This is a genomic window from Gordonibacter sp. RACS_AR49 (assembly GCF_030418435.1).
Taxonomy (GTDB): Bacteria; Actinomycetota; Coriobacteriia; order Coriobacteriales; family Eggerthellaceae; genus Gordonibacter; species Gordonibacter urolithinfaciens.
Genome location: NZ_JAIUDM010000001.1, coordinates 978,130 through 1,079,570, shown reverse-complemented (window position 1 = coordinate 1,079,570; position 101,441 = coordinate 978,130). Strand labels below are relative to the sequence as shown.

The 101,441-nt window shown below is 64.2% G+C and carries 86 protein-coding genes, 3 tRNA genes and 1 pseudogene (1 of these 90 running past the window's edge); 31 read left to right on the top strand and 59 right to left on the bottom strand.

Annotation, left to right across the window (positions count from 1 at the left end; all coding sequences use genetic code 11):
- The 9 genes from LB310_RS04580 to LB310_RS04545 form a co-directional block, all read right to left on the bottom strand.
- Positions 1–243 (bottom strand): hypothetical protein (locus tag LB310_RS04580; RefSeq protein WP_301154634.1); only part of this gene is annotated, 243 nt, incomplete at its 3' end.
- Positions 230–3,025: a VirB4-like conjugal transfer ATPase, CD1110 family gene (locus LB310_RS04575; protein WP_301154633.1), complete on the bottom strand. Its 2,796-nt coding sequence runs from the start codon at positions 3,023–3,025 to the stop codon at positions 230–232. The genes LB310_RS04575 and LB310_RS04580, both read right to left, overlap by 14 nt.
- Complete coding sequence (locus LB310_RS15315; protein ID WP_157007581.1) at positions 2,919–3,365, bottom strand: PrgI family protein; 447 nt, start codon at positions 3,363–3,365, stop codon at positions 2,919–2,921. The genes LB310_RS04575 and LB310_RS15315 overlap by 107 nt, the downstream gene beginning before the upstream one ends.
- A gap of 1 nt (position 3,366) precedes the next feature.
- A complete protein-coding gene (locus tag LB310_RS04570) occupies positions 3,367–3,588 on the bottom strand; it encodes a hypothetical protein (protein ID WP_087193211.1) in 222 nt (73 codons plus the stop codon).
- A 121-nt stretch (positions 3,589–3,709) separates the two neighbouring features.
- Positions 3,710–5,563: a VirD4-like conjugal transfer protein, CD1115 family gene (locus LB310_RS04565; protein ID WP_301154632.1), complete on the bottom strand. Its 1,854-nt coding sequence runs from the start codon at positions 5,561–5,563 to the stop codon at positions 3,710–3,712.
- Complete coding sequence (locus tag LB310_RS04560; protein WP_301154631.1) at positions 5,560–6,090, bottom strand: hypothetical protein; 531 nt, start codon at positions 6,088–6,090, stop codon at positions 5,560–5,562. Before LB310_RS04560 ends, LB310_RS04565 begins: the two co-directional genes overlap by 4 nt.
- 22 nt (positions 6,091–6,112) lie before the next feature.
- The gene (locus LB310_RS04555; protein ID WP_301154630.1) at positions 6,113–7,159 is read right to left on the bottom strand and encodes a hypothetical protein; all 1,047 of its coding nucleotides are present in this window, start codon (positions 7,157–7,159) and stop codon (positions 6,113–6,115) included.
- Positions 7,146–7,367: a hypothetical protein gene (locus tag LB310_RS04550; protein WP_087193215.1), complete on the bottom strand. Its 222-nt coding sequence runs from the start codon at positions 7,365–7,367 to the stop codon at positions 7,146–7,148. Before LB310_RS04550 ends, LB310_RS04555 begins: the two co-directional genes overlap by 14 nt.
- A 247-nt stretch (positions 7,368–7,614) precedes the next feature.
- Positions 7,615–7,965: a helix-turn-helix domain-containing protein gene (locus tag LB310_RS04545; RefSeq protein WP_157007589.1), complete on the bottom strand. Its 351-nt coding sequence runs from the start codon at positions 7,963–7,965 to the stop codon at positions 7,615–7,617.
- 182 nt (positions 7,966–8,147) lie between these two features.
- Here LB310_RS04545 and LB310_RS04540 point away from each other — a divergent pair, with 182 nt between their 5' ends.
- From LB310_RS04540 to LB310_RS04505, 8 genes are all read left to right on the top strand, one after another.
- Positions 8,148–9,170, top strand: a complete 1,023-nt coding sequence (locus LB310_RS04540) for a hypothetical protein (protein WP_157007591.1) — start codon at positions 8,148–8,150, stop codon at positions 9,168–9,170.
- A 38-nt stretch (positions 9,171–9,208) separates the two neighbouring features.
- A complete protein-coding gene (locus LB310_RS04535; protein WP_157007593.1) occupies positions 9,209–10,468 on the top strand; it encodes a site-specific integrase in 1,260 nt (419 codons plus the stop codon).
- A 568-nt stretch (positions 10,469–11,036) separates the two neighbouring features.
- Positions 11,037–11,279 carry a hypothetical protein gene (locus LB310_RS04530; protein ID WP_157007595.1) on the top strand — a complete coding sequence of 81 codons (243 nt, stop codon included), beginning with the start codon at positions 11,037–11,039 and terminating at the stop codon, positions 11,277–11,279.
- Between the two features lie 157 nt (positions 11,280–11,436).
- Entirely contained in the window at positions 11,437–12,015 is a 579-nt protein-coding gene (locus tag LB310_RS04525; protein ID WP_157009661.1) for a helix-turn-helix domain-containing protein, read from the top strand.
- 128 nt (positions 12,016–12,143) lie between these two features.
- Entirely contained in the window at positions 12,144–12,467 is a 324-nt protein-coding gene (locus LB310_RS04520) for a hypothetical protein (RefSeq protein ID WP_157005273.1), read from the top strand.
- A gap of 323 nt (positions 12,468–12,790) precedes the next feature.
- Entirely contained in the window at positions 12,791–13,012 is a 222-nt protein-coding gene (locus tag LB310_RS04515; RefSeq protein WP_157005275.1) for a hypothetical protein, read from the top strand.
- Positions 13,013–13,126: 114 nt separating this feature from the next.
- Positions 13,127–14,083 (top strand): ORF6N domain-containing protein, encoded by a 957-nt coding sequence (locus LB310_RS04510; protein ID WP_157005278.1) that lies wholly within the window; start codon positions 13,127–13,129, stop codon positions 14,081–14,083.
- A 314-nt stretch (positions 14,084–14,397) separates the two neighbouring features.
- The gene (locus LB310_RS04505; RefSeq protein ID WP_157005281.1) at positions 14,398–14,616 is read left to right on the top strand and encodes a hypothetical protein; all 219 of its coding nucleotides are present in this window, start codon (positions 14,398–14,400) and stop codon (positions 14,614–14,616) included.
- Between the two features lie 139 nt (positions 14,617–14,755).
- Here the strand turns inward: LB310_RS04505 and LB310_RS04500 are convergent, their stop codons facing one another.
- The gene (locus tag LB310_RS04500) at positions 14,756–14,953 is read right to left on the bottom strand and encodes a hypothetical protein (RefSeq protein WP_301154629.1); all 198 of its coding nucleotides are present in this window, start codon (positions 14,951–14,953) and stop codon (positions 14,756–14,758) included.
- Between LB310_RS04500 and LB310_RS15310 the strand changes: the two are divergent.
- The 4 genes and pseudogenes from LB310_RS15310 to LB310_RS04485 all read left to right on the top strand — a co-directional run.
- Positions 14,904–15,047 (top strand): annotated as a pseudogene (locus LB310_RS15310) (hypothetical protein); the annotation flags it as partial. The gene LB310_RS04500 and the pseudogene LB310_RS15310 sit on opposite strands and share 50 nt — an antisense overlap.
- Positions 15,048–15,405: 358 nt before the next feature.
- Positions 15,406–15,585: a hypothetical protein gene (locus tag LB310_RS04495; RefSeq protein ID WP_157005344.1), complete on the top strand. Its 180-nt coding sequence runs from the start codon at positions 15,406–15,408 to the stop codon at positions 15,583–15,585.
- 1,194 nt (positions 15,586–16,779) lie between these two features.
- Entirely contained in the window at positions 16,780–18,090 is a 1,311-nt protein-coding gene (locus LB310_RS04490; RefSeq protein ID WP_301154628.1) for a diguanylate cyclase, read from the top strand.
- Positions 18,091–18,120: 30 nt separating this feature from the next.
- Positions 18,121–20,367 carry a bifunctional diguanylate cyclase/phosphodiesterase gene (locus LB310_RS04485; RefSeq protein WP_278805707.1) on the top strand — a complete coding sequence of 749 codons (2,247 nt, stop codon included), beginning with the start codon at positions 18,121–18,123 and terminating at the stop codon, positions 20,365–20,367.
- A gap of 22 nt (positions 20,368–20,389) precedes the next feature.
- On the opposite strand, the gene LB310_RS04480 is transcribed toward LB310_RS04485, so the two are convergent.
- Complete coding sequence (locus LB310_RS04480) at positions 20,390–22,465, bottom strand: DUF2207 domain-containing protein (protein WP_227115366.1); 2,076 nt, start codon at positions 22,463–22,465, stop codon at positions 20,390–20,392.
- Between the two features lie 64 nt (positions 22,466–22,529).
- Between LB310_RS04480 and LB310_RS04475 the strand changes: the two genes are divergently transcribed.
- Positions 22,530–22,620, top strand: a tRNA-Ser gene (locus LB310_RS04475).
- Between the two features lie 61 nt (positions 22,621–22,681).
- On the opposite strand, the gene LB310_RS04470 is transcribed toward LB310_RS04475, so the two are convergent.
- From LB310_RS04470 to LB310_RS04450, 5 genes are all read right to left on the bottom strand, one after another.
- Positions 22,682–23,059: a guanylate cyclase gene (locus LB310_RS04470; protein ID WP_087191495.1), complete on the bottom strand. Its 378-nt coding sequence runs from the start codon at positions 23,057–23,059 to the stop codon at positions 22,682–22,684.
- A gap of 48 nt (positions 23,060–23,107) precedes the next feature.
- Complete coding sequence (locus LB310_RS04465; RefSeq protein ID WP_301154627.1) at positions 23,108–25,174, bottom strand: ATP-binding protein; 2,067 nt, start codon at positions 25,172–25,174, stop codon at positions 23,108–23,110.
- 166 nt (positions 25,175–25,340) lie between these two features.
- Positions 25,341–25,895, bottom strand: a complete 555-nt coding sequence (locus tag LB310_RS04460; RefSeq protein ID WP_301154626.1) for a LemA family protein — start codon at positions 25,893–25,895, stop codon at positions 25,341–25,343.
- A gap of 301 nt (positions 25,896–26,196) precedes the next feature.
- The gene (ispE, locus tag LB310_RS04455; protein ID WP_278805711.1) at positions 26,197–27,372 is read right to left on the bottom strand and encodes a 4-(cytidine 5'-diphospho)-2-C-methyl-D-erythritol kinase; all 1,176 of its coding nucleotides are present in this window, start codon (positions 27,370–27,372) and stop codon (positions 26,197–26,199) included.
- Complete coding sequence (locus LB310_RS04450; protein WP_278805717.1) at positions 27,369–27,920, bottom strand: nucleoside deaminase; 552 nt, start codon at positions 27,918–27,920, stop codon at positions 27,369–27,371. The genes ispE and LB310_RS04450 overlap by 4 nt, the downstream gene beginning before the upstream one ends.
- Positions 27,921–28,154: 234 nt before the next feature.
- Here LB310_RS04450 and LB310_RS04445 point away from each other — a divergent pair.
- Positions 28,155–28,242: transfer RNA gene (locus LB310_RS04445), tRNA-Ser, on the top strand.
- A gap of 168 nt (positions 28,243–28,410) precedes the next feature.
- Here the strand turns inward: LB310_RS04445 and LB310_RS04440 are convergent.
- The 4 genes from LB310_RS04440 to LB310_RS04425 all read right to left on the bottom strand — a co-directional run bounded on the left by LB310_RS04440 (position 28,411) and on the right by LB310_RS04425 (position 34,519).
- A complete protein-coding gene (locus LB310_RS04440; protein ID WP_301154625.1) occupies positions 28,411–29,790 on the bottom strand; it encodes an MATE family efflux transporter in 1,380 nt (459 codons plus the stop codon).
- Between the two features lie 208 nt (positions 29,791–29,998).
- Complete coding sequence (locus LB310_RS04435) at positions 29,999–30,619, bottom strand: 4Fe-4S dicluster domain-containing protein (protein ID WP_301154624.1); 621 nt, start codon at positions 30,617–30,619, stop codon at positions 29,999–30,001.
- A gap of 10 nt (positions 30,620–30,629) precedes the next feature.
- Positions 30,630–33,383 (bottom strand): molybdopterin-dependent oxidoreductase, encoded by a 2,754-nt coding sequence (locus LB310_RS04430; protein ID WP_301154623.1) that lies wholly within the window; start codon positions 33,381–33,383, stop codon positions 30,630–30,632.
- Positions 33,380–34,519, bottom strand: coding sequence for a hypothetical protein (locus LB310_RS04425; protein WP_301154622.1), 1,140 nt, complete (start codon positions 34,517–34,519; stop codon positions 33,380–33,382). Before LB310_RS04425 ends, LB310_RS04430 begins: the two co-directional genes overlap by 4 nt.
- 184 nt (positions 34,520–34,703) lie before the next feature.
- Between LB310_RS04425 and LB310_RS04420 the strand changes: the two genes are divergently transcribed.
- Entirely contained in the window at positions 34,704–35,504 is an 801-nt protein-coding gene (locus LB310_RS04420; RefSeq protein WP_301154621.1) for a molecular chaperone TorD family protein, read from the top strand.
- 322 nt (positions 35,505–35,826) lie between these two features.
- Here LB310_RS04420 and LB310_RS04415 read toward each other — a convergent pair whose 3' ends face one another.
- Both LB310_RS04415 and LB310_RS04410 read right to left on the bottom strand, forming a co-directional pair.
- Positions 35,827–36,276, bottom strand: a complete 450-nt coding sequence (locus tag LB310_RS04415) for a MarR family winged helix-turn-helix transcriptional regulator (RefSeq protein ID WP_301154620.1) — start codon at positions 36,274–36,276, stop codon at positions 35,827–35,829.
- A gap of 176 nt (positions 36,277–36,452) precedes the next feature.
- Positions 36,453–37,802 (bottom strand): citrate/2-methylcitrate synthase, encoded by a 1,350-nt coding sequence (locus LB310_RS04410; RefSeq protein ID WP_096227491.1) that lies wholly within the window; start codon positions 37,800–37,802, stop codon positions 36,453–36,455.
- Between the two features lie 375 nt (positions 37,803–38,177).
- Here LB310_RS04410 and LB310_RS04405 point away from each other — a divergent pair, with 375 nt between their 5' ends.
- From LB310_RS04405 to LB310_RS04390, 4 genes are all read left to right on the top strand, one after another.
- Entirely contained in the window at positions 38,178–39,773 is a 1,596-nt protein-coding gene (locus LB310_RS04405) for a glycine betaine ABC transporter substrate-binding protein (RefSeq protein WP_301154619.1), read from the top strand.
- A gap of 1 nt (position 39,774) precedes the next feature.
- Positions 39,775–40,668 carry an ABC transporter ATP-binding protein gene (locus tag LB310_RS04400; protein WP_301154618.1) on the top strand — a complete coding sequence of 298 codons (894 nt, stop codon included), beginning with the start codon at positions 39,775–39,777 and terminating at the stop codon, positions 40,666–40,668.
- A 221-nt stretch (positions 40,669–40,889) separates the two neighbouring features.
- Complete coding sequence (locus tag LB310_RS04395; protein ID WP_157005097.1) at positions 40,890–41,057, top strand: hypothetical protein; 168 nt, start codon at positions 40,890–40,892, stop codon at positions 41,055–41,057.
- A gap of 205 nt (positions 41,058–41,262) precedes the next feature.
- Positions 41,263–41,339, top strand: a tRNA-Arg gene (locus LB310_RS04390).
- A 365-nt stretch (positions 41,340–41,704) separates the two neighbouring features.
- Here LB310_RS04390 and LB310_RS04385 read toward each other — a convergent pair.
- From LB310_RS04385 to LB310_RS04360, 6 genes are read right to left on the bottom strand one after another with little or no spacing between them, the layout of a single operon-like run.
- Positions 41,705–42,133: a metal-dependent transcriptional regulator gene (locus tag LB310_RS04385; protein WP_301154617.1), complete on the bottom strand. Its 429-nt coding sequence runs from the start codon at positions 42,131–42,133 to the stop codon at positions 41,705–41,707.
- On the bottom strand, positions 42,130–43,638 hold the full coding sequence (locus LB310_RS04380) for an ABC transporter ATP-binding protein (protein WP_301154616.1): 1,509 nt from the start codon (positions 43,636–43,638) through the stop codon (positions 42,130–42,132). Before LB310_RS04380 ends, LB310_RS04385 begins: the two co-directional genes overlap by 4 nt.
- Positions 43,638–44,327, bottom strand: coding sequence for an energy-coupling factor transporter transmembrane component T (locus LB310_RS04375; RefSeq protein ID WP_301154641.1), 690 nt, complete (start codon positions 44,325–44,327; stop codon positions 43,638–43,640). The genes LB310_RS04380 and LB310_RS04375 overlap by 1 nt, the downstream gene beginning before the upstream one ends.
- A gap of 1 nt (position 44,328) precedes the next feature.
- Positions 44,329–44,958 carry an MptD family putative ECF transporter S component gene (locus LB310_RS04370; protein ID WP_301154615.1) on the bottom strand — a complete coding sequence of 210 codons (630 nt, stop codon included), beginning with the start codon at positions 44,956–44,958 and terminating at the stop codon, positions 44,329–44,331.
- A gap of 23 nt (positions 44,959–44,981) precedes the next feature.
- Positions 44,982–46,691: an ABC transporter ATP-binding protein gene (locus LB310_RS04365; protein WP_301154614.1), complete on the bottom strand. Its 1,710-nt coding sequence runs from the start codon at positions 46,689–46,691 to the stop codon at positions 44,982–44,984.
- Positions 46,692–46,703: 12 nt separating this feature from the next.
- Complete coding sequence (locus LB310_RS04360) at positions 46,704–48,482, bottom strand: ABC transporter ATP-binding protein (RefSeq protein WP_301154613.1); 1,779 nt, start codon at positions 48,480–48,482, stop codon at positions 46,704–46,706.
- A 104-nt stretch (positions 48,483–48,586) separates the two neighbouring features.
- Here LB310_RS04360 and LB310_RS04355 point away from each other — a divergent pair, with 104 nt between their 5' ends.
- On the top strand, positions 48,587–49,642 hold the full coding sequence (locus LB310_RS04355; RefSeq protein ID WP_301154612.1) for an AraC family transcriptional regulator: 1,056 nt from the start codon (positions 48,587–48,589) through the stop codon (positions 49,640–49,642).
- Between the two features lie 44 nt (positions 49,643–49,686).
- On the opposite strand, the gene LB310_RS04350 is transcribed toward LB310_RS04355, so the two are convergent.
- The 15 genes from LB310_RS04350 to LB310_RS04280 form a co-directional block, all read right to left on the bottom strand.
- On the bottom strand, positions 49,687–50,061 hold the full coding sequence (locus LB310_RS04350) for a dethiobiotin synthetase (RefSeq protein ID WP_301154611.1): 375 nt from the start codon (positions 50,059–50,061) through the stop codon (positions 49,687–49,689).
- Entirely contained in the window at positions 50,045–50,449 is a 405-nt protein-coding gene (locus tag LB310_RS04345; RefSeq protein WP_301154610.1) for a metal-dependent transcriptional regulator, read from the bottom strand. Before LB310_RS04345 ends, LB310_RS04350 begins: the two co-directional genes overlap by 17 nt.
- 221 nt (positions 50,450–50,670) lie before the next feature.
- Positions 50,671–52,119: an ABC transporter ATP-binding protein gene (locus LB310_RS04340; RefSeq protein ID WP_301154609.1), complete on the bottom strand. Its 1,449-nt coding sequence runs from the start codon at positions 52,117–52,119 to the stop codon at positions 50,671–50,673.
- Entirely contained in the window at positions 52,110–52,805 is a 696-nt protein-coding gene (locus LB310_RS04335) for an energy-coupling factor transporter transmembrane protein EcfT (RefSeq protein ID WP_301154608.1), read from the bottom strand. The genes LB310_RS04340 and LB310_RS04335 overlap by 10 nt, the downstream gene beginning before the upstream one ends.
- Positions 52,805–53,386: an MptD family putative ECF transporter S component gene (locus LB310_RS04330; protein WP_301154607.1), complete on the bottom strand. Its 582-nt coding sequence runs from the start codon at positions 53,384–53,386 to the stop codon at positions 52,805–52,807. The genes LB310_RS04335 and LB310_RS04330 overlap by 1 nt, the downstream gene beginning before the upstream one ends.
- 24 nt (positions 53,387–53,410) lie before the next feature.
- The gene (locus LB310_RS04325) at positions 53,411–55,171 is read right to left on the bottom strand and encodes an ABC transporter ATP-binding protein (protein ID WP_301154606.1); all 1,761 of its coding nucleotides are present in this window, start codon (positions 55,169–55,171) and stop codon (positions 53,411–53,413) included.
- The gene (locus tag LB310_RS04320; RefSeq protein WP_301154605.1) at positions 55,158–56,861 is read right to left on the bottom strand and encodes an ABC transporter ATP-binding protein; all 1,704 of its coding nucleotides are present in this window, start codon (positions 56,859–56,861) and stop codon (positions 55,158–55,160) included. The genes LB310_RS04325 and LB310_RS04320 overlap by 14 nt, the downstream gene beginning before the upstream one ends.
- 163 nt (positions 56,862–57,024) lie before the next feature.
- Positions 57,025–57,663: a TetR/AcrR family transcriptional regulator gene (locus tag LB310_RS04315; RefSeq protein ID WP_301154604.1), complete on the bottom strand. Its 639-nt coding sequence runs from the start codon at positions 57,661–57,663 to the stop codon at positions 57,025–57,027.
- A 148-nt stretch (positions 57,664–57,811) separates the two neighbouring features.
- Positions 57,812–58,021, bottom strand: a complete 210-nt coding sequence (locus LB310_RS04310) for a helix-turn-helix domain-containing protein (protein WP_301154603.1) — start codon at positions 58,019–58,021, stop codon at positions 57,812–57,814.
- A gap of 218 nt (positions 58,022–58,239) precedes the next feature.
- Positions 58,240–58,560, bottom strand: a complete 321-nt coding sequence (locus tag LB310_RS04305; protein ID WP_301154602.1) for an iron dependent repressor, metal binding and dimerization domain protein — start codon at positions 58,558–58,560, stop codon at positions 58,240–58,242.
- Positions 58,561–58,611: 51 nt separating this feature from the next.
- Positions 58,612–60,375 carry an ABC transporter ATP-binding protein gene (locus tag LB310_RS04300; protein WP_301154601.1) on the bottom strand — a complete coding sequence of 588 codons (1,764 nt, stop codon included), beginning with the start codon at positions 60,373–60,375 and terminating at the stop codon, positions 58,612–58,614.
- Positions 60,376–62,085 (bottom strand): ABC transporter ATP-binding protein, encoded by a 1,710-nt coding sequence (locus LB310_RS04295; protein ID WP_346688032.1) that lies wholly within the window; start codon positions 62,083–62,085, stop codon positions 60,376–60,378. It abuts the gene before it with no gap.
- Between the two features lie 71 nt (positions 62,086–62,156).
- On the bottom strand, positions 62,157–63,611 hold the full coding sequence (locus tag LB310_RS04290) for an ABC transporter ATP-binding protein (protein WP_301154599.1): 1,455 nt from the start codon (positions 63,609–63,611) through the stop codon (positions 62,157–62,159).
- Positions 63,608–64,291: an energy-coupling factor transporter transmembrane protein EcfT gene (locus tag LB310_RS04285; RefSeq protein WP_301154598.1), complete on the bottom strand. Its 684-nt coding sequence runs from the start codon at positions 64,289–64,291 to the stop codon at positions 63,608–63,610. Before LB310_RS04285 ends, LB310_RS04290 begins: the two co-directional genes overlap by 4 nt.
- Before the next feature lie 20 nt (positions 64,292–64,311).
- Positions 64,312–64,935 (bottom strand): MptD family putative ECF transporter S component, encoded by a 624-nt coding sequence (locus LB310_RS04280; protein ID WP_301154597.1) that lies wholly within the window; start codon positions 64,933–64,935, stop codon positions 64,312–64,314.
- Between the two features lie 152 nt (positions 64,936–65,087).
- Here LB310_RS04280 and LB310_RS04275 point away from each other — a divergent pair, with 152 nt between their 5' ends.
- Positions 65,088–66,050: a helix-turn-helix transcriptional regulator gene (locus LB310_RS04275; RefSeq protein WP_301154596.1), complete on the top strand. Its 963-nt coding sequence runs from the start codon at positions 65,088–65,090 to the stop codon at positions 66,048–66,050.
- A 60-nt stretch (positions 66,051–66,110) separates the two neighbouring features.
- Here the strand turns inward: LB310_RS04275 and LB310_RS04270 are convergent, their stop codons facing one another.
- The 11 genes from LB310_RS04270 to LB310_RS04220 all read right to left on the bottom strand — a co-directional run bounded on the left by LB310_RS04270 (position 66,111) and on the right by LB310_RS04220 (position 79,524).
- Positions 66,111–66,341: a helix-turn-helix domain-containing protein gene (locus LB310_RS04270; RefSeq protein WP_301154595.1), complete on the bottom strand. Its 231-nt coding sequence runs from the start codon at positions 66,339–66,341 to the stop codon at positions 66,111–66,113.
- Between the two features lie 219 nt (positions 66,342–66,560).
- On the bottom strand, positions 66,561–66,938 hold the full coding sequence (locus LB310_RS04265) for a metal-dependent transcriptional regulator (protein ID WP_301154594.1): 378 nt from the start codon (positions 66,936–66,938) through the stop codon (positions 66,561–66,563).
- Between the two features lie 61 nt (positions 66,939–66,999).
- Positions 67,000–68,763: an ABC transporter ATP-binding protein gene (locus LB310_RS04260; protein WP_301154593.1), complete on the bottom strand. Its 1,764-nt coding sequence runs from the start codon at positions 68,761–68,763 to the stop codon at positions 67,000–67,002.
- Positions 68,760–70,469, bottom strand: a complete 1,710-nt coding sequence (locus tag LB310_RS04255) for an ABC transporter ATP-binding protein (RefSeq protein ID WP_301154592.1) — start codon at positions 70,467–70,469, stop codon at positions 68,760–68,762. Before LB310_RS04255 ends, LB310_RS04260 begins: the two co-directional genes overlap by 4 nt.
- A 229-nt stretch (positions 70,470–70,698) precedes the next feature.
- Positions 70,699–71,706, bottom strand: coding sequence for an AraC family transcriptional regulator (locus LB310_RS04250; protein WP_301154591.1), 1,008 nt, complete (start codon positions 71,704–71,706; stop codon positions 70,699–70,701).
- A complete protein-coding gene (locus LB310_RS04245; protein WP_301154590.1) occupies positions 71,703–73,175 on the bottom strand; it encodes an ABC transporter ATP-binding protein in 1,473 nt (490 codons plus the stop codon). The genes LB310_RS04250 and LB310_RS04245 overlap by 4 nt, the downstream gene beginning before the upstream one ends.
- The gene (locus LB310_RS04240; protein ID WP_301154589.1) at positions 73,175–73,909 is read right to left on the bottom strand and encodes an energy-coupling factor transporter transmembrane component T; all 735 of its coding nucleotides are present in this window, start codon (positions 73,907–73,909) and stop codon (positions 73,175–73,177) included. Before LB310_RS04240 ends, LB310_RS04245 begins: the two co-directional genes overlap by 1 nt.
- Positions 73,910–73,920: 11 nt before the next feature.
- Positions 73,921–74,538 carry an MptD family putative ECF transporter S component gene (locus tag LB310_RS04235; protein WP_301154588.1) on the bottom strand — a complete coding sequence of 206 codons (618 nt, stop codon included), beginning with the start codon at positions 74,536–74,538 and terminating at the stop codon, positions 73,921–73,923.
- A 1,027-nt stretch (positions 74,539–75,565) separates the two neighbouring features.
- Positions 75,566–75,997, bottom strand: a complete 432-nt coding sequence (locus LB310_RS04230) for a metal-dependent transcriptional regulator (protein WP_301154587.1) — start codon at positions 75,995–75,997, stop codon at positions 75,566–75,568.
- Positions 75,985–77,718, bottom strand: coding sequence for an ABC transporter ATP-binding protein (locus LB310_RS04225; RefSeq protein ID WP_301154586.1), 1,734 nt, complete (start codon positions 77,716–77,718; stop codon positions 75,985–75,987). The genes LB310_RS04230 and LB310_RS04225 overlap by 13 nt, the downstream gene beginning before the upstream one ends.
- Positions 77,719–79,524 (bottom strand): ABC transporter ATP-binding protein, encoded by a 1,806-nt coding sequence (locus tag LB310_RS04220; protein ID WP_301154585.1) that lies wholly within the window; start codon positions 79,522–79,524, stop codon positions 77,719–77,721.
- Between the two features lie 174 nt (positions 79,525–79,698).
- On the opposite strand from LB310_RS04220, the gene LB310_RS04215 reads away from it, so the two are divergent.
- The 5 genes from LB310_RS04215 to LB310_RS04195 all read left to right on the top strand — a co-directional run bounded on the left by LB310_RS04215 (position 79,699) and on the right by LB310_RS04195 (position 84,864).
- Positions 79,699–80,679 (top strand): AraC family transcriptional regulator, encoded by a 981-nt coding sequence (locus LB310_RS04215; protein WP_301154584.1) that lies wholly within the window; start codon positions 79,699–79,701, stop codon positions 80,677–80,679.
- A 155-nt stretch (positions 80,680–80,834) separates the two neighbouring features.
- Positions 80,835–81,455, top strand: coding sequence for an MptD family putative ECF transporter S component (locus LB310_RS04210; protein ID WP_087192219.1), 621 nt, complete (start codon positions 80,835–80,837; stop codon positions 81,453–81,455).
- A gap of 24 nt (positions 81,456–81,479) precedes the next feature.
- Positions 81,480–82,217 (top strand): energy-coupling factor transporter transmembrane component T, encoded by a 738-nt coding sequence (locus LB310_RS04205; protein ID WP_301154583.1) that lies wholly within the window; start codon positions 81,480–81,482, stop codon positions 82,215–82,217.
- Positions 82,214–83,830, top strand: coding sequence for an ABC transporter ATP-binding protein (locus LB310_RS04200; protein ID WP_301154582.1), 1,617 nt, complete (start codon positions 82,214–82,216; stop codon positions 83,828–83,830). Before LB310_RS04205 ends, LB310_RS04200 begins: the two co-directional genes overlap by 4 nt.
- Positions 83,827–84,864 carry an AraC family transcriptional regulator gene (locus tag LB310_RS04195; RefSeq protein WP_301154581.1) on the top strand — a complete coding sequence of 346 codons (1,038 nt, stop codon included), beginning with the start codon at positions 83,827–83,829 and terminating at the stop codon, positions 84,862–84,864. Before LB310_RS04200 ends, LB310_RS04195 begins: the two co-directional genes overlap by 4 nt.
- A 1,113-nt stretch (positions 84,865–85,977) precedes the next feature.
- Here LB310_RS04195 and LB310_RS04190 read toward each other — a convergent pair.
- The 3 genes from LB310_RS04190 to LB310_RS04180 all read right to left on the bottom strand — a co-directional run bounded on the left by LB310_RS04190 (position 85,978) and on the right by LB310_RS04180 (position 96,447).
- On the bottom strand, positions 85,978–93,864 hold the full coding sequence (locus LB310_RS04190) for an FctA domain-containing protein (RefSeq protein ID WP_278806870.1): 7,887 nt from the start codon (positions 93,862–93,864) through the stop codon (positions 85,978–85,980).
- A 515-nt stretch (positions 93,865–94,379) separates the two neighbouring features.
- A complete protein-coding gene (locus tag LB310_RS04185) occupies positions 94,380–95,177 on the bottom strand; it encodes a MerR family transcriptional regulator (RefSeq protein ID WP_278806868.1) in 798 nt (265 codons plus the stop codon).
- 43 nt (positions 95,178–95,220) lie between these two features.
- The gene (locus LB310_RS04180; protein ID WP_367316799.1) at positions 95,221–96,447 is read right to left on the bottom strand and encodes an MFS transporter; all 1,227 of its coding nucleotides are present in this window, start codon (positions 96,445–96,447) and stop codon (positions 95,221–95,223) included.
- A 315-nt stretch (positions 96,448–96,762) separates the two neighbouring features.
- Here LB310_RS04180 and LB310_RS04175 point away from each other — a divergent pair, with 315 nt between their 5' ends.
- The 5 genes from LB310_RS04175 (at position 96,763) to LB310_RS04155 (ending at position 100,388) form a co-directional block, all read left to right on the top strand.
- Positions 96,763–97,059, top strand: coding sequence for a type II toxin-antitoxin system RelB/DinJ family antitoxin (locus LB310_RS04175; protein WP_278806865.1), 297 nt, complete (start codon positions 96,763–96,765; stop codon positions 97,057–97,059).
- Positions 97,046–97,336 carry a type II toxin-antitoxin system YafQ family toxin gene (locus LB310_RS04170; RefSeq protein ID WP_278806864.1) on the top strand — a complete coding sequence of 97 codons (291 nt, stop codon included), beginning with the start codon at positions 97,046–97,048 and terminating at the stop codon, positions 97,334–97,336. The genes LB310_RS04175 and LB310_RS04170 overlap by 14 nt, the downstream gene beginning before the upstream one ends.
- A gap of 334 nt (positions 97,337–97,670) precedes the next feature.
- Positions 97,671–98,081, top strand: a complete 411-nt coding sequence (locus tag LB310_RS04165; protein WP_301154579.1) for a helix-turn-helix transcriptional regulator — start codon at positions 97,671–97,673, stop codon at positions 98,079–98,081.
- A 398-nt stretch (positions 98,082–98,479) separates the two neighbouring features.
- Positions 98,480–99,862, top strand: a complete 1,383-nt coding sequence (locus LB310_RS04160) for a phosphoadenosine phosphosulfate reductase (RefSeq protein WP_278806863.1) — start codon at positions 98,480–98,482, stop codon at positions 99,860–99,862.
- Entirely contained in the window at positions 99,852–100,388 is a 537-nt protein-coding gene (locus LB310_RS04155; RefSeq protein ID WP_278806862.1) for a ParB/RepB/Spo0J family partition protein, read from the top strand. Before LB310_RS04160 ends, LB310_RS04155 begins: the two co-directional genes overlap by 11 nt.
- Before the next feature lie 138 nt (positions 100,389–100,526).
- Here LB310_RS04155 and LB310_RS04150 read toward each other — a convergent pair whose 3' ends face one another.
- Together LB310_RS04150 and LB310_RS04145 are read right to left on the bottom strand one after the other, a co-directional pair.
- Positions 100,527–100,895 carry a hypothetical protein gene (locus tag LB310_RS04150; RefSeq protein WP_278806861.1) on the bottom strand — a complete coding sequence of 123 codons (369 nt, stop codon included), beginning with the start codon at positions 100,893–100,895 and terminating at the stop codon, positions 100,527–100,529.
- 33 nt (positions 100,896–100,928) lie between these two features.
- Positions 100,929–101,441 carry the 3' portion of a phage integrase SAM-like domain-containing protein gene (locus tag LB310_RS04145; protein WP_301154578.1) on the bottom strand. Its footprint extends 24 nt past the window's final position, so 513 of the gene's 537 nt are visible here — the last part of the coding sequence; the start codon falls outside the window, past its right edge — the gene reads right to left on this strand; the stop codon is at positions 100,929–100,931.

The following is a 101,441-nucleotide window of genomic DNA, read 5'->3' as shown; positions in this document are numbered from 1 at the left end:
CTCTGCCGGGCCCTGCCCGGCCTCCCGGCCCTCGGGCGCGGCCACCTCTTCCGCCGCTCTCCTCGCGGCCGCTTTGCGCGAGCGCTCGGCCGCGGCGCCCCCTCCCTGCGGCCCGGCCGCCCCGCGCCCCCCGCCTCGGCGCGCGCGAGCCGCGAAGTCGAACGGGCCGTCGCTGCGGTCCCTCCGCGCGTCGTCCACCATGCGCAGGAGAGGCCCCCTGCGGCCGTCTCTACGCGCGCCCATCCCGGTGCTCCTCCCTCGCTGCCCTCGCCTCGGCCTCGCGCTCGTTCGGGTTGGTCGTCATGAGCCGGTAGAGCGCGGTGCCCTTGGGGTAGACGTTTCTGAACGGGATGACGGCCGGCCCCGCCACGAGCAGGCCGCACCCCGGCTCGGCGTCCTTGATGTAGCCCAGCTCCGTGTCCGAGAGCGAGAGGATCTTCTTGAGGTGCATCCGGTTGTTGTAGGATTGATCGAGCAGGATCTGGAACTCGCAGGACGAGAGCATCTGCCGGAACGTGTCGTTTCCCAGGATGCGGTCGGGGTGCTGGGTTATCCCCGTGGGTATGAGGCCGTAGCTGCGGCCCTCGGCGAAGTACTTCTGCAGGTACCCCATCGCGTAGGGGTTGCCCTCGAAGTTCTGTATCTCGTCTATGTAGACCCACGTCCGCACGCCCCGTCCCTCGTTCTCGGTCACGTGGAGCCATGCGCGGTCCATGACGGCCATGGAGCCGGCCATGGCGAGCTGCGGCCCCATGCGCTTGGTGGACCAGCTCGCCCACGGCGCGTCGGCGTCGATGTCGGTGGTGTGGGCGAAGCACGAGAGCGTCCCGTTCACGTACATCTCCAGGGCGCGCGCCATCGTGTCGGCCTCGGGGTCGGGCTGCGCGCGCAGGAGGTTCCAGAAGTCGGCGACCGTGGGCATGTCCTCGGGCGGGGTGCCCGGGCTCCACCGCGAGTACGCCTGCCTCACGCACCGGTCGAGGATGGACCGCTCGACCGGCGTGACGCCGCCGTCGGGGGCGAGGATGTCGGAGAAGAACGCCACGAGGAACTCCGACTTGAAGAGCACGGGGTTGCTCCCCGCTCCCGAGTAGTTCTCGTTGAGGTCGAAGATGTTGATGTGGTGGGGGCTGTCCACGGCGAGCTTGAAGGATCGGCCTCCCCACGCCTCCATGCACGGGCCGTACTCCCCCTTGGGGTCGACGATGATGCCGTGGTCGTCGGGGTTGCCGAACCGCGCGTTGAATATCTCGCCCTTGTTGTTCATCCCCTTCCCGGCCCCCGGCTTGCCGAAGATGAACCCGGCCGGGGTCTTCAGGGTCTTGCGGTTGAAGATGATGGGGTTGCCCGAGAGCTGGTTCTGCCCGTAGTACACACCCCCCTCCTGCATGAGCTCGCGCGAGGAGAACGGCAGCAGCATGGCGGCCTCGGCCGTGGTGAAGGTGCGGTCGAGCCGGACGTGGTCGAACCCGAGGGGGAGCGCCGAGTTGAACGCCCGCTTCTGGCGCAGGTCGTAGGAGGAGAGCCTGACGCCCGCCTTGCGCGCCGCCGACGTGACCTGGTAGACGCGCGAGGAGAGCTCGTCGAGGTCGCCGCCCCACACGAGGACGACCACGGAGACGCCGAAGAGGTGCTGGCTGCGGTTGCGCAGGTCGTCCAGCAGGTCGCTCGCCTCGGACTCCCGGTGCTGCACCTCGAGCGACACCCCGAGCTCGGGGTCGAGCCCCTGCCGGAACGCCTGCTGCTGGGAGCGCGCCTTCTCCCCGCGCATCCACGCCAGCTTCTTGAGGACCATGGCCACCGCGTCGCCCTGGTCGTAGGCGTGGTAGTGGACGGACACGTTGAGGGGCACGGGGAGGTCGGTGATCGACGCGAGCGCGCGGTCGGTCAGGTCGGAGGGCCAGCTTTGGGCGACGAGCGCCTGCGCGAACACGTCCTTCGCCGCAGGAGCGTTGTTGATCCTGAAGAAGCGGCCCTGGGGGTCGAGGGACGCGGAGAAGTCGAACGACGACGGCGCCACGGCGTCCTTGGTCGTCTCGCCCGAGACGAGGGACCTGCCGTAGTCGAACGGGAGGTCCCCGTCGGGCGCGATCTGGGAGCGGACGAGCCTGAGCCGGTCCATCCCGTCGAGTTTGCGCACGTCGCATCCCATGCGCCTCAGCATGTCGGCCACGTCGTCACGGACCCTCGCGAGCAAGGGAAGCGCCTCGTCCCGGCCGGCGGCGCGCACGCTCACGGTCAGGTAGCGCTCGCGCGTGATGCCCTGCGTCGACTCGGCCGCCTTGTCCGCGAGCATCCGGTTGTACTCCCGCACGTAGACGTCGCTCGCGCCCCCCGTCTCGGGCAGCATCGTGCGCCTCATGCACGCGTCCTCGTCCCGCGCGAGGGAGACGGCGTTGAGCTGGAGCCCCACCTGGGGGCCGAAGTAGTTGAGAACGCCGCACCACGCGTTGAACGCGCTCCGCTGGTCCTCGGGGGACGCCGTCCGGTAGTTGATGTCCGAGAAGGAGAGCGTCTCGGAGAACGTCCCCGGCGCGTTCTCGCACACGCCGTCCTCGTACATGAGCGAGTAGCCGATGAGGTCCTGCGCCCTCTGGGCGCGGGAGAGCTCGTCGGACCACGCCTCGGCGCGGCGGCTCTCTGCCCGGCTCTGGCGGCGCATGAGCGCTTCGACGTCCCGGTAGACGCCGGCGCGCTGCGCGGCCGTCCGGCGCGCGTCCGCGCTCTGTGCCCGACGGGCGGCCTCGCACCCCCTCTCGGCGCGGCGGGCCTCCCTGCGCGCCCTCTTGGCGGCGGCCCTCGACTCGCCGACGGCCCGACGGGAGCTGTCGAAGAGCCTCCTCTCGGCCTCCCTCGCCTCCCTGCGCGCACGCAGCCTGCCGAGGAGGGGGAGGGAGCCGTCGGCCGCCGCGGCGCGCCTATCCCCTATGTACGCCCTGAGCTCTTCTCGCCCTTCGTAGCTCTCCCCGCGACGCGGGCCGTCCGAGAAGCTCCTCCCCTCGAGCGGGCCTCCTTGCTGCTCCATGTCTCCTCCTCATCCTGCGCGCTCCGCGGTCGGCGGGGCGCGCCACTTCGTTCGGTACGCGGTTCCTTCCGAGCCGGTGGCGGGCCCATGCGGCGAGGTAGTCCTCGGCCGGCAGCCCGAGGGGGCTCCAGAACCCGAGGAGCCACACGGGCACGCACGCCCCCATGACCGGCCATGCGGCGTCCTCGAGCCGCATTCCCCAGACGTGGACGAGCGCCGCGCCGAGGCCGATCGCCACCGTCGCGGCGGCGGCGACGCAGGCGGCCTTGCGCCTCGACAGCCCGAGCAGGGGCTTCTCCCGGTAGTCGCGCACGTCCGCGTGGACGGATATCTCGATCATCTCAGTAGGGCCAGGTCTGGGCGAGGGCCACGAAGCCGCCGGCCACCGCCACGATGATCGCCCCGCCGACGAGCTGGCCGAGGCCCGAGTTCATCGACATGCCCTGGCCGTCCTTGATGGCGTCGGACACCTTGAGGGCCCCGAAGAGCAGGTGGTAGCCTCCGTACAGCCCGACGGCCGCCCCCACGACGGTCGATATGCCGGAGAGAGATGTGAGGTCCATGGTCGGTCCTTTCGTGTAGAATGGCCTTCGGCCGTCGCCTTCGGGCCTCGGTCTGTCCTTTTCGGGCGGGGGCGCCGCGCGGGGGTAGGAGCCCGTCGCGGGGCGCCGCCCCCGCCCCTCGTCATCCGCCGCGCGCCGCCTCCTCCCTCCGCCGCCGGAGATACTCCCCGTCGTCGAAGGGCTCGGCGTGGAGCGCGCCGGGGTGGCCGGGATCGATGGCCGCGTAGCGCGGGTGCTTCCCCAGGTCGTACTTCCTCGACCGGAAGTCGGCCGCCTTGAGCCTCACGATGCACATGTCGGGCGGGATCCTGCCCACCTCCGCGGCGTCGATGAGGGCGCGCTGTATCAGCTGCTCGGACACGCCCGACGAGTTCGTGGCCGAGTAGGTCCTCGACCGGGAGTCGTGCTCGATGGTGGTGCTGCCTATCCCCTCGGAGATCATCTTGGTGGTCTTCTGCGACTTGCCGCCCAGAAACACCATGCTGTCGCATCCGTCCACGATGGCGTCCTGCGCCTTTTCCTCGTAGTTCATCGCGAGCTGCCCGTAGGATTGCAGGATGATGACGAGGGATATGCCGCGCGATCTGAGCGTGTTCACGAGGAGCTCGACGTCCGGGATGCGCCCGATGTTGGCGAACTCGTCGAGGTAGCACTGGATGGGGACGGGGAGCCTCCCTCCCTTGTCGCGGTAGTCCGTGTCGGCCTTGTTCTTGTTCAGCTGGAAGAACTGGGACAGCAGCATCGAGGTGACGAACGAGAACGTCGAGTCGGAGTCGGGCATCTGGAGGAAGAGCGCGCACCTGCGCTCCCCGAACTCGTCCAGGTCCAGCTCGTCGTCCGACATGAGGTCGCGCAGCTCGTCGTTGTCGAAGTCGGACAGGCGGCTCGCCACGGAGATGAGGATGGACTTCATGGTCTTTCCGGCCCCCAGCTTGAACTTGCGGTACATGCGGCACGGGTACGCGTTGGGGTGCGGCTCGAGCGCCGGGTCGCGCACGAAGTCCCCCGCCTCGTCGCTCCACGCCTCCCCCGTCTCGTACTTGCGGAACATGTGGTCGAGCGGCGACATGTAGTCCTCGTCGTCCTCCTTGCACCTTGCGAGGTCGACCAGGTCTATCATGGAGGGGAACGTGCGCTCCTCGGGGTTCACCGCGTACATGAGGTAGCCGATCACGGCGCGGAACAGGTTGCGCTCGGCCTTCGCCCAGAAGTCCTCTTTGGAGCGCTCTCCCGACCCCTCGGTGTTCTTCATGAGGACGTTCACGATGCGGCTTATGTCCGACTGGCACCTGCCGTCCCCCTCGTCCTCGGGGTCCGAGACGTAGGCGAACGGGTTGTACCGCATCGAGCGGGCCAGGTCTATGAGGTTGACCACCTTGAGGTCGTAGCCCGCATCCAAGAGCATTCGGCCCACCTCCGGCAGGAGCGTCGCCTTGGGGTCGGTCACGAAGAAGCTCGCGTTGAGCTGGGCGAGGTTGGGTTTGACCACGTAGCGCGTCTTGCCGGTCCCCGGCCCTCCGATGACGAGCACGTTCTTGTTGCAGTCCGTCCTGATGTCGAACCTCTTGGGGCGGAGGGCTATGCGCTCGGTCGCGGACAGGATTATGTTGTTGTCGGGATCCTCCGCGTCGGCGTAGGCGGCCGCCTCCTCCGGGGTCCCCCAGCGTGCCGACCCGTGCTCGATCCCCGGCATGAGGTTGCGCTCCCTCCTGCCGAGGACGGCCGCCGCGCCGAGGGCGAGGCCGAGCGCGCCCGCGGCCGCCGAGGAGGCGAGGGCCGCCGGGTCGGTGCTCCATGCGGACGGGTCTGCCAGTGCGTCGGGCAGGGCGGCGAGCGCCTGGGACAGTGCGAGCGGGTACGGCTGGGAGGACTGCGCGGCGGCCCACGCCAGCTTGTTGGCGGCGAGCGCCGACGCCGACGCGGCCGCCCCTCCGGCGACGGCCGCCCTGGCCGTCTTTCCCCGAGTGCCCATCATCGCTCGATCCCCTGCGACATCTCGCGGCTCTTCGACGCGGTGCGGCCCGCCTCGCGGGACTCCTCCGCGGCGACCGCCTCGGCCACCTGCTTCTCCAGCGGGTCCCGCGCCGCTTGGCGCTCGTCCCGCAGCGCCTCCTCCGAGATGATTCCGGCGAGCGCCGACTTGACCGCCTCCTCGTCGGGCGCGCGGAACAGCACGTCCACGTCGCCGTCCCAGCGCTCGTACAGCTCCATCTCCACTCCGGCCGCCGCGAGGCGCGATTCGATCCCCTCGCGGTCCCGGGGGTCCATCGTGACGCGCCTCCACCCTTGCGCGCCCTCCCCGCCGCCTCGGGCGGCGCGCGCCTCCCCGGGATCGATAGCGCGCACCTCCCCCTCGGGGCTCTCGAGGCCCCGGCGCAGCCCGTCGGCCATCTCGGCGGCGCCCCTCCGCGCGTCGCGCCTCGAGACGCGCTGCCACATCTCGAACGTCTCGCGGGATGCCCGGGCCGCCGCTTGGACCGAATCGTCTCCCAGGTCGTCCATCGTCCCTCCTCCTTCCTCCTTCCTATGCGCCGGGGCTCGAGGCCTCGATCTCCGCCATGCGGGCCGACGCTTTCTCTATCTCGCTCTCCATGCGGGCCGCCTCCTCGGCGTTGCCGTTCAGCTTCTCCCATCCCATCTCCGGGTAGAGGCGCCCGACCAGTTCCTTCAGCTCCCGGTACTCGGGGTTTCCGTCCATGAGCCTCTGCTCGAACCGCTCTCGCTCGGCCCTCCGATCCTCCTCCGGCGACGGCCGCCTCTTCCCGCACCGCTTGGCTGGCAGGTCGAAGGAGAGCCCGTCCGGCCTCGAAAGCCAGTTGTCGAGCCGCATGGCGTACCGGGCGGTCTCCGGGTTGTCCCGGCGGTACCTCGCCGTGTAGCGCCGGTAGCCCTCCTCGATCGACTCGGGGGAGTATCCGCGCGCGAGGGCCCTCGCGTAGGCCGCGGCCACCTCCTCGAACGAGGCGCGGCGGTTGATCGACGCCCCCATGAGGCGCTCCACGGCCTCCGCGACCTCTTCGCCCACCGCGTCCCGCGCCTCCGCCGGGGATGGTTTGGATGGATGCTCCCTTTCCCCATAACTTCCCTTCATCCTTTCAGGGCGACACTCCGTCGCCCGAACGGCGGCCTCCCCGGACATTCCGTCGCCCGAAGCGCGACGTTCCGTCCGGCGGTCGGGCGACGTTTCGTCGGGCGGGGCCTCGCGCGACATTCCGTCGCCCGAAAGGGCGCGCGCCGCCGCCTCCGCGTCGAACGACCTGACCGCCTCGTCGATGCGGGCTTGAGACACCTTGAAGCGGCGGGAGTCCCGGTTGTTGCCGAGGCGGTACCTGCCCACCTCGACGACGAGCCCGGACTCCGAGAGCGATTTGATGGCGCGCTGCACCTGGCGCACGGACACCTCGAAGGCGCGCGCGGCGGCCTCCTGCGTCTCGTAGTAGACGCCCGCCCCGCGCCTGCTGAACGCGTAGATGCGCGCGTAGAGGCACAGCTCGACGCTGCCGAGCTTGAGGCCGAGGCCCGACTTCGACCACATCCAGGCGTGCAGCGTCAGGTAGTCACGATCCCTCACGGCCGTCGCCGTCCGTCGGAGGGTTCACGAGGCAGAAGTTCCGCTTTATCCAGTCCCACAGGTCGCGCTCGGACACGCGCAGGATCTTGGGGTGTAGGGGGTCGTAGGCGAAGGGGATGGGGTCGATGTGCCGGTTGCAGTACTCGCTGAACACCGTCGTCCCGACCCCGAGCACGTCTTTTGCCTGCTGTTTCGTGAGCATCTTCATGAGCGCCCTCCTACGTACGGAGCATGCCCGCGGGCATCCTCGGCTTTCCCCTGCATCGCGCAGAGGTCCTCTATAAGCCATTGCTTCGGAATGCGAATGAGCTTTCCGACTCGCAAGTGCCTCACCTGGGAGCGGCAAAGGGACCGCATCGAGTTGTCGGATATGCAGAGGGCCCTCGCCGCCAGGGAGGGGTCGAGCATGTCCGGCATGTCCGAGAAGATCGCGCGCAGGTCGCGCATGCTCGCCCTCATCGCCGGCCCGTCCCGCTCCGGCGCCCCACGTAGTCGATGCGCCCGACACCGCCCCTCTCGATGAAGGCGGCGACCGACGCCTTGGGTATCCTCCACGCCGTGCCGACCTTCGCCGAGTGCTCGAACTCCCCCGACCTGCACATGAACCGGATGGTGCGCTCGCATATCTGGAGGACGGAGGAAACCTGCTTGGGCGTGAGCATGGGAGGGTATCCCTCCAAGTAGGCCATGCAGGGGCTTTCGGGGGCCTCCTGGCCCGCGGCCCTCCTGCCCGCCATCACGCCCGCCCCCTTCTTCGGGACGGCGGGAGGGAGGGGCTCGATGAGGCGAGGAGCCTTGAGCGGCAACCGCCTTCCTTACGCTCGTCCTGCGGCACGGTGACCTCCGTTCGTCGATGACCTTCCTGCCTTCCCTTCATAGTGTGACCCAAAATAATTACGCTATAAATTGTGTTTTTAAGCGTTTTAGTCTTGATTTGTCATGTTAAAACGCTATTAATTAGAGTTAATAGCGTATCGAAGGAGAGAAGATGTTCACTAAAGATGACTTCACGGGCGAGATAGGGGGGTTCGAGCTTTCGGTCACCGCAGGGGGCTCCGACCTCCTCTTCAGGCCGAGCGCGGTCGCGCCTCCCTCTCCCTCCCTCGCCCCTGCGCCTCTGTTCTACGAGTTCGGCAACCTGTCGAGCGACGAGCGGGTGGTGGCTTTCGCCGCCGTCCACGGCCCCTTGTTCGGCACGAGGGGGTGGGTTCCCGAGGACGGGGCCATTCGGGAGAGCGTCGAGGACTGGAAGGAGGCGGCCGGCGTCCTGAACCACGTCCTGAGGCTCAAGGCGTTTTGCGACGGAAAGGCGGGCGTGGGGGACGTGTCCGACTTCATGCACGTGATCGTCGCGACGGGGGCGAGGGGCTTCTCCCTGACGGCTTCCTGCTCCCTGTTCTCCGGCAGGAGGGAGGGGGCGTACCGCGATCTCGTGCGGTCTGCGCGCGTGGGCGAGAGCTACCAGGGGACGGGCGGGGAGCGCGTCGTCTCCGGGCTTTTCGTCGACTCCCTGGGCGCCCATGTGGCGACCACGTACGAGACTTTCGACTACTATCCGGCCCTCGCTCGAGGCGAGCAGGACCGTCCGTTCATAGACGCCTTGGCCTCGGAGGGATTTCCCGGCGACATAGCCGAAGAGTGCGCCCGCGCGGTCGTGAGGCTGTGCACGATGGCCCACACCTCCGACGTCCGGTTCGGGTTCGTCGAAGATTCGTACGGGCCCGTGGTCGAGTGCCTTCTCGCGGGGATATGGCATGAATTCGGCCAAGCGTACTCCCACGAGGCGATCGGGGTGTGCAAGGAGTGCGGCCGGGTCATAGACTGCACGAACGAGCGGGGAAAGCAGAGGGACTACTGCTCGAAGACGTGCAGGGATAGGGCTCGGAACAGGAGGAACGCTCCGAAGATGAAGCTGAGGCGCCGCATGGCCGCAGGAATGACCGTGGAGGAGGCGGCCCGGGACAGCGGGGTTCCGATCGATGAGGCGAAGCGTCTTGTGGGGATGGAGTGAGGCCCTGCCCGACGTGCGGATGAGCGAGGAGGCGGAAGATGGCGTACGTGGTCATAGGCGAGGGAACCGGCGAGTTCCGCGGGAAGAGCTCCTTCCGCGGCGAGTTCGTCGTGCTCGACACCAAGACCGGCGAGACTATCAAGATCCGCGAGACGATGAAGGTGTCCTCCAGGACGAAGGCCGAGAAGAAGCGCTGCCTTCGAGAGCTTCGCGAGAAAATCGAGAACTCGACCCGCTACGACGCCCGCAGCATGACGGTGCGGCAGCTTTGCGACGAATGGATGGGCTACCGGGCCCAGGACGGGGAGGTCGCGGTCGGGACGCTGCGCAAGGACAAGTCGCTCGTCGACAACATCTGCCTCCATCTCGGGGCCATGCATGTGACGGAGGTGAGGCCCTACGACATCAAGGACATGCTCTCCAAACTCGCCGCAGGGGAGACGGTCAGCGGCAGGCCCGCCTCCGGGACGCGTCGAGCCGATATATTCGTAAAGGCGAACCAGGTGTTCGAGGACGCGGTGATCAACGACATCATCGCCAAGAACCCTTGCAGAGGGGTCAAAAGGCCCAAGAACGATACGCAGGAGAGGTCCTTCCTCTCCTTCGAGCAGGTGCGCCTCATGCTGGTGCTGGCCGAGGCGCTGCCCGTCGGCACCCCGTCCATCGGGTTCTACCTCGCCCTGCTCGCAGGGCTCAGACGGGGCGAGATATGCGCGCTGCGGTGGAAGAACGTGGATTTCGACAAGGGCATCATTCACGTCGAGAACAGCTACAGCTCCGACACCCTCTCGCTTGAGAAGCCCAAGGGAGGCAGGGAGAGGAGGCTGTTCGCCCCTTCCTTCCTCATGGCGATGCTGAAAGAGTGGAAGGAGCGCCAAGCGCGGATCCTCCGGCTGACGCTCGGCATCGAGCAGGGGCCGGACACCCCGGTGGTCTCGTCCCAGAAGGGTGGCTTCATGCATCCCGACAACTTGAGGCGGTCTTGGGGACGGTTCGCCGCGCGCCACGGGATGGGGGCCTACACGCTGCATGAGCTGCGCCACACCTACGCCACCATCCTGTTCGCCCTCAACGCCGACCTGAAGGCGGTGCAGAACAACATGGGGCACCTGCGGATGGCGACGACGATGGAGATATACGTCCACTACGTCGAGGCCAAGGGCGAGGAGGCGGCCGGGGCCCTCGACGCCCTCGCCAAGGGTCTGGGGAGCGGGTCGTCCTTCGGGGAGGCGGCGCCGACCGTCCTTCCGGGCGGATCGCCCGGGGACGGGATCGCCTTGCTGAAGAAGGCCGTGTGAGGGGAGGGAGGTGTCCATGCGCGCGATCGTCAGGCTGCTGAAATGGCTGTTCCGCCTCGTGTTCCGATCGATCTGACGGACAGCGGGGCTGATCGGGCTTGCGATTCGGGCGGGCGTCCGGATCGCCTTTGGGAGGAGCGATGCGGCCTTGGCGTTGCCCGGGCCGCCCTCTCTCTGCCGGGGAAGGGGGCCGTTTTGGAGGAGGGGTGCCGAAGGGCGTCTGGATGCCCGAAGATGCGAGGCGTGCGGACGCCCTCTAAAACAAGGCGGGAGGATCGCCCTTTGAGTTTTTCGAAAAAAGATGGGAGTTGCGCCGTGGGAGGTAAGGCCCTACAATGACCGCGCTGCGAGAAGCCTTGCGGCTTTTAGCGACTGCGGGCGCACGTGCCTTCAGCCGCGCTTTCTTTTCAGGAGCGCCCGCGCCGGGAAAACCCGCCGCGTGACCGGGTTCTAGACTGAACGGCGTCCGACAGGTCGGCCCTATGAAGGAGGGCGTCCGTCCGGCTCGGCCGCCGAAGGCCGTGCGGAAGCGGCACCGTCCGCGGTCTGTCTAAGAGAGGTGGAAGGCATGAGGTTCGAGATATCACGCGCAAGCAATCGGAATTCGGCTCCGGACGAACCGCCGTGCAGCGGCGCCCTGCGCGCCGGGACGCGCGTGTATGGCGAGGAGTGGGGCTGCCCGAGGACGGTCCAGGATTGGGAGGTCGAGCTGGACTCGATCGAGGGGCTTATGGCCCTGGTCGCGGAGGTCGGGTCGATCATCATTGAGAAACCGGCATCCATAACCGTCTACGACGACTACGTGGAGTAGGCGGCGCTCCCCGCGTCGGCGGGGGTCGTGCGGGAGGGGGGGGCGGCGCGTCCCGGTGGATCTGGCAGGCCTGGGGGCCGTGGGTTACGCCGTGCCGTGGGTTACAATGGGGCCGGGCGGGGCGGCACGGCCCCTCGGACGGAGGAAGGGATGCGCGATGAACCTGGGACCCGAGAGCGAGACGGCCGAGCACAAAAGATCGACCTCCGAGCTCAAGGAGGGGGCGGCTTCCGTGGCGGCCATCCTCAACAAGCACGAGCGGGGCGAGCTCTTCTTCGGCGTGCGCAACGACGGGGAAGTGTGCGGCATGCAGGCGTCCGACTCCACGCTGCGCGAGGCCAGCCAAGCCATAGGGCACTCCATCGAGCCGCGGGTGTACCCCGTCGTGGAGGCGCTGGGCGACGGCGAGGGCCGCTCCTGCATCCGCGTATCCTTCTCGGGCGACGATGCGCCTCACGCCTGCAAGGGCGTCTACCCGCACGCGCGCCTCGGACGAGGACGTCCTCATGAGCGCCGCCTTTCCACCAAGGGAAAGAAGCCCGCGCTTTTCCATGCTAGGTCTTATGGTGGGACTGGACATGCGGTTGTCGTGGAGGGGTATTTCCAGGCGAGCCGGAAATCAGATGGGCAAAGCTTGAGCGTCATCCAGGTCGCTGACGGCTGGTACAGCGGCGTGCGCTACCTGAACTTCTATCACTCAGGTTTGACCAATCGAACGGCAACCCTGCTCTATTAGCCGTTCGCATGGTGTTGAGCCTTCGCATCCACTCAAGGGCGGCCGCTTTTGCGGTCGCCCTCGTCGCGTCTGCTGTTTTGTTCGGGTGCCAACCTGGGGGAGGTGCCGGTGAGCGAGGAGGAAGGGAGATGCTTGAGGTGGAGGACATTCCTCTTGGAGAAGACGCTTCTTCGTATGACGGGGGAGTGTCGACTGTTGTCCTTCGCGGAACCGGAACCGTCGTAAGCGCGGATGCTGAAGAGATGACGGCCGAGATTGCCATGGACGAAGATTCCGGGATTTTGGCTGATCGAGAGGTCGTCTTCGACTTCTCATCCCATACGGAGTATCTTCCGGTTATGCTTGACTCCGTGCAACCAGGCGACAGGGTTGAGGTCACGTACTTTTACGCAGAGAACTCCAGGGGATCTCTGTGCGGCGAGTCGATCGTTCCCACTTCCGACCGGCCGTGATGGGGTTATGCGATCGGCTCGAGGGCGGGAGTGCCCCGAATCGATCTTCTTATCAAAAAACAGAAAGCGAACTAGATGGTCCGGTGGTTTCCTCGTTCGCAGATCGCCTTCGGGCTTCGGGCGTCCGGGTTGCGTTTGCGGTCCATCGTCGAGCGGGGCAGAAGGGCCGTCCTTTGAGGTCGCCCTAGGAGGGATTGCGCCGCGGGCGGGAAGGCCTCATAATGACCGCATTGTGAAAAGCCTCACGGCTTTTAGCGGCTGCGGGTGCACGTGCCTTCAGCCGCATTTTTTTTTTCAGAAACAACCCTGAAAGAAAGCCCCCCGTGCACCCGAAGCCCAAGCTGACTGCGGCCCCGCAGATCGACTCCATGAAAAGGAGCGGCATCCGGTTCGACCTCTTCCCCGAAAGCCGCGCGGAGAGGTTCTTGACGCGGAGGAACTACTTCTTCAAGGTGAAGGCGTTCGCCAAGGGCTTCGACCGGTGGAGGGGGCCCGACGGAGCTCCAGGCGCGTACATGAACCTCGACTTCGCCTGTTCGCCGTGATGGCGAGGGAGATGTGGGTCTGCCAAGTGAGCAGCAGAAGGATCCGACTGGTAAGCAGATCGATGATAAAATGCTTGGAACGCAAGAGCATCCAAACCTTTGAAGCGAGGGGCCATGAGCGATTCTGACGCTGAGAGCAAAACAGCCGGATCGAGCGCGCAGATAGCGCCAACCGATGCCGCCAACATAGAACCCCTGATCCACACGGTCCGCGGACAGCAGGTCATGCTCGACAGGGATCTCGCATGGTTGTACGAGGTCGAAACCAAGAACCTCAACCGTGCGGCATCGCGCAACGCCGACAGGTTCCCGGCGGACTTCCGCTTCCAGCTGACCAAGGAGGAGGACGAGGCTTTGAGGTGCCAAATTGGAACCTCAAACGCCGGAGAGGGCCGGGGCGGTCGGCGCTACCTCCCCTACGCCTACACCGAGCAGGGCATAGCCATGCTCTCCGGCGTGCTTCGCAGCGAGGTGGCGGTGCAGACCAGCATCAGCATCATGAGGGCGTTCGTGGCGATGCGGCACCTCCTCGCTGAGAACGCCGCGCTGCTCGAACGGCTGCACGGCATCGAGGCGAGCCAAGCGGCGCTCAAAAGATCGACCGACGAGCGTTTCGACCGGGTGTTCCGGCTGCTTGAGGGGGAGGTCGAGAAGCCGCAGAGGATCTTCTTCGCCGGGCAGATGTTCGACGCGTTTAGCCTGCTGGCCGACCTCGTGGGCCGCGCCGAGCGCGAGATCGCCCTCGTGGACGGGTACGTCGATGTCCGCACTCTGAACATCCTTGCGAAGAAGCAGGACGGCGTTGCGGTGACCGTCTACACCTCGGGCAGCCGACTCACGCAGGACGACGTCGACGTGTTCAACGCGCAGTATCCGAAGCTCACCGTCTGCCGCACGGGATCGTTCCACGACCGCTTCCTCATCCTCGACGGCGTGACCGCATACCATATCGGAGCATCCCTTAAGGACGCTGGGAGAAAATGCTTCGGCATCGACCTTATCCAAGACGAAGGATTGACGAAGCTGCTCGTTGAGAAGCTGGAACTTCTCAACGAGCGCTCAGCTGTCTGATCGCCGTCCGACTTTCCTGTCGCGAAGCCCTCGACTCCTGGGTGCCTGCTATGTGAGTCTGGCTTCGCAGCAGGTCAGAGTAGATTTCGGGTTGCAAGTCTCCGATAATGCTTGCCGAGAAGTGTCCGACTCCACGCTGCGCGAGGCCAGCCAAGCCATAGGGCACTCCATCGAGCCGCGGGTGTACCCCGTCGTGGAGGCGCTGGGCGACGGCGAGGGCCGCTCCTGCATCCGCGTATCCTTCTCGGGCGACGATGCGCCTCACGCCTGCAAGGGCGTCTACCCGCACGCGCGTCTCGGACGAGGACGTCCTCATGAGCGCCGCCGAGGTGCAGCGCATGGCGGTCGAGGCGTTCTGCCGCCGGCGGCCTTGGGACGGGCAGGCCTCCGACCGGCCCGTGTCGGATGTGGACGAGGGGGAGCTGCGCAGCTTCGTCGAGAGGGGCAACGCCTGCGGTCGCATCGGGTTTCCCTTCGCGGGGGTCGAGAGACGCTCGAGGGGCTCGGCCTCATGCGCGGAGGCAGGCTCTTGAACGCCGCGGAGGCGCTCTTCTGCCCGTCCCGGGGCGTCGGGCTCAAGATGGGCATCCTCGCCACCCACGCCCGCACCGAGATACTCGACCTCCACCAAGAGCGGGGCGCGGTGTTCCAGCTGGCGAGGAGGGCCCAGCTCTACATTCTCACCAACACGAGGCGCCGCTTCGTCATCGACGGGCCGGGCCCGCGGGAGGAGGTGCCCGAGCTGCCGCCCGACGCGGTGAGGGAGGCGGTCATCAACGCGTTCGCGCACCGCGACTGGACGTCGTCGGCGAGCGTCCAGGTGGAGATATACAACGACAGCGTCGAGGTGTTCAGCCCCGGGTGGTTCATCGAGGGGCAGGACCCCTACGACCACCTGTCGGGGGTGAGCCGGTCCTCGCTCACCCGCAACCCGCTCATAGCCCAGACCCTCTACAAGTCGGGCGACATCGAGTCGTTCGCCTCGGGCATCCCCAGGATCCGGGACCTCTGCGCCGCCGCCGGAATCGGCATCGAGTACGTCAGGATGGCGGACGGGACGAACTTCGTGTTCCATCGAAGGGACGCCTTCGCCGCCGGACCCTCGCCGACCCCTTCTGGAGCCTTGCCGGAAACGGGCGGCTCTTGCCAGATTCTCGCCGAGTCCTCGTCGGTCCTTTCCGGATTCTCGCCGGATTCCAACGGCTCTTGCCGGAATGCGGCAGGCTCCGCAGCCCCTCCGGAGCCTCCCGCCGATCCGGCGAAGGGGCCTTGCGGCGAGCAGAAGCCGCCGCTGAGCCGGAGGGGAGGTGCGGGACAGGCTCGTGCTCGCCTACCTGGTGGAGCACGGAGCCTCCAAGGCGGCCGCCATGTCCTCCGACCTCGGGATCCTCAAGAGGACCCTGAGGAGCGACCTGGCGCGGCTCAGAGAAGGCGGGGCCGTGGCTTCGGAAAGGCTCACCAGGGGTCGCCTCTACCGCCTCGCCGACGGCTCGGAGGGCTGAGAGTCCGTCGCGGCCCGTCCTCCGGGCGCTCCGCGCCCGCCCCTTCCGGCACCCTCCACGATATCTCCTTCTGCATAAACGCGACGTCCCCGGCGCTTCCGGCGCGGCGCTCGCCGGGGCGAAAACGGCCTCCGACCTGCTGGGGTCCAGGGTCGGCTTCTCTCGGGCGATTGGGGTGCGGCGGGGGTGCGGGGGCTGAATTGGGGTGGGATCGGGGTGTTCTTGGACTTCCCCGCGATCATGCCCCGTCATGCGCAATCCCAGGTCAGAAGGCGCATGATCATTCCCGATCACGTATAATCAGACGCCCTTCGAACCCCATGGAGGTTCAAGTCCTTTCACCCGCACCATTTGAACTTGGAAGAGCCCCGGAATCCGGGGCTCTTTTCGTTGTCGGCAAGTGTGGCTTCGTTGATGCACAGCAATGTGCCGAGCCCTGCGTCGTTTGCGCCAGTGTGGTACAATCCGAAGCGAACGGTGCCCCGCATACCCGGGCGGCACTTGTTTAGGCGAAAGCCGGGATTGGCTTACCAGGCATCCCGGCTTCTTTCTTGTGCAAGGCCGTTCGTCACTCCCTTCTGGCCAAACTCACGATTCCGATTACCACCCTAAGAAGCGCGCATACCGCAATGATCGTTTGGGGATCCATAGGCTTCTCCGATCTTTCGAAGCCGCCCGGGCGACGAAGCACCGAACTTGCTCATTATAGCATGCTACACAGCAGCTACCCGCTCTTGGGCAGAGCACATGATCGCCGACATGCGCAGGCGTCTGAATGCAGAAGGGCCCCGGTCAACGACCAGGGCCCTTCTGATTGCGCGTTGGAGCTTGTTACGCCAGCTCGGTGATCGTCTTTTTTCGCTTGCCGACGGCGCGAAAGGTAGATCAGGTTCCCACGGGAATGTTCCTGCAGGTCGCAAAAGCAAAAAACGTCCGATTCCTGTCCAACGGGCACGCTGAAATAATTCCGCTCCAAAGTCAAGGGTGAAATAGCATATGGTTGAAGCACTATATTGTATACAATTGTGCAAAAATTCTCGAAATTGGGTGATAGATAATGGCAGAACTCGTTGAAACAGCAGGGGGGGGGGCGATAGACTGCCTGGCGCTCCCCGTCGCACAGATGACGCCGAACCAGAGGAAAGCCCAGTTCAAAACAATCTTCTAATCGAGCTCGGCGATCTTGGCGAGCTCGTGTACATTTCCGACCCGGATACGTACGAGATATACTACGCGAACGATGGGGTCCAAAAGCTCATCGGCGGCTCGTACGAAGGCAGGAAGTGCTACGAGGCCATCATAGGCAACAACGTTCCCTGCGACTTCTGCACCAACCACCTGCTGCGGCATGACGCCTACTACGCATGGACGCGCTACAACGAGAAGCTCGGCAGCTACTACGCCCTTAAAGACAAGCTCGTCGATTGGCACGGGCGGCCCGCCCGCCTCGAAATCGCCTTCGACATGTCCGAGCACCATCGGCAGCTCCTCGGCTTGGAGACCGAGCTCAACTTAGAGCGCCTGCTCGTCCGGTGCGTCAAGGAGATGCGCAACATCGACGGCTTCTCGGGCGACATGTCGTCGGTGCTCCGCATGATCGGCGAAGCCATGGACGCCGACCGGGCGTACATCTTCCAAGTCGCGAAAACGCCGGACGGCCGCGAGGCGTTCAGCACCATGCACGAATGGTGCGCCCCCGGAGTGCAGTCTCAAATCGACGCGCTGCAGGATGTCAACGTCGAGATGGTCCCGTCGTGGACCCCTGTGCTCTTGCGCCGCGAAGCGGTGGTCGTCGAGGACGTTGACAACCTCAAGGACACGGCACCAAGCGAATACGATCTGCTCAAGCCCCAGGGCATCGACTCGGTCATCAACGCCCCGCTGCTCGTGGAGAGCGAGCTGGTCGGCACCATCGGCATCGACAACCCTAAAGCCGTCGAGCTCGAACGCACCCGGGAGTTTTTCGACAACCTGTCGTACTTCCTCTCCGCGGAGCTGGACGCATACCGCGCGAAGGGGCTCCTCGAGTCCATGGCCTGCACCGACGCGCTCACGGGCCTTTCCAACCGCAACCGATACACCACCGACATAGAAGCCCTCGACGCGCAGGGCCCGCGTCGCGGGTTCGGCGTGGCGTATTTCGACTTGAACGGGCTCAAGGAGATCAACGACTCCGAGGGCCATGCCCGAGGAGACCGTACCCTCTCGACAGTGGCGCGGGCAATCGGCAGCGCGTTCGGAAAGGCACGTACATACCGGCTGGGAGGCGACGAGTTCCTAGCCCTCGCCCTGAACGCAGGCGAGGAGGAATTCCGCTCGCAAGCCGAGCTCGCCCGCTCCCTCCTCCAAGACAACGCATGCTCCACGGCCATGGGCTTGTTCTACGCGAACGAGCCCTGCCTGGTCGAACGGGCCGTGAGCCTGGCCGACAGCGAGATGTACAACTCCAAGCGCGACTACTACAGGGAGAACCCCGCCGCTGACCGCAGAGGTGCCGCGCGCTAGCGGCGGTTCCTGAAATCGAAAAGGTTGAATATGAAACGAGACAAATCCGCGAGGTACCCGCTTCTCCTACTGGCGGTGCTGGTGGTCCTGACCCTTATCACCGTGCCCGTTTGCGTCATGACCGTGCAACGCGGCAAGGACATAGCCTCCGAGGAAACCGACCGTTACCTTGCCGAGCTCGCGAAACAGGCGACCTACAAGGTGAACCAGCGCGTCGAGTTCAACCTCGAGCTCTTGAACCTGCTCGGCCGGGAGCTCACGGGGTCCTCCGCCGACCGGGACGCCTCCATCTCGTCGTTCGTCGCCAACGGGCCCTTCGCGTGGATCGGCACAGTAAGTGTCAACGGGATACTCGCCGTGGAGGGGCAGGAGGCCCGGGACGTGTCCGACCTCGAGGTGGTGCAGCGCGCCCTCGCCGGAGAGTCGAGCGTGAGCGACACCGTCCTGTCCGTGTTCAGCACCGAGAAGGGCGCGCTCTACGCCGCGCCTATCGGCAACGGGCCGGAGGCGGTCGTCGGCTGGATTCCCCCCGAGCGGATGCAGCTTCTGCTGGGAACCGACAGCGCGGACGGGATGGGATTCGCTCACGTCGTGGCGGCCAACGGCGATTTCGTGCTCAAGTCGAAGAACGCGAACTCATTCCTGCAGGGCGACAACGTGCTCAACGCCTTGGAAACGCAGGTGACTTTCGAGGACGGAAGCGTCTCCGACCTGCGGGACGGCATGGCCGAGGGGAAGAGCGGGCACGTGCGGTTCTCCTTGAACGGAGACGTGCGCGAGATGAGCTACGTGCCCCTCGACAAGGGCGGATGGTACCTGCTCTCGGTCGTGCCCCCAAGTGCCTATTCGAGCACCCTGAGCGAGTTCACCACCTTCTCGGTTGCGGGCATGGCCTTCTTCGGCGTGCTCGTGGCCTTCGCCGCGTTCGGGGCGCTCGTCATCTGGCTGTCGGGTAGGAACAAGCGCGAGATCGAGAAAATCGCCTATGTCGATCCGGTGACGGGCGGCCATACGGCGGTCCGCTTCGACCAGCTGCTGACGGAGAAGATGGAGGAACGTGCGCCGTTCACCTTCGTCTCTCTCGACATCAAGGACTTCAAGCTCGTCAACGACTTTTTCGGAAAGGAGAAGGGCGACAGGGTGCTCGAGCACGTCTACAACTCCCTTGCGAAGGAGCTTGCGGAGGGCGAATTCGCCGCGCGTGTGTCGTCCGACGTGTTCAACGTCGTCCTCGACGGCACCGACGAAGATCGAACGGAGGCATGGCTCGATCGGATGGCGTCGAAGGTCAACGAGTTCAAGACGGGCGACACGCCGTACGTGCTGACGCTGAGCTGCGGTGCATACGTGGTCGACGGGTCGTCTGCGGACATCGTCACCATACGCGACCGGGCCAACACCGCACGCAAGAACGCGTCGAGATCGGTCGCGACCTTGCGGAGCCTCTCGTACTACAGCGATTCGGACTTCGAGCGCATGCTGCACGAGAAGGAGCTGGAGAACCGCATGGACGACGCACTCGCCAACGGCGAGTTCGTGGCCTACCTGCAGCCGAAAGTGAACCTGGCCACAGGACACACGGTGGGCGCCGAGGCGCTCGTGCGGTGGAGGAGCAAGGACCTCGGCATCGTCCCGCCCGACGACTTCATCCCCTTCTTCGAACGCAACGGCTTCGTCGTCAAGGTCGACCTGTGCGTGTTCGAGCAGGCGTGCCGCTTGGTGCGCTCGTGGATCGATGACGGGATGGAGCCGCTGCCCATCTCGGTGAACCTCTCGCCCGTGCACCTGCAGGTACCCCGGTTCCTTGATGCGTTCGAGGAGATCAGGGCGAGCTACGACGTTCCGCCCGAACTTCTGGAGCTCGAGCTGACCGAACGGGTCGCCTTCGAGAACATCGAACTGTTGGGACGCGTGGTCAACGAGATACACGAGCGAGGCTTCCTGTGCTCGATGGATGATTTCGGCAGCGGCTACTCGTCGCTGAACGTGCTCAAGGACATACCGGTGGACGTCCTCAAGATCGACCGCGCGTTCTTCAGCAAGGACGACGAGCGGGCGCGCAGCGTGGTGGAGTCGGTCATAGGACTGGCCAAGAAGCTTGATATGGGTACCGTCGCCGAGGGCATCGAGACCATCCCGCAGGCGCAGGCGCTGCGCGCGATGCAATGCGACGCCGCTCAAGGGTACGTGTACTCACCTCCCGTTTCGATCGAGGAGTTCGAGCGGAGGATTTTGGGGAAGCGAGGATTCGGCGCGATCACCCCCGAGAAGGGCTAGGGGCGGAGGAGGCGGCAGTTCGCTACCGGGCGCCGCCTCCTCCGCCGAAGCCGCCGCCTCCGCCGCCGCTGAAACCGCCGCCGAAGCCGCCGCCGCTGGAGAAGTTGCCGCTCGCGCCCGAGATGGCGGCCTGCGCCGTGCTCACGGTGTTCGAAACGGCCGTGTGCAGCAGGTCGCCTGCTGCCGGCATGACGGCGCCGCCGGCGCCGTGCGTGGGCGCGTACCAGAACCACCATGGCACGTAGCCGTAACCGTACGCCGTGCCCGCCGCGGGCTCGAACAGCTCGGGCACGTGCGTCTGCAGCTCGCTCATGACCTGCTTCGCAATGCCGAACACGTAGGCGTACACCATGAACTCGCCCCACACCTTCACGTCGGTGGGAGGGCGCTCGTCGAGCGACGAGAAGTCGCGCAGCCAGTTGCGCAGCGCCTTGCACTTCGCCACCAGGTTGTTCCCCTCCACGCTGCGCCGCGGCAGGTAGTTGCCTATCACGCCCAGCGCAATGGCCGTGGGCAGCATGAAGATGAGCGGGATGAAGTTGTCCGTGAGCAGCCCGACGCCCAAGCCGGCCACCCCCACCAGAATGGCGAGCGTAACGAGGTACCCCTGGTAGCGCTTGCCTTTGACCTCGAAGAAGTCCCAGCGGTTCGTCTCGGCCGACACGATGCCCTGCCAGGTCTTCATGGCATCCAGGAACTTCTCGGGGTGGTCCTTCCCATACTGCTGGATGGTGCCGAACCACAGCGAGTCGCCACCGGCGGCAATGGTGCCGAACAGGAGGTCGAGCGCCTGCCGGTCTATGGGGTTCTCCACCGCGTCGGCCACGGCGGGCACGCGCGTCAGATAGTAGTCCTCCACCGTCTCGGTACGGCCGAAGGACTTCTGGTCCTGATACGTGCCGCGGTCGATGCGGATGGCGCCGCTGTGCGACAGGTGCATGAGGGTGGCCGTGAAGTCGTCCTGGCTCTCGCGGTCCCAGCGCCACAGGCGGCCGATCACGGCCGGGTGCACGCGCGGATCGGGAACGTCGCGCCAGTACTCGTCGGTGAAGCTCGGGGCATGCTCCTTGCCGTAGCGGAAGTAGGACCACAGCGCCCAAGCAATGAGCAGCACGCACAGCACACCGCAGCCGATGACGAAGGCCAGCGACTGCATGCGGTTGTGGTTGGCCTGGTCGGCCCAGTCCTCCTCCTCGGCCAGCACCTTGTCGAGACGCGCCTCGTCCGCATGGAGCTTCGCCGCATCGGGAGAGAGGTTCGTGAGCCACGCCACGGGGAACAGCACGCGCGCCTCGGCGTACTGGCCGGCGTTCACCTTCGGCACGGTGTACGTGACGCTGCCGTCCGAATTGATGGCCAACGACCCGTCGAGCGGGCCATGGCCCCATGCACGCACGTTCTCGCCGGGCTCCACCGCCACGCCCTGCGGCACCGGCAGCGCCAGCGTCATGGTGATGTCGGCCGACGACTCCTCCCACTGGTCGCCGACGTACTTCCAGTTCACCTCGGCCACGTCCTTGTAGGCCTGCACGCCGTTCACCACGGTGTAGTCCAGCTCGATAACCGCCTTCTCATCCGAGACATCGAAGAAGGCGTACACCGTGTTCTTCGGCGCGTCGACCGAGTACGCATCCGTTCCGGGGCCTCCCGCATCGCGCCAGTCCAGCACGAACGGCACGCCGGGCAGCGTCTCCCACTCGCCCACCACGTTGCCGTCCCCGTCCACGCGCGCCATGCGCACGGAGTTCACCTTCAGCTCCGCGTTCGAAGGCAATCCCTCGAACGTCCACCACACCGCCGTGAAGTCTCCGTTGAAGTCGAACGTGCGCTGCTCCACCGCATGCAGCGACCCATCCGTCTCGGCCTGCGCCGTTATGTCCACCTTCGTCATGTCGTAGGACTTCGCGAACGCCTCGCCCGGCGCGGCAGCCAGCAGCGCTGCGGCAGCCAAGACGAGCGCGGATGCCAGCAGTATGAGGCGCGCCGCAACGGGACGGCGCACGGCCCGAGCATCTGCAGCGGCATGGCTCGCACGGCGTGCAGGGGCGGCTATCGCAGCACGCGCCCCGGTATTATGAGGATCACTCGTGATTTGCACGGTCAATCTCCTTGCAAGTTCGAGATGGTCACGGTATCATAGCGAATCGCACCTATTATAGCGCGGAGAAGTGACCGAGAGGCCGAAGGTGCTCGCCTGCTAAGTGAGTATACCCCACAAGGGTATCCAGGGTTCGAATCCCTGCTTCTCCGCCATCGAGACATCCTTCGCACCCCTCTTGGGGTGCTTTCTTTTTTGCACCTTCGCCCGTCCTCCCTACCGCTTCCACGGCGGCGTGAACGGGCGCCGAGGATGATCGTCCGGGTGCGTCGTCCGCACGGGTTTCTGCTTCCAGCCGGGGTGATTGCGCACGAACACGGCGCGGCAGATGCGCGTTATGCCCAGGCCGATGAGCGCGGCCACGAGGAAGCTCGCGCCCAAGTCAAGTATGAGGGCATTGCCGTCAAGCAGCGCATACAGGCTTATGAGCAGGAACACGACCGAGAGAGCCCCCGTCAACCATGTGAACAGCCTGATGAGTATCTCCTTGCCGCGGTTCGGCGAGTAGCGCCATGCGGCAACAAGGTACACGATGCCCGCGACAACGGCCAACACGATGAGCAGCGGCACGATACGCGAAAGCCTTGCTACCATCGGTCCACTCCCTTCAATGCCGCTCCCGCCTACGTTCCTTCGCCACCATCATACCAAAGAGAAGGCGGGCTCCGCCGACTCGTTTGCCGCATGCTGCCCATCCGATTCGCTGCGGGCTGGCAGGCGCAGGTCCATCACGTCGCATACGTCGGCGAAGCCGAAAGGCTTCACCAGGTAGTCGTCCATGCCGGCATCGAACGCGCGGCGACGGTCCTCCACATACGCATTCGCCGTCATGGCCACGATAACGAGCTGCGGCCGCCCCTCGCGACGGCAGGCATCCCGCAGGGTGCGCGAAGCCTCCAAGCCGTCCATGTTCGGCATCTCCACATCCATGAACACGAGGTCGAACCAGCCGTCGGGGGCGCCCAACACCGTCTCGACCGCCTCTGCGCCATCATGCGCCCAGACTACCTCGGCATGCGTGCGTCCCACGATGTCGCAAGCTATCTCGGCGTTGATCTCATCGTCTTCTGCTACCAGCACGCGCACGCCCGAGAAATCCACGCGCCTCGGCAGCGTGGGCACCACGTCGTCGGCGGGCAGGGGCTTGGCAGCATCGGCTCTCTCCAGGCAGAGCGGGAGGTCGACCGTGAACGTCGTGCCATGATGACGCTCGCTTTTCACGGCGATGGCGCCGCCCATCTGATCGACGATGCTCTTCGTGATGGACATGCCCAGCCCGGTTCCCTCGATGCCGCGCGTCTCATCGGAGCGCTCTCGCTCGAAGGGCTCGAAGATACGCCCCACGAACTCGGGCGCCATGCCTATACCGTTGTCCTCGATCTCGAACCGGTACAGCGCGCAACCGCACGCTCCTTCTCCGCCGCAGGGCGTTTCGGGAAAGTCGGTGCCGCGGCTCTCGCCCAGCATCAGGGACTCGTCGGTACAGGGAGCCCGATCGGGCGACACGCAACCTGGGCGCTCCAGCCGCACGCGCAGGCGAACCTCGCCGCCCGGCTCGGTGTATTTCACGGCATTGCCGATAAGGTTCAGCAGCACCTGACGCAAGCGCAGGGAATCGCCGCGCACGTAGACGCCGGAAACGTCGTCCGCTTCCATGTGGAACACGAGCTGCTTCGTGCGCGCCTGCTGCTGGGCGATAACGTCGACCAGGGACACGAGCTCTTCCAAACTGAACGATTCGTCATTCAGCATGAACCGCCCGCTTTCGATCTTGCTCATCTCCAGAACATCGTTGATCAGGCTTATCAGGTGGTGCGATGAGAGCGTGATCTTCGACAAGCACTCCTCCACCCGGTCTTTCTCGCCCACATGGCGCTCGGCAATCTCCGTCAGCCCCACGATGGCCGAACACGGCGTGCGTATGTCGTGCGACACGCTGGCAAGGAACTGCGACTTCGCCTGGCTGGCGTGGCGGGCCGTTTCGAGCGCTGCCTCGAGGTTCTTCTGGAGCCGGTCGCGCTCGGCATTGCGGCGCCTTAACGTAACCAAGAAGACAGCGAGCACGGCCAACACGCCCGCCATGAGCACGGTAGCGTACAGCGCGGTTTCCGCACAGGCCTTGACGGCCAGCTCGAACAGGGCGTCGAACGATTGGTGCGAGCTCCCGATGATCTCGGAATTGCGTGCGAGCATTGCCCCGATCAGCTGGTCTACCTGCTCGCTTACCGTGCGCTGCACCTCGGCGTCGGTAGTGGCGGGATCGCGGCACGTGTCGATGAGCCGTCGCTGCTCGGCCTTCAGCGTTTCATAGTCAGCCGAAAGCGCGCCCGCCTTCTCGGGGGACGACCGGCATTGGCTGGCAATGGTGGCCAGCGGATCCGCTATCGCCCGATCGATGCTCGCATACTCGTCCTCGACGGCATCCACGGCCTCGGGCGTCCTCACGTACACGAGCCGGTCCGACAGCGTGCGCAGCTGAACCAGGTTGGTTTCCACCTCGCCTGCCGCCACCGTCACCGGATAGGGATGCGCGTTTATCTCGTCGATTCGACTGGAGATGGCGCCCATGTTCACCATCGTCACCGTGTAGAACACAAGAAGAAGAACGACCAGGGCGCACGTCATTGCGAACGAGAGCATGCGGGTGTCGAGCACCCGCGCGAGTTGGTCGCGGTCGAGCATCCGATGGTAGCGGAAACCATGCGTCATACAATCACTTCCGACCTGTTGTCTCCGACAAGCGCCCGAATGGAGAAGGCCACCGGGCATATCCGTTCGCGCAACCGCGCCGCTCGGCGTGGCTGCGCGAACGGATCTTGGCTAGGCTAGAATGGAGCGCCCGCCTCGTTGGTTCGGGCGCGCGCGGTGATCGCTCTTAGAATTGAACCTTGGGGGCGACGTCCGCCCCGGCAGCGGCATCGAAGCTGTCGCGCTGCTTGAAGCCCATCATCCCCGCGAACAGCACCGCCGGGAAGGTCTGGATAGCCGTGTTGAACTTCATGACCGTGTCGTTGTAGCTCTGGCGCATGTAGCTGATCTTGTCCTCGGTGTTGGACAACTCGGCCTGGAGCTGCTGGAAGTTCGCATTGGCCTTGAGGTCGGGGTAAGCCTCGGCCACGGCGAACAGGTTCTTCAGGGCGCCAGCAAGGATGCCGTCGGCCTGCATCTTGCCCTCCGGCGTGGGCGCGTTCATCACGGCGGTACGTGCCTGCGTGACCTCCTCGAGCGTCCCGCGCTCGTGCGAGGCGTAGCCCTTGACCGTCTCCACGAGGTTCGGGATCAGGTCCAAGCGGCGCTGCAGCTGCACGTCGATCTGCGCCCAGGCGTTGTCCACCATGTTGCGCAGCTTCACCAGGTTGTTGTACAGGCCGATGATGGCAACGACCAGGACGACAACGATGACGAGGATGACAATCAGTGGGATGCTCATAAGCTCTCCTTTGCTATTACGTAACTGGGATTTTAACATCTTGGGTCACGTATGGGGAACATAGATTGAATCTGTAACCCAGGGCATCCTTCTTTAGTACGAGCCGTAGGCGGACAGCGGAGCGCTGCATCCCCCTTTCGGGCCATAGCGGGCGGCGGGAGCAGCAGCCAGTCGGGGCGGGCCGCGGTAGGACGGCTCACGGTCATAGGCGGGACGGCGCCGGTGGGGCAGATTGCGGGCTGGTTGCAATCGGGACGGCGCCGTCGGGCCGGAGCGGGAGGCGCGGCTCCGGCGGGTGCGCTCAGCGGGAAGGGACGGCGGCGGCGCGTACCCGGCCGAACGTCGTGGCATGGGCCCACCAGCCGCGCAGACGGGCCTGGGCGGCAGCGCGACCGGCGGCCTCGAACGTGTCGCAGAGCGCGAACACGGCCGACCCGCTGCCCGACATGAGGGCCTGCTGCACGTCCGGGCACGCCTCGGCCCACGCGCGCACGTCGGCCAGCGCGGGCAGCAGCGACTCGGAGGCGGCCGCCAGGTTGTTGCGCAGGGGCACGTCCTGGGCGCGTGCGGCGGCAAGCGCCGCGTCGCGGTCGGATGTGGCCACAGGCACCGGGCACTCGTCGAACGCCCGGTACGCGGCAGCCGTCGACACGCCGCCCGCAGGCCTCACCAGCACCACGGGAGAGCCCATGGGCGCAAGCTCGCGCACGAACGCATCGCCCGCGCCGTCCAGAACGGCGCATCCGCCGTGCAGGAAGAACGGCACGTCGGCGCCCAGGGTGCGCGCGACCTCCTCTATGCGCGGGTCGTCGGCGGCCAGCCCCCACAGCTGTGCCGCACCCACGAGAGCCGCGGCGGCATCGGACGAGCCGCCGCCCAGCCCCGCCTCGGAGGGGATGCGCTTCTCCAGCAGCACGGACACCTGCTCGCGCCCGCTGCGGCCGATTGCCTCGGCGAGCCGGCGGATCGCCCTGCTCACGATGTTGTCCTCGGGCGGCACATCGAGCGGGGGCAGTCCCTCGGCCACGCGGCAGTCGAGGGCGATGGAGAGGCCGGCGGGGCCTTCGGGCTGCGCGGGCGCCAGCCGCATGCGCAGCACGTCGTGCATGGTGAGCGCGTGCATGACGCTCAGGGCCTCGTGGTAGCCGTCGGGGCGCCGCTGCCCTATGCCCAGGAACAGGTTCACCTTGGCAGGCGCGATGACCTTGACGGCTCCCGGGCCGCCGAACGCCGCCTCGTCGACCTTCTGCGCGGCACGCGCCGCCGCCAGCATGTCCACCGCATGCGGGTCGCTCGCGGGCATGCCGGCTGCAGGCTGCGGGTTCGCAGCTGCCGACCGCGCCGAAGCCGGGCAGGCGGGAGCTTGCGAGCCTGCGGCGTCTGCCTGCCGTCCCGGGTTGGAGCAGGCAGACGCTGCCCCCTCGGGAGCGTCGGACACGTGGGTGCCGGGGAGGTTCTCTTCGTTCTGGTTCGTCATCGGGGCTCCGTTCGTTTCCTTCTCTTGCGCGCGAAGAACGCACGCAGCATCTCCGCGCACTCGTCGCCCAGCACACCGGGCGCCGCGGCGAAGTTGTGGTTGAGCCGCTCGTCCTCGTTGATGCGGTACAGCGTTCCCAACGCGCCGGCCTTCGGATCGGGCGCACCGTACACGCAGCGGTCGATGCGCGCCTGGTGCATGAGGCCCGCGCACATGATGCACGGCTCCAGCGTCACGTACACCGTGCAGCCGGCAAGCCGCCACGCGCCGAGGACGGCCGACGCCTGCCGCATGGCCAGGAACTCGGCGTGCCCCGCCGGGTCCCACGTCGTCTCGCGCAAGTTGCAAGCTCGCGCGATCACCCGCGGCTCGGCCAGGGGGCGGCGAGTCGCAGGGTCGATGGGCTCGTACACCACCACGGCCCCGATGGGCACCTCGCCCAGCCCTTCGGCGCGACGCGCCTCGTCGATCGCCAGGCGCATATAGTCCTCGTCGGAAAGGCGCGGCCGCCAATGAGCGGAAACACGGGCAGCCTCCTGCGCCGTCAGGCCGCTCGGCGCCGCCGCCTCCTCCGGCCTGCACGTTCGGGACGCGGAGGCCGCAGGTTCGCAACGGGGAGCGTCGGCTCTGTTGTCTTCGTCGTTCATGCGGATTATTATATGGTATCCTTTGCTTGCTTTTCGGAACCTCTTTTCGAAAAGCGCATGCGGCGAACAAATGTTTCACGTGAAACATTGCCGTGCGGAGCGCCCCTCGCGGTCAGCGCCCGCATCCCCCATCGCGGAGGAATGGCCGAGTGGTTGAAGGCGGCAGTCTTGAAAACTGTTGACGTTCACGCGTCCGTGGGTTCGAATCCTACTTCCTCCGCCAGAGCGCAACGCGCCCGGAAGCCAGCGGCTCCGGGCGCTTTTTTCTGCGGCGGCCGACCGGTTACTGCGTCGTCCGAGCAGGTATTGCGCGGCCGGCCGGGCGGGTGCTGCGGCAGCCCGCCGGTTACTGCGACGGCCAACCGGGCGCGGGCCGGCGCGCACGTCGCCGTCACGCCCTGCGCAGCGCAGGGTCGCGCAGCAAAAACACCGCGACCAGGGCGGTCGAGGCCACGTCGGAGGCCAGCATGCCCCAGAACACCGACTCGAGCGGGGTGGCGCCCGTCAGCTGCGGCAGCACCAGGGGCGCTGCAACGATGAAGGGCAGCAGGAACACCACCTGCTGGCAGAACGTGAGCAGGATGGCCTTGTTCGCACCGCCGATGGCCTGGAAGTAGTTGGTGCCCGTGATGCGCACCATGAGGATGGGCATGGCCAGCAGCGACACCCGCAGCGCCCACGCCGCGAACGCTGCGGTTTCCCCGTGGAAGCCGAACAGCCCCATGAGCAGCGCCGGGTCTGTTTCCACCAGCAGCCATACCGCCGCCAGGCAAGCCGCGCCTGATGCAAGGGCCACCCTCACGATGGCGCGCACGCGCACGCGGTTCCCCGCGCCGTAGTTGAAGCCGACCAGCGGGCGCGCCGCCACCGCAATGCCGATGGCGGGCACCAGCGCGAACTGCAGCACGCGGTTGATGGCCCCGGACACGGCGAGCGCGTCGTCCCCGCCGATAGCCGTCGCGGCTCCATAGCCCACGATCAGCGCGTTCATCACCAGGTTGAGCGCGGCATCCGATCCGCGCACGATGAACGACGGCATGCCCAGCAGCGCGATGCGCCCCATGAGCGGGGCGTCGGGCCGCAGGTCGCGCACGCGCAGGCGGAACGGCATGTCGCGCTTGAACAGGAGCGCCAGCGTAACGACCAGGGACACCCCCTGCCCCAGCACCGTCGCCCACGCCGCGCCCGCTATGCCCCAGCCCCAGGCCACGACGAACGCGTAGTCCAAGCCGATGTTCGCCAGCGCACCCGCCACCTGCACCAGCAGCGTGCGGTTCGGGAAGCCCGCGGCGCGCAGGAACGTGTCGATGCCCAGCGAGAAGCCCAGCGCGAACGTGCCGAGCACGGTGACGACCAGGTACGTCTTCGCCTGCCCGAGCACCGCCCCCGACGCTCCCGCCAGCCCCAGCAGCGGATCGGCCCACCACAGCACGGTCGCCCCCAGCACGACGGCCAGGATGAGGAGCATTACCAAGGCGTTCCCCAGCACAGAAGCCGCCCCCTGCCGCTCGCCGGCGCCCAGGCGCAGGGCGACCACGGCAGTGCCCCCGTCGCCGATGAGCATGACCAGGGCGTTCAGCAGCGTGACGAACGGCATGGCTATTGCGGTCGCGGCCACGCCCGCCGAGCCCAGCGCCTGGCCCACGAACATACCGTCCACGAGGATGTAGAAGCGCGATACCAGAAGCCCCGCAACCACGGGGACGGCGAACCGCGCCAGCAGCCGCCCGACGGGATCGGAGCCCATGCGCACGGCGGCGCGGGGCGCCATGCGCCCCGAAGCGCTTTCTCTCCTGCCGGGCCGTCCCATCGCTCCCCCGTCTGCCGCTCTCCCCGTTCAATAGTGACATGTCAATGCCATGTCCTATGATACCGGCTTTCCCCGCATATGCAAGGCCGGGCGCCGCACGGTGTGCAGCGCCCGGCCATCGCGGAGGGGGCGGGAAGACGGATCGGGGAGGTTCGAGCCCTCGGGCTCGCTATGCTCCCGAACGCGCGACGTAGTACACGTTCGGCTTCGTACCGTACTCCTCGCCGAGCACCCGCACCTGCTCGGCGGCCAGCAACCTGGCCACCTCGCTTTCGGGGTCGTCCAGGTCGCCGAACACGCGCGCATCGCCGGGGCAGGCACGCACGCACGAGGGCCCGATGCCGTCGGTGTAGCCCTTGCTGCGGCAGAAGTCGCACTTGTACACCTTGCCGACCTCGAAGCCTCCGTACATGACCCGCTCCTGCTCGGTCAGGCCGCTTCCGGGAAAGTACCCCTCTATGCGCTCGCTCAGGAACGAGCGCACCTCGTAAGGGCAGGCGGCGATGCAGTACTTGCATCCGATGCACTTCCCGTGGTCGACGCGCACCACGCCGGCCTCGTCGCGGTACGACGCGCCCGTCAGGCACACCGACACGCAGGCGGCCTCCTCGCAATGCCCGCACAGCATGGGCGTGTAGCGCGCAGTGGCGTTCGGGTACGCGCCCTCCTCGCGCAGCGACACATGCGAGTAGAACATGCCGGGAGGCGTGCCGTTGGACTGCTTGCACGCGACCGTGCACGCGTTGCATCCCACGCAGCGCCGCAGGTCGATGACCATTCCGTATCTCATAAAGTCCCCCTTACGCCTTGTAGACCCTGACGGCAACCGAGTTGTTCAAGTTGCCCATCATGAAGCCGATGTCCCGCTCGTCGTCGTTGAGCAGCGTGTTGTAGTGCGGCCCCTCGTGCGCGAAGTCGACGAGCCCCGCGCCCTTCGCGCCCCACTTGCCCGAGATGGCGAGCGTGGAGGGATGGATCATCTCGGAAAGGTGCAGCACACCCGTGGTCTTGCCGCCGTACATGGACTCGACCACCACCTGGTCGCCTTCGGCCAATCCCAGCTCGTCGGCGCGCGACGGCGCCACGAGCACCTTCTTCAGATGAGGGTCGAAGCGCTGCTCGATGTCGTGCAGCCAGTGGTTGTACGACAAGCCCGTGGAGTCGTTCACCTGGAAGTGCGTCTTGAACTGGAGCACCTTGAGCGGGAACTCCTCGGTGGGGTGCATGCCCTCGAACTCGAAGAACACCGGTGCGCCCGAGTACTGGCGCAGCACCTCGTCCAGGTCGGCGTGCGGGAACTCGATGCCGTTCTCCTCGACGAGCGCGCGCAGCATCTGGGCGCTGCGGGCGTTGTAGCGGAAGTACAGCGGCACGCGGTACGCGTTCTCGGGATGCCAGTGCCAGATATAGCCCGACTTCACGTCGGGCTGCGTGTACCCGACCACCGCGCACTCCTTCACCGCTTCCCAGCCCTGCTCGCCGAACTGCGTCTTCAGCTTGCGCTCGCACACGTCGGCGTACGTGTAGGGCTCCTTGGGGCTGAGCGCGTACTCGTCGGCGATGCCGCCGGGCTTGCCGGGCAGGAACTTCCCCTGGAAGCCCTTGTTGGCGATGCCGGTCATCTTCGGCAGGATGCCCAGGCGGGACGCCCATTCGATCAGCAGGTCCTCCTGCTGGCGCGTGTCGAACACCGGCTCCACCACCGGCTTGCGCGCCTCCAGCACGCGCAGGCTCTTCACGTAGTCCGACGCGCTCTTGTTGGATATCCAGCTTGCATTCCACAGCGCGTAGCGCTCGAGCGCGTGGTGCTCGGGCAGCACCACGTCGGCGAACTGGGTCATCTCGTCCATCCACAGCGAGATGGTGAACGTGAAGGGGATCTGCTTGAGCACCTCCACCACCGCCTCGGGGTTGGAGTTCGAGCGCAGCGGGTTGCCGCCGCCCAGCACCATGTACACCTCGGGCTTGTAGTCCAGGTAGTAGCTCTCCGGGTCGAGCGCGGCGCGCCACACCAGCTGCATCACGTGCAGCTCGTGGGGATAGAAGCACTCCAGCTTGTAGCTTTTGGGCGGGAACGACAGCTTCTCCTGGCCCACCGCCTGGTTCCTGAAGTTGTCGGAGGCCGGGGGGAGCAGCATGCCGTCGTCGTCGGTGTCCATCACGTGCAGGTCGCCATGTTCGAGGCCCAGGATGCCGCCGGGCACGTCGATGCAGCCCAGCAGCTCGTTCACCACCTCGATGGCCTTGAACAGCTCGACGTTCAGCGGATTCGAGTTCGAGCCGCGACCGGGCGCCAGCACGCCGGCGGGACGGAACGGGAACGTCTCGCCGTCCAGCTCGATGGTGGAGCCGATGAGCGCGTGGTCCACCAGCTCGTTGGCGATGCGGCGGATGGTGTCGGCGGGCACCGACGTGATCTCCTCCGCCCATTCGGGCGTCATATCCGCCGTGTAGTCCTTGATGAGCTGCAGGCAGGTCTTCACGTTCTTGCCGCCCACCGCGTACTCTCCGAACAGGGCGTACGTCTCGCCCGACGACGTGTCGAACGGAACTGCCGCGGCTGCCCCCTCGTCCCACACGAGCGGCTTGCCCGTGGCCTCGTCGCGCGCATAGTCCTGGAAGCACACCTTCGTGCCCTTGAGCTCCTCGGGCACGTCCTCTATGAGGTACGGCGCGTTCGTGCGCACCTTGAGGAAGTGCTCGTCGACGTCTTGGCGCTCGTACAACATCACGTTCACCAGCGCCCAGCACATGGCCACGTCGGTGCCGGGCACGATGGGCACCCATTCGCCGGTTTGCGCCGCGTTGGTCTTGCGCGGGTTCACGCAGACGATCTTCATGCCGCGCGCAACCGAATCGACGTACTCCTTGGTGTTGCGGTGCGCGAGCCCCCACTCGTCACCCACGGAGCGGCCCATGATGACCAGGTAGTTGCAGCGCTCGGTGTCGGCACGGTCGACCTTCGTGCCCTTGGTGCACATGGGGCCGAAGTGGTCGGCGCACAGCGGGCCGGAGGTGGTCAGGCCGTTCGGCGTGCCGAAGGCGCTCTCGAATATCAGGCGCTTGAACGAGTCCTCGTTGCCGAAGCCCGTCTGGGTGAACAGCGTGCGCGGGTCTTTCTCCAGGCAGGCTTTCAGCTTCTCGGTGGTGATCTGCAGGGCCTCATCCCAGCTGATCTCCACCCAGCCGGGGTCGACGTCGAGGCCCTTCTCCGGGTTCGTTCGCTTGAGCGGCTTCTTCACGCGGTACGGGTGGTACAGCCCGCCCAGAACCGACAGGCCGCGCGGGCAGAGCCTTCCTTGGTTCGTGGGCGAATTCGGGTCGCCCTTGATCTCCACGGCCACGCCGTCGACCACTTTCACCTGCGTGCCGCAGATGGGGTTGTGGCAGGCCGGGCACGTGGCCGGCTTCCACTCCTCGACGGGGGCGGCGTGCGCCTGCTCGGGCGCGAGCGGCGAGAACCAGGGGCTGGCACCGGCAGCCTCGGCGCCCAGCATGGCGGCGGCCCCCGCCACTGCGGCGCCCTTGAAAAACGTGCGGCGTGTGAGCGTCATGACGCCTGCACCTCCTTTGCGTTGGCGGCCGCAGCCGGATTGGCGGCGGCGGTGGAACGGGCGGCGAGAATGCGCAGGGCCGCCGCGTACACGAGGGTTCCCACGCCCACGGCGCCCGCGAACACGACGAGCTCCATCGGATCGAACGGCGCCGCACCGGCGGCCTCGAGCTCGGCGAGGGGCACGACGGATTGGGTCGCTTGGAAGATGGCCAGCTTGAACAGCGGCACGGCGGCAACGACGCACGCTGCGGCCACCCGTGCGACGAGGGCCGAGGCGGCCGGCAGCGCCAGCAGTACGACGGCGGCAAGGCCCATGACGGCCGCAGCCCAGAACAGGGGCGAAGCGGCGATGGCGGCGAACTGGGCGCCCAGCACGGTGCCATCGCCCTGGTTCAGCACCACGTCGAACACGAGCGACGCCGTCATGACCAGCGCTGCTCCCGCTAGCAGCGCGCGCCATCCGCGGCGCGCGGGGCCGCACAGCACGACGATGGCTATGCCGAGCGCCGCCGCCTGGATGAGCGCCGGGCCCGCGCCCAGCAGCACGCCCCACGCGTCGCGGCCGCTGCACGTGGTGAGCAGCCATGCCTCCACCGCCAGCAGCGCAAGCCCCGCGACGATGCCCGCGAGGGCGAACGTCCTTCCCGCAGCCTCGCCCTTCCCGGCGAACAGCGCGGCCGCAACGGCGAATGCGATGCACAGCGGCAGCACGATGGCGTCGAAGAACACCGGCGAGGCCGGGTTGGCCGAAGCGTACGTCAGCAGGATGGCCGCCGGGTTGCCCAGGTCGACCACGATGAGCACCGATGCCACCACGAACAGGGCGCATGCGACGGCGTAGAGCACGCCCATGTCGCGCGCGCCAATGGCGCCCGCCCACCGGGCGATGCCCGTAACCATCAGCAGCCCCGCGCCGGCCGAGGCCGCAGCGTAGAACAGCGCGATGTAGAACCCCCAGGGGTAGTGCGAGCCTCCCGCCATGCTCTGGTTCGCCATCTGCACGGCGAACGCCGCCGCGCCGACCACGGCCAGCACGATGCCGGCGACCCACACGGCCCTCGGCGGCGGCGCGATCGCAGCCCCCGGCTCTCCCGTCGCCGCCTGTGCGGCCGACTTCGACAGATCGCTTTCCATGAATCCCTCCTTCTTCTTGGTCGTCTGGAAGCGCAGACCGGGCTTCCTTCCCATTACCCGGTATGCTTATTGACATGTCTATTGACTTGTCATTTGTGAATCCTAGCAACCGGCTGTTGACATGTCAAGACAATGACCGTATATTCTTCACCAGCGAAGGACGAGCGAAGCGAGGGGATGCAGGATGGAAGACGCCCGGAAAGCGGCAGCCTGGTACGGCTACGGCGCGCACGTGCTGCTGGACCCGATAGAGGTACCGGGAACAGCCTACGTCGTCGATCTGGCGAAACGCACGCGGATGCTGCTGGAGTGGACCGAGGCCGAGAGAGCCGGAGCGGCGGGCACGGTTAGTGCGACGGTCGCTGCCGATACGGCCGAGGCGATGGGCGCGGTAGGAGTCACGGCTGCAGCAGAAGCGACAGGAACGGCATGCGCGGCCGGGGCGGCGGACACGACCGGGGCGGCGGATGCAGCCGGGCGCAGCGGGCTTACCGCTTGGTGCAAGCGCGTGGAGGATCTGGTAGCGCGCGGGGTGGAAGGCGCCGATGCGCTCGCCGAGGAGCAGCGGGCCGTCGCCGCAGACCGCACGCGGCTCTGCCGCGGCATCAGCCAGGACGCCCCGCTGCCCCCCCCCTACGAGGCGTACTATCGCGAAGGCGCCGTCGAGGGCGATGTGTCTGCCAGCTACCGGCGTGTCGGCGTTAGATTCGACGGCACGGCCGAGCGTGACGACTACCTGGGAGTCGAACTGGCCTTTCTCGACTGCCTGGCCCGCGCCGAGGAGGCCGCGCACGCACGGGGCGACGGCCCCGCAGCCGCCGCATACGCGCAACAGAGGCAATCCTTCGAGCAGGAGCACCTCCCCTGGGTCGCCGCCTTCTGCACCGCCGCGCTTCCCCACGCGCGCACGGCGTACGGCAGGGCCGCGCTCGAAGCGCTCGCCGCCCGCTCTGCGCGCGGCAACCAACCCGAATGTTTCATGTGAAACATTCGTTCTGATTCTCCCGTTGACGCGCAGCGCGCCTCCCGTTGGTAAAAAACTACCGAATTCGGAAGATCAGGACCGCTTTACGGCCGAATCTGAGGGTGCTTCCCTGCAAAATGCCTGGTGAATAAAAATATTCATATAGTCAGACCGTGCGATCTTTCCTAATTCGGTAGTTTTTTACCATTGCAGTTGGTTATGCGTCAAAGGGAGGGTCAGAATATTCGTTCGATTATTTGAAGCAGCAGGGAGAAATTTGCCACGTGCCGCGGCGGGTTCTCGCGCAGGCAGCAGGAGGCGGGCGGATCGCCCGGATCGCCCTTTAGCGCGGGAGTTCCAGGCGGGCGAGGAGGTCGCCGAGCTGGCGGCGCTCTTGCTCGTCGAGGCCGTCTTGGGCCTCCTCCTCCCATGCCGAAACGAGCTCTTCCACCTTGACGGCCGCCTCGCGGCCCGCGGGCGTGAGGCGCAGCACGTTGCGCGCGCGGTTCTCAGGATCGGGATGCACGGTGATCAGCCCTTTTTCAGCAAGGCTGCGCGCGGCGCGCGTGATGAGCGCCGGGTCGCGGTGCTGGCGCTGCGCGATGTCGCTCTGGCTGACCTTCAGCGTGCCGTCGCCTTCGCTCTCGCGATGCACCAGGTAGATGAGCACGGGATACTCCGACGACCCAATCCGGTACTCCTTGAGGTGCCGCGAGAGATACGCCTGATACTGGTTCACCGTGAACACAAGGCGTTGCGCCAGATTCACGGGTATGGAGTCTTGAGTGTTCATACGCCCATGCTAGCACGTTCGTTGATATATCAATCGTCGACCCACAGAAACAACAAAGGCGCGGCACCGCCGAAGCGATGCCGCGCCGAAACCCTTCGAGCGCCGATCTTGCCGGTCCTGCGGTAGCGAATGCTTCGCATGAGGCATCCGTTCCCTTGTTGGCCGCGCGGCTTGTCCTACCGCTCTTCCATGGCCACGTAGTCGCGCTTGCCGCTGCGGGTGGACTTGTAGGCGGGACGGATGATGCGCTTGCCGGAGACTATCTCCTCGAAGCGGTGGGCGGCCCAGCCGGACATGCGGGCGCAGGCGAACAGCGGGGTGAACAAATCCTCGGGGATGCCCATCATGGAGTACACGAAGCCGGAGTACATGTCGATGTTCGCGCACATATCCTTGGCCGTGCCCTTCTCGCGCAGGATGACCTCGGGGGCCAGTCGCTCGATGGACTTCAGCAGATTGAACTCGGCCTCGAACTCCGTGCCCACGGCAAGGCCCTCGGCGAACTGCTTGCAGATGATGGCGCGCGGGTCGCTCTTCGTGTACACCGCGTGGCCCATGCCGTACACGAGGCCCGTTTTGTCGAAGGCCTCCTTGCGCACGATCTTCGCCAGGTAGTCGGCCACCTGGCCCTCGTCTGACCAGTCGGCCACGTTCTCCTTGATCTCCTGCTGCATGGCCAGCACCTGGTGGTTCGCGCCGCCGTGCTTCCAGCCCTTCAGTGAGCCGATGGCGCCGGCATACGTGGAGTACGGGTCGGTGTCGGACGAGGTCAGCACGCGCGTGGTGAACGTGGAGTTGTTGCCGCCGCCGTGCTCGGCGTGCAGGCACAGCATGACGTCGAGCATGCGCGCCTCCTCCGGCGTGAACTGGCGGTCGGGACGCAGCATGGAAAGGATGGTCTCGGCCGTGGACTGGCCGGGTATGAAGCGGTGCATGATCATGGACTCGTTGTTGTAGCGGGCCCGCTTGGCGTAGTACGTGAGCACCATGATGCGCGGCAGGCGCGAGATGAGCGAGATGGCGGTGTGGATCTCATGGTGGGCCGAGCGATCCTCCGCGTCGGGATCGTAGGCGTACAGCAAGAGGATGGTGCGTGCCAGCACGTTCATGATATCGGGCGGCGTGTCGCGCATGATCATAGACGCGGTGAACCCGTCGGGCAGCTCGCGCTGGCCGTCGAGGACCTCGATGAAGCGGTCGAGCTGCTCGCGCGTGGGCAGCTCGCCCATGAGCAGCAGGTACGACACCTCCTCGAAGTTGAAGCGGTGCTCGGCGGACTGGTCGCCCAAGAGGTCGTACACGTCGTAGCCGCGGTAGCGAAGATGGCCCTCGTCGGCGATCTTCTCGTTGTCCGACACCACGTAGCCGTGCACGTTCGCGATGTTCGTGAGGCCGGCCACCACGCCGGTGCCGTCCGCGTTGCGCAGGCCGCGCTTCACGTCGTACTGCTCGTAGTAGGCGGGGTCGATGGAGTTGATGGTCTTGAAATTCTCGTAGAGAGCGATCTTCTTCTCTTCTTCTTGCATGCAAACCTCCCTGCGTCATGGACGGCCCCGCTCCCGCCGTGCATTGCCCGAGACCCGGCGAGACCGGGCGCAATGCGAAGCGAATGGCGGGGAAATCGGATGGTCGTCCGTTCGTGCTTTAGTATGATAAAGCCTTGGGATACGCCTTCACAGCACTTTCCGGCGAATAACAGAGGGAATCTTCATGTGGAAGGTCAGCGGAGCGGAGGAGGGCGCGCCGCCGTCCGACCGGAAATGGCGGATGCGCGCACGGAGCGGGGGTGACGGGCAAATGACGGTTCGTATGCGGACGGCAGGGCGGGCGATGGCTCAAGGGTCGGAGCGCTTAAAATAGCCGGCACGACACGGTGCCCATCCAGTGAAAACGAGGCGTCCATGCTCTCATCCCTGTTCCAGCTGCTCATCGAGAAGCGCGCTTGGTTTTTCGACCTGTTCCTTCAGCATATAGGCATCTCGTTCATATCCATTGCGCTGGCGGTCCTCATCGGGTTGTCGCTGGGCATTGCCATCGCCCAGTGGCGGCGCGGCGCGAAACCGGTGCTCGCGCTGGTGAACTTCGTGTACACCATCCCGTCCATCGCGCTGTTCGGCTTCCTCATCCCCGTCACGGGCATCGGCGACCTCACGGCCATCGTGGCGCTCACCGTGTACGCGCTGCTGCCGATGGTGCGCAACACCTACACCGGCCTCACCACCATCGACCCCGCCATCATAGAGGCGGCGCGCGGCATGGGTTCCACCGACCGCCAGCTGCTCTACCGCATCGAGTTGCCGCTGGCCGCGCCCATCATCATGAGCGGCGTCCGCAACATGGCCACCATGACCATCGCGCTGGCCGGCATCGCCAGCTTCATCGGCGCGGGCGGCCTGGGCGTGGCCATCTACCGCGGCATCACGACGGGCAACGAGGCCATGACGTTGGCGGGCAGCGTGCTGATCGCGCTGCTGGCCATCGTCGTTGACCTGCTGCTGGGGCTGGCCGAGAAGTCGACGCGCCGCCACCTCGAGCCGTCGAGCGCGCACCGTCGCAAGCGCGCGGGGGCGCGGAAGGGTGCGGGCCCGGGCTTTCGGCGGCGCACGGGCGCCGTCGTGGCCGTGGGCGCGGCCGTGGTGCTGATCGCAGGCGGGGCCTTCGCGTTCGCAAATCGCGGCGGCGGCGACAACGTGGTGAACATCGCGACGAAGCCCATGACCGAGCAGTACATCTTGGGCGAGATGCTGAACACGCTGATCGAGCACGACACCGACCTCGCCGTGGAGCTGACGCAAGGCGTGGGAGGCGGTACGTCGAACATCGAGCCCGGCATGGAGAAGGGCGACTTCGACCTCTACCCCGAGTACACCGGAACAGGCTGGAACGCCGTGCTGAAGCACGAGGACACCTACGACGAGTCGATGTTCGACACGATGCGGCAGGAATACGAGTCGCAGCTCGGCCTCACCTGGGTGGGGATGTACGGCTTCAACAACACGTACGGCCTGGCCGTGAGCAAGGACGTGGCCGAACGCTACGATCTTCGCACATACTCGGACCTTGCGGAGGTTGCGGGCGGGCTCGCGCTCGGCGCGGAGCCCGACTTCTACGACCGTCAGGACGGCTACCTCGGCTTGCAGGCTGCCTACGGCATGGACTTCGGCAGCACGCGCGACATGGACATCAGCTTGAAGTACCAGGCGCTGTTCGAGAACAAAGTGGACGCCATCGTCGTATCCACCACCGACGGCAAAGTGGCTGACGATCGCCTCGTGGTGCTCGAGGACGACCAGCACTTCTACCCCTCGTACCTCTGCGGCAACGTGGTGCGCCAGGACACCCTGGAAAAGCACCCCGAGCTGCGCGACGAGCTGCTGAAGTTGCAAGGAGCCATCACCGACACCGACATGGCGCGCATGAACAACGCCGTTGAGACGCAGGGGCAGGAACCGAAAGCGGTGGCCGATGCGTTTTTGGCCGAGAAGGGGCTGATATAACATGGAAACAACATCCGCGCAGACGCGCCGCTCAGGATCCTTCGACTCCGACGGCCTCGCCGCCTCCGCTCGGGACGACAAGAGGGAAGCCGCTGACGGCGTTCGGAATGACGGACGATGCCGTACCGCCTCCGCCCAAGACGACACGTGCGCGCCCGCGGTGGCGTTCGAGCACGTGACCAAGCGCTTCGGTGACGCCGTGGCCGTGAACGACGTGGACCTCGCCATCGAAGAGGGCGCTTTCGTCGCCATCATCGGCAGCTCGGGCTGCGGCAAGACCACGTTGCTGAAAATGGTGAACGCGCTGGTGATGCCCGACGAGGGCGAGGTGCTCGTGCACGGGCAGGCCACGTCGAGCGTCGATCCCATCGAGCTGCGCCGCACCGTCGGCTACGCCATCCAGGGCAGCGTGCTGTTCCCCCACCTCAGCGTGGAGCAGAACATCGCGTACGTGCCCACGCTGCTGAACAAGCGCGATCGCCGCCGCACCGAGGCGGCCGTGGAGAAGTGGATGGACATTATCGGGCTGCCGCGCGACATCATGGACCGCTACCCCGCCGAGCTGTCGGGCGGTCAGGCGCAGCGCGTCGGCATCGCCCGCGCGCTGGCAGCCAGCCCCGATATCCTGCTGGTCGACGAGCCGTTCAGCGCCGTGGACGCCATCACCCGCAGCAGCCTGCAGGACGAGATCAAGCGCATCCACCGGCAGACGGGCATCACCGTGCTGTTCGTGACGCACGACATCGACGAGGCGCTCGACCTCGGCGACAAGGTGCTGGTGATGGAGGCCGGCCACGCCGTGCAGTTCGCGCCGCCCTGCGAGATCCTGCGCAGCCCCGCCACCGAGTTCGTCGACCGCCTGGTCTCCCGCAAGCAGAGCGTGTACGCGCGATAGGGCCGCACGAGCGTGACAAAGGGACGGGGATAATGTCTCACTCCCCGCTGTGCTCGAAAGCAGTAGAGTTCCCGAGAGTGTGACATTATCCCCGTCCCTTTGTCACGCCCCCAAACATTCCGCTACGCGCACGTAAACGATGTCCATGCCGAGCTTGCTCGCCGTGTCGGCGCCTTACGATTGGTTCCAGCGTACCATTCGTCCGAAAGATGGGAGAAACCATGTCCGACAAGAAAACGCCCGAGGAAAACGGCTCCGAGGAAAAGATCGTCATCCCCAGCAACGAGGAGGTCTTGGAAGTCGTCGAAACGTCCGACGAGATCGATGTCATCGATGTGGGCAACAAAGAGTCCGCCAAGATCATCGAGAACTGGTCGGAAGCCAAGTAGGCAGCTAAGACGCGTCTCTGCATTCCTGCTGTCCGCATCAGGCGTGCGCCCGATGCGGACAGCGCTTGGTGCTCGGGCACCGGCAAGCTGTGCGCAACCAACGCTTCACCCCAACGCTTCACGGGAAATATTTCTCAAACTTCTTAAAAATAGCCGTTGACAGAGAAGATGGTTACCGGCATAATAGCTTTTGCTGTTTCGACGTGCGCCGTTACCTCAGCTGGATAGAGGGACTGACTACGAATCAGTACGTCGGGGGTTCGAATCCCTCACGGCGCACCACTTGTCATCCCAGATCAGAGCCGATTTTTAGGCTCTGATTTTTTGTTTTACGGGGACGTTTTGACCAAAAATTGCCGAAATTGGCTCACTAACTCGGTTCAAACGCCTTTCCATGTTTCGTTGCAAAATTATTTTCTCTCTCCACGCATGGAGATTTTGTATACGCACTCAAGAATGCTCTGATTTGGTTCCAAAGCAGATGAAAGATGCTTGGCGCCGCCTTCGAAAAAGACGCTTAAACAACGATTCAAAGGAAGGCGTTTGATTGCGCCCTTTTCGACACGACACGATTTTTCGGTCGGGGGTTCGGCAAAAAGCCCACAGCGCGCTTTCGCTCCGCTGCGCGACACACGGTACAGTCTGCATCACGTCTCGGGCCGCGGGCGATCCGGGACCGAGCCGCGCCAGTCCGCGCTCGAACCTTCTTTCGGACCTCGATCCCCGAGGCTCGCGGAGAGCTTCTTGAACGAGTCCTCGGAAAGGCAGTGTTCCATGCGGCAGGCTTCCTCCGAGGCGATCTTGGCGCCCACGCCGGCCTCCAAGAGCATGCTTTCGAAGAACCTGTGACGCTCGAGGATCGAGCCCGCGACCCGCCCGCCCTCCGGAGTCGGGCGCACATCGCGGCCGACCACCTCGGCGAACCCCGCCGCGGACAGGCTCGACAGCGCCTTGGTGACGCTCGCCTTCGAGACGCCCAGCCGCTCGGCGATGTCGGCGTTGCGGCACGACCCGCGCTCGGAACGGATACGCAGGATTGCCTCGAGGTAGTCCTCTTGCGACTCGCTTCCACTCATGCGGTCGCTCCTTCCCGCTCATTTCCGTTCGAGGTGTCACGACGCAGGTACTGAATGGCCCAAACCAAAAAACTCGCATCGACCGGGCCTTCTCGTAGAACAGCCCCCCTTTCCAGCACGACCGCGAAATCGCAGCACTCCGCCACAAGATCCATGTCGTGCGTCACCACCAGCACCGCCATCCCGTCTTCGGCAATAGCCTGGAACAGACGGGCTGCCTCGAGCATGTGGCTGTAGTCCAAGCCGCTCGTCGGCTCATCGAAGATGAGGACTTTCTTGCTGCTGGCAAGCGCGGAGGCTATGGCCACCCTCTGCTTCTGCCCTCCCGAGAGCGACATGGGGTGCCTCTCTTCCAAACCCTCGAGATCGAGGTGTCCGAAGACTTCTTCGAGACCGGATATGGCACCCTTGCCGGCGGAGAGCAGAACCTCTTCGCGCACGGACGGGCAGAAAAGCTGGTGGTTCACGTCCTGCATCACGACATAGCTCATAGCGAGGCGCTCCCGCTCCGAGAGCGGACCGGAACGGCCGAGGAGCTTCCCCCTGTTTGGCTTGACGAGTCCGGCAAGGCATCGAGAGAACGTCGATTTGCCCGCGCCGTTCCTTCCCAGGACGGCGGTCACGCTCCCCATCCTCACATCCATGCGGTCGATGCCGAGAGCGAGGCCGGCGCCCTTCCGATAGGAAAAGCCCACATCGTCGCAGACTATGCGGTCGGTGCTTTTTCCTGGCAGCATTGCCCGGCTCTCAAGGTCGTGAGAAAGCTCGCTGCGCAGAGGGCGCAGGCCGGTCCTCGCCCGGTCCTCGCGGCTCATGCGCCTGACGTCCTCCAGCGACATCTCGCAGACGAGCCTCCCGTCCTCGATGAGAACCGCCCTGTCCGCCACGCCGTCGAGGTATCCGAGCCGGTGCTCGGCGACGAGGATGGTCGCGCCGCGGCGCTTCAGACTCGCGATAATCGTTCCCAAGGCGTCTATCGCCCTCAGGTCGAGGTTGGAAGAGGGCTCATCGAGGACGTACACGCTCGGAGACATCGCGGAGACGCTGGCGAACGCGACCGCCTGCTTCTCTCCTCCGGACAGCTCGAATATGCTGCGGCCTTTGAGTTCCGCGATCCCCGTCTGAGCGAACGCCTCGTCCACCCGCCGGGCGATTTCTTCTCGTACAAGCCTCATGTTCTCGCAGCCGAAAGACACCTCGGACGTCGTGTCGGTGGCGTAGAACTGCGTGCGGGGATTCTGGAACACGGTCCCGACGATGCCCGCCAGCTCCCATATCTCGCATTCAAAGGGGTCTCTCCCGGCTACCGAGACGGATCCGGAGAGAGAGCCGTCGTAGAAATTCGGGATCATTCCGTTGACGAGGCGCAAGGCGGTCGACTTCCCGCACCCGCTCTTCCCGCAAAGCACCACGCACTCCCCGGCGCCAACGCAAAGCGAGAAATCCCTCAAGGCCGGGGTGCTGGAACCTTCGTAGGCAAACGTCGCATGGCTGAACTCGATCATCACAAAACCCCCTGGAGCTTGAGCGCGCATATGACCGCAACCGACAACAAGGCGATGACCACGACGGCCCAATCGACGAACGACATCCTGGCGTCACGAAGGCATGTGTGCTTCCCGGGGCGGTTGATGCCGCGGCACAGGGCAGCGGCGGACAGCTCGTCGCTCACGTTGACGGCGGACATCATGACGGGCACGACGACGTGCTCGAACGACAGGTTGATCCCCCTCATCCTCATAGCGTCCCGTACATCCGAGCACTCTTGCCTCAACGTGGGGAAGTAGCGGAAGGCGACCGAGAGGGGCACGGTCACGGCCCTGGGAACCCGGAGCTTCGCGGCAACTGCGAGAAACTCGCTCACCTCGGTGGTCGTGATGATGAGAAGCCCCACGGAGAGGACGGGGAGAATCTTGCGGACGAGGACCGCCACGAACATGACGAGCCCGCCGAGAAACCCTCCAAGAACTGGCACCACGGCAAGCTCAACAGCCACGAGGATGGCGAAGGCCGCTGCAAAGCGCGCAGCTGATACAATGCGGCCGCACAACACGGAAAGCGTGATTGCGAAGCCCATGAGGTACACCTCGACCGCAAGCGACGTGGACAGGAACAGCACCGCGTTCATCGCGATGAGAGCCACCGCTTTCGCCCGGGGGTCTATTTTTACAAGGGGTGCCGGGAAACCGCGCATCTTAAACAACGCCGGCTTTCTCGAAATGCTTCTTGAACAGGGCGCGACTGGCGAAGAATCCCGCAACCGCGCAGACGGCGACGAGGGCGACCTGCGCGAAGAGCACCCACGTGGGCGTCAGGGCCGCCAAAGCGTTGCAGAACTCCGCCCCCATCGCCGCCGTCTTCTCGAAATACAGGTCCCGCATGATCCAGATGGGCAGGAATCCTCCGAACAGGTTCTGGGTGAACAGCACGTATGCCGCCAGATTCCACTTCCTGTTTTCGAACTTCCCGATTCCCAGGCACACCTCGGCGAGGACCCCCGCCAAGACCCCGGTGAGGCCCACCACCCAGATGTTCCCCTGAAGCATGAGAAACGCGCACGGCAGGACGGCGGCGATGAAAACCGGACCGTGGACGGGCGCCTTTGCCACAAGCATGCTGAACACAGGCGCGGCGACAAAGGCAATGAGCGCCGGCATCACGAGGTAGAGGGGCGGTATGGGCATGCAGATCGAACCGAAGATGACGAAGATGACGAAATAGAGCGCTATCCACACTCCCGCGGACACGAGCCGTCGGGATTTCGACGCGCTCCGTCTTCCTTTCGCGCCTCTCGTGTCGCGAACCTGGGTGCCGTTCTTTTCCATTGGACATTCCTTTCTCTTGCGCGCTAGACGATCTTCCAGTTTTCGGAGTCCTCTTGGAGGCGGTAGAGGCTCGCGTAGAGCCCTCCCTCTTCCATGAGGAGATCGTGCGTTCCCCGTTCGGCGATGCGCCCCCGTTCGAGCACGGCGATCTCGTCGGCGCCGCGAACGCTGCGAAGGCTGTGGGCCACCATGACGACGGTCCTGCCCTGCAACAGGGCGCCCAGCGCCTTTTGCACCTCGCGCTCGTTGATGGGGTCGAGCGCGCTCGTCGCCTCGTCCAAAAGCACCACGGGCGCGCCCTTCAGGATCGCCCGCGCTATCGCGATGCGCTGGCGCTCGCCGCCGGAAAGGGTCGACCCGCGTTCGCCGACAGGCGTCTGGTATCCCTGCGGCAGAGCCTCGATGAACCCATGGCAGCGCGCCGCCTTGGCCGCCGCGACAACCTCCTCGTGGGTGGCGTCCTCGCGCCCGTAGCGGATGTTGTTCTCCACGGTGTCCTTGAACAGGTAGACGTCCTGGAACACCATCGACACGTTCTCGTAGTACGACTCGGGCGAGGCATGGGAGATGTCGGCCCCGCCGAGCTTCACCGCCCCGCTCGCCGGGTCGTAGAAGCGCGCCGCCAATTTGAGCAAAGTGGACTTGCCCGAGCCCGACGGCCCCACAACGGCGATTCGCGAGCCGGTGCGGGCAAGAACGCTCACGCCTTCGAGCGCCGCCGAGTCGGATCCCGGGTACGTAAAGCCGGCACCTTCCATCGAAAGCTCTGCGCCCTCAATGCCCCCGTTTCCGGGAAGCGGTTTTTGCTCCAAAATCTCGAGAACGCGCCGACCTGCGCGGGCGGACGTCTCGAGCTCCGCCCAGTTCATGATCGCGGCGGACAGAGGATCGTACATGCGCGTTCCCACCATGAGGAACAAGACGAGCACCAGCGGGTCGATCCCGGTTCCCACAAGGGCGGCCGCAACGGCGAGCGTGGCCGGAAGCCCCGCTTTGAGCGCGATGCCGGATAGATGGTTCAGCGCCCCGGTCACGCGCTCCTGGTCGATGCAGGCATCGCGGTAGGCCTCGCATGCGGAGCGCACGCGGTTCATGACGGGTTCGGCTTCGCCCGACGCCTTCACGGGCTCTATGCCGTAGAAGAAGTCCTGCAAGCTCGACGCCACCTCCACGCGAGCCGCCGAAAGCCGCTCGTCCCTGCGTTCGCGAAGGTTGCGCCCTGCCGCCAGAATGACAATGGAGAGCGGCAGGCCGAGCAGCGAGGCGGCGGCGAGGCGCCAATCGACGCAAGCGAGCACCACGCAGGCGATGAAGATGATGGCGATTCCGCTTGCCACCTGGGGAAGCACGTGCGTCATCCCGCGCTCGGTGACGGCGATGTCGCTCATGAGGGTGTTGGTCAGGCGCGCCTGCCCTCCTTCGTCGAGAACCCCCAGCGGAAGCTTGCGTATATGCTCGGCAAGCCGCGTCCTGCTTTCCGCGGAAACCTTGTAGCCATCGGAGAAGCTGGCGTTGATCGCGAAGTGCTCCACGACGAAGGTGGCGACGAGGAGTACCCCCATCGCCGCGCACGCCGCCCACATCGCCGCGATGTCCGCAGCGCCCGACACGATCTGGGCGACGACGAGGGTCAGAAACGCGAACGGCGCCAGCTCGACGATGTTTGCTGCAGTGGTCAGGACTATCGGCTTCGCGAGCCTGCGCGCCTGGCCGCACGAAATGCTGTCGATCATGCCCATTTCCCATCACCTCCCGGCGTCCCACGACGCCGATTCGACGGACGCCTCCCACAGGCGCCGGTACATTCCGTCCTCGGACAGGAGCTCTTCGTGCGTGCCCTGCTGGACCACCTCGCCGCCGTCTAGGACGATGATGTTGCCCGCTCTGACGACGGTGGAAAGCCGGTGCGCGACCATGATCACCGTGCGCCCTTCGGCCAGGCTCGCAAGCGCCATCTGCACCTCGCGCTCGGTGTCGGCATCCATCGCCGACGTGGGCTCGTCGAGAACCAGGACGGGCGCGTTTTTCAGGAACGCACGCGCTATCGCGATGCGCTGCCGCTCGCCGCCGGAAAGCCCGACGCCACCATCGCCGATCACCGTGTCCATGCCGTCCGGCAAAGCCTCGATGAAGCTCGTGCAACGCGCGGCGCGGGCGGCTTGCGCCACCTCTTCGTCGCTCGCTTCGGAACGGGCGAGCCGAATGTTGTCCGCTACGCTCATGGAGAACACGTGGCTTTCCTGGAACACGAAGGAGACGAGGTTGGACAGCTCGCCCTCGGAAAACGAGGCGACGCTTTCCCCTCCGATGCGAACCCGCCCTTCCGTCGGACTCCAGAACCCGCACACGAGCTGCGCCGCGGTCGACTTTCCGGATCCCGAAGGCCCCACGACCGCGGTGAGCTCCCCTTCGCGCGCCGTGAAGCTCACGTCCGAGAGGACGGGGGCGTCGCCGTAAGCGAAGGAAGCGTGGTCGAACTCGACGCTGAACCCTTGCGGCTCGCGGCCGCCCGCCGTCCGATGCGGCTCCTCTTCGAGCACCGCAGCGATGCGGCCGACCGACTCCGAGAGCAGGTTCATGCCTTCGGAGAACGAGCGCAGCTTGCAAACGGGCATCGCGGCCGCCGGGGCGAACACCAGGAAGAAAAGCGCCGTTGCAGCCAGATCGGGACTCGCCGGATCGGCGGAGAAAATCGCCACGACGAGAGGCGCCAGAAACGTCGCCACCGAGATGACGACCGACCGGAAGAACGTCACGCCGACCCCCACCTGGCGGCTCATGCCCGAGGTGAAGTCCCGGTACGCCTCGATGTCGTCCTGGAAGCCGGCGAAGGATTTGGGCGTCTGGCCGAACATCTTGATCGAGGGCATTCCGTGGACGTACTCCGTCGCCGCGGAGCTGATGCGCTCAAGGGCGTCGAAATTCTCCTTCATGGCGCCTGATTTCAGCAGTTTGACCATGGGCACGAACTGCCCCAAGAACCCCACCGCCAACACCGCCACGGCGGCGAGGGCGAGCAGGGCGTCGAAGGACACCATGCTGGCGACGAGAAGGGCGAGCAGCGCCACCGTGCTCACGAAATCCGGGAGCTGGTGGGCGATGAAGCCCTCCAGCTGGTCCACGTCGGTCTGGACGACCTGCACGAGCTTGCCCGACGCGTTCTTCTTGAAGTACGAGATCGGCAGGCGCTTGATATGCTCGACGAGGCCGATGCGAACGACACAGATCGCGCGAAACGCGAACTTGTGGCACAGCATCGACGAGGCGAAGGACAGAAGGAGGCTTCCCGCCACGCCGACTGCGGCGGCGGCCGCGCAGACGGCAAGCGTCGATGCAGATGCCGGGAACCATGCTGGCAACGGCAAGCCCGCGAACGCCGAGAGCGCGAAGAACACCGCAAAAACGGGGACGGTTTCCAGCAATGCCGCCAGCACCGCGAGCGCAACGCCGGGCGCCACGCCGGAAAGCGGGACCCCCGAGCGGGACAGAACCCCGCCCAAACCTTTCTTCTCTTTGCGAGCCATAAGGCCGACCTCCTTAACGCAACGTCGGCATAAAGGTAAACCTTGGCTAACTGTTTGCGGTATACTGTGCGACGAAACGAGCATTTCGGACGCTTGGAGCAGTCTTGCGCATACTTGACCATATAGAGCAGACCCTGGAACGCACACCTTCGCTCCCCTTCGAGGTGGTGTTCGAAGGGGAAAGGGCGATGATTTCGTATCCCGAGGGCGGATTCACGGAAATGATGGAATCGATCGAGGGGATCCTGGTGACGAAACACCGCATGAAGTCATCCGGGTTCGAGATGTCGACCAAAGGCATCGGCGAGGGCGTGAAGCTCAACTACTGCATCGCAGGCCGATTAGAGGTCTCCATGAACGACGGCAGGAGCTTCTATCTGGGGCCAGGCGAGCTCTCCGTTGAGACATCGACGGCATCGGAATTCTCATTCCCCTGCGGGTTCTACCAAGGGGTCGAGATCTTCATCCATCCATCGTGTCTCAACACGCCTCCTCGTCTCTTCGTGGAGGCGGGGATCGATCTCGCCGCCGTCGTCGCACGGCTGAGCACGCCAGAAATGCGAAGCTGGACGAAAAGGAGCGACGACGCGACGGAACGAGCATTTTTAACCATATTCGAGCCCCGCCGATTCGCGGAAGACGCCTCTGCCCGCATAGGCATCGCACAGCTTCTGCTGAAGCTTGCGGAAGACGGAGCGCCAGCAAGGGAGTCCGATTCGACCATCCTCACGAAACGCCAAGTCGATTTGGCGAAGGAGGCGGAGCGCATTCTTGCGGGAGATCTGTCCAAAAGGAAGAGCATCGAATCCATTGCCGCTGAGCTCGGGGTCAAGCCGACCGCGTTGAAAACATGCTTCAAGGGGGTTTACGGAGCTCCCATATCGGAATACCTCCATAAGAAGAGAATGCGGACGGCTGCCCTCTTGCTCGAGACGGGAGACGACTCGGTTGCCACGATTGCACACTCCGTGGGATTCGCCAACGCGGGAAAGTTCAGCGAGGCTTTCAAGCGAACATATGGAATGACTCCTTTGAGGTACAGGCATTCGTCTAACGGCGAAATCCGAGGAAGCAGCCCCTCACGATTGCTGGCAGAGGGCGCCATGTTGCCGTCTTCAGGTGCGCAAGCGGGATTGATAAACGCAAGATTCTCAGCATAGCTTCTCTTCGATTCGTTTGGACGATCATCGGGATGGCAGGGCCCTCACCCCTCGGCCCACCTCGCCAGGGGCGGCAGCCCGAGGGAGCGCAGGGCGGCGTCGCACCCGTAGACGGTGAGGCCGCCCTGCGCGAGCAGCGCGCGGTAGGCCTCGTGGAGGGCGCACCCGCCGAGGTGGTAGCCCACGGCGTTGAACAGCCCCTCGGCGTCGGGCAGGGGCAGCCCCAGCCCGACGCACACCTGCATGACCGTCTCGGGCCTGGGGCGGTCGGCGATCCTGCCGTACCTGATGCGCTCGTAGGTCTTCTCCGAGAGCAGCGTGCGCCGGCAGAACTCGGCCTTGGACACCCCCAGGCGCTCGACGTGGGCCCGGTCGAGGAGGGCGAAGGGCGCCGGGGAGGCCTCACCGCCCGCGGCCAAGGCGGTCGGCGAGCTTCCTGAACGACCCCTCGGACAGGCAGTGCTCCATGCGGCAGGCCTCGGCCGAGGCGGTCTTCGCGTCCACGCCGGACTCGGCGAGCAGCCGCTCGAAGAAGCGGTGCTTGGCGAGGGTGGCCTCGGCGAGGCGCCCGCCCTCCTCGGTCAGCCGCACGTCGCGGCCGACCACCTCGGCGAGGCCCCTGCGCGTCAGGTTGCCGAGCGCCTTGGTCACGCTCGCCTTCGAGACGCCCAGCCGCTCGGCGATGTCCACGTTGCGGCACGACCCGCGCAGGCGGCGGATCACGAGGATGGCCTCGAGGTAGTCCTCGGAGGACTCAGTTAGCACCCCATTCCGTGGGCCGCAGCCTGCGTCGGCGTCATCCCTCATTCCAATCATCCTCTCGTTCGCCAAGTCCCTGCAGGCGACATGGCATCGCGGGCAATCTGCCACATGAGCCGACTTTGCATCGGCAAAGATGACGAGATCGACCGATTAGCGATGTTGTCCCCTTATCGAAGAAAAAACCTGGGTCTGCTCCATGTGGCACGCCCCTTCTGCCATTCGGAAAGAGCCATGGAGTCGACTCCCACTGCGTTAAGTGAAAGCAACTAGCGAACGTGCTCCATAAACCTAAGGACGCTTTCGCTGGACCCGTGCGCTCGCAGATCGACCTTTTCGCAGCCGCTCCGCCCCACCATCAGAGCCGAAGTGCAGACCTTGAACAAAAACTCAAGGTCATGGGTGATGACAGCCACGGGACGGCCTTTGGCAAGCTCCTCGATGAGTTCGGCAATCCTTGCCATGTGCATGAAGTCGAGGCCCGATGTCGGCTCATCCAGAACGACAATCTTCTTGTTGCTTAGAAAGGCGCAAGCCAGCGCCAAACGCTGCTTCTGGCCCCCCGATAGACTCTGCGGATGCTCGGTCCTTTTGTCCCATAGGCCGATGGCCTTGACGATGCGCGCTGCCTCGTCAAGGCGGTCGTTATCAATGTCTTTCCAGTCGGTCAGGATCTCGTTTTCCACCGTATCGAAAAACAGCTGGTAATCGACGTCTTGCATCATGTAGTACGAACAGCGAAGCCTCTGCCGCGGTCCAACCCCCCACGAGAAGGCTTGCCGCCCGCCGGCAAGGCCGCACATCGCTCGGGCGAGCGTGCTCTTTCCGACTCCGTTCGCCCCAAGGACGCCCATAACCTCGCCTTCTCGCAAAGAGAGCGTCAAGGGCCCAATCAGGGCTCGCCCGCCTGCAGAGACCGAAACGCCCTTCATTGAGGCAGCCTCTGCCCCGAGCTGACGGTGGTTTTCCGGATTCAAGCCGCGCAAATCAAGTGCACGAAGCCCATAGCGCGCGCAATCCTCGGCACGAAGCCGACCCGCTGCGAACGAATCGATGATTTGGCCGCCCGCCATGACGTAGAGCCTGTCGTAGAGATCCGCCAGAAAGTAAAGCCTGTGCTCGGCGATGACGACGGTCTTGCCGAGGGCCTTCAAATCGGCGAGGATTCGGCGAAAGTCCTCTATCCCTCCGTGGTCGAGGCTGGCGGACGGCTCGTCGAAGAAAATCACCTGGGTGTCGTAGACGAGCGTCGAGGCTATGGCGACGCGCTGCTTCTCTCCTCCCGAGAGGCCTACGAGGTCCTTGCCCGCCAGATGCGCGATTTTCATGCTCTCGAAAGCCGACTCGGCCCTTTCGACCAGCTCCTCGCGAGGCATGCCCAGATTCTCGCCGACGAGGGCCACCTCGTCGGCCGCCTTGCGGGTGAAGAACTGGTCGGTCGGGTTCTGGAACACGTTGCCGATCGCACGGGCAAGCTCGCCGGAGGAAAACTCTCCCAGGCTTTTCCCGAGAAGCTCGATTCTCCCATCGAGCTCGCCTTCGTACTGATCAGGAATCAAGCCGTTCATGGCGCGCATGAGAGTGGTCTTCCCGCACCCGGAGTTGCCAGTGAGCACGACGAGCTCGCCGCGCTCCACCGAAAACCGCACGTTCTTCAATGCCGCAAAATCTTCTCCCTTGTACGAGAAAAACCGAATGTCGACGTCAATCACATCCATACCGCGACCCCCAAAAGAACGACTCCGGCGCCCAAGGCGGCCCCGTCAAGCAGACCGAAGGAGAGACTTCGGTAGCTCGTCTTTTCACAATCCGCTTCGATTCCTTTCGAAACCACGGAGGAGACGAGCGTCTCGCTCACGTGCAGGCACTTGTACACCAGGGGCACGAAGTAGAGCTCGAAGGCGCGCACAGGACGAAGCGGGCTCGGGCGCAGCCCGCGAACCCGCATCCCGCGCTTTATCTCCTTCACGCGGCCGCCCATCTCATCGAGGAAGCGCAACCCTATGACTGCGCCGACTGCGGCTCTGTTCGGAACGTGCAGATTGCGCATGCTCGCCAGAAGCTTCGAGGAGCTTGTCATCATGAGGGCGCAACCGACGTTGACGACGGGGAAGACCCTCACCACCAAAACCGCCACGCCCAGGAAGATGCTCGTGACATAGCCGATGTCGACATGCAGGATCAGCTGCACGACCCCGCACGCTACCGCAAAGAGCACAAGCTGCCTCAAGAAGGATGCCGGCGAGACGTCCAAAAGGACGAGAAACGACAGCACCAGCACGAGGACATATACCAGCTGATTGGCGAGAAACGCTTGGATGAGCGCCAGAAGCGTCAGCGCGAAGAGCGTCAGTGGGTGCAGATGCCCCTCGCGCCCGCCGTCGAGCAGATCCGTTTGCCCCATCAACCCAGCCTGCTTTCCTTTGCGCCCTTTTCGAAGAACTTGTCGTTAATGAACATTCCGAAACGCCCGGCCAGAAGCTCGGTCACAATGTTAATCAGCACGCAGATAACCATCATGTCGACCGTATACATCGCCACCATCTGCTGCGCCTGTTCAAGCGAGATGCTCTCGACGAAAGTCGCCAGCCCATCGGATCCCAGAACGAGCACGAACACTATCATGTGCATCGAATAGATGAACATCGATGCCGAAAACGACAGCCACACCCTCTTCTTGTTTCCGTAGTCGCCGACGATGATCTCTGCGACGATGCCCGCGATCAGGCACAAGGGCGTCGCGACGGCAAAGCCCATGATCGCGTAGAGCACGCCGTAGATCAACCAGAAGCAGAAAGCCGTCCCTCTTTTTTGCACCTTGCGTGCCATGATGATGTAAACGGGACCGACGAAGAAGGCCGCGAATCCCGCCGAGACGTACATGGAAAGCGCGCCGAACATGCCGGTTATCATGCCGACGCCCATCCCGAGGGCGAATCCGATTACCCCCAGTACCGCTATTGTCGCGATGTCCTTCAGTTTCATGTGATCCTCCTTTTGCTCGGTTTGCTATGCCAATTGCCACTGGGAGCTCGCGTTGCGCTTGTCCCAGAAGTCTTTGTATTTTCCTTCGAGGGCGATCAGCTCGTCGTGCGTTCCCATCTCCGCAACCTTGCCCGAGCGGTCCATGACCACGATCTTGTCCGCCATGCGCACGGTTTCGAGCTTGTGCGCGACCACGATGAGCGTGGAGCGCCGTTTGAGCGTCTCTATTGAACGAACGACGTTCTTCTCGTTTTCCGCATCGAGAGCCGACGTCGCCTCGTCCAGAAGCACGATGGGAGCCTGTTTGAGAAGCGCTCGAGCGATGGAAACGCGCTGCCGCTCGCCGCCGGAAAGCGAGCGACCTCCTTCGCCGCACAGCGTCTCCCAGCCCTCGGAAAGGCGCTCGACGACCTCCGTCATCCCGGCAAGGTCGGCGACCGCGCGAAGCTGCTCCTCCGAAGCATCCGGGTTCGCCATAAGCACGTTGTTTCGCAGCGTGTCGTTAAAGAGATAGACGTCCTGGAAAACGAAAGACACCCGAGCGAAAAGATCCTTTGTCGTCATATCGCGGACGTCTACACCGCCGATCCTGACCGCTCCGTCGTCGACGTCGTAAAAACGCGCGATCAGCTTGAGCAAGGTCGTCTTGCCGCAGCCAGATGGGCCCACGATGGCGACCATACTGCCTTCCGGAACGTCGAGATCGACTCCACGAAGGATCGGCTTTTCCTTCATGTAAGAGAAGCGAACCCCTCCCATTCGGACGCTTGCGTCGATCGGACAAGCCCTCGACTCGCCCACAACCGGCAACTCGGCTGCTTCGACCACCTCGTCCATGCCGTCGAGCATTGCCCGACGGTCCTCCATCCCGAATAGGGCTGAGGCGACCTCGTTGAGGAGGGTGGTGAACCTTAATGCGACGCCGATCATGACCACCGTCTCAAGTGCTCCGATGCTTCCGCTTGCACCCAAGCAGCTCACCGCGATAATCATGCTCACAACGAGCGCCTGCACGCTCGCTCCGGAAAGGATTTCGCCGAGAGCGCTCCACCACAGGCCGCGGACCGACCGCCTTCCACCTTCTGCGAAACTGCCCTCAAGCTCCGCATAGTCGGCGCCCGCACGGCAGGCGCGCAGCGATCCTTGGCATCGTGCGAACTCGACTATCCTCGCGGCGATATCTCGCTCGGCGGAATCCTCCAGCCCGTTTCCTTTTCCGACGCATGCCTGCGAAACACGCAGAAGAAGGAAAAGGATCGGGATGGAAAGTGTCAGCATGATTCCAATTTGCCAGCTCCAAAGCCACACGGCAGCGCAGAACACGACTGCGGCGGCAGCGTTTTTGATAAGTTGACCGACATAAAGCGCGGCGGCCTGTCCGGTCGAGATCATTTCCTGTGTGACCACGCGCGAAAGCCTTCCGGCGCTATCCGCCTTGAACCAGCCGAGCGGCAAACGCGACACTTTGTTCCCGATGACCACCTGCATATTGCGCATGAAGCCCAGCCCTGCCGCATAGCTGAGTTTGGTGCCGAAGAACGAGGCTGTCGAGCCGACGACTGTCACCGCTGCAAGCGCGACCGCCCAGCCCCAGAATGTCAAACCCCATTGGGGGCCGCCGGACTGGAGAGCCATGGCCGCCGGCATCATGATGGCGAGACCAATGCCGCACATCACGCCGGAAAGGGCGTAGAGCAGAGTTCCCAGACGGTGCTGGCGCCTATCGCTCTCGTCCATATAACGACGAAGCCTCGGTAAGAAGCGTTTGGAATTACTCATCTGCATCGCCCTCTTCTTCACTGCCGCAGAGGCCTCCCTGCTTGAGAAGCGCCTGGTAATGCTCGTTGACTTGAATCTCCGCATGCGTTCCAAGGGCGACGATCCTGCCTTCTTCCAACACGGCTATTTGATCGGCGCCTAGAACGGCGTTAAGCCGGTGGGCGATAGCCAGAACGGTTCGGCCCTCGACCAAGGCACTTAGCGCTTTCTGGATTTCGAGCTCTGAATCCGGGTCAGCAAAAGCGGTGGCCTCATCCATGATGAGAACCGGCGTGTCGGCCAAAAGGGCGCGCGCTATGCTCACGCGCTGGCTCTCGCCGCCGGAAAGCGAGCAGTCAGTTCCTAAAACGCTGTCGTACCCCTTGGGCAACGACATGATGAAATCGTCGATCTGCGCTGTGCGGGCAGCCTCCCGAATCTCTTCCAGAGAAGCCTCCGGCTTCGCTAAAGAAATGTTCCTCCCGATGGAGGCGTTGATCAGCATGGGGTCCTGGAGCACGAACGAAACCGCGCTATAGAGGTCACGGGAGGAGATATCCCGCAAATCAACGCCGCCGAGACGGATGGAGCCGCTTTCCGGATCGTCGAAGCGCGCGATGAGCGTGGCGAGCGTCGATTTTCCCGAGCCTGACGGGCCGATGAGCGCCGTCATGGTACCAGGATTAAGGACAAGGCTGACGCCGCGCAAGGCCTGGTTATCGCCGTAGGAGTATGATACGTCGTTCACCTCAACGACGACCCCGTCGGGCTTCATTGGGGCTCCCGACTCGGGAATCGACGGCGTGTCCAGGATCTCGCACAGCCTGACGGCGGCGGCGCCGGCCATCTGGTACGACCATGTGCTGTTGGCGACAGCGCTGATGGCGGTCGGCAAAACGATGGCTATCAGCGAGCACGCGAGAACTTGGGGGAGGCTGGCCAGCCCCGCCCCCATGACGATTGCGCCGCCGCAGAGGTTGATCAGCAGAAGCAAGGGAGAGGAGATGAGCTCGCCGGCAATCGAGCAAAGCCCAATGAGCGGGGCGCACCAGTCCCAGTACGACTGGGAGAATGCCGATGCGGCGTCCGCGTAATTACGATGCGCCTCTCCTGTTTTCCCGAACGCTTTGACCACCTTGATGCCGGACACGAGCTCGACCATCGTCGAGGACACTTGTGCAAGATGCCCGTTCATCTCGGCGGTTTTCGGGCCCATATCCTTCATGGAGAGCGCCTGCAGCAGGAAATAGAGGGGGATTGTGGCAACGCCGATCAACGCCAGACGCCAATTGACCCAGAGCATGAAAGCCAGAAGGACCATCGGCTGCAAAACGCCGTTGAGACGATCGACCGGCCCATGCGCGATAACGGTGTGAACCGTCTTCGTGTCATCCTGCACAGCGCTTCTGACCTTACCGGATTCCGTAGCGCTAAACCAAGCAAGAGGCGCGTGGCTCAACCGCTCAACGATACCCTTGCGGATGACGTAGCGCAGCTTCATGTCGGCAAAATGCGTAATAATAAGCGCGAGAGCGCGAAAGAATAGCTGCGAGAGGAACGCCATAACGAGAAGGAGGGCAATTTCGTATACCTTGGACGCATCGGCCTGCGCGAGCGGGCCTTCTCCCACTAGGAATAGGTCTCCCAGCCATACCAAAGCCAAATACGGGGCAAAGGACAAAAGCGCCGAGAGTACCGTAAACACCTGTGCCAGCATGACACGTCCCTTGACGGGACCAGACAGGCGCCTGATAGCCTCTCGCCCCGCTTCGTCCCGTTGCCGGTCTTGCTCGCTTGTCTCTGCCATGGGCACCACCTCAAGTTATAGTCTCGGTTAATAATGACTTAGTTATCTTTGACGGCAAAAAAAGAAAGAGCCGTCAAAGCGTGCGATATTTCTCCCAGCCTGCATTGAAGAACGTTGAAATAACCTCGGTTGTCGCGTTGAGTTCCTCGACGCTCTTCGCATGGATGATGTTCTCAGAAAGAGCGCTGTAGAACGCGTGATTGACGATGTGGAGAGATTCCTTCGAGATAACAGCTCGAGCCTTCTCTGCGCCGTGGATTAGCTCAAGAGCACGAAGGGTCGTTCTGTCCTCCTCGTCGACGAGCCAATCCAGGAAATGCTCGTAAGGAGTGCCGTAGGAGCGGAACACAAGGAGCTCGTAGATGTCGCGATGGGAGTACAGCATCGCCGTGGTCGCGAGCGTCCCCGCCGCTTTGGCCTCGAGCGCGGCGCGCACCTGCTCCGGAGTCACGGGCTTTCTTTCGTCGTACCCGGCGAAACCTCGCTCCTCACCCTGAGCGTAAGCTTTGCGAATCATGTTTGCCAGCGGCTCGACCAGCTCCGAGAAGAGCGCCTCTTTGTCCTTGAAGTGCTTGTAGAACGCCCCGGTGGTCACGCCGGCTGCCTTGCAGATCCTACGCAGGTTCGCCTTCTCGAATCCCTCTTCCAAAAACGCCGCAAGGCCGCTCTCCAAGATGCGCTCGTGCGTCTCCTGGTAGTTTCCGTTGCCCACTACGGCCACCCCCCTTCAAAAGTAACTTAGATATCTTTCGTTCTGGGGATTTTACCACCAAAGTTAGTTATTGCAAACTCTTATGCCGACAAAAGGAATGCCTTGGAGAGTTTTGCCCTGGCTACAATCGTGTCGCGTGCCGCTTGCTTCACTCGAGGAGCTCGTCGCTGAACGCGAAGCGCCCTCTCTTCCTGCCCATCATCCTCCTCAGCGGCAGGGGGTCGTCCTCGAGGAGGCTCCATTCGTAGACCGCGTTACTGCTCACGCGTAGGAGTATCGCTATCTCCGCCACCGAGTACGTGTCTTGTATTGGCACGGGAACCTTGACATACGGGCATCCCGCCGATTCGACTGCCATGCGTCTGCTCCTTCCGGAGCGGCAGACGCTACACCTCGGCGTCGCGGAACTTGGCGGCGATGGCGCGATGCTCGTTGCCATCGCCGCCGCTCGGTGTCGTATCGTCGTCCGCACGAGTCCTTTCAGGCGGGCGAAAGCGGCGCATACCGCCCGTCGCGCGGGTTGCATGCGCCGCAGGGTTCAGCACGTTTCGCCTGGGTCAATGGACGCTCGGCCGGTTACCCGTCCCGGTCCTCTTCCCGCATATTCGCAAGGTGGTCTGCCAGGCGGCGGAAGGAAGGGGCGGAGATGCAGTGCTCCAGGCGGCACGCCTCTCTGGCAGCCAGGTGCGCATGAACGCCGGCGTCGCAGAGCAGCCGCCTGAAGAACTCGTATTTGTCGAGGGTCGAGCGGGCGACGCCCAGCCCCCTCTGCGTGAGCCGCACGTCGCGGTCGACCACCTCCACGAGCGATTGGGCGGAGAGCCCCGCCGAGCGCCTTGGTGGCGCCCGGGCTTGAAGAAGCCCGGGCGCTCGGCGATGTCGGCGTTGCGGCAGCATCCGCGTTCGGCGCGGATGACGAGAATCGCCTCGAGGTAGCCCTCGGACGAATCATGCCTTGCCGTAAGAGGCCCCTCCTAACTGCCAACCAGCCGCCTCGCGGCGCACCTCGATGAAGCGGCGGTAGATCCCCTGCTCGCGCATGAGCTCCTCGTGCGTGCCGCGTTGGACGATCCTCCCGCCGTCCACGACGATGATCTGGTCGGCGTCGCGCACCGTGTTCAGCCGATGGGCGATGGTGACGAGGGTCTTGCCGCGCGTGAGCTCAGCGATCGCCGCCATGAGCAGGTGCTCGTTCTCCGGGTCGACCGAGCTCGTCGCCTCGTCGAGGATGACGATGGGCGCGTCCTTCATGATGGCGCGCGCGATGGACACGCGCTGGCGCTCCCCGCCGGAAAGGCTCGCCCCTCCCTCCTCGAGAACGGTGTCGTAGCCCTGCGGCAGCCCTATGATGAAGTCGTGGCACCGCGCGCGCTTGGCCGCAGCCACCACTTCCTCGCGCGACGCGTCGGGCCGTCCGAACCGGATGTTGTTCTCCACGGTGTCGTTGAACAGGTACACGTTCTGGAAGACCATCGAGATGAGGGAGAGCAGGCTCTCTGCCGTCCCCTCGCGCACGTCCACCCCTCCGATCGTGACGCGCCCCTCATCGACGTCCCAGAAGCGGGCGAGCAGGTTCACGAGCGTGGTCTTGCCCGATCCGCTCGGTCCCACGAGCGCGCAGGTCGTGCCCTCGGGGATGGAGAGCGTCACGCCGTCGATCACGCGGCGTCCTCCGCCGTAGGAAAACGACACGTTCTCCATCGCGAGGCCGAACCCCTCGCAGGCAAGCGGCCTGTCCGTCGAATCCTGTCTCGGGATCGCGCACACCTCGTCGATGCGGTCGAGCTCGCCCTCGATCTTCTTGGTGAGGAAAGCGCCGTTGTTCGCGCTGATGAGCTCGCCGTAGATCATGAACGCGGCGACCAGCAGCGTGAGCGCCCAGGATAGGGGGAGCGCGCCTGCCAGGTACAGGGCGCACGAGGCGAGCAGGACGCCGCAGCTTGCGAGGTTGAACACGAGCGCGTAGAGCTTCAGCACGCCTTGGGCGGCCTGCTCCTGCTCGAAGTCGGCCTTCCGCTTGCGTTCGAAGGACGCCTTCGCCTTCGCCAGAGCCTCGTCGGGCGAGGCGAACGTGCGCAGCACCGCCATTCCGCGGGCGTACTCGATCACCGCGTCGGCCATGTCCTCCTGGGCTGCCGTGACCTCGCGCGTGACCGAGGTCGACCGCCTCCGCAGCCACTCGAGGACGACGAGCCCGACCGCGATCCCCGCGAACGTGACGGCGGCCACGGGCGGTGCGAACGCCAGGAAGAACAGGCTCATGATGACGGCCATCGCCACGCCGCCCGAAAGCCCCGTCAGGCAGATGGTCATGAACTCTTCGAGCTGGTGGACGGTCGTGGTGAGCGTGGTCGTGATGGCGGAGAGGCGCTGCTCCGAGAAGTAGCCCATGGGGGCTCCCTTCAGCCTGTCGCCAACCCTGAGGCGCAGATCGCGGAACACATGGAAGCCCTCCGCGTCCATCTTGATGTCGACGAGGTACTGGAACGCGAACTGGCCTGCCACGCTCAAGGCGAGCATTCCGAAGCACTGCAGGGCGACCTCGACGCCCAGCCGGTCGCGGTTCTCGAGCGCCCACCACACCGCAGCGAGCATGCCCGCCATGAAGAGGGCCTTGAGGACGTTGCACGCCATCCCGACGACGAGGCTGCGCCGGGAGGAGGCGGAGAAGCTCCCCGCCAGGTCGAGTATCCTTTTCACTATCGCCAGCATCTAGCCCTCCTCGCTGTCGTCGGACAAGGAGCCCGTGTGCTCCGCCCACATGCGCGCGTACAGGGGGCAGGACGCGAGGAGGTCCTCGTGCTTGCCGCATGCCGCCACGCGTCCTGCCTCCATAACGACTATCTGGTCCGCACTCGCGACCGTCGACAGGCGGTGCGCTATCGTCACGAGCGTCTTGCCCGCCACGAGCTTCTCGATGGCGCGCTGCACCGCCGCCTCGCTCTCGGGGTCGGCGTACGCCGTCGCCTCGTCGAGGATCACCACGTCCGCGTCCTTCAGGATCGCCCGAGCGATCGTGATGCGCTGCCGCTCCCCGCCGGAGAGCCGCGCGCCGGCCTCTCCGGCCGGCGTGTCGTAGCCCAGCGGCAGACGCTCTATGAACCCGTGCGCGCCCGCTGCGCGCGCGGCCCGCTCCACCTCGGCGTCCGTCGCGTCGGGCCTTCCCAGCCGGATGTTGTCCGCGATCGTCGCGTCGAACAGGAACGTGTCCTGCGCCACGTAGGAGACGTGCTCCATGAGCTGCTCGAAGGGGATGTCGCGGACGTCGCGCCCTCCGTAGCGGACCGTGCCGCCGCTCGCGTCCCAGAACCCCGCCATGAGCTTCGCCACGGTGGACTTCCCCGAGCCGGACGGGCCGACGATCGCCGTCATGGTGCCGGGGTCCGTGCGAAGGCTCACGCCGTGGAGCACCTCGGCGCCCTCGTGGTAGGAGAACGACACGTCCTCGAACGAGAACGGCTCGCCGGACAGCTCGACTCGCTCCGTCGGGCGGGAGAGCTCCGGAAGCCCCAGGAAGTCCCATATCGCGTTCAGGCACGCGTCCATGCGCGAGATCTGGCCGGCAGCCTGGGCGAACTTGAGCACGCCCCCTATGAAGCAGAGGGGGATCGTGATGCACACCATGAATTCCGGAAGCGATATCTCCCCGATCGACAGCAGCCACACCCCGAGGGGCAGCGAGAACAGCAGCGTGCAGGGGACGACGGCCCTCACGAGCGCCAGCCACACCCAGCTCTGGCGGAACCAGGCGAGCGTGGAGTCGTGGTAGTCGGCGACCGCTTCGGAGAACGATCCGTACGACGACGCGCTCCGGCCGAACGCCTTGATGACCTGGATGCCGTTGACGTACTCGACGAGCGTCGAGTTCATCTTCTGCTCGCTTGCCATGTAGCGCGCCATCTTCGCCTTGTACCCGCGCATCATGCCGAGGTAGAACAGCGCGCCGAGCGGGATCGTGGCGATGCCCGCCAGCCCCATTCTCCAGTCGACGGCGAACACGATCGCCATCGCGAGCACGGGCGCGAACACGTTGCTGGGAAGCTCGGGCATGAAGTGCGCGATGGCGTCCTCGAGCTGGTTCACGTTGTCGACGAAGCGGTTCTTGAAGGCTCCCGTCGGGGTGTCGACGATCGTCCCCATGGGGACGCGGGCCATCTTCTCCGCCATCCTTTCCCGCATGGTGCGCAGGGCTTTGAAGGCAATGCCGTGGCTCATCATCGACGAGCGCCACGTGAAGAGGAACTTCGCCACCTGCCCGAGGGCCGCGGCGGCGGCGAGCCATACGGCCTCGTCGAGGGACAGCGTTCCCTCCAGAAGACCCGCCGCCAACACGGCGATCACGATGTAGGGGACCATGCCGAGCGTCTCCCCGATGCAGGCCATCGCAAGGGAGAGGATCATCCTTCCCTTGTCGGGGCGCATGAAGTAGAACAGCTTCGCGAACGCGCTCGGGCGCGCGCTTCGGTCTTCAGGGTTTGCGTTTCCCATGTATCTCACCTCTCTTCGGACTTAACGGACAGGCTCACTACGCGATCCCCTGCCAGCCGCGCGAGCGTATCGTCGTGGGTGATGACGGCCACCGCCTTGCCGCTCGCGGCGAGCTTTCGGCACCACGCCGCCACTTTCCCCATCCCGCGGCCGTCGAGCCCGCTCGTGGGCTCGTCGAGCACGACGAGCTCCGCGTCCGAGCAGTACGCCGCCGCCAGGGTCACGCGCTGCTTCTGCCCTCCCGACAGGCTCGCCGGGTGCCGGTCGGACAGGTCGGCGAGGTCGAACGCGGCAAGCGCCTCCCATGCCCGCGCTTTCAGCGCCTCGTCCACCTTGCGTCCGAGCACCACCTCGTCTGCGACGCTTCCCGCGTAGAGCTGGTAGTCGGCGTCCTGCATCACGAAGTAGCTCAGGAGCCTCCGCTTCCGAGGGGAGAGCGCCACACCGTCTCTCGTCACGCGCCCTTGTTGCTCGCGCGCCGCTCCAACCAGCACTTTTGCGAGCGTCGTCTTCCCGGTTCCGTTACCGCCGCACACGACCGTGACGCATCCCAGGGGGAACTCGGCGTCAACCCGGCTGATGCCGCGCCCCGTCGAGGGATAGGCGAAGGTGACGCCCTCGAGCCGCCATGCGGAAAGGTCGGGCACCGCCTCGCTTTCTCGCGCAACCGCCATATCCGGATGGCGCAGGCCGAACCGCGAGGCGTCCGCCAGGGAAAGGCGAGCGAACTCGTCGGCGTCCCAACGTGCGGCGACGCGCCCCGACCTCATGCACACGAACTCGTCGGCGACGGGGAGGAACCGGTGCAGCCGATGCTCCGAGACGACTATCGCGACGCCCTCGCCCTTCAAGCGCGCCAGGATCCCGACGAGCGCCTCCGAGCCTGCCGCGTCGAGGTTGGACGTGGGCTCGTCGAGCACGAGGATCCCCGGGCGGCACGCGATGGCGGCGGCGAGCGCCACCCGCTGCTTCTGCCCGCTCGACAGCTCGGTGAGCTTTTCCGACAGCAGCGCCTTCACGCCGCAAAGCTCCGCCGCCTCCCGGACCCGCGCGACCGTGGCGCTCGGGCGGGTGCCCAGGTTCTCGAGGGAGAAGGCTATCTCGTCGGCGACGGTCCCCATGAAGAACTGGCTCCTCGGGTCCTGCATCACCACGCCCATCCCCTCGGTCCGCTGTCGGGGCGATAGGTCGAGCACCTCCGTTCCGCCGACGAGGACGGCGCCCTTCCTCTCGCCTGGAAAGAAGGTGCCCGCCAGCCCGTCGATAAGGCGCAGGACGGTCGACTTGCCGTCGCCTGACCGGCCACAGAGGACCGTGCACGAGCCGTGCGCCACGCTAAGCGACACCCCGCAGACGCGGCTGCCCGTCTCGGATGGCTCCTGCTCCTGCCCCGCTACCTCCGACTCGTCGAGATAGCGGAAGGACACGTCGTCCAGCGCCACTGCTTCCGAGCAGCTCATAGGACCACCCCCAGCGCGTACACCGAAGCGGCGGAGGCGATGGCGAGCGAAGCGCATGCCGCGTCGCGGGCGGAGAACCCGACGTGGTGCACCGACGTGCGGCCCTCGCCGATCTCGATGCCCCTCAGCTCCGCCGAGGCGGCGAGCTCGCTCGAAAGCCGCAGGGAGCGCATGACGAGCGGCGTGTAGACGCACTCGTATGCCAGGGCGGGATGCCTCACGACGTCGAGGGCGCGGGGGAAGATTCCCCTCATCCTGATGCCGCGGATGATCGAGCGGATCTCGAAGGAGAGGATCGATGCGAACCTGAACATCATGCAGATCCCGACGAGCACCCCCTGGGGGACATGCCAGCGGTCGAGCGCGCACATGATCGCGGACGTCGAGAGCGTGAAGAGCGCGCAGCCGACCGTGAAGGGCGGCACCATATGGAGGATGCTCACGAAGAGGACGCCGTAGAGGCCCGGCAGAGGCAGGAAGCTCAAGGCGCAGACCGCGGCGAAGCTCGCGCATGTCTTGGCGGCGAGCCTCTGCCTGCCGTTCGCCGCAAGGTAGGCTGCCGCGAGCGCCTGCAGAAGAGCCGTCTCGAGCAGCCCGGTGACCAGCATGGCGGCAACTCCCACGGCGAGGAAGGACGCGAGGTGCGTCCTGGGATCGAGTCCGAGGACCCCCGTCCTCATGCCCGTATCTTCCGCCCGGCTCATGCGATCTTCGCCTTGCGGACGTGCTTCTTCAGGAATTTGGAGCCGATGAGGCCGCCGACGACCGTCCCCGCGACGAACATCGCCATCATGAGAAGGATCCAGGGAAGCTCCGTGTACTGGGCAACCATCGCCGCGACGTCGGCGGCGTCGTAGTACGTTCCGAGCTGCTCCATGTACGCCTCGCGGAAGAGCAGGTAGGGCATGATGCCGTAGAAGCCGAACGTCACCCAGTAGACGATGTAGCCGCCGACGATGCGCTTGATGTCGTGGTAGGAGCCCTTGCCCCACATGACGAGCTCTCCGACGACGGCGCCGACGACGGCAACCGGAGCGCAGTAGAGTCCTCCCATGAACGTGTAGAGAACGCCGAACACCAGGATCGACGCCGCCAGCACCCCTCGCTTTCCGATGCGGTCCGCCATCACGACGTAGAACGGCGTCGAGAGCAGGGGGAACAGCCACGATCCCACGAAGAACGTGTTCTGGGGAGCGAGCAGCATGTCCTCGATCATCTTCGCCGCCATCGTGAGGAACACGATGACGAGGTTGAAGACGACGAACGTCAGGATGTCGCGCGTGGTCCATCTGCCGCTTGCCGACCGAGAGTTTTCCGCTTGCATAGAGAATCCTCCTTAGCATGATTGTTAGCTATAACAAACTTTGATCTATAATGAACGGAGAAAGGTCTCGGGGGGTCCGAGACCGACGCACATGCGACCCAGCGCGGAAAGACCGCGCCTAAACACGGAAGGAAGCATCTAGGAGCTGGCAGATGGAGAGCTTGGAAGAAGACCTCTACAGTGCGGCGTTTCGGAAGTGGGAAATCTCGCCCTCCTCTAAAACGCATCCATACGGGCCTGAAGGCGCCCTGCGGACCTTCGAGAACGAGTTCGGCGAGGGGGAGTACTGGTCTTACTTTCGCGGAAACCTCTTCGCGATCAATTCCTTCAGGATGAAATTCAAGAAAAATTGGATCCTGAGGTATCGGTGCACTGAACATCTTTGCGTTTCGTTCTACGACGAAATCGAGGGAGTGGCGCAGAAGCAGGGAGCGCCGCTCAGCGTCGGAGCGATCTCGGTATATCTCGGAGGAGAGGGCGAAGAGTACGAGGCGCGCGTTTCCGAAGGCGCGTCGGCAAGGGGCACGTCGATCACCTTTTCCCCTGACTACTACCGCACCTACCTGCAAAGCAGGTTCGGGAGCGTCGAGGACATGAGAAGAGCCTTCCTGGAAGCCGACGGAAGGCATGACATGCCGGATCTCGTCAACCTGCTCAGGAAGGCTCGAAGCTACAAGGGCACGGGGATGGCGGCGGAGCTCTTCTACGAAGGGGTGATCTCGGAAGCCGTCGCGTTCGTCATGCAGCATTCTTCCTTCTGCCCCGACGAGCATCGCAGCATACCCCTGACTCGCGAAGACCGCGAAGTCATCGATTTCATCTGCGGATACATTGCCTCGAACCTTGGAGGGGACCTGTCCTGCTCTCGCCTGGCAAACCAGCTCTACATAGGGAAGACAAAGTTGAAAAACCTCTTCAAAACGGCAACGGGACTGTCGCCGTCCCGCTACGTCGCGCACGAGCGCATGGAAGAGGCCGCGCGCCTGCTTGCCGAAACCGACTTGGCGATAGCAGAAATCGGCGAAAAAGTAGGCTATACCAAGCCAGGTGCATTTACGGAGGCCTTCCGAAGGGACAGGGGCTGCACGCCCACACAGTTCAGAAAGCAGTGCTAGCATTCAATCCCAGAACGAGAAGAGCGCTCTCGGCTCCGGTCTTCAACCTGACGGCAAGATTCACGTCGCGTGGCGCTTGCTCCACTCGAGCAGCTCGTCCCTGAACGCGAAGCGCCCCCTCTTCCTTCCCATCATCCTCTTCAGCGGCAGGGGATCGTCCTCGAGAAGGCTCCATTCGTAGACCGCGTTCCTGCTCACGCGCAGGAGTATCGCTATCTCCGCCACCGAGCAGGTGTCCTGGATCGGCACGGGGACCTTGACGTACGAGCATCCCGCTGATTCGACTGCCATGTGTCTGCTCCTTTCGGAGCGGCAAACGGCTGCATCTCAGCGTCGCGGGATTCGGCGGCGATGGCGCGAGGCCCGTTGCCATCGTCGCCGCTCGGTATCGTATCGTCGCCCGCACGTGTGATTCCGCGCGGGCGAAAGCAGCGCATACCGCCTGCTGTGCGAGCTGCATGCGCTGCTGGGTTCAATGCGCTTCGCCTGGGCTTTCGGACGCCCGGCTATTCACCCGTCTCTGTCCTGCCCCTGAAGACTCACAAGGTGGTCCGCCAGGCGGCGGAAGGAGGGGTCGGAGATGCAATGCTCCATGCGGCACGCCTCCTCTGATGCCGTCCCCCCGTCCACCCCGGCGTCGCAGAGCAGCCGCCTGAAGAACTCGTGCTTCTCGAGCGTGGCGCCGGCGAGGCGGCGCCCCTCGGGGGTGAGCCGCACGTCGCGGTCGACCACCTCGACGAGCGACCGAGACGAGAGGCCCGCCAGGGCCTTGGTGACGCTCGGCCTCGTGACGCCCAGGCGCTCTGCGATGTCGGCGTTGCGGCACGACCCGCGCAGGCGGCGGATCACAAGGATGGCCTCGAGGTAGTCCTCGGACGATTCGCTCATCGGGATGCCTCCATATACCGGGGGTTCTTCTCGTCGGATCTGGAGGACGAACTGCCTGGCATCATTGGCGGAAGCTCCATCCCTCGGCCGTGCTTCGAATCTCCACGAACCTGCGGTATATCCCCTCCTGGGACAAAAGCTCTCGATGGGTTCCGCGCTGGACGATCCTCCCGCGGTCCACGACGAGTATCTGGTCGGCGTGCTCGATGGTGGCGAGCCTGTGGGCTATCACCACGACGGTCTTGCCTCGCGTGAGCTCGGTGAGCGCTGCCTGTATGAGGGCCTCGTTCTCGGGGTCGATGCTCGCCGTCGCTTCGTCGAGGATGACGATGGGGGCGTCTTTCAAGAGCGCCCGCGCGATCGAGATGCGCTGCTTCTGGCCGCCCGAGAGCGCCGCGCCCCCTTCGCCCACCATCGTCTCATACCCGTCGGGCAGCGCCTCGGCGAACTCGTCCACCCTGGCGCGTTGCGCGGCGCGCCTGACCTCTTCCTCCGTCGCGTTCGGCTTGCCGAAGCGGATGTTGTTCTCGATGGTGTCGTTGAAGAGGTAGACGCCCTGGAACACCGCGGAGAAGTTCCGCAGCAGGCTGTCGCACGTCAGCTCCCTTACGTCCCGCCCTCCCACGAGCACGCGCCCCGCGTCGACGTCCCAGAACCTCATCATGAGGTTGGCGATGGTGGTCTTGCCCGAGCCCGAGGGCCCCACGATGGCGCACGTCGATCCCTCGGGAACGCGAAGGCTCACGCAGTCGAGGGCCTTCCTGGCCCCCTTGCCCCGGCCGTAGGAGAACGACACGTCCTGGAACTCGACGTCGTGTTCGGAGAGCTCCGCCTCCCGGCCGTCCTCGTCAATCATCTTCGCTCCCTCGACCTTCTCCAGCCTGTCGAGGATGTCGCCCAGGTCGCCGAGCATGTGCGCGGAGTCGTTGACCCTCTCCACTCCCGAGAAGATGGTGAACGAGAACGCGAGAAGGGCGAAGAACGTCCATAAGGGAAGGGATCCCGCCGAAAAGCCCCAAACGGCGCATGCGACCACGCCCACGCTGGCGAGCTTGAACGCGACCAGGTGGACGACGTTCCTCGGCGTGAACCCGAACTCGATGGCGATGCGCGCGTCCTTGAGCCTCTCCACCGAGCGCAGGATGGGCTTCTCCGCAGCGCCGCTCTGCCCGTACGACTTCGCGGTCCCAAGCCCTCGGACGTATTCGACGATGCTTCGGGCGAGCCTCTCCGTCGCCTCGTGCGCGGCGGGGGCAAGGCGCCGCGACGTCCGGTTGATCGAGGCGAGGGCCAGGCACGAGACGGCAGTGCCCAAAACGGCTGCGAGCGCCGCCGCAGGGCTCAGGAAGAGCAGGAAGCACAGTATCGCGAGCAGGTTGACGTAGCCGTTCACCACCGCGTCGACCATCTTCATCCCCTGCAGCTCGAGGACGCCCAGCTCCGTCGTGGCCAGAGCGAGGATGTCGCCCGTATTCACTTCCGAGAAGAAGCCCAGCGGGACCCGTTTGAGGACGCTGCCGATCCTCGTCCGGTCTTCGGGCGCGACCTCGTAGCCGATGGATTCCTGCAGCCTGTTCTTCCCGTAGGAGAAGACGAACCGGGCGAGCACGCATGCCGCCAACGCGAGGAGGGAGAGCCATACCCAGGAAGGGTCGAGCGGGGAGCGCCCGCTCGCGTCTTCGACGACTTCGGCGAGAAGCCACGCCCCGATGACCACCGGCGCCGCGGTCGCCCACGTCATGAGGAAGGAGCAGAGGCATCCGAGAAACAGGCGCCCCCTGTACGGCCCGGTCCACCGGATGATGCGGATGAGCGAGTTCATCATCGCCTGTCCCCTTCCTCGCCGGAGCCTGCCGCCCACGCCCGGGCGCCGACATGGGCGTCCCACATCCGCGAATAGAGGGGGCAGGCCGAAAGCAGCTCGTCGTGCCTTCCCATCGCGACCACCCTGCCGCCCTCGATCACGGCTATCCTGTCCGCGTTCACGATCGTCGAGAGCCGATGCGCTATCACCACCAGGGTCTTCCCCGCAGAGAGGCGGGCGATGGAGCGCTGGATCTTATCCTCGCTTTCAGGGTCGGTGAAAGCGGTGGCCTCGTCGAGGACCACTATGGGAGCATTCTTCAGAATGGCGCGAGCGAGGGACACGCGCTGCCTCTCCCCGCCCGACAGCTCGAATCCCGCCGAACCCGCCGGGGTATCCAGCCCCTGGGGCAGCCTGGAGATGAAATCGTCGCAGCACGCTGCCCGCGCCGCCTCCTCCACCTCGTCGTCGCTCGCCGCGGGGTTCCCAAGCCTGATGTTCTCCCGGATGCTCGCGTCGAAGAGGTAGTTGTCCTGGGCGACGAAGCTCACGAGCCCGGAGAGCTGCTCGAGGGGCATGTCGCGCACGTCGACGCCCCCGATGGCGATGCTGCCGCCGTCGACGTCCCAATGCCGTACGAGAAGGCGGGCGAGAGTCGATTTTCCGGATCCGGACGGGCCGACGAGCGCCGTGAACGACCCGCACGGCATATCCAAGGACACCCCGTGCAGAACCTCTTCGCCCTCTCCGTAGGAGAAACGGACGTCCTTCAGCTCGATGGACGAGTCCTTGACCCTGGTAGCGCTTCGGTCGATTTCGGGAAGTTCCGGCAAACCGAGGAACTCCGCCGCGTCGGCCACGGCGTACTCCATGGACTTCAGTTCGTTGACGAACGATGTGAACCTGGCGATCGGATCGACGATGGCCAGCGACAGCACCACGCACATCGCCAGATCGGCCGGAGACAGGGCCCCGCCGAGGTAGAGAGCCAAGCTGGCGGGCATCACCCCGAGGAGCGTCGTCGGCATGATGGACGACATCAGGTTCATGGCCACCCAGGTGGACTTGAACCACTCCATCGTGAAGCCCTTGAAGGCCTCGACCGCGCCTGCGTACTTCTCGTAGGAGTCGCTCGCCTGGTTGAACGCCTTCACCACCTGGATGCCCTCGATGTACTCGACTATGACGCTGTTCACGTGGTTGCTCTCGGCCATGAACGCGGCGTATTTGGCGTTGAACTCCTTGAGGCTCGAGGCGAAGACGGCGAGCCCCAGAGGCACGCAGGCGAGGCACGCCAGGGCCATCCGCCAGTCGATGGCCGCGAGCCATCCCGCCAAACCCGCCGCGAGGACGAGCGAGCCGCCGAGCTCGGGGATCATGTGCGCCAAGGGGGGCTCGATGTTCTCGATTCGGTCGAGGAAGACGCTCTTGATGCTGCCGATGCTCTTCGATTGGACCGTCCCCAGGGAGGCGCGCATGAGCTTGCGCGTGAAATCCTTCCGAAGCGATTCCAGGATCGTATAAGCCGAAACGTGGGACAGCAGGGTGGACGCCCCGAAAAGAATTTTGCTCATGACGTAGGCAGCGGCAGCAACCGCAATCCACACCAAAGCGCCACCCCAGGTCAGCGAACCGACGATGGCCATCTCCATCAGGCTGTACACCGCGTAGAACGGGACGAACCCGGCCGCCACGCTGGCGACGGAAGCGATGACCGAAAGGGCCATCCTCCCCTTGCATCTCGACGCATAGGAGAAGAGCGTAGAAACCCACGACCTCCCCTCGGCTCTCCGGGAAACACCTGCTGTTGTCGACATAGCCTCACTCCCTCCGGCGGCGTGCTGGCGAGGCGCGTGCGCGCCTCACCCCAATTGTTATCTAAGGTTTATTATTGGACGTGCCGGACGTTGCTTCAGCCCCGTTCGGGCCGAAGTGTTCCGATTGGGCAGAACGTGTCTATCCGCGGCGGCGGTACTCGCTCGGCGTGACGCCCGTGGAGTCCTTGAAGGCCACGGAGAATTTGGAAGGACTCTCGTATCCGACGAGGGCGCCGATCTCAGCGACCTTGCGGTCGGTCTCCCTGAGCAGTTTCGCGGCGAGCTCCATCCGCACGGTGCGCACGTACGCCGCCGGGGAGGAGCCGTAGACGCCCTTGAAGCACTGCTTGAAGGCGGTGAGGGACATGCCGGCGTCTTTCGCCGCCCGCTCGACCGTGACGCTCTCGGAAAGGTCGGACACCATGAGGTCGTGCGCCTTCTTGACGCGGGCGACCTTCGAGCGCGGGTAGTATCCCGTTCCGTAGGTGTGCATGCCGGGGTCCGTCGAATCCAGGAAGAGAAGCAACTCGAGCGATTTGATTTGGCAGTACGCCTTCTGCTTCTTCACGGGCGCAAGGTAGAGCTCCGAGGCGATGTGGCTCGCCTGCTTGCTGGCATGCAGCAGAAACGGCCTTCCCTCCCGGCAGAACCGCCTTTTCAACTCGGAAAGGTCGACGGCGAAGCCGGGGAGCGCCCGCCCGATCGAGGCGGGCGCGAACGAGAGGTCGAAGGAGACGGTGACCCCCCGGTACCGGCGCGTGGGGAAGACGAACTCGCCGGTATGGCACGCCCTGTCGTCGACCTTGAGGTCGCCCGAGGAGACGTAGGCGTACGACCCGCCGGGCATGGGCTGCTCGATCCTGCCCTCACGGCACCAGTCTATGCACAGGACGTCGCTGTCGGTCGAGAAGGAGGAGACGCAGCGCTCCATGCGGAAGTCGTTGAACGAGACGGTGATGCCCGGGAGGACTTCGATGAAACGTATCTCCCCGAATCCGTCGTCGCCCTCGACGCGCAGCACGGCCTCCCCGGCGGCCGAGGCCAGGTGCGCGCCCGCGCCCGGAGTCAGGCTCGACGCCGCGTCGAGCGAGAAGGGGAAGGCGGCGTCTTCGCCGTCCGAGAATATGCTTTTCCGCCTGACGCTCACCGAGCCGCCCCCTTGCCCGCTGGGACGCCGAGCTCGACAACGCCGTCGCAGCAGCGGTTGAGGAGCTCCCTGTCGTGGGTGACCAGGACGACAGCCGCCCCAGCCTCGGCCAAGCCCCGCACAAGGCGCGCGACTTCGACCATGTGCTCGAAGTCGAGCCCGCTCGTCGGCTCGTCGAGGAGCAGCACCCTCCTGTCGGAGAGCAGGGCGCATGCGAGGGAAAGGCGCTGCTTCTGCCCGCCGGACAGGGACATGGGATGCGCCTGGGCCTTGTCGGAGAGGTCGAGCCTGGAGAGCGTCTCCCCGATGCGCGCGCGGGTCGGCTCGTCGTCTCGACCGCCGACCGCCAGGAGGCACTCGTTCCAGACGCTGTCCGTGAAGAGCTGATGGTTGACGTCCTGCATCACGAGCGCTGCCGACCGCCTCCTCTCTTTCCGGGTTTGCCTGCTCCCTCCGAACCGCACATCGCCCGTCTCATGTCGCTCAAGGCCCGCCAGACCGCGCAGGAGCGTCGATTTGCCGGCGCCGTTCTCGCCCAGGACGCCGAGCACCTTGCCCGCCGGCGCAAAGACGCTGACGGGCTCGAAGACGGGACCGCCCCCGCGCACGACGGCGTACGCGGAAAGCTCGAGCCCCTTCGGCTCGCCGCCGGCTACGCTCTCGCCGCCGGGCGCGGCGCGGGGGACCGTCACGGAAAGGGCCTCGTCGGGATCCGTCGCGCGAAGCCCCAGCGCCTCGCGCTCCTCCGAATCGAGGGCCAGCAGATCTCCCGGGGATAACTCGCGGGAAACCCGCCCGTCCTCGATCAGCACCGCCCTGTCGATCAGGTCGGAGGCGAAGTAGATCCTGTGCTCCGCGATGACCACCGTCTTCCCTTGCGCCTTCACCGCCGCCATCTCGTCGTGCAGCGCCTCCACGGAAGACGCGTCGAGGTTCGCCGTCGGCTCGTCGAGGACGAGGACATCCGGGCCCGCGATGTCGGCGGAGGCGAACACCAGGCTCTGCTTCTCCCCGCCGCTCATCTTGCTCACGTCGCGGTCAAGCAGGCGCTCCGCCTTGAGCGCAGCGACCGTTCTTGCGATCCTGCCCTCGATCTCCTCGACCGGGACGCCGCGCGATTCCAGACCGAAGGCGAGCTCGTCGTTCGAGGTCAGGTTGAAGAACTGGCTTTTGGGGTTCTGGAACACGCTCCCGACGAGCTCGGCGAGCTCGTGCATCTCGCAGCTCGACGGGTCGAGGCCGCAGACCCGAACCTCGCCCTCGAGGACGAGGCTCGGCTCGAACGAGGGGATCAGCCCGTTTATGCACTTCGTGATGGTCGTCTTCCCCGAGCCGGAGCGCCCCATCAGAAGCAGGCATTCGCCTCTCCTCACCTGGAGATCGACGTCGTCCAGGATCAAGGCCCCGTCGCTCGAGGCGCAGCTCACGCCCGAAAGCGAAATCACCGGCTCGTCCTTGCGAAATTCCATCAGAGCTCACCCCCGAACAGCACGACCAGAACGACCGCGGCGGCGGAGACCGCCAGAACAACCCAGTCCGCCGTCCGCATCGAAAGACGCTCGGTATCCGTCGAAGGCGTTGGGTTCTCGATGCCGCGGCACGTCGCCGCCTTCGCCAGCTCGTCGGCGGTCGAGGTCGCCGACATCACAAGCGGAACGACGAAGCACTCGACCCTGCTCGCCGCCGGGATATCGCGCAGGGCCATCGCATCGCGAACATGCGACGCCTCCTCCTTGAGCGTAGGGAAATAGCGCAACGTCACGGTCAGGGGAATGAGCACCGACCGGGGAATCCTGAGCTTGGCAAGCGCGGCAGCGATCCTGTGGACGGACGATTCGGAGACCAGGAGGGTCCCCACCATCAGGCACAGGTATATCTTCCTGGCGAACGTGAGGCTGATCGTGAACATAGTGGCAGCGATTCCCCCGACAGAGGGAAGGACAAGGTGCAAGAGCGCTGCCAAAACGGCATAGCCCGCGACAAATCCGAGGGCCATCCTCGGGTGCCCGCAGAGAGCCTGGAGCAGCGCCACGGCGCAGACGAGCGCAAGCTCGACGGCAAGCCCCTTTCCGACGAAGGCGAGCGCCGATACCGCAACGAGAACCCCCATGAGGGTTCTTGGATCGAGGTTGAGTACGCCTCGGGAACGGGGCTTTCCCAGGATGGCGCCCTTGGGAAGAAAAGCCTTTTCGTCGGCAAGCATCCCCTGTCCCATTACACGAGGCCCGCTTTCTCGAAATGCTTCTTGAACATCCCCTTCGCGATGTAGGCACCGACGAGCCCTGCAAGGAACGTGGCGGCGAACATCGCGACGAGCATGGTCGGGTTAGCAGCGGTCTCGAGCGTCGCAAGATAAGCGGCCCCCATTCCCTGCGAGGAGATCTGGGCGACGAATGAGTCATGGAACACCCAAAGCGGCAGAGGGCTGCCGCACATGCCGAACCCGAACACGGCGTACGCGACGGCGTTGCCGGCGAAGCTGCGGTACTTGGTGGCTGCGCGAATCGCCTCGGCGACAAGGCAGGCGCAGATCATCATCCCGAGGATGAGCGGCGTGAACATTCCGGTAATGAAGTAGACCAAGGACGGAACCATCCCCATGATGAGCACGGTGCCGAACTTGGGAACCTTGGCGCACGCCAGCATGAACGGGATCGCCGCAAGCAAGCCGTCGAGGGCGGGCATGAACACCCACAGATACGGATGGAGACCTGACAAGAGCATGCACGCGAAGTTCACCGCGAAATACAGCGCAGTGAAAATGCCTACTGTTATCAGGTCGCGGCCCTTGAGGGCACGTGAGTTCGGTTTGGAAGAATCGGCGCTACCCATCTTTCACTCCTTTGTTAGCCTATGTTAACTCATTCGCGAAGTATCCGATAGCTGCTGATGAACTCCTAGCCCAAATAGCCAGAATTGTTCCATTTGGACAGGAGGTTGCCCTTCGGGTCCATAATATGCGTCTCGGCGACTCATGCCTCCAAGCTGTCCGCCGTCCACCCCAGAAGACAAGCGGATTTAAACAGGGGTAACGAGAGGCGTCCTTTGAGCAGCCGAAATACATCTTTCGCGAGAAATCCCGCCTAGATGGAGAGCGAAATTCATATCTGCGTAGGCCGTTCATTTGCTTCAGCCTTGCTGTCAACGCAGGATATGTCGAGCACTCCCCGGTTCGAGAGAGGGGAGTGCGCAAGGACAAGGAATCTCAAAACCGTGCGCGCTATCGAGATGGGGCAAGCTCAAATCTTCTATCAGAGGCAGCGGTGCCGAGCGCTCCCGCGAGACGCTAAGGAGATTCGCGCTTATTCGCTGTTGAAGCCACAATCTATGTTCTGTAACGAGAAGGAGGAAGCCTTGCGTCATCGGCCCTTAATGATAGAATTTTTCAACCAAACCGCTAGACGATTGGCACGGTACCCGAATCGTTTTCCATGAATCGGCTATGCTTGATATATTCCGATAATTGGCAAGATCGCTTTGAGGGAAAAGCTAAAGGCCGCATCAAACGGCTTGCCCGATTGCCACTTCGACTTGATTTGCTTGGAGCTGCACAATGCTGAATGAGAACATAAAAATCGATTTGCATATCCACTCAATTGCCAGCAAATATAAAGAGAGCGTCGGGGTGGTTGACCAGTCGACCGCAGAAAAACTTCCCGTACTCTTCAGTAAATTCGAGATGGAAGGGATTAATCTCGTTTCGAGGCCAGATGTTAGCGTTGTTTCCTGAACTGCGACAACGGCCGCCATCGCCGCCGGCCGTTGTCGTTTTCCCGCCCGACGCGGAACCTCCGGGCAGATGAGGGCGACATACGCCGGTAAGGTCAGTGCGCCTTGTTCGGACCGGCAGGCGCCCACTTCATACGTCTCGTCCCCCTTCCCGCCAACCCCCGAGGTGATCCGCCAGGCGACGGAAGGAGTCCCCCGAGATGCAGTGCTCCATGCGGCAGGCCTCTTCCGACGCGACCTCCGCGTCCACCCCGGCGTCGAGGAGCATCCCCTCGAAGAAGCGATGCTTGGCGAGCGTCTCCTCGGCAAGACGGCGCCCTCCGGAAGTGAGCTTTACATCGTAGCCGACGACGCTCACAAGACCCTCGCACGTCAGGTTGGCAAGCGCCTTGGTGACGCTTGGCTTGGTAACGCCCAAAAACTCCGCCACGTCGACGTTGCGGCATGAGCCGCGCTCGGTGCGAATGACGAGGATGGCCTCGAGGTAGTCCTCGTACGACTTGCGGATAAAGGGGCGGGCGGAACTCTCGTCGAGGTTCCGACGATTTCCTACAGCGCCCATTGAGAGCTCTCCTGCTGCAGACGCACCATGCGGGCAAACAGACCGCCCTGTTCCATAAGGCAGGCGGGAGCGCCTTGTTCGGCGACCCTTCCGAATTCGAGCACCACCACCTTGTCGGCATTCGCCACCGTGCGCATGCGATGAGCGATCACGATGACGGTCTTGCCGGCAAGCAGCCGCGAGAGCGCCTGCTGCACCTCCGTCTCGTTCTCCACATCAAGCGATGCGGTCGCCTCGTCGAGCAAGACTATAGGCGCACCTTTGAGCAGCGCCCGCGCGATCGAGATGCGTTGACGCTCGCCGCCGGAAAGCCGCGCCCCATTCTCCCCGATCATCGTTTCGTAGCCCTGCGGCATACGCGAGACGAACCCATCGCAGTTGGCGGCCCGAGCCGCAGCGAGCACTTCCTCGTCGGTGGCATCGCGCCTTCCCAGGCGGATGTTGCCCATCACGGTGTCGTCGAACAGCAAGACGTCCTGGAACACCACCGAGAAATCGCGCAGCAGCACCTCGGGGTCCACCGTCGCCACGTCTACGCCGCCCACGCTCACGCGCCCAGACGTCGCGTCCCACAGGCGCGCCGCCAGGCGGGCGCACGTCGACTTGCCGGAGCCGGACGGTCCCACGAGCGCCGTGACCTCCCCTTCGCGTGCGGTGAAGCCCACGTGCGAGAGGACCTGCTCGCCGTCCCCGTAGGAGAACGACACGTCGTCGAACACGACGTCGTGACCTTGCGGCGCGTACGTTTCTCCGCCGTTCGCAAGCGGCTCGTCGTAGAAGCTCCTCATGCGCGCGCTCGCCGTCTTCGCCGCAAACAGCTCGGCGATGAGCATGAGACACTGGTCGAACGGCGCGTAGATGCGAGACACCACCAAAAGGAAGCAGAACAGCGTCATGAAGCCGCACGTCCCCTCGAGGACGAAGGCCGCCCCTGCCAGCACGGTGGTGGCGATCCCCAGCCGCAGCACGATCTGCGCGCCGTTCACGCAGATGCCCGTGGCAAGCTCGCCTTTCACGGTCTGGGCCTCCGCCTCGTCGATGTGCGCGCGAATGCCGTCCAGGTAGCGCTCCTCCTGGTTGGTCGCGCGCACCTCGCGCACGCATTCGAGCGCCTCTTGGATATCGTCAGACACAGCAAGGTTCTTCATACGCGTGGCGCGCATGAGAGGCGAAAGGAACCGGCGCGACGCGAACAGCAGCGCGAGCGCCACCGGCGCGCTCCACAGCGCCGCGATGGCAAGCCTCCAGTCGAAGGCTATCAGCCCGACTGCCGCAACGCCCAGCATGATGTAGGCGCCGTAGAGCTCGGGGAGCACGTGGCTGTAGGCGTGCTCGATGGTCTTCACGTCGCCCATGATCGTCTCGGTGAGGTCGGCCAGATCACGCCTGCCGAAAAACGACAGCGGGAGCTTGCGCAAGCGCTCCGCCAGCCCGATGCGCTGGCGACCGCTTTCCTTGTAGATCACGCCGTACTGGTAGTAGTAGGCGAGATACTCGGTGACGAACAGGGCGACGACGAACGCGGCGAGCCCCAGGGCGTACGGGGCGATGTCGGGCAGCGGCGCTCCCGACGTCAGATGGTCGGCGAACGCCCCCATCGCGAGGAACAGGATCCCCACGCCCGCGAACACCGCGATGTTGGACACGGCGGTCCACAGGGCCCCCAGCTTGACGTTGCGAACGCCCTCGTCGGTAAGCTCGTACTTCTCTTTGATGGACATCTAGGCCACCTCCTCGGACGAGATCTTCCAGCTGACCGCCTGCTCGTAGTCGGCCCACATGCGGGCGTACAGACCCCCGGCTGCCAGGAGCTCGTCATGCGTCCCCTGTTCGGCCACGCGCCCCGCGTCGAGCACCACTATCTTGTCGGCGTTGCGCACGGTCGAGAGACGGTGCGCAACCATGAGCACCGTGCGCCCGCGCGCGAGCTCCGAGAACGCCTTCTGGATCCTGGCCTCGTTCTCGGGATCGGCGAACGCCGTCGCCTCGTCGAGCACCACCACGTCGGCGTCCTTCAAGATGGCGCGCGCGAGCATGAGGCGCTGCACCTCGCCGCCGGAGAGGTAGGCGCCTTGCGCGCCATAGACGCTGTCCATTCCCCGGGGAAGCTTCGCTATGATGTCGTCGCACTGCGCTGCGTGCAGCGCCGCCCGCACCTCTTCGCGCGACGCGTCGGGGCGCGCCGCGCGCACGTTCTCGAAGATGCTCTGCTTGAACAGGCGGTTGGCCTGGAACACGAACGCCACGCGGTCCATGAGGTCGTGGGGGTCCATGTCGCGCACGTCCACGCCGCCGACGAGCACGCGGCCCTCGTCCACATCCCAGAAGCGCGGCACGAGGCTTGCCGCCGTGGTCTTGCCGCCGCCGGAAGGCCCCACGAGCGCCACCGTGGAGCCTGCAGGCACCTCGAAGCTCACATGGCTGAGCGCAGGCTCTTCCGCACCTTCGTAAGTGAAGCTCACGTCCTCGAACGCGATCGAGTTGCCCTTGGGCGCCTGCGGGCTCGACGGCGCCTCGATCACGGGAGCCGACAGCACCCCCTCGACGCGAGACACGGCGTCGGCCGCCGATTGGAACGCCTCGGACATGAACATCACGCGCGTCATGGCCGTGGGGACGACCGCCGAGAAGATGGCGTAGAACGCGAAGTTTGCCGCAAACATTCCGAAATCGCCCTCGCCCGGCGCGAGAAGGATCGCCACGGGCACGAGGAACGCCGCCACGCCGTTGATGACGGTCAGCGACAGCGACTGCGGGGTGCGGCACCACTTGACCGCGTAGTCCTGCGCGAGCCGCGTGAAGTCCTGGATGGCGTCGTGGAACGCCTTGAACGAGTGGACCGTCTGCTGGAACACCTTCACCACGGGGATTCCACGCACGTACTCGGTGCCCGTCTTGTTCATCTTGACGAGCGATTCCATGTACTTCGTCATGAAGTCCATGCCGCGCCCGCCCATCATGTAGAACATGCAGCAGAGCGAAAGGACGACGGGCACGAGGCACGCGAGCCCGAGCCTCCAATCGAACGCGAAGAACAGCACGAGCATGCCGGCTATCATGGCCACGGATCCTGCGGTGTCCGGCAGCTTGTGGGCGAGCAGCCCCTCCGTCTCCGCTGCGCACCCGTCCACCACGCGCCGCAGCGCGCCGGAGGCATGCGTGTCGAAGTACCCCAGCGACGTGCGCATCAGATGCTCGACCGCCCTTTTGCGCATGTTGGACGCGCAGCGAAACGCCGCCAGGTGCGTGCACATGAGCCCTGCGAAGTACAGCAGGATGGACGCGACCGAGAAGCCGAGCGCCCACCATCCGTAGGCGGCGATGCTCGTCGCAGCGCTCCAATCCGGCGCGACCGCGATGAGGTCGCGCGCCACGAGCCAGATGCAGACATACGGGCCGAAGCCCACGATCATCGATGCCGCCGAGAGCGCGCAACCCAGGTACGTGAGCGCCTTGCGCGGCCCGGCGAAGTCGAGCAGCCGCCCGACGGCGCCCTGCTTGCGGGACGGCCCTCCCTTTCTGTCCATACGAAACCTCCAATCTTGACCCTGCGCGCCGACGTCTGAATCCAAGACCCTCGACGCACTTGATAGTTAGTTGTGGTAAACATATCATTATGGACGGGTCCTCTCTTCCAAACCCGGAAACAGAAGACATCCTCGAAACTAATCGGGACAGGCACGAAACACAGGAGCAAAAGCATGGGCGCACCGCAATCGAATCTCCCGCAGCATTTGCGGACGTTCGTCGAGCCGCAGATAGAGCAGTTCTCCCTCAGGATGGAGCGCGTTCGCTGCGGTCTGTACGCGACGCTTCCGGAATCGCTCGGCGAGGGGTTCCTCTGGACGGCGGCACTCGGCGAGGACTGCCTTGTCAGCATGCACTCGCTGCGGCTCAAGAAACCGTTCGTCCTCGAGGAGCGCCCGACGGACTTCTCCTGCATCTTCTCCGGATCGCGCGCAACGCTCCAATCGATGCCGAACGTGCCCGCCGAAGCACCCGCAGAGCGCGAGAACCTCGCAGCGTTCTCGCAGGCGCGCGGAACGACGCGCTGCCTTTTGCAGGAGGGAGTTCTCTACGAGTCGACGAGCATCACCTACACGCCTGGCTACTTCGACGGCATGAGAAAGAGGTTCCCCGACGATTTCAGGGACGTCGAAGCGGCGATCCGCGCGGGCGTCGCCGCGAACCCTCCCGCCGAGATGCGCTTCATCCTGAGATCGTTCACCCCCGAGCGGGCGTCGCTGCCCGGAGCCGCGCCGTACTTCCACGCGAAGGCGCTCGAAGCGGTTATCGCCCTTTCCGCCCAGCCCGACCCTGACGCCGACGACGAAACGATGCGCGGGGATCGCGCGCTCGTGGAACGCGCGGAAAAGATCATCGCAACGCGGTTTTCCGAGGGGCTCACCGCAAAAGCGATCGCGGACGAGCTCTACGTGAGCCGATCGCGGCTCTATGGCGCATTCAAGAACGTACGCGGGGCAGGCGTGGCGGAAACCCTACGGGCGGAGCGCATGAAGGCGGCCTGCGGCCTTCTTAGCTCCGGGAAGGCGAGCGTGGCGAACGTGGCGCGCGCGGTGGGATACGCACGCGTCTCGGCGTTCGACGAGGCCTTTCGCCGAACGTTCGGATGCCCGCCATCCCAGTGGCAGCGCCGCAGCTCCGAGCGCCTGGAAAACTAATCAATTTTTCTTGTAGAGAACGCGGCGTTTTAGAGCATGCGCGGCTGCCCAGAGTTGCAGCTCTATGCGTATCCGACAAAATGGATTGTTGTTTCATAAGGTTAACTTTATGCAGGGCACGGCGGCCAAAGATCCGCACGGGAAAGGATTCGCACATGAAGATCACCGGAAACGCATCCGCCTCCGCACCGAAAACGGGAGGGAGGCTCGCAGGAAAAGACTTCATCAACATAGGCATCTTCACGGCGATCTACTTCGTCGTCGTGTTTGCCGTGGCGTGCCTGGGGTTCATCCCCATCCTCATGGCGGCGATCTGCGGAATCGTTCCGCTCTTCGCGGGCATCCCGTACATGCTTTTCCTCACGCGCGCCCGTAAGTTCGGAATGATCACGATACTCGGCCTGCTCATCGGCATCATCATGTTCATCACCGGCATGGGGTACTTCTCCATCGCGACGGGTCTCGTTTTCGGGCTCATCGCCGACCTCGTCTGGAAATCAGGCGGCTATGCGTCGGCATCGCGCGCCATCCTGTCTCACGGCATATTCAGTTGCTGGATCATCGGCAACTTCCTCCCCTTCCTCCTCACCGCCAACACGTACCTCCCCACCGTCCGTGCCCAATACGGCGACGCCTACGTGGACGAACTCATGACCTACCTGCAACCGGAGCTCTATCCGGTCCTGCTCGCAGCGTGCTTCGTCACGGGGGTCGTCGGCGGCTTCATAGGGCGCGCCATCCTGAAGAAGCATTTCAAGCGCGCGGGCATCGCATAGGGCATCGCGAGAGGGTCTTGGACAATGGAGCTGCTTCGGTCAAAGGCGGGAGAGCGGACGGTACGGCTCGACCCGCGCACGAAGATTGTGATGCTGTTCGCGGTTTCGACGGTGCTCCTGCTCGGAGGGAACGGAGGGGCGATGTTCGCCGTGCGCACGGCGATGCTGCTGTTTCCGTTCGGGCTGCTCGCGATATCGGGGCGCGTGCGCGCGGCGGGGCTCATGCTCGCGGCGTATCTCGGGACCTGCGCGCTTGCCGCGTTTGCCGCACCCGCGCTTGAAGGCTTCACGAACGCGATCATCGTGGCAACGGCAACAGTGGTCTCCCGCTTCGTACCCACGCTCGCGCTCGCGTATTTCGTGTTCGCCACGACGACGGTGTCCGAGTTCATGGCGGCCATGGCGCGCATGCGCATGCCCGACTGGATCACTGTTCCACTATCGGTGCTGTTCAGGTTCTTTCCCACGCTCGGGCAGGAGGCGCGGGCTGTCAACGCCGCCATGCGGATGCGCGGCATCACCCCGATCTCCCGCGGGATCGATTATGCGGAGAACTGCCTCGTCCCGCTCATGAGCTGCGCCGTCTCCATCGGCGAGGACCTATCTGCGGCCGCTCTGGCCCGAGGGCTCGGCGCGCCCTGGCCGAGGACGAACACCGGCAGCATCGGGTTCACGCCGGTCGATGCCGCGGTTATCGCCGCATCGCTTGTCGCAACGGCAACCCTCGCCTTAAGTCTCTTTTTCCCGGAGGCGATCGCATGAGCAGGGAATCGAAAACCGAATCCCCCGTCCTTTCCATGGACGATGTTTCGTTCTCCTATGCTGGAGGGCGCTACGGGGCAGGCGTCGAGGGGATCTCCTTGTCGCTGGGAAGAGGCGAGGTGGCCTTGCTGTGCGGGCCGTCCGGCTGCGGCAAGACCACCGTCACACGCCTCGCGAACGGCCTCGCCCCGCATTTCTACGAAGGGACGGAAACCGGCACCGTGAGCGTGTGCGGCATCGACGTTGCGCGCGAGGAACTATGGAAGACCGCGCGGTACGTCGGCAGCGTCTTTCAGAACCCCAAAACCCAGTTCTACAACGTCGACGTCCGAGGGGAGGTCGCTTTCGGGTGCGAGAATCTGGGGTTCGAACCCTCCGACATCGACCGACGCGTGGACGCTGCGGCAAGGGAGTTCGACCTTGCGCCCCTGATCGACGAGAGCCTCTTCTCTCTTTCGGGTGGTCAGAAGCAGCGCGTGGCGTGCGCGAGCGCCGCGGCGGTATCTCCCGCGCTCGTCGTGCTGGACGAACCGTCCTCCAACCTCGACTTCGAGGCGATCGCGCAGCTTCGCTCGGCTATTGCACGCTGGAAGGCCGAAGGGGTCGCCGTGCTCGTGGCGGAGCACCGAATCCATTACCTCGAGGGAATCGCGGATCACGTGCTTTACCTCGATGACGGCCGCCTCGCGCGCCGATGGACGGCCGACGAGTTCGCGCGACTCGATGACTCCGAGCGCATGCAGCTCGGACTGCGCGCGCGAAGCGTCGACGGCATCTTCCACGGCAACGGTCGCTACAACGCCTCGGCAAAGGCCGAAACGCAAAGGGCGGCGGCCGAGAAAGAAACGGTACGCTTCGAGGGCCTGACGGCGCGCTGCCGGAAGAACGGAGCCTTCGAGAGGATCCTCAAGGTCGACAGCCTCGAGCTTCCCGCCGAGAGCGTCACGGCTCTGGTCGGCTCTTGCGGCGCAGGCAAATCGACGTTCGCCGAAGCAGTATGCGGTCTCAACCGATGCGACGGAACCGTAACTTTGAGAGGAGATCGTTTGGGAAAACGCGCCCGCAGGCGCAAATGCTTCATGGTCATGCAGGATGCAAGTCACCAGCTCTTCTCGGAAAGCGTGCTCGACGAGGTGACGCTCGGTATGGAGGGTCCCGATCGGCAGCGGCGCGGCCTCGGCATCCTGCGCGACCTCGACCTCGACGCTTTCGCCGAGGATCACCCCCTGTCGCTCTCGGGCGGGCAGCGTCAGCGCGTCGCCATCGCCCAGGCGCTTGCCACCAACCGTCGGCTCGTCGTTTATGACGAGCCGACGAGCGGACTCGACCTCTTCCACATGCAACAGGTCGCCGAGGGCATTCGCCGTTTGTGCGAACACGGCATCACGCAGGTCGTTATCACGCACGATCCGGAATTCGCGCTATCGTGCTGCACGCACGTCGCCGTAATGGATGGGGGATGCATCACGGAGGTCTACCCGCTCGAAGAGGACGGCATCAACCGGTTAGCATCCTTCTTCTGCTCGAAACACCATGCAGAAGAAAAAAGGGGGCTCGCCAATCCGGCGGACACCCCGACGTCCTTCCTCGCGACAAAAGGGGTGAATCCATGACGGTGTTCGACATACTCGCAAGGAGAAACGCCGACAAGCTGCGCGCCATCAGAGCGGATGGGGCCTCTGTTCGATACCACCTGCGCATGGACGACGGCACGGCGGGCGTCATCGACGCGTTCGAACTGTTCGACGGCGTGTCCCTGGCGTTCAACAGCATTCCCCAGGGCACCGCGACATGGGATGATGTCGAGCCGCTCGAGCTCCAGATCGACTGGTGCTTGCACGGTCGATTCCAGCTTGACGACGGCATCCGTCTCGGAGAAGGCGAGCTTGCCGTGCACGACGAGCGGGTGAGAAAGCGCTCTATGGAATTTCCCGCGCCGCTGTACACGGGGCTCACCATCAGGATCAGCCGGTCAGAGGGAGCGAAAACCCTCTCCCGCTCCCTATCTGCAACCAGTCTCGACTTCGACGTCCTCGCACAACAACTCGCAGGGTCGAGCGGCTGCAAAGTCTATGCGCCCGACCCCTCGATGAAGGCCCTCCTCGAATCGTTTTGGGACATCGACGAACGAGAACCCCTGATGCGGCTACGCCTCAAAACGCTCGAACTCATTGCCCTTGTCAACGCGACCCCTCGTCTTGCCCCGCGGACAGAAGACTACCAGCGAAGAAGCACGATCGACTCTCTTGAACGGGGCATGTGGCTTCTCGGATCGAATCTCGAGCATGACGTCACAGTAGCAGATGCGGCGAAAGCGTCATGCATGGGCATATCCGCCTTCAAGGAAAAGTTTACGAAAACGTTCGGGGTCACGCCGATGGCATTCCGCCGCCAATGCCGCATGGAACGTGCTGCCCAGCTACTTGAAACAACCGAAAAGAGCATCTCAACCGTCGCACTTTCAGTGGGATATCGCAACCCAAGCAAGTTCTCCGCCGCTTTCGCAGCGACCTTCAAGTACTCGCCTTCGGGGTACCGAACCGCAAACCGCTCAGGTAACATGCATCTAACAAATTCTTTTCAGTCACGCGAGTTGAACATGAAGCGCAAACTCTGTCGAACTTGCGCGTCCGGGCCTAAACATTAAAGGCTCGACAGTTCACAGCTCTCAATCCAAGTCGAATCACCCCAAAAGTATCGCGAGTTTACACAGGAATATTGAAGGAAATGCCTTGAACAGCAGAAGCATTCCTTTTGAGTTTCCTCAGGAATGACACTCGGATGATCGACGCTGGCAAGTGTGCCGCCTTCTTCAATGCATCTTTGGGAAAACCCTAGCCAGACGAGAGGTGTTGTCATATCAGGAATAAGATATTTAAGCAGGTCACGCAACAAAGCCATCTTTCACTAAAACACAAGTCGAAAACTCATGCAATGGCGATGCGCAAAACAGCTGAGCTTGAAATGAGTTTTCTCCCGAAGGAGCTAGCGGGATACAACCAACAATGGAAAGCAACAGCGGATAAAACGAGAGCGAAATTGCAAAAGCGGAACACTTTTCTTTTATCGGGTGAAAATAATTATCTGAACAAGTAAAGCCTTCTGATCTGCGATTATTTTAGTACGCAATAGTAAACAAACCACTGGCGATTTTAAAGAATGATGAGTTCCTAACGATTTCCCCGAAAACATCGATTTTCGGGGGGGGGGAGTTTACTTTAAGCACTGTTAGACGATGTTTAACCATGCTTACCCATAGGCGCTTTGCAAACCACCTGATATTATCCCTACAAGTTTGCATGATGCAGAAAAACGCTCTGTAATCACCCCCTATTCTTAAGGGATCAAAATCATAAAATCCTAGATCAAAAATGAGGAGTAATAAATTGGCTTAAAATGGTAAAACCGAGCGCTTCAAGAGCAGTTACAGTACAAAATTGCAAAACGACCTTGCGAATCAGCGATTACAAGCCCTATTGGGAAAACGGCGACAACGGCGGCGGACGCCGCTGCGGAGCTCAGAAGCCCATGCGGGCATCGCATATCGTCGTGGCCTTCGCCCGACCTTTTCGGCCATGGCGAGATGGCTCCCGAAGCGACTTGCGCACGGCGAGGGGCGGCGCATGACCCTGGTCATCGACACGCGTCCAAGCGGTCAAAGCGATCGCCCGCCGCCTCGCGGCTCGCACCCAGGCGGGAGGCCGCCGTCTTGCAGCTCGGACCCTCGTCGAACAGGCCCGCGGCGACCTCCCCCGCCTACCTACTCCAGCGCATCGCGGCCGCCGCCAAACCGGCGCGCACGTCGCAGGCGCGCCGCCGCCAGCGCAGCGACCCCCAGGGCCGCGGCCGCCAGGGCCGCTCCGGCGATCGCGGCCGCAGGGGCGGCGTCGCCGGTCCTCACGAGCGCGCCGCCGCCGTCGCCTGCCGGCGGCAGGGGCTTCGGTCCCGGACCGACCGGCGCGGCATAGGCATTGCAGAACACCATGTCCTCGGCGCCCTCCACCGAGGCGGTCAGATGGCCCTCCCCGTCGTCGGCCACCGTCACCACGACCTCGTGCCTCGCGTCGTCGTAGGCCACGCCCTCCTGGCCGTCGTCCACCTCGACGATCGTGTAGGTGTAGATACCCGCCTGCGTGAACTCGACGGTCGGGAACGTCACCGCGCCGCCCTCGTCGTTCCTCGCCTCGCGGAACACCTCGCCGTCTCGGTCGAGCATCTGGAACGTGAACTGCCCGTCGGCCAGCTCGGCGCCCTCGAGCACCTTGGCGGCGCCCAAGGTCACCGAAGCGGGAGCGGCGACGTAGGAGTTCCGGAACACGATCTCCTCGCTGCTGGCGCTCCACGCCACGGACATCGTGCCGTCGCCGTTATCGGTGACGGTCGCGGTCAGGGGGTGAATCGTACCATCGTAGGTGACGCCCTCGAGGTCGCCCTCGGGAACCATCTCGGATAGCTCGAACTTGTACGTACCCGGCGCCATGAACGCGATGCCGCCCAGGGACACGTTGCCCTCGGCGTCGCTCACGCCCTCGGAAACCAGCGTGCCGCGCTCGTCGCGCAGCTCGAAGGCGAACTCGCCCTCGACCAGCTCGCGGCCGGTCAGCTGCTTGGTCACCTTCACGGCACCCTCGACGCTCGGGTCAGTGGGCGACACCGGGTCGGTGGGCCGCACCGAGTAGGTGTTCACGAAGGTGAAGTCGGTCGCCTCGCCAGCCGTGCTCTTCGCGACGTCCAGCGTGCCGTCGCCGTTGTCGGTCACCGTCACCTCGATGGTCTTGACCTCGGCATCGTTGACCACGCCCGCTACCGAGCCGCTCTCGGTGATCTCGTAGGCGAAGGTCTTGGTGCGCTGCGCCGCCATCGGGGCGACCTCGGCAGCCTCGCCGGTCGCCTCGTCGACCGTCGGCTCCTCGGGTGCCGCGGCCTCGCTGCCGAAGACGTTCTCCATCGTGTACACGATCTCGCCGAAGTCCACGTTGCCGAAGGCGTCGTTTGCCACGGTCTTGGCATCGCCGCTGGATCCCTCGGGCATCGGCGCGCCGCCAGAGCCCTTCATGGTGAAGGAGAATTTGCCCGCGATGTCCGGCGGGGTCAAGCCGTCGGCAGCATCCAGCGCCTTTGCTCCCTTGATGGAGATCGCAGCCGACTCGGAAGCGCCATAGGCGTTCACGAAAGCCATTTCGGGCTGGCTCACCTTGGCGGTCAGCGCGCCCTTGCCGTCGTCGGTCACCTCGACCGCGAAGCTGAAGCTCTTCTCGACAGCCGCCACGCCGCCGTCGAGCGAAGCCTCGTCCTCGGCGACGATGTACTGGTAGGCGTACACGGCAACGCCGTCAGCGCCCTCGGTGCGCGTGGCCGCGCCGCTTGCGGCATCGGAGTTCAGCTTCTCCGTTGTGTAGACGATAGGATCGAAGGCCACGGTTCCATCGGCCGCATTGGTGCCGCGCGCAACCTCCGCACCGTTCTTGTCCGTCACCACGAACGAGAACTCGCCATCGGCCATCGGGCGTCCGATCAGCTCCTTGGAGGCCACGATCTGCGCCTCGCCCTCGCCGCCGACCGTTGCGGAATCGGTCTCGTAAGCGTTGTCGAACGCCAGCTGCACCGGTTCGCTTGCGGCGCGCGAGGCGGCTTCGCCGGTATGCGTGGCCGCAAGCTCGCCGTTCACGTACACGTCCACGGTTAGCGCGCCGTCGCCGCCGTCCGACACCGCGAACCTCAACTCGTACACGGTGTCATCGTAGGTGTAGCCCTTCGCGCCGTCGTCGATCTCGGACACCTTGTAGGTGTACGTCTTTCCCGCATCGGCCTTCTCGAACACCAGACCGGTGGAGACGGGCACGACATCGGTGGCAACGTTGCCGTCAAGCTCGGCATCGCCGGTGGTGTACTCCCTGTTCCCGCCCAGCTTGTCGATGGAAGCCTGGTCCTGGCCTTCCATCTTGAAGTCGAACTGCCCGGCTTTGATGGCATGCCCGGTGAGGTTCTTTACGATCTCCAAGCCGCCACCCGCAACCGTGTCGAAGTCAACCTCGCCCGTGTCGTACGTGTTGACGAAGGTGCCATCCGCCACGGTCGCGCTGGCAACCAGCTTGCCGGCGCCGAGATCGGTCACGGTAACCTCCACCTTGGCGGTGTTGGTGGCGTACGCGATGCCCGCGTTGCCGCCCGCAACCTCGTTGACCTCGTACTCGTAGGTGCCCGCAGCCGCGTACTCGATCGCGCCGAAGTCGAACTTCGCGGTCTTGCCGTCATCCTCGGTCGGAGCGTTCACGACAACGGTATCCACCGCATTGCCCTCGGCATCGGTCGGCATCGGCGCGTCGCCGACGGGCGTCAGCGTGAACTCGAACGCATAGTCGTCGGTCCATTCGCGGCCCTCGAACACTTTGGCGAGCTGGAAGCCGGCGGGCACGCCCGTGGCGGCCTCGGCGTCGTAGGTGTTCGTGAACGCAGCCACGCCGTCGATGGTGGCCACCAGCTGGCCCTTGCCGTTGTCCGTCACCTCAACGGCGATGGTCTTGGACGCGGCGTCGTACGTCCAGCCCGCAGGCACGTCACCCTGCGCCTCGTCCTCAACAACCTGGAACTGGTAGATTCCCTTGGCCTTGAAGGTGAACATGCCGAAATTCGCGGTCTTCTTATCGCCCGCGCCGAAGTTCTCGGTCACGGAAGCCTTGTCCGCGCCCTCGGCAGCCTCGACGTTGTTCCACTTGGCGTCGTCGGGGTTCACCTTGCTCAGCGTGAAGTTGAAGTCGGCCTCGGTGCCCTTGCCCTCAACCGTCTTCTCAACGCTCAGATGCTGCGTGGCGTCGTCGCCACCCACAATTACGGGTTCGGCCTTGTAGCTGTTGGTGAACGTGGGGTTGTTGCCGGAAACGGCGTTCACATGCAGCGCGCCGTCATATTCGTCCTGGGCGTTCCGCGGGCTCACGGTCACAGTGATGGTGTACGTGCTTTCGTCGTACGTCCAGCCGTCGACACCCTGGCCGCCCTGGTTTTCCGTCACCTCAAAGGTATACTCGCCAGCCTCGACGAAGGCCAACGTGCCGAAGGAAATCGGCGTGGAAGAGCCGTCCGCCAGCGTGCCGCTAGTGGAGGCGGTCATCTCGCCGTTCTCGTCCAAGCCCTCAACGTTGGCGGCATTGTTCGAGGTCAGCCTCAGCGTGAAGTCGAACCGCGCATCGGTGTCGGCGCCCTCAACCTTCTTGGTCACGCTCAGCGCCGTGCCGCCCTCAAGCACAGCGGGAGTGGGCTCGTACACGTTGGTGAACGAAACCTTGGCCGCCTGACCCTCGTCGGAGTTGTAGGTGCCCACAAGTTCGGGCGTGCCAAGTTCGCCCTCGGCGTTGGCGGTTCGGTGCACCTTGGTCACGGTGTGCATGGTGCCGTCAAGGTCGTCCACGACCTCGATGTCAACGCGGTAGGTGTTCTGGTCGTAGGTCAGCGAGGGCTTCTGCTGCGCAGGCAGCACCTCGTCGACGATGTAGGAATACGTCTTGCCCGCATCGGACTGGGTGAACGTCAAGCCGAACAGCTTGGCAGCGCTCCACTCGGCACCCTCTGCGCTATCGCCGTTGGTGAAGCGCTTGTCCTTGTCGGACAGCTTGGCGTTGGCGTCGACCGCAGAAACCGTGCCGGACGCAACGCCCTCGATGGTGAACTCGAATTCGCCCGCGAACATCGGACGACCCTGCGTGGCCTTCGCCACGGCCAAGCCGCCGGCATTGCCATAGCTCATCGAAGCGGTGTAAACGTTCGTAAACGCGTTGCCTGCGGCATCGACATTGGTGCCGTAATCGACAGCAGCCTCAAGCGCGCCCGTTTCCTTGTTCAGGGTCACGTTCACGGTCACGGTGCAGTCGTGCGTGTCGTAGTTCACACCACCGGCCTTGTCAGCCTCGGCGGGCACGTTCTCGCTCATGGCGAACGTATAGGTGCCCACCTTGGTGAAGGCGATGTCGCCGAAGTTGAAGTCAACGGCAACGCCGTCCTCGCCGCCCTTCGCGGCGGTGGAGGTCAGGCCGTCGGTGGTGATACCCCTCACCGTGTCGTTGTTGATGGCGGCAACCGTGTTGCCCGTCGGCGTCAGCCGGAAGGTGAACTCTTCGCCCTCAAGCATGTCGCGCCCGGTCATGGTCTTGGTGCCCGCAACGGCGGTGTCGCCGGAAAGCGTGGCGGAATCGGGGGTGTAGCTGTTGGCGAACGCAATGGCGTCGGCATCGCCCTCCGCCGTGGAATACGTCGGGGTGGCGGTGATGTGCGCGTGGGCGTCATCGCCCTCGCCCTCCGTCTCTTCGGTCACTTCAACCTTGACGGTGTAGACCGTCTTATCGTAGCTCATGCTCTCTTCGGTGCCCGCGACCTCGGCCACTTCGTACACGTAGGTGTTGCCCACGCATGCGGGGCCGAAGATGATATCGGGGAAGTTGAACGCGTCGGCCACGTTGCCCTGCTGCATGGTGGTGCCTTCGGCACCGAGGGGCATCGGCACGTCAGCCGCAGAGATGGTCAGGTTCTGGTCGGAACCGCCATCGGTAACGTAACCGCCCTTCGCTTTCAGCTGAAAGGTGAACTTGTTCTGGTCGATGGGGTTGCCTCCCTGGCCGCCCTCGGCCACGGAGTTATCCGTGTAGCCCTTCGTGCCTTCGAGGTTCAGCACGGCATTGCTATCGATGGTGTAGATGTTGTTGAACACGGCGGTGTTGCCGTCGGCGATCTCGGGCTCAACCAGTTCAATGCCATCGTCGCCCGTCAGCTTCTCGACTTTGGGCGTAGCCGTCATGGTGCCGTCGCCGTTATCGACCACGCGCACAATCACGCGCCACTGCGCAGCGGAGTAGTTCACGCCCACCAGGTTGCCGCGCTGCTCGGTGATGGAGTAGCGGTATTCGCCGGGCTTGGTGTACGTGATGGCGCCGAAAGCGGCCGTGTGATCCGCGGTGTTCTTGCTGACAGTCTCCGTTGCCGGGTTGGGCAGCGGGGCGCTGTCCGTGGTTCCAATGGTGAAGGCGAACTCGTCACCATCGCGCCAATCGCGGCCGGTGAAGCCCTTCCGCACCTTCAAGGTGCCGTCAGCCAGCTGGGTTTCCGCGGCCTTGTATTCGTTGACGAACTGAGCCGTGGCAATTTCGCCCGCCGCAAACGTGCCAGCAGTACCAGTTGTTTGGTCGGCCACCTGAGTGAAGCCCGCAACCGGCTGCTCGGTTACGGTGTAAGCGCCACCCGCAGGCAAGCCGTAAATGTAGAGAACCTGATTGGGCTTGATGGCATGCGCGGCTTTGCCGTCCGAAACGGCTACGGTGAAGCCCGGGTCGCTCACAACAGCCCCGTTCTGCTTCACCTCGGCCTTGTACGCGCCATTGGGCACGTTCTCAAACGCCATGTCGAACGTGAAGTCGGTGTCCGTGTAGTTGGAGGCATCGAAGCCTTCCGCCGCAGTGATGCTTTTCTTCACTTCAAGCGTGGCGCCCTGCTCGACGGACACCTTGCCGTTGTTGCCGAGCGAGACGACAATGCCGCTTTGGTCGTCGTTCCAACTGGGCGAGATGAATCTCCCGGCAGTGCCGGTAATATTAGAATCCTTTTCAGCGATGAAATCGTTCGTGCGATTCAAACGCGGAGCACCCGCCTTCATGAAGGCATTGCCATCACTATCGGCACTCCAGTTGTTGGCATGCTGGCTCTGGAACACACTCACAGGGATGGCGATAGCCTCTGTCTGCGCCGTGCCGACAGTGCCGTCCTGCGTGTAGAACTCATTCTTGTAGTACACGGTTTCGGTCTGCCGACCTTCGATATCATTCCGGGTGGCACGCTTCGTGCACCCTTCGTCGGTGTACAGCGGCGTGTCCTGGGTGAAGTAGTAGAACTTGTTGGTGGACGCAGGCGTGAACGTGGCGGTAGTGCCAGCGGTTTTCGCGTCGCGATTCCAGTCGTTGGAATAGAAGGCCACGGTGCCGTCTTCGGTCTTGTTGGCGGCGATGTAGGCGCTCATCGCGTTATCGGGGTTGTTCACCTTGTCCTGCACGCCATCCTGCAAGCCCACGCTGTAGAACACTCGGATGGGATACGCCTCATCCGTCTCGAACGTGGTGCTGCCGTTTTCCGTCTTGACCGTGTAGTTGCGCAGCGGGATGAGCTGAGCGGGGATCTTCACCTCCACGGTGTCACCCTTGCCGTTTACACCCGGCGTGACCTTCATGATGAGGTTCGAGAGGTTCGCGTTCGGGTAGACGGGATTGCCCGACACCTGGCTCTCGAACGTGTAGGTGTACGAGCCATCGTCGGCCACCCCGGACTTCTGCCCCGTGAACTCCTGGTTCGCGAAGACGACCGTCGCCGTATCGCCCTTGACCTCCATGTAGTCGCCGAGCGTGTCGGTGAACGTGATGTACCCGCCATTAGCCCCGGCGAAACCCTCCTCGGTATCAACCTGAGTGGGCGAACCGGCGGCAGTCGCCTGCTCGTCGAAGATTTCCTGGAAGATGCGGTTCAACGATGCGGCGTCAGTTGCGGCCTTGTAGTAGTCGCCTTCAACGCGATTATCGCCCCATGTAACATTTAAAGTGTTCCAGCCGCTCTCTTCTCCCCAACCACCTTGCTGCCATCCACTATACGTAGCCGTAGCATTGGGATAATTGCTGGAAACAGCATTCATGAACTTGTTGATGTTTTGGGATGTATCGCTAGGGTCGGCACCTTCGACCATCCCGACGCTGTAAATGATAACACCGGATTCTTTCATGGTATTCGCCGTATTGATGGCTTCAGCGGCAAGGTCGGCATCCCAGTTACGATTCGCCTTGGAAGGCTCGCCATCCGTGAAGAAGATGACAACCTGCTGGGCATTCTCGCGCGCGTCGGAAAGCGCCTGACGAGCGGATTCCATGCCCTTGTTGGAATATGTGTTGCCGCCATCTTCGTAATTAACTTCGTTCACAATACTGTGAAGCTCGGCGGCATTTTGAGGATTCGCGTAGGTAAGGCGCTTTTCAATCCTCGCTTCGTCAGCATAGGTAACAAGCGCGATGCGATGCTGAAGATCGCCAGACAGCTCCTTGTTCGCGTCGACGGCATAGTCGATGAAGTCGTTGGCGGCGTTCTTTAGAGCCTCGATGCGGCTCAAGCCACCGATCTTCTCATAGAACTGCGTGCCTTGACGGTCGCCCACGAAGGCCTTCGGGGTTACGGAGTTCCAGCGACCGCCCAGCACACCGCCGTAGTAACCCCACTCGTTCTCCTGCGCGTTCCACTGAAGCTCTTCATAGCTTCCTCCAAAGAAGCCCCCGTCGTAATAATAGTAGGTCTTGCTCGTATCCAAATTGTCGGCATAAACCTCAACGTAAGACTCTTCGGAATCCGTCTGGCGCATAGAATAGGACTCGTCCATAACAAGCACGATATCCAATGGCTTGCCGGAAACGGAAGTCAGGTTGGAAGTTGAGGAAAGTGCCGAGAGACCCACGAGGAAGTCGGCGCCGTCGGCTTTGTCCACCTTGATGCTGTCTGACGTGCTGCCGGACAGCGTGATGTCATCTGTTTGAACCGTCTTGTCGGTCCAGATGCGACCGACGTTCTCGGTGCTGTTTTGCGCGTGGCCCTTCCACGTATCAAGCGTGGATTGATCGGCCACCACAGCGCTCATGTCGGCGAATGCCAAACCCGGCACAAACGAGAGGACGAAGACGATTGCGGCTAAACAGACGATTAGCCTAGAACTGCGCCCCCCCCCATCTGCCTTATCTCAATCCTCCCATCAACCATAATCTGCTCCGTTCCTCACAATTCAGTTCCATCGCTTGGTAACAGGCATCGGCGCTGCACGACGCCATGTATGCCTTCGTCGCAATTATATAAAGGGAATGGCAGGTAAAATGTCGCTCGCAACGCAAAGACGCGCGCTCATATTCTCTGATACCCCCCCCCATCAGGATGAAGGCTAGTGTTAACCTGATTAAAATACCCATTTGAAGAAGCGAAATATTCAAAAATTTTCCATATTGATCAAGCGAGGCCATGGTGGATCTTTACGATATCCGTATGAGAAGCACGCGAGTTTCGCGCCGAATCCGCGTCGGCCTTGCGCAATTTATTATCTCCCAGCACGTAAGCAAGGGAAGAGAAGGCATAGGCGAATCATCGTGAAAACGACCCGGTTTTTCACGATGCGGCGCGCCGGACGATACCGAAGGCGAATCGCTCTATCCTGCCGTACACCTCGATCTGCACCTCGTTGAGAAGGCCCCTCTCCAGCGCATCAACCGCGGCATCGTACAGAAGGCGCGGCGAGCGCGATCCCGCGCGAGCCCCGACGCCCCGCTTTCCGGCCTGGGCGAGCAGGAAGTCGGCGATCTCCTCGCAGAACGCCTCCCCCTCGCTTACGGCGCCCTCCACGTCGTCCTCGCCCGAGGCTTCCGAGAGGGCCATGATCCGCTCCCCCAGATCGACGTAGCGCTTCGTCAGGGAGCGCTCGTCCAGGAACCTTCCCAGCTCGAGCCGCACGCTCGACAGGTCGCCGTCGAAATCCAGCGCGCCCATCAGCAGCAGCTCGTCTCTCTCCAGGGACAGAAGCCTCTCGCCCGCCCCGAGGCGCTGCAAGGCCAGAAGATGGTCGGCGAAAGCCTCGGGCTCGTCCCCGCGCGCGTTGCGCGAGCGCAGGGCCCTGACCGTCCTGAGCTTCCGCCTGATGCCCGCCTCGGCTTCGGCCAGATCGGCTTCCAGGCGCGCCAGCGCGCAGTCAGCCCGCCCCTCCTCGGCTATCAGCGAGCGGATGGCCCCCAGGGAGAAGCCGAGGTCGGCGAAGCGCCTTATGCGGAGCAGCAGCACAAGGTCCTCGACGCGGTAGTCGCGGTACCCATTCTCGCTCCTCGGCGGTTCCGGGAGCAGCCCGATCCTATGGTAATGGCGCAGGGTCTTGACCGTCACGCCGGCAGCGCCCGCGATCTCTCGGCTTCGCACGACCGTCCTCCCTTCCCGTCGAGCGTTTCGTCGGCACGGGCCATTATATGCGCCTCATGGTCTTCATCGAAAGCGCGAACACGGCCAGCGCGGTCCAGGAGGCGATCAGGAGCAGGGAGGCCGCCCTCAAACCGAACGCCGTCACCATGGCGGAGCACAGGAACATCGACGCGGGCGACGCCGCCAGGTACAGGGCGTTCTGCGTCCCCAGGACCGATCCCCGGTCAACCTCCGGCACCGAGTCGAAGACGAAGAAGTTGAGCAGCGCCGCGAGAGGCCCCGCCGAGAAGCCCAGCACCGCCGCGCCGGCGATCATCAGAGGCAGGTCGGGCAGCAGGCCGATCACCGCTATCCCGCAGCTCATGCCCAGGAACGAGAGCACGTACCAGAGCCGCCTGCTCAGATCGAGGGCGAAGCGCGTGTAGACGAGGGACCCGACCAGCGTGCCGAGCGAGCACGCGGACGTGACGAAGCCGACGAGCTCCGGCGTTCCCATCGACGAGTAGTACGCGGGCAGAACCAGCCCCTGGAAGCCCCCGACCGCCATGACGAGCAGCAAGGCCAGCGCGACGGAGGACAGCAGCAGCCGGTCGCCCCGCACGAGGAGGGAGAAGCCCCGTCCCGCATCCCTCAGGGCCTCCCGGAGAAGAAGGCGGGGAGCGCGCCCCTTTCCACGGGAGGGCAGATGCGCCCCTCCGACGCCGCGCGGGACGGTCAGCATGGCCAGCACCGCCAAGACGGAGAGGCCGGAGGTGATCCACAGGGCGTTGATCGGCCCGAAGGCACCCATGGCTATCGCGGCGAACGCGGGGCCGACGACGGTCACGACGCTCTCCACCGTCTGCTGCACCCCGACGAACGACTGGAGATCCCGCCGATCGCGCTCGGCCACTGCGGGAAGCAGGGTGTCGCGGGCCGTCATGCCGGGCACGTCCCCGACGGCTCCGAGCACGCCGAACAGAACGAACCAGCCGAAGGAGAGCCCTGCGACGGCATCGACCACGGGCAGGGCGGCGACGCAGGCGGCCGACACGAGATCCGACGCCACCGCCACGTCCCTGCGGTTCAGGCGGTCGAGGAGCGCCCCTCCCAAGATGCCGGCCAGCACCTGGGGGACGGCGCAGATCAGGGCGAGGCATCCGGCAGCGAGCACGTCGCCCGTTCTCGAAAGGAGGACGAGGGGCATGACGACCCCGGCGACGGAGTTCCCCATGAGGGACGCTCCCCCCGAAACGATGTAGCGCGCAGACACGCCCGGCCTTCTCACCATATCCTCCTTTCCACTTGGGTTTCATCCCCATGGAAAACCATGACCTTGGGGCGGGGTCAAGGCACCCTTGGCGAGATCGGGCCATCTCCAATGAAATGCCGCCTTCCAGTCTTCTTGGGAAGAGCAGATTCGTCAAGAATCCCGCAGCGCACCGCTTCTCGAACGTCCCAGCCTCGACGGTCGAATCCTTGCCCATGGCGGTTTCGCAGTTTCGCAATTGCGAAGATGCGCTGTTGCGAATGGTTGAATACAATCAATCGGTTGTGATACAATGTATATACGCTATATATACATCATTACCGAAAGGAGAATGCTATGGCATCCGTGACGTATCCCATACGGGTCGACGATGCGCTCAAGGGCGATGCGGCGCGCGTCGCCGAGTATTACGGCTTCGACCTCGCCAGCGTCACGAGGGCCTTCTGGAAGCAGATGGTCCGCACCGAGAGCATCCCGCTCACGCTGCGCAGTGAGGAGCCCAACGAGGAGAGCCTGGAGGCGATCAGGGAGACGGAAGAGATTTTCGCGGCCTACGAGGCGGGCGAGCGCAAGGGCTTCGACAGCGCCGAGGCGATGTTCGCCGCGATAAGGAACGACGATGCTGAGGCCTGATTACACCCCGGCGTTCAAGCGCGATACCAAAAGAATCATCAAGTCCCACCGCAGCATCAAGCCGCTCGAAGAGGTCGTATCCCTCATTCTCGAGAACACCCCCGAGTCCATATCGGAGCTGAAAAGGCGCCACAACATGCACACGCTGTCCGGCAAGTGGTCGGGCAGCAACGAATGCCACGTGTGCAACGCCGGAGATTGGCTTCTCGTCTGGAGCGTGAAGGGTGATCTGGCGGTCATGCAGAGAACCGGAACGCACGACGAGCTGTTCAGATAGGCTATCGGAGCCGAGGGGAAACCCTCTTCGATTCCCTCTCGGCCATCCGCCGAACCAGCTTCGTCTATCCCGGAGGCTGCTGGCGGCCATGGAAAACCCTGTGCTGCGCTCCGGGTTTCCCACAACCGCACGACCGTTCCGCGCCTTCAAGCGTCTCCGTGTGGAAAACGCTGCGCGTTTACCACACTCCGACCGGTGCTCCCGCTCCACTTCGTCGGTTTTTATTTATCAAATGGAAGGAAGAAGGCGCGAGGCCGCCACGCCGGAGCGTCGGGAACCGCCCGCAGGCGCGACATGGTTCGCCCTGTGCGGAATCCTTAGAGAAGGAAAATCCTTGAATACCGGAGACTATAGACGCCTTACCCCGAAAGAGCTCGGGCGTTACATGCGCTACTACCGCTCCAAGGCGGGAATCACCGCGAAGGGGGCGGCCGAGGTCATCGGGAAGACGTACCAGGCCATATACCGCTACGAAAGCGGGGCCACGTCCCCAAGCCCGGTCGACATGTTCCGGTTGCTCGCCTTCTACGGGGTCGCCGAAGACGACGCCTTCACCGAGCCTTGGGAGATGGTCGACAACCCTTCGCGCGTCAAGGCGGCGGGCTCGCTGCGGGCGCAGGAGCTGATGGAGGTGTTCGCGTCGCTCGGCGACCAGGAGCAGAAGGTCGTCATGCAGGTGGCGCGCCTCGCCAAGAAGAGCATGGGGGAAGACGGCTCGAAGCCTGGTTGCGGCGAGCTGGAATAAGCGCCTGGCGCCCGAGGGCGGCGTGGCGCCACGGCCACGTCTCGGTTCTCTGCGAAGATGCGAAGATGCGCAATCCCGCAATATAGCAGTTTTGCATATGCGCTATCACTATCAAAGATCGCGCAGAAAGCAGAGCAGCCGCCGAGTGACCTCGACGGCGTTTTTACCTATCCAGTCGCGATGAGATGTCTTCGTGCGTGCGAGGAATCGCTTGTTCGAAAGCGCGCGCTCGCCCCGCGAGGCGATGCCAGCCATATCGTCGTCCCGCATGCCAGGATCATCTGCCGACAAGGCCTCAGGCCCTAAATCGATGAAACCGTAGATTAACGATGCCGATAGGTCAGTTTTTATGGCAATCAAAACTATTTTATGCTAAACGTCTAAGGGAGCTTTCGCGAATGCGCCGCGCAAGCCGCAAAACGGCATCCAACGGCATCGACCATATGATCAGAAGATACACCGAACAAAACGTTTTCGAAGCGCTGCAGGACCGTCTTCGGTTCGTGTTCGAAGAGTTCGACAACGTATTCGTGTCATTCTCTGGAGGCAAGGACAGCGGCCTTCTGCTCAACCTGGTGCTCGACTTCAGAAACAAGCACTTCCCCAACAAGATCGTCGGCGTGTTCCATCAGGATTTCGAAGCGCAGTACTCGGCCACGACCGAGTACGTCGAGCGCACCTTCGACAGAATCGAAGGAGAAACGGAACCCTACTGGGTGTGCCTGCCCATGGCCACGAGAACCGCCCTCAGCAGCTACGAGATGTTCTGGTACCCGTGGGACGACGAGAAGGAGGACGCATGGGTTCGTCCCATGCCCGAACGCCCTTACGTCGTCAGCCTCGAAAAGAACCCCATCGAAACCTATTGCTACAGGATGCACCAAGAAGACCTCGCCAAGCAGTTCGGAAGATGGTACCGGATGGCGCACGGCGGCGGAAAAACGGTCTGCCTGCTCGGGATCCGCACCGACGAATCGCTGCACCGCTACAGCGGAATACTCAACAAGCGCCACGGCTACGAAGGGAAATGCTGGATCACTTCGCAATTCAAGGACGTTTGGGCCGCAAGCCCCCTTTACGACTGGTCGGTGTCCGACGTCTGGCACGCAAACGCGCTCTTCGGGTACGACTACAACCGGCTCTACGACCTGTACCACATGGCGGGCCTCTCGCCCGATCAGATGCGAGTCGCCTCCCCCTTCGGAGATTCGGCGAAGGACAGCCTCAACCTCTACCGCGTGATCGATCCCGAAATATGGGCCAAGCTCGTCGGACGCGTGCAGGGTGCGAACTTCGGCGCAATCTACTGCCGCACCAAGGCCATGGGATATCGAAACCTGGAACTCCCCAAAGGGCACACGTGGAAATCGTTCACGTTCTTCCTGCTCGAAACGCTCCCCCGCCATCTGCGCGAAAGCTACGTGCGCAAGTTCAAAACTTCGATCGAGTTCTGGTACGAAACGGGCGGAGGCCTGAGCGAAGAGGTTATATCCGAGCTCTTGGAGCACGGCTACCGCATAAGGCGCAACGGCGTTTCCAACTATACCCTTCGCAAGAACTCCCGCATCGTGTTCGAGGGCGATCTCCCCGACCACACCGACGACGTGAAGAGCACCAAAGACATCCCCAGCTGGAAGAGAATGTGCTACTGCATCCTGAAGAACGACCACAACTGCCGCTTCATGGGATTCGGGCTGACGCGCGAGCAGCAAAGGCGCGTCGATGCTCTCAAGCGCGAATACCGGGCGGTAATCGGAAAGCGAGGAGAGAATGGAGCCTAGAAGCCCTGTATACAACATAATCGCCGTACCGATCGAAAAGGTGAAGCCGAATTCGTACAACCCGAACTCGGTGGCTCCACCCGAACTCGATCTGCTTTACGACAGCATCAAAGAAGACGGCTACACCATGCCCATCGTGTGCTACTTCGACGAAACGGGCGACGAATACGTGATCGTGGACGGATTTCACCGCTACCGCGTCATGCTCGAGCACCCCGACATCCACGAAAGGGAGAACGGCATGCTGCCGGTATCCGTGATCGACAAGCCGCTCGACTGCCGCATGGCATCGACGATCAGGCACAACCGCGCACGGGGATCCCACAACGTCGACCTCATGAGCAGAATCGTCGCCGACCTTCACGAGCTCGGCCGCTCGGACGCATGGATATCGAAGCACCTCGGCATGGACAAGGACGAGATCCTGCGCCTCAAACAGATTACGGGGTTGGCGGCCCTGTTCAAAGACGCCGAGTTCGGCGCATCATGGGTTCCCGAAGAAGACGCCGAGAATCCCCGCTCCTGAGAAAGGGCGCGAATTCTCGAACTCCTGATAGCACGACAGATAAGACAGATAAAAGTCTAGTCATCGAACACGGGGTGGTAGCTCGCGCGCCAACTCGTCTTCCCTCGCTGCACGAGGGAATCCCTGACGTAATGCACCTCAGTCACCACTCAGCTGAAGAAGCATCGAGAAGAACGCGCTCAGCCCGACGACCTTGGCGACGGCATTGAACTCTCGAGCCATCGCCTCAGGGAAGATGTCGAACAACCGGTCGCCAGCGCAGGCGCGCCCCTCGCGACGGGATACCGCATAGGCCAGATCCAACTTCTTGCGCGTCACAAGAGATGTTTCGAATGTTCGCGGTTTCGCATAGGCGACAACCTCCCCATGCTCGGGCGATATGTGCCACACAATGCGTCCCGCTGCGAACCCGCAGTCGAGATCGCCCCATTCTAAGGCGGCAACCTGGCATGCCATCGCACGGGCGTCGACCGCGAGGGATGCAGACAGCCCGATCCTGCCCTGCAAGGAGGACACCATCGAAAGCGCGCGCCCGGCGTCTTATGGCACCGCCCTCTCGCGCAAGCGCTTTTCAAAAAAAAAGGGGGGGGGGCTGACCTCCCTCGCCGGGTTGCTCCTGATTCCGCCCGAAGCCACCGCCGCGTCGAGGGCGGCAGCTATAAGGGAATGCTCCTTGCGCACCGTGTTGGGCGATACGCCTTTTCGCAACCGCGCATCTTCGTAATTGCGAATATGCGAAGGTTCGAGCTCCCGCAAAGGCATGGCGACGATTCTCCGCGAGGCGCGGGCCATCTTGCCCAAAGAGCCACGGTAGCCCTTGGCCGTCAGAGGGGACACCTCCCCTTCCTTCGAGGCGATGTACTCCTCGATCGCCTCGCCCAAGGAGATTGAGCCGTCGCTTATGGGCGACAGGTCGTGCAAGGCCATCCATTCGGCTTCCTCGACGGCACTTTCGCGGTCGGTGCCCGAGAGCATGCGCCTTATCCGAGGAGACAAACTCCCGTCTTCGTTTCTCCACCTGAAATCTGCCCGGTATCGCGATCCGCAGACGGA

Coding starts and splice junctions, on each gene's coding strand:
- LB310_RS04285 (WP_301154598.1), bottom strand. CDS start 64,291: ATGAGGACGGGGGTCCTCGGACTCGATCCCAGGACGCACCTCGCGTCC.
- ispE (WP_278805711.1), bottom strand. CDS start 27,372: ATGACGAACCAGAACGAAGAGAACCTCCCCGGCACCCACGTGTCCGAC.
- LB310_RS04220 (WP_301154585.1), bottom strand. CDS start 79,524: ATGGACAGAAAGGGAGGGCCGTCCCGCAAGCAGGGCGCCGTCGGGCGG.
- LB310_RS04565 (WP_301154632.1), bottom strand. CDS start 5,563: ATGATGGGCACTCGGGGAAAGACGGCCAGGGCGGCCGTCGCCGGAGGG.
- LB310_RS04520 (WP_157005273.1), top strand. CDS start 12,144: ATGCTTGAGGTGGAGGACATTCCTCTTGGAGAAGACGCTTCTTCGTAT.
- LB310_RS04415 (WP_301154620.1), bottom strand. CDS start 36,276: ATGAACACTCAAGACTCCATACCCGTGAATCTGGCGCAACGCCTTGTG.
- LB310_RS04160 (WP_278806863.1), top strand. CDS start 98,480: ATGCGCCGCGCAAGCCGCAAAACGGCATCCAACGGCATCGACCATATG.
- LB310_RS04540 (WP_157007591.1), top strand. CDS start 8,148: ATGTTCACTAAAGATGACTTCACGGGCGAGATAGGGGGGTTCGAGCTT.
- LB310_RS04385 (WP_301154617.1), bottom strand. CDS start 42,133: ATGAGTGGAAGCGAGTCGCAAGAGGACTACCTCGAGGCAATCCTGCGT.
- LB310_RS04190 (WP_278806870.1), bottom strand. CDS start 93,864: ATGAGCGCTGTGGTGGCCGATCAATCCACGCTTGATACGTGGAAGGGC.
- LB310_RS04180 (WP_367316799.1), bottom strand. CDS start 96,447: ATGGTGAGAAGGCCGGGCGTGTCTGCGCGCTACATCGTTTCGGGGGGA.
- LB310_RS04210 (WP_087192219.1), top strand. CDS start 80,835: ATGAAGATCACCGGAAACGCATCCGCCTCCGCACCGAAAACGGGAGGG.
- LB310_RS04170 (WP_278806864.1), top strand. CDS start 97,046: ATGCTGAGGCCTGATTACACCCCGGCGTTCAAGCGCGATACCAAAAGA.
- LB310_RS04205 (WP_301154583.1), top strand. CDS start 81,480: ATGGAGCTGCTTCGGTCAAAGGCGGGAGAGCGGACGGTACGGCTCGAC.
- LB310_RS04570 (WP_087193211.1), bottom strand. CDS start 3,588: ATGGACCTCACATCTCTCTCCGGCATATCGACCGTCGTGGGGGCGGCC.
- LB310_RS04310 (WP_301154603.1), bottom strand. CDS start 58,021: ATGGCAGTCGAATCGGCGGGATGCCCGTATGTCAAGGTTCCCGTGCCA.
- LB310_RS04235 (WP_301154588.1), bottom strand. CDS start 74,538: ATGGGTAGCGCCGATTCTTCCAAACCGAACTCACGTGCCCTCAAGGGC.
- LB310_RS04560 (WP_301154631.1), bottom strand. CDS start 6,090: ATGGACGACCTGGGAGACGATTCGGTCCAAGCGGCGGCCCGGGCATCC.
- LB310_RS04155 (WP_278806862.1), top strand. CDS start 99,852: ATGGAGCCTAGAAGCCCTGTATACAACATAATCGCCGTACCGATCGAA.
- LB310_RS04525 (WP_157009661.1), top strand. CDS start 11,437: ATGAACCTGGGACCCGAGAGCGAGACGGCCGAGCACAAAAGATCGACC.
- LB310_RS04380 (WP_301154616.1), bottom strand. CDS start 43,638: ATGATCGAGTTCAGCCATGCGACGTTTGCCTACGAAGGTTCCAGCACC.
- LB310_RS04340 (WP_301154609.1), bottom strand. CDS start 52,119: ATGGATGTGATTGACGTCGACATTCGGTTTTTCTCGTACAAGGGAGAA.
- LB310_RS04405 (WP_301154619.1), top strand. CDS start 38,178: ATGCTCTCATCCCTGTTCCAGCTGCTCATCGAGAAGCGCGCTTGGTTT.
- LB310_RS04500 (WP_301154629.1), bottom strand. CDS start 14,953: ATGAACCACCCGGGGCTGAACACCTCGACGCTGTCGTTGTATATCTCC.
- LB310_RS04295 (WP_346688032.1), bottom strand. CDS start 62,085: ATGCGCCCCGACAAGGGAAGGATGATCCTCTCCCTTGCGATGGCCTGC.
- LB310_RS04535 (WP_157007593.1), top strand. CDS start 9,209: ATGGCGTACGTGGTCATAGGCGAGGGAACCGGCGAGTTCCGCGGGAAG.
- LB310_RS15315 (WP_157007581.1), bottom strand. CDS start 3,365: ATGATCGAGATATCCGTCCACGCGGACGTGCGCGACTACCGGGAGAAG.
- LB310_RS04225 (WP_301154586.1), bottom strand. CDS start 77,718: ATGTCCATCAAAGAGAAGTACGAGCTTACCGACGAGGGCGTTCGCAAC.
- LB310_RS04360 (WP_301154613.1), bottom strand. CDS start 48,482: ATGGCTCGCAAAGAGAAGAAAGGTTTGGGCGGGGTTCTGTCCCGCTCG.
- LB310_RS04440 (WP_301154625.1), bottom strand. CDS start 29,790: ATGGCGCCCCGCGCCGCCGTGCGCATGGGCTCCGATCCCGTCGGGCGG.
- LB310_RS04195 (WP_301154581.1), top strand. CDS start 83,827: ATGACGGTGTTCGACATACTCGCAAGGAGAAACGCCGACAAGCTGCGC.
- LB310_RS04280 (WP_301154597.1), bottom strand. CDS start 64,935: ATGCAAGCGGAAAACTCTCGGTCGGCAAGCGGCAGATGGACCACGCGC.
- LB310_RS04215 (WP_301154584.1), top strand. CDS start 79,699: ATGGGCGCACCGCAATCGAATCTCCCGCAGCATTTGCGGACGTTCGTC.
- LB310_RS04305 (WP_301154602.1), bottom strand. CDS start 58,560: ATGCTGCCGCAACGCCGACATCGCCGAGCGCCCGGGCTTCTTCAAGCC.
- LB310_RS04485 (WP_278805707.1), top strand. CDS start 18,121: ATGAAACGAGACAAATCCGCGAGGTACCCGCTTCTCCTACTGGCGGTG.
- LB310_RS04465 (WP_301154627.1), bottom strand. CDS start 25,174: ATGACGCATGGTTTCCGCTACCATCGGATGCTCGACCGCGACCAACTC.
- LB310_RS04470 (WP_087191495.1), bottom strand. CDS start 23,059: ATGGTAGCAAGGCTTTCGCGTATCGTGCCGCTGCTCATCGTGTTGGCC.
- LB310_RS04400 (WP_301154618.1), top strand. CDS start 39,775: ATGGAAACAACATCCGCGCAGACGCGCCGCTCAGGATCCTTCGACTCC.
- LB310_RS04330 (WP_301154607.1), bottom strand. CDS start 53,386: ATGAAACTGAAGGACATCGCGACAATAGCGGTACTGGGGGTAATCGGA.
- LB310_RS04255 (WP_301154592.1), bottom strand. CDS start 70,469: ATGGCCCTTTCGGTCATCGCTTCCGTCGCCAGCGTGGCGGCCGGGTTC.
- LB310_RS04175 (WP_278806865.1), top strand. CDS start 96,763: ATGGCATCCGTGACGTATCCCATACGGGTCGACGATGCGCTCAAGGGC.
- LB310_RS04530 (WP_157007595.1), top strand. CDS start 11,037: ATGAGGTTCGAGATATCACGCGCAAGCAATCGGAATTCGGCTCCGGAC.
- LB310_RS04320 (WP_301154605.1), bottom strand. CDS start 56,861: ATGCTGGCACAGGTGTTTACGGTACTCTCGGCGCTTTTGTCCTTTGCC.
- LB310_RS04505 (WP_157005281.1), top strand. CDS start 14,398: ATGAGCGCCGCCGAGGTGCAGCGCATGGCGGTCGAGGCGTTCTGCCGC.
- LB310_RS04510 (WP_157005278.1), top strand. CDS start 13,127: ATGAGCGATTCTGACGCTGAGAGCAAAACAGCCGGATCGAGCGCGCAG.
- LB310_RS04425 (WP_301154622.1), bottom strand. CDS start 34,519: ATGGAAAGCGATCTGTCGAAGTCGGCCGCACAGGCGGCGACGGGAGAG.
- LB310_RS04550 (WP_087193215.1), bottom strand. CDS start 7,367: ATGAAGATGCTCACGAAACAGCAGGCAAAAGACGTGCTCGGGGTCGGG.
- LB310_RS04410 (WP_096227491.1), bottom strand. CDS start 37,802: ATGCAAGAAGAAGAGAAGAAGATCGCTCTCTACGAGAATTTCAAGACC.
- LB310_RS04200 (WP_301154582.1), top strand. CDS start 82,214: ATGAGCAGGGAATCGAAAACCGAATCCCCCGTCCTTTCCATGGACGAT.
- LB310_RS04240 (WP_301154589.1), bottom strand. CDS start 73,909: ATGCTTGCCGACGAAAAGGCTTTTCTTCCCAAGGGCGCCATCCTGGGA.
- LB310_RS04370 (WP_301154615.1), bottom strand. CDS start 44,958: ATGGAAAAGAACGGCACCCAGGTTCGCGACACGAGAGGCGCGAAAGGA.
- LB310_RS04345 (WP_301154610.1), bottom strand. CDS start 50,449: ATGAGGGATGACGCCGACGCAGGCTGCGGCCCACGGAATGGGGTGCTA.
- LB310_RS04290 (WP_301154599.1), bottom strand. CDS start 63,611: ATGAGCTGCTCGGAAGCAGTGGCGCTGGACGACGTGTCCTTCCGCTAT.
- LB310_RS04270 (WP_301154595.1), bottom strand. CDS start 66,341: ATGGCAGTCGAATCAGCGGGATGCTCGTACGTCAAGGTCCCCGTGCCG.
- LB310_RS04435 (WP_301154624.1), bottom strand. CDS start 30,619: ATGAGATACGGAATGGTCATCGACCTGCGGCGCTGCGTGGGATGCAAC.
- LB310_RS04335 (WP_301154608.1), bottom strand. CDS start 52,805: ATGGGGCAAACGGATCTGCTCGACGGCGGGCGCGAGGGGCATCTGCAC.
- LB310_RS04375 (WP_301154641.1), bottom strand. CDS start 44,327: ATGCGCGGTTTCCCGGCACCCCTTGTAAAAATAGACCCCCGGGCGAAA.
- LB310_RS04395 (WP_157005097.1), top strand. CDS start 40,890: ATGTCCGACAAGAAAACGCCCGAGGAAAACGGCTCCGAGGAAAAGATC.
- LB310_RS04260 (WP_301154593.1), bottom strand. CDS start 68,763: ATGATGAACTCGCTCATCCGCATCATCCGGTGGACCGGGCCGTACAGG.
- LB310_RS04575 (WP_301154633.1), bottom strand. CDS start 3,025: ATGGAGCAGCAAGGAGGCCCGCTCGAGGGGAGGAGCTTCTCGGACGGC.
- LB310_RS04460 (WP_301154626.1), bottom strand. CDS start 25,895: ATGAGCATCCCACTGATTGTCATCCTCGTCATCGTTGTCGTCCTGGTC.
- LB310_RS04365 (WP_301154614.1), bottom strand. CDS start 46,691: ATGATCGACAGCATTTCGTGCGGCCAGGCGCGCAGGCTCGCGAAGCCG.
- LB310_RS04300 (WP_301154601.1), bottom strand. CDS start 60,375: ATGCTGGCGATAGTGAAAAGGATACTCGACCTGGCGGGGAGCTTCTCC.
- LB310_RS04430 (WP_301154623.1), bottom strand. CDS start 33,383: ATGACGCTCACACGCCGCACGTTTTTCAAGGGCGCCGCAGTGGCGGGG.
- LB310_RS04245 (WP_301154590.1), bottom strand. CDS start 73,175: ATGGAATTTCGCAAGGACGAGCCGGTGATTTCGCTTTCGGGCGTGAGC.
- LB310_RS04230 (WP_301154587.1), bottom strand. CDS start 75,997: ATGGGCGCTGTAGGAAATCGTCGGAACCTCGACGAGAGTTCCGCCCGC.
- LB310_RS04420 (WP_301154621.1), top strand. CDS start 34,704: ATGGAAGACGCCCGGAAAGCGGCAGCCTGGTACGGCTACGGCGCGCAC.
- LB310_RS04325 (WP_301154606.1), bottom strand. CDS start 55,171: ATGCAGATGAGTAATTCCAAACGCTTCTTACCGAGGCTTCGTCGTTAT.
- LB310_RS04265 (WP_301154594.1), bottom strand. CDS start 66,938: ATGAGCGAATCGTCCGAGGACTACCTCGAGGCCATCCTTGTGATCCGC.
- LB310_RS04275 (WP_301154596.1), top strand. CDS start 65,088: ATGGAGAGCTTGGAAGAAGACCTCTACAGTGCGGCGTTTCGGAAGTGG.